Here is a 115,343-nt window from a genome sequence, read left to right on the forward strand (position 1 = left end):
ATGCCCGAGCCCTGCGCCAATGGTGCGGGCAAAGTCCCGAACACGCTCGGGCGTTCGAGCAGGCCAAGGCGTTGTGGCACGGGCTGCAACCGGCCGCCGAGGCGTTGCAGGCGCCACGACATTTCGGACGACGGGCATTGCTCGGCGGCGCGATCGCGGCGTCGGCAGGTTTTCTGTTGATCCGGGCCACGGTGCCCGGTGGGGTTTCCGGGCTCGGTGCCGACTACGTCACTGAGGTTGGCGAACAGCGCCGGGTGGAACTGGCCAAGGGTGTCAGTCTTGAGCTGAATACCCAAACCCGCCTCAGCCGCCGTCAGTTGGCCGATGGCGGGCAGGGGTTGGTGTTGCTCGGTGGCGAAGTTGAAGTGCTGGGAAGCAGTGCTTCGACGGTCAGTGTCCAGGCCGGTGCTGGCTGGATCAGCGCCGCTCGGGCTCGGTTCAATATCCGCTACATCGACCAGAGCGTCTGCGCGACCTGCCTGGAAGGTGTGGTGCAGGTCCAGGTGCGCGGCCAGAGCTTTCACCTGGAGTCGGGCATGCAACTGACCTACGACAGCGGACGGATGGGCACTCCAAAGAAAGCAGATGTGTCGGCGGCCACTGCCTGGCGCGAGCAGGTGCTGGTGTTCAACGACGCGACCCTGGCCAGCGTCATCGACGAAATCAACCGCTATCGTCCTGGCATGTTGCTGTTACTCAATCGCGAATTGGGCCAGCGCAAGGTCCAGGCGCGGTTCCGGCTTGATCAACTGGCTGGCGTGGCGCTGTTGATCCGCGATGCCTATGGCGCCAAATGCACCGAGTTGCCGGGCGGGGTGGTGGTGCTGAGCTGAGTTCAGCGCTATCCGGATGAGCCTCATTGCGAGCAGGCTCGCCCCGCACTGGATTTACCCTCACTCCAACGGCCCCAACACCTGCCGATACTTTTCCACCCCTTGTGGCGTCTGCCGTGTCAGGCTGATTTCGATGCCCAGCGGGTTTTCCTGGCGATTGCCGCTGAGCTTGCGCCAGCCTTTTTCCCTGTCCCAGTAACGCAGTCCTGCATCGCTGACTTCGCTGAGCACCGCTACGCCCGCGCCGGGTGCCGGCAATGGGTAGCGGCTGCGGGCCTGGCCTTGGGCTCGGTAAAGCGTGTCTCCCTCGAGCCACCAGCGCACCCTTTGCAGCGTGCCTTCTTGAGCGGCGGCCACCCGGATCACATCCAGGCGAAAACCCCGACCTTCGGTGCTGCGCACGGTGAGCGCGGGTGGCGCGGTTGAGGGCTGGTCATCGACTCCGGGTTTTAACGGTTCGCTCAACTCAATGCTGGCGCGTAATGCCACGTCGCGCTCCAATTGGTTCAACACTCGCAGCAAGGCTTCGGTCTGCTCGGTGCTGGCCTGTAAATGACTGTCGGCCCGGGTGACGCTGTCCAGTCCGCGCCAGGCAATCAGGCTGACCACCGCCATCAGCAGAATCGCCACCATGACTTCAAGCAGGGTGAAGCCCGTCTCTCGGCCGTTCATTGAATCTGCACCCGGCCAGCGGCGCTGCGTTGGACGTTTATGTTGTTCTGGCCGTCCGACAAACGAATGTTCAGCGGGGCGCCGATCCACTCGGCGCTCAACACCACTCGCTGCCTGGGTTCCACACGAACGTCCATGGACGGGCTCTGCCACCGCCGCGGGTGCAGTTGCGGATCATCCTTGAAGCGATCCAGCCCTGGCCCTTGATCCTGCCGACGACTGAAACCGAACCCCTTGGCATCCCAGCGCCAGCTAATCGGCCGGCCATCGACGCGGGCTTCGGTTTGGGCGAGCTGTAGCAGTTGCGCCAGCCGCTCGGCGTCCTGGCGCAACAACTTCAGCGGATCGGGTTTGATGCTCAGGCCCACTGCGGCACTGGCGATGCCGATGATCACCAGTACCACCATCAATTCGATCAGGGTGAAACCGCGTTGCTTGCCAAGGTTCATGCGCGCTCCTTTGCGTCGGTATTCATCCTGCACGGTGAAGATGATAAGGATGTGAAATAAAACGGAGAGAATCGAGGCGTACGCTGGAGGCTGGATAAAAAAGGAGAACCGGACCATGGCGTTCATCGAGCGTGTTTCCCCAGCGCAACTCCTCCAGGCACTCGGCCTGTTGGCGGCATTGGCCGGGGTGGCGACCTGGTCTTCGCTGCTGCTGACATCGGCCGAATCCCGCACGCCGGATGTTGCCCCGCAACGGCTGGCCGAGCGTTCCGATAATCCTGCACTGCAATGGTTCTCCAGCCAGCCGGCGCCGGTGGATATCAAGGTCAGCGGTGTGCTGGCCGGTGCTCGCGGGGCTGTGGCGATCCTCAGTCTCAACGACGGCCCACCCCGCAGTTTCCTGGCTGGGGAGCGGGTGGCTCATGGGGTGCGGCTGGTATCGATCGAGGCGCAAGCGGTGGTGATCGAGCGGGGCAATCAGCAAACCCGGCTGGCCTTGGCCCGATTGCCGGATTCGGTGGCTTTACCCTCACTCACCCGTCCTTGAGATCACGACGAGCCCTCGCCACAATGGACCGTGTCTAGCGACTATTTTCCCCGACTGACCAGCGTCTCCAGCCGTGCCAGCGGCGGTGCCTCTCGGCTGCGATCCGACACGGTCAGTTCGACCCACAACATCCTGCCGCTCTCCGCCGGGCGCAGGCTCTGTTCGCAACGCAGCAGCAACCGTCCCTGATCGCATTCGATGACTTTTGAACCCTGCACAAAACGCCCCTCCAAGCGCAGTTGCGCCAGTTGGCTGCGGGCCGCCAGCAGTGCGATGGATTTGTCTCGCAACAGCCCATTGCTTTGAGTCATCACCGCCGCCACGCGCACCGCCGCCGACATGGCCACGGCGATGATCGCCAGGGCGACCAGTACTTCGATCAGGGTGAAGCCGGCTTGTGGGGCGGGACGTGGCATCGCGCGAGCTCTATGGGCAGAGGCAGTCCCCGAGCTTAACCACCATTGTTGACCGATTGACGACGTAAGCTCCTGAGCATTTTCAATATCACTGACATGTTTTCTTGCAACACTGCGCCACGAATTGAATCCAGCGAAGGACCGTCGAGATGCAGATCGCCCGTTACAACGCCCGTCTCCAAGGCCCTCGTGGGCAGCAGGGTTTCACCCTGATCGAAATCATGGTTGTGGTGGTCATTCTCGGCATTCTGGCGGCGATGGTGGTGCCCAAGGTACTCGACCGGCCGGACCAGGCTCGGGCGACGGCGGCGAAACAGGACATTGGCGGTTTGATGCAGGCGTTGAAACTCTATCGCCTGGACCACGGCAGTTACCCGAGCATGAACCAGGGGCTCAAGGTGCTGGTGGAACGGCCCGCTGACGCAAAAAACAGCACATGGCGTTCCTACCTGGAACGCCTGCCCAACGATCCATGGGGGCGTCCCTACAACTACCTCAACCCCGGCGCCAATGGTGAAGTCGATATCTTTTCCCTGGGGGCCGACGGCCAGCCTGACGGCGAGGGTGTAAATGCCGACATCGGCTCCTGGCAGTTATAAGGGCCGTGATGCGAACGGATTCGCCCTTCGCGGCGAAGCAGCGGGGTATGGCGGTCATCAGTGCCTTGCTGATCGCCGCCGTGGTGGCGGTCATCGCCGGGGGCATGCTCACCCGCCAAACCCTGTTTACCCGCAGCCTGGAAGCCGAGCAGTTGCGTATCCAGGGTACGGCGCAGTTGCAGGGCGGCCTGCAATTGAGTCGCCAGTTGTTGTGGGATGCGCGTCAGCGCGATCCGCTCACACGCTTCGGTCAGGCTTGGGCCAATCCCTTCGTGATGGCCGGTTCCAGCCGAGTTGACATCCCCTTCGAAGGGCGCCTGGAAGATGAGCAAGGCAAATTCAACCTGCGCAATCTGGTCGCCAATGAACGCGTAGACCAGGAACAGGTGCGCGCTTTCGAACGGCTGTGCGAGCAACTTGGCATCGCCGCGACGGTACGTGCGCGCATCGTCGCGCGGGTGATTGCCGCGTACCCACGTCTGTGGAACCCCGCGTCGGCGGACAAGGCTGCGGTGAGCACTACCTTCGACAGCGGCCGCAGCACCTCGCCGGATGCTTCCGGCACGCCGTTGGCGCCGACACGCCCCATGCTGCGCACGTTGCAGGATTTGCGCAGTATCAAGGGTGTCACCCCGCAGCTGCTGGATACACTGGCGCCTTATGTGACGATTCTGCCGGCCAATACCTGGCTCAACGGCAACACCGCCAGCGCCCCGGTGCTGGCTGCTTACGTGCCGGGGTTGTCGTTGCAACGGGCCCAGGCACTGATCGCTGAGCGAGACGGCGGCCACTGGTTTATCAACCGTGGCGATTTCGTCAATCGCCTGCGCATGCCTGAGCTGGAAATGACCTCCGTCAAGGTCGGCATCACCAGCGACTGGTTCCGTCTGCGGGGTCAGGCGCGCAGTGGGCAGCGGCGGGTCGTGCTGGATGCTTTGCTGCAACGCAGCCAGGACCGGATGCCTCAGGTGATCTGGTCACGGGTGGGCGTATGACTCGTTTGCGCATAGCGTTGACACCACTGGGCAGCTTGAGCCTCGACAGTCCGGTGGCGTTCGCCTGGCTCGATCGCCAGGGCCAGGTCCGCGACCAGGGGCACAGCAACCTCCGGGCCCTCGGCCAGGGTGCGAAGAAGCAACGGGTTGAATGTTTCCTCCATCCGCGCGACAGCGTGCTCACCAGTCTGGAATTGCCGCAGTTGCCGGCAGCGAAAATTACCGCCGCGGTGAACTGCGCCGCCCAAGCGCTGATGCTCGGTGCCAGCGAGCGCATGCAGGTGGCTCACAGCGCGCGCGGTGCTGACGGGCAGGTGCACATTGCCTGGCTCGACCGAGAGTCACTCGATGCCCTGGGCCGGGTGCTGCGCCAGGCCGGCCTGCACCTGCACGGGCTGTACCCGGCGGCCTACGCCTTGCCGGCGTTGTCCGGGCCGGTGGCCTGCGTTGACGACGGCCACCTGCTGGTGCGTTACAGCGTGCAACACGCGGTGGTGCAGCCGTTGCTGGACGATGCGTTGGATGAATGGTTATTGGAGGCAGGGCCCGGGCTGCAGTGGGTGGGCGAATCGCCGCCGCAGGTCTCGATCAACACCTTGCCCGCCCCCCAGCGCTGGACCGGTGCCGCGCCGGGCTGGGGCTTGCATGCCGGCCTGACGCATGGCACGGCCGAGCGTGGCGGTTGGGGTAGGGCGGCGACGCTTTGCGCGGTAGCGCTGGCGGTGTGGGTGGTCGGCCTGAATCTCTACGCCACCCGTGAGGCCACCCAGGGCCAGCGACTCAAGGCGCACATGAGCCAGCGGGTAAAGCAGGCGTTTCCCGAACTGCCGGTGATTCTCAACCCCTTGCAACAGGCGCGACAGCAAATCGCTGCACGCCAAAGCGGCACTGCGGCTGATCCGACGCAACGCTTCGCCAGCCTGGTGCAACAGGCGGGCAGCGCCATGCCGTTCATGAGCGGCAACGTGCAGGAATTGGTGTTTGAAAACGGTGAGTTACGCCTGACGCTCGTGGCCGAGACACAAAAAGCATCCGCCGCAGACGACTGGAAAATCCCCCTGACCCAGGCCGGCATCGACGTTGCGGCCAATGACCAGGGCTGGACCTTGCGTGCTGCTTTGCCCGGACAGGGCGCGCAGGACACCCCCGAACACCCCCCGGAAGCCGACGATGAATAAGCCATTCCCGGCACGGCTATGGGCGCAGTGGCAAACCCTGCGCGCGCGTGGCCGGACGTCCTGGCAGGGCCTGGCGGTGCGCGAGCAGCGCGCCGTGTCCCTGGCGGCGCTGGCACTCGGCGGGCTGCTGGTCTGGTTGTTGTTGATCCAGCCACCGCTCCAAACCCTGGCGTATTGGCAGGTCGAAACGCCGAAGTTGCGCGCGCAGACCCAGGCCCTCGAAGTGTTGTTGCGGGACGTCGGCGGCCCTGCGCCAGGCCAGCCTCTGGAAGTGGCCCTGCGCCAGGCCCTGGATGCCGGCGGCTTGAGCGAGCACTACCAGTTGCAGGCCGTGGACGCGGCCTGGCAACTCACCTTCAACGACGCGCCGGCCGATGAGGTGATGGGCTGGCTGTTGAGCAGTCCCCGGCAATTTTCCCTGCACGTGCTTGAGGCCCGTTTGCGGCGCACGGCCCCGGCCAACGCCGACAACATCGAAAACACCGAAGACACCGCCGGCACCCTGTCCGGAACCGTTCGCATGGATCAGGCGCAAAGCGCTAAGGAAGCTTCATGAAGGGGTCCCGATACCCGCGTCATTGGCGCAAGAGCGTGCCGTTCCTGTTGCTGGCATTGAGCGCCTGCAACAGCACACCGCCGGCGTCGCAGCCACCGTTGCTGGTAGACAGTGAACTGGGCATTCCGCTGGGCAGTACTCAGCGCAGCGGTGATGCGCTGCTGGACCGTCAGCAGGCTCAGACCTTGCGTGAACAGAAACCGCCGGTGCGGCACCCGGTCGATCTCACCGCCCGTGCCCGCGAGCCCCGCAGCAGTACGCCGGCACGCAGCCCACTGGGTGACCAAGCGGTGACCCTGAACTTCGTCGAGGCCGACATTCAGGCGGTGGTGCGGGCCTTGTCCCGTTCCACCGGCCAACAGTTTCTGGTGGACCCTCGGGTCAAGGGCAACCTGACGCTGGTGTCCGAAGGTCAGGTGCCGGCGCACCAGGCCTATGACATGCTGCTGGCCGCGCTGCGCATGCAAGGCTTTAGCGTGGTGGACGTCGGCGGCGTGGCCCAGGTGGTGCCCGAGGCCGACGCCAAGCTGTTGGGTGGGCCGATCTACAGCGCCGACAGGCCGGCCGGCAACGGCATGTTGACCCGCACCTTTCGCCTGCAATACGAAAACGCGGTGAACCTGATCCCGGTGTTGCGCCCGATCGTGTCGCCCAACAACCCGATCAATGCCTACCCCGGCAACAACACCATCGTCATCACCGATTACGCCGAGAACCTGTCGCGGGTGGCGCAGCTCATCGAAGGCATCGATACCCCCAGCGCCATCGACACCGACGTGGTGCCGATACACAACGGCATCGCCGTGGACATCGCGCAGATGGTTTCCGAGTTGCTGGAAACCCAGGGCGGCGACCAGACCCAGAAGATCAACGTGATCGGCGACCCGCGCTCCAACGCTATCATCATTCGGGCCGGCAGCCCCGAGCGCACGGAGCTGGCGCGTAACCTGATCTACAAGCTCGACAACGCCCAGAACAACCCGAGCAACCTGCACGTGGTGTACCTGCGCAATGCCCAGGCCGGCAAACTGGCCCAATCCCTGCGCGGCTTGCTCACTGGGGAAAGCGAAGGCGAGGGCAGTGATAACTCGCGCTCGGTACTCAGCAGCATGGGCGCCAGCACCAACGGCCAGAGTGGGCAGGGCAGCAGCGACGCCACCACCAGCGCCAGTGCGTCGACCACCAGCAACGGTTACGCCCAGGGCAGTGGCGGACAAAGCTCGGCTTCGCCGCAGGACGATCAGAGCACCGCCTTCAGTGCCGGCGGTGTGACCATCCAGGCTGACGCCACCACCAATACCCTGCTGATTTCCGCGCCGGACCCGCTGTACCGCAACCTGCGGGAAGTCATCGACCTGCTCGACCAGCGTCGCGCCCAGGTGGTGATCGAGAGCCTGATCGTTGAAGTCGGCGAGGACGACGCCAGCGAGTTCGGCGTGCAATGGCAGACCGGCAACCTGGGCGGCAGCGGCGTGATCGGCGGGGTCAACCTCGGTGGCACCGGGCTCAACCTCAACGGCAAGACCAGCATCGACGTGTTGCCCCAGGGCTTGAACCTGGGGCTGGTCAACGGCACCGTGGACATCCCCGGCATCGGCAAGATCCTCGACCTGAAAGTCCTGGCCCGGGCGTTGAAGAGCAAGGGTGGCACCAACGTGTTGTCGACCCCGAACCTGCTGACCCTGGACAACGAAGCGGCGAGCATTTTTGTCGGCCAGACCATTCCCTTCGTCAGCGGCAGTTACGTCACCGGTGGGGGCGGCACCAGCAACAACCCGTTCCAGACCGTGACCCGCGAGGAGGTGGGCCTGAAGCTCAACGTCCGGCCGCAGATTTCCGAAGGCGGGACGGTCAAGCTCGATATCTATCAAGAGGTCAGCAGCGTCGACAACCGCGCTTCGAGCGCCACCGGGATCGTCACCAACAAGCGCGCGATCGACACCAGCATTCTGCTGGACGACGGGCAGATCATGGTCCTTGGCGGGTTGTTGCAGGACGGCTACAGCCAGAGCAACGACGCGGTGCCGTGGCTGTCGACCATTCCCGGCATCGGCGCGCTGTTTCGCAACGAGCGGCGGCAGATCACCAAGACCAATCTGATGGTGTTCCTGCGCCCCTACATCATCCGCGACACGGCGGCGGGGCGCGGCATCACCCTCAACCGCTACGACTTCATGCGCCGCGCCCAGGGCCTGTTGCAACCGGAACGCAGCTGGGCGCTGCCGGACATGCAAGCCCCGCAACTGCCGGCCTCGGCCAAGGCCATTCCGCAGGCCACGCCCGCCGGGCTGCAGACGCCCAGGGCGGTGATCAAGGCGGTGCCGGCAACGGAGCCGGTTGGACAATGAGTACCGTGGCGAGGGAGCTTGCTCCCGCTGGGTTATGTAGGAGCTGGCGAAGCCTGCGATCTTTTGATCTTGATCTTTCGCTTTTGACTCAATTGTCTGGGACAAGATCGCAGCCTCGTTGCACTCGACAGCTCCTACACAGTGTCGACGCTCCAGCCACGGTGTGTCCGTCAGTCGAGGAGGAGTTGTGCCTATGAACACCCTCCCATACGCCTGGGCCAAGGCCCAACGCCTGGTGCTGCGCGAGTCTGACGAAGGTGCGGTGTTGATGGTCTGTCCCTCCACCCCAGGCTGGTCCATCAGTGAAGTGCGCCGCCAATTCGGCGAGGTACGGCTGGAGCGGGTGCGTGACGAGGAACTCGACGGTTTGCTCAACAGTGCCTACGCCGACACCGGCAGCGCCGCCGCCGTGGTGGGCGCGGCAGAAAACGAGGTGGACCTCGACCGCCTGATGCAGGACATCCCCGAGATCACCGACCTGCTGGACACCCAGGACGGCGCGCCGGTGATCCGCATGATCAACGCCTTGCTGACCCAGGCGGCACGGGACGAGGCCAGCGACATCCACATCGAGCCCTACGAAAGCCATTCGGTGGTGCGCTACCGGGTCGACGGCACCCTGCGCGACGTGGTTTCGCCACGCAAGGCGTTGCATGGCGCGCTGGTGTCGCGGATCAAGATCATGGCCCAGCTCGACATCGCCGAAAAACGCTTGCCCCAAGATGGCCGTATTGCCTTGCGGGTAGCCGGACGGCCCATCGACATCCGGGTCTCCACCGTACCTACCGGCCACGGCGAGCGGGTGGTAATGCGCCTCCTGGACAAACAGGCCGGGCGCCTGCAACTGGAAACCCTGGGCATGGACCCTGGCGTGCTGGGCAAACTCGATCGCCTGATCCGCCAGCCTCACGGTATCGTGCTGGTCACCGGCCCCACCGGCAGCGGCAAGACCACCAGTCTGTATGCCGCCCTGGCCCGGCTGGACGCCAGCGTCCACAACATCCTCACGGTGGAGGACCCGGTGGAATACGACCTGCCGGGCATCAGCCAGATTCAGGTCAACGCCAAGATCGACATGACCTTCGCCCTGGCCCTGCGGGCGATTCTGCGCCAGGACCCGGACATCATCATGATCGGCGAAATCCGCGATCTGGAAACCGCACAAATCGCCGTGCAGGCGTCCCTCACCGGTCACCTGGTGCTGGCGACCCTGCACACCAACGACGCTGTGTCGGCCATCAACCGCCTGATCGACATGGGCGTCGAGCCGTTCCTGCTGGCCTCGTCGATGCTCGGCGTACTCGCTCAGCGACTGGTACGCAGGCTCTGCCCGCAATGCAAACAAGCTGATCCGGCAACCCCCGGCACCTGGCGCCCGGTGGGCTGCCCGAGCTGTAACCAGACCGGTTACAGCGGTCGCACCGGCATCCATGAATTGTTCTGCATCGACGATGACATCCGCACCCTCATTCACCAAGGGGCAGGGGAGCAGGCGCTGCGTGCCGCCGCCCGCCAGGCCGGGATGTTCAGCATGCGCGAGGACGGTGAGCGCTGGGTGCGCAGTGGCGCCACCGCCCCTGAAGAAATCCTGCGCGTGACACGGGACGCCTGATGAATCGCTACCGTTTTGAAGCCGCCGACGCCACCGGCAAGATCGAGGTCGGGCACCTGGAAGCCGACAGCCAGAGTGGCGCCTTCAACCTGCTGCGCAGCCGCGGGCTGACGGCGTTGCAGGTGCAGCTCGAGCGCAACACCGCGCAAGCCCATGGCGGCGGCCTGTTCAGCGCCAAACTCTCGGACAACGACCTGGCCTGGGCCACCCGGCAACTGGCGAGCCTGCTGGGGGCGAGCCTGCCATTGGAGGCCGCGTTGAGCGCCACGGTGGAACAGGCGGAAAAAAAACACATCGCCCAGACCCTCAGCGCAGTGCGCGCCGATGTGCGTAGCGGCATGCGCCTGGCCGAAGCCCTGGCGGCGCGGCCACGGGACTTTCCGGACATCTACCGGGCACTGATCGCTGCCGGTGAAGAGTCCGGCGACCTGGCCCAGGTGATGGAGCGGCTGGCGGACTACATCGAGGAGCGCAACAACCTGCGGGGCAAGATCCTCACGGCGTTCATCTATCCGGGTGTAGTGGGGCTGGTGTCGATTGCCATCGTGATTTTCCTGCTCAGCTACGTGGTGCCGCAGGTGGTCAGCGCGTTCTCCCAGGCCCGTCAGGACCTGCCAGGATTGACCTTGGCGATGCTGACCGCCAGCGACTTCATCCGCGCCTGGGGTTGGTTGTGTTTCGGCATGCTGGCGGGTGGGTTCTGGGGCTGGCGGCTGTATTTGCGCAACCCGCAAGCGCGGTTGAACTGGCACAGTCGCATCTTGCGCCTGCCGCTGATCGGGCGTTTCGTGCTGGGCCTCAACACCGCGCGTTTTGCCTCGACCCTGGCGATTCTCGGCGGCGCCGGGGTGCCTTTGCTGCGAGCGCTCGAAGCCGCACGCCAGACACTGTCCAATGACCGCCTGAGCCTGAGCGTCAGCGATGCCACGGCCAAGGTCCGCGAAGGGGTCAACCTGGCGGCGGCGTTGCGGGTGGAAAAAGTCTTCCCGCCGGTGCTGATCCACCTGATCGCCAGCGGCGAAAAAACCGGCTGCCTGCCGCCAATGCTCGAACGCGCCGCACAAACCCTGTCCCGCGACATCGAACGCCGGGCCATGGGCATGACTGCGCTGCTGGAACCGCTGATGATCGTGGTCATGGGCGGCGTGGTGCTGGTGATCGTCATGGCGGTGCTGCTGCCGATTATCGAGATCAATCAGTTGGTTCAATAAGCGCACGCAATCCGTGGTGGACATTGATTTTGTGGCGAGGGGATTTATCCCCGTTGGGCTGCGCAGCAGTCCCAATCAGATTGAATGCAACCAGCCTGACACACGGGGGCGTCTGGTTTGGGGCTGCTTCGCAGCCCAGCGGGGATAAATCCCCTCGCCACAACAGCAGAGACCCGCCAGTTATTTTTGCAGTGCCGCAACACCTCCCGAGCCTCGCCAACACCAAACTCGGGTTCCTCGTTCTGTCATCTTCTATCGTCAGACAACCACCCGCCGCCATCTCCACGCCCACCCTGCGCAGCACCGTCACAAAACCCGTCTGAAACCCCAACCCAGAGCCCTCGAACACCCGAGGAAAAAACCCAAAAAACGGCCTCCAGCTCCCGAGGTTTTTTCCTTTATCTGTCACCGGAAACTGCGAGTTTCTAACCCATGGCCTCACCCCATCGCCATCGGCACAGGACCGAGCGCCATGACGGCAAGCACGCGTCACCCAACCTACGTACGAACACGATGAAAGGAGATTCTTCATGTTTAAGCGCAACGTTCTCGCGGTATCCCTGACCCTCGCCGGCCTCTGCGCCGCTCAGGCCGCTATGGCTGATGTCAACGGCGGTGGTGCTACCTTGCCTCTGCCTCTGTACCAGACTTCCGGCGTCCTGACTGCCGGTTTCGCCCCTTACATTGGCGTGGGCAGCGGTGCCGGCAAGGCCGCTTTCCTGAACAACGATTACACCCGTTTCGTGCCTGGTGACACCAGCAAGAACGTGCACTGGGCGGGCAGCGATTCGAAGCTCACCCAGGCTGAGTTGAACGCCTACGTCACCAACCACGGCACCGCCTGGGGCCCATTGATCCAGGTGCCTTCGGTCGCCACTTCGGTTGCCATTCCTTTCAACAAGACCGGCACCGCCAACGTTGACCTCAGCGTCGCTCAGCTGTGCGGCGTATTCGCCGGCACGCTGACTGACTGGAACCAAATCACCGGTTCCGGCCGTTCCGGCCCGATCACTGTGACTTATCGTGCTGAGAGCAGCGGTACTACCGAACTGTTCACCCGCTTTCTGAACGCCAAGTGCCCTACAGCTGTACCCGCTGTGCCCGGCACTTTCGCCATCACCACCAACTTCGCCTCCAGCTACAGCGGTGGCCTGCCGGCCGGTGCGGTTTCCGCCACTGGCAGCGAGGCTGTGATGACTGCTGTGAACGCTGCCCAGGGCCGCATCACCTACATGAGCCCGGACTACGCTGCTACTACCCTGGCCGGTCTGGACGACGCTACCAAGGTTGCCCGCGTCGCCGGTGTTTCCCCAGCCCCAGCCAACGTGTCGGCCGCAATTGCAGCTGTTACCGTGCCTGCTGCCGCCAACCGCGCTAACCCGAACGCCTGGGTACCGGTATTCGCTGCAACCACCAACCCTAGCGATCCAAGCGTCGTGGCTTACCCAGACACCGGCTATCCGATCCTGGGTTTCACCAACCTGATCTTCAGTCAGTGCTACGCCGATGCCGGTCAAACCACTCAGGTGCGTGATTTCTTCACCCGTCACTACGGCGCAGTTGCTGCCAACAACAACGACGCTGCTATCACCGCTAACCGCTTCGTGCCCCTGCCAGGCGCCTGGAAATCCGCCATCCGCGGCAGCTTCCTGACCGCCTCTAACGCTCTGAGCATCGGCAACACCAACGTCTGCAATAGCGTCGGTCGTCCGTTGTAAGCCCACGCTTGAGCGACCTGCAACACCCGATCAGCAACGGTGCAAGCCGTTGCTGATTTTTGCGTAATACCGGCGCCAACACAGCCATATGAAATTTTCATGACAACCGTTCGGTCCCGAGCGGTTGTAACCGCCTATCCCCTATAACCAACGCTGGCAGCTTGACAGCACGGCGTTGTGACCCCTTAGAGCGAACCCGAAAGGATGAGTAGGATGCTGCGCTGCAAACCCCAGACGAACCTGAATGCCCCCCGTCGCGATGGCGAGTTGTCGATGTTGCGGCTCAAGCCGCTGGCCCAGGCCATTGCGCTGCTGATGGTGGCCGGCAATGCCCACGCGGCGACGGCGTTCAGTTCGGCCTGGTTTGCCGCCAAGGGCGCGTCTCAGGCCGGTGGCGCGGGGCGGCCCGTGACGGCGCAGCCAGGCATGCCGCCACCCCTGGCGCAACAGCAACGGGCCAATGCGCAGTTGCAGCGCTCGTTGACCAACCTCAACAATACCGTGGCCGCCATCGCGGCCCAGCAGGCGGCCCAGGCTGCGGGGCGGCAAGCCGCGTTAGGGCAGGTGCAGACCGTGCCCGACGGTTTGGGCGAGGGCGGGCTCAAGGTCGATAACAGCCTGACCCAGGGCTGGCTCAACGCCAAGGGACCGCAGCAGACCCAGGCCGGCGGCAAGACCACGGTGAAGATCGAACAGACCGCCGACAAGGCGATTCTCAACTGGGAAACCTTCAACGTCGGGCGCAACACCACGGTGGATTTCCAGCAGCAGTCGGACTGGGCCGTGCTCAACCGCGTCAACGACCCTCAAGCGCGACCAAGCCAGATCCAGGGCCAGATCAAGGGCAACGGCACGGTGATGCTGGTCAACCGCAACGGCATCATTTTCAGCGGCAGCAGTCAGGTCAACGTGCGCAACCTGGCGGCGGTGGCGGCCAACGTCAGCGACGAGCAATTCAGCCAGCGCGGCTTGTACGTCGATGCCACCGGCACCCAGCCGACCTTCACTGACGCCGCCGGCAAGATCGAAGTGCAGCGCGGTGCGCGGATCGAAACCCATCGCGCCGCCACCTCCACCGCTGGGGGCGGCTATGCCTTGCTGCTGGGCTCGGAAGTGGAGAACGCCGGTTCCATCATCACCGCCAAGGGCCAGACCACCCTGGCAGCGGGCGACAGTTTTTATATTCGCCGGGGTCAGGGCACCAGCGGCAACCCGCGTTCCACCACCCGTGGCAACGAGGTCGCGACCTCGCTCAAACCGGGCAGCAGCGCCGGCACGGTGATCAACAGCGGCCTGATCCAGGCCAGCACCGGCGACATCACCCTTACCGGGCACAATGTGCAGCAGAACGGCGTGGCCGTGGCCAGCAGTTCGGTGGACACCCGCGGCACCGTGCACCTGCTCAACGCTTTCAGCGACAGCACCGGCAGCGTCACCCTGGGGCAGGGCAGTGCCACGGCGGTGCTGCTTGACGCCGCGGGCGGCAGCGCCCTGGACAGCCAGCGCGATGCCGGACCCGCCGGCCTGGACGGTACGCCGAACAACCTGATCACCGGTCGGTTCAACAACCTCAGCAGCGTGGTCGACCGCACCGACCAGTCGCGGGTCGAGATCGTCAGTGGCGGCAGCGTCGACTTCCAGAACGGCTCCATCACCCTGGCCACCGGCGGTCAGGTCGCGGTCAGCGCCGCCGGTCGCAGTCTGGTGCGCGATGGTGCGGTGATCGACGTGTCCGGTGCCATCGGCGTCAAGGTGGCGATGGAGTCCAACTCCATCAAGGTCAACGTGCAGGGCAACGAACAGCGTGACGCACCGGTCAACCGCGAGGGCGGCAAGTTGACCAACAACGATGTCTGGGTGGACGTGCGTGATTTGATCTACGTGCCGGCGGGCACCAACGGTTATGCCACCGACCGTTGGTACACGGCGGGTGGGTTGCTGGAAGTCGGCGGCTACCTGGGCACACGGGGCCACAGCATGGGTGAATGGGCCGCCCAGGGCGGCACGCTGACGTTCACCGGCAACGACGTGGTGACCCAGCAGGCGGCGCAGCTGAATCTGTCCGGTGGCACCCTGGATGTGCAGAGCGGCTACCTGCGCCAGTCCTGGCTCAGGGGCCCCAATGGGCGCTTGTATGAATTGTCCAGGGCGCCGGGGGACATCCTCTACAGCGGCATCTATAAGGGTTACGAAGACCACAGCCAGCGCTGGGGCCAGACCGATTACTACTACAACCCGCTGATCGCCCCCCGCGAGCGTTTTGAGGCCGGCTACACCGTCGGCCGTGATGCCGGCAAACTAGTGGTGTCGACCCGCAACGCGGTGCTGGAAGGCCAGATTGTCGGTGAGGTCTACCAGGGCGAACGCCAGACCCAGGCACCGAACCTCAACCTCGACGGTTACCAGCAATCGCAAAATGCCATGGCCCGGCGGGCTCAGTTGCTGGTGGGCAGTTACACGCCGATCTACGACAAGGCCAGCGGCGTGATCAACAGCGGCCTGAACCCTGTCTTCGATCAGGTCACCGTCGGCGAGGTCAACGACAAGATTGCTGCGGGCCTTGACCTGACCTCGGTGGTCGGCACTGATCGGCAAGGCAAGTTGGTGCTGGACAATGAGCTGCTCAATGGCTTCCAGCTCGGCGCGGTCAAGGTGGCAGCGGCGCAAGGCATCAAAGTCGATGGCGCGCTCAAAGTGGCCGATGGCGGTGATATCACGCTTTACGCGCCGCAGGTCGAGGTGAATGCCGACCTGACGGCGCGCAGCGGTCGCATTGCGCTGGGTAATGTCCTCAGGCAGGTCGATACCCTCAGGAATTATGCAGTAGGTGACGTCACGCTTGTGCCTGCAACAGGTACTCGAGCGGCGGTCACGTTGGGCGAAGGTGTTGCGCTGAACACCGCTGGCCTGTGGAGCAACCTGCTGCTTGACGGCGGCGACCGTCAGGGCTTGCCATTCATCAATGGCGGCACCGTATCTGTGCGCAGCGGCGGTGATATCGATGTGGGCCAGGGCAGCCTGATCGACGTCAGCTCCGGCGCGGCCGTCATGGTCGATGGCAAGACCCGCGGTGGCAAGGGCGGTGACTTGACCCTGACCGCCGGTCTAAGCGCGTCGTCCGGTAACGGTGCCTTGAACCTGGACGGTGAACTGCGCGGCACCGGGGTGAGCGGCGGCGGGACCTTGAAGCTGGCGGCCAATAAAGTGCTGATCGGCAACAGCAGCGCGCCCCTCGAGCCCGGCACCCTGCAACTGGGCGGCGATTTCTTCGACAAGGGCTTCTCGGCCTATGACATCACTGGCAACGAAGGCCTGACGGTGGCCGACGGGACCCGGGTCGATGTGACGATGCCGGTGTACCGTTTCGGCGAGCAGGCTTTGACTACCGGCAGCAACGCAGAGCCGGCTGATGCCTTGCAGCGCTGGACGCTGGAGCTGTATCAGGAAGATGCGATCAAAGGTGTTCTCACCCAGCGCCACGGCGCGAGCCTGAGCCTCACTGCTGGTACCGCGAACTCCAGCGCGGCAGACATGGCCAGCACGGTATTGAACATCGGGCGTGGAAGCGTGATCAGCGTCGATCCGGGACAAGGCATCGACTTGCGCAGCATCGGTCAACTGACCGTCAACGGCACCCTCAACGCCTGGGGCGGACGAGTCAGTCTCACCGAACTGAGCGTCAGCAACCCAGTTCGCAACCCGGTCAATGCCCAAGGCCATGGACGCTCCATCTGGTTAGGCGAGCAAGCATTGATCGATGTCTCCAGTCGGGCCGTGACTGCCCAGGACATGCGCGGCCAGACCTATGGCCTGGTGCGTGACGGTGGCGAGATTGTCATTGGTGGTCAGATTGATGTCGCGAAAGGATCGGCTTCGGCGCCGGAATTGTTCGTGGTGATGCGCGAGGGGGCACGCCTGCAAGCGGATGGCAGCCAGGCAATGCTGGATGTTCCTGGCCAGGGACGCACATCGGTGACGAGCAACGGTGGCAGTATTTCCCTGGCGTCGGCCAATGGTCTGTACCTGGACGGCGAATTCAGCGCCCGTTCCGGTGGCACGGGGGCCGCAGGGGGCAGTTTGTCGGTGGCGCTGGAGACACCGTATTACCTGAAAAGCGCGGTCAATGACCGGGTCTTGCAGGTGCGTGAACTGGTGCTGGGACAAACCGCCCAGGCGAGCCCGCTAAGCGACACCGCCAAGGCCTCGGCGGATTCGTTGATCTATGGTCATGGGCGTTTGGGTGTGGACCAGGTCCAGGCGGGCGGCTTCGACAGCCTGTCTCTGCTGAGTAACGGCATTATTAGTATCGGTGGCGACGTGTCGTTGTCCCTCGGCCAAAGCCTGAGCCTATATGCGCGTAGCTTCGGGTTGAGCACAGCCGCGCCAGCCGACACCCGTGTTCAACTTAATGCAGCTCATTTGCTGCTGGCGGGGCCGGCGGCCAGTCTACCGAATATGGATTCCTATACCCGACCGCTGATCGAAGGCGACGTATCGCCACTTGCGAACAAGGCGGTGCTTTCCGTCAACGCCGACTTGTTGGATGTACAGGGCAATGTGAGATTCAGCAGCAAAGGCACGCTGAGACAGGCCAATGGCACCACGGTCGAGTTGGAGCGCGCCGGGTTCGACCTGGTCCAGTTAAGCAGCCGTGGTGATTTGCGCTTCCTGGCGGGATTCTCCAGCGAAGGGTTGCCTACGGGCTTTAGCACGCAATTAATGACTCCTTCGGACATGATCCTGCAAGCGGCGCAACTGTATCCGGCGACCGGGGTCGGGGCTCGGGTATTGGCGGGGTATAGCTTGAGTGGCACCTCTGCCTACGACCCGGCGCGCAGCTTGGTCATCGGGCGGACTACCCAGGTGACGCCTCAGGTACCTTATTCGGCATTCGGTCACTTACAACTGGGCAGTGCGAATATCGAGCAGGGCGGGGTGGTTCGGGCCCCGCTGGGGTTGATTGAGGTCGGCACCAACGACGGCACTAGCATCACTAGCCAAGTGGACTTGCTGCCGAACAGCCTCACTTCAGTCAGTGGCCTCGGTCTGGTTCTGCCTTACGGCGGTACCGTCGATGGTCAGAGTTATGAGTACGCGGGCAAGAAGGTGGTGCTTCTGGGGCAAGGGGCCATCTCCTATGGCAACGGGGATCTGAATATTGGTGTGATTCTGGGCGGAAAGTCTGTTGCGGCCCAGGAAGGCTCGGTACTCGATCTTTCGGGTGGCGGTGATCTGCTGGGTGCCGGTTTCATTTCCGGCCGTGGCGGCTCCACCGACGCGCGCTTCAACCCGCTGGTGCAAATCGGTGCCAACGGCGGCTTTACTTTACCGGGCCTGTCCAGCAACCCGGTCTACGCCATTGTGCCGGGCAACCAGAGTGCATACGCGCCAGTGGCGCCCGAGGGCGGCGCAGTGGACCCCAGGATCGGACAACAAATCACCATTGGCGCCGGTGTACCGGGGCTGGCCGCCGGTACCTATACGCTGATGCCGTCCACCTATGCCTTGCTGCCGGGGGCGTTCCGGGTCGAGGTCAACGGTCTGGCGGGTCAGGGTTCCACGGCGGGTGCGTTGCAGATGCGCAACGGCTCCTGGACCACCGCCGGGGTGCTGTCGGTGGTCAATACCGGGCAGCGCAACAGTCTGTCCAGCCAGGTCATCCTGACTTCGGGCGATGTGCTGCGTCGCTATTCGCAGTACAACGAAACCAGCTACGCCCAGTTCGCTGTAGCCGATGCCGCACGCCTGGGCGTGCCACGAGCCCTGTTGCCGGTGGACGCCAAGACTTTGAAGTTGAAGCTCGCGCCAGGAGCGGGAGATCAGGCGTTCTCCTTTAAAGGCATCGGCAAGTTCGCGCCTCAGAAAGGTGGCTACGGCGGTACCGTCGCGGTGGTTGGAGGTAATGGGGCGTTGGAGGTCGTTGCCGATGGGCGCGGGGCCACGGCCGGCTTCGAGGGCGTGACCCTCAATGCCGAAAGCCTGAATGCCTTGAATGCATCGCGTCAGGTTATTGGCGGCCAGTTCTTGACGCTCTATGGTCAGAGCGGAAACTACATCACGCCCTCGAGCAGTGGAGGTAGAACCTCGTCCAGAGTGATCTTGCGTGAAGGCGCTACGTTGGCGGCACCGGAGGTTTTCCTGCTGGCCAGCGGCGAGGTGTCGATGGAACAAGGCGCCGCCATCAATACCATTGGTCGTGGCGCGGCTGCCTACGATGCCCATGACGGTTTTATCTATGACCTCAATGTGAGTGGTCAGAACTTGCTGGCCGCCTCCAACGGCTTGCTCAACGTGTTGGCACCCTCATCGGGCAGCAGCGGCACCATCAACATCGGCGGCTGCAGCCTGACGCCATGCAGCGGCGTCACCCGAATTCATTCCGAGGGCAGCATCGTCGCCGCCACCGGAGGGAGCCTGGAATTGGACGACAAGGTGCGCTACGGCACCCGTCACCTGACCCTGGCCCTGAGCAATATCAACGTCGGCACCGCCCCGGCATTGAGCGACGCAGCGGCGCGTCAGGTCTTGCCGGCCGGTCTGACCCTGAGCCAGACGGTACTCGATCGCCTGTTGCGCGGGGATACCGAATACGGCGCCCCGGCCCTGGAAACCCTGGAACTGTCGGCGCGTGAGGCGTTGAATTTCTACGGCACTGTCAGTCTCGACACCTATGACCCGGCGACGGGCAAGTCGCGGTTGGCCAACCTGATGCTCAGCACGCCGGCCATTTATGGCGCAGGCAGCGTCAACGACGTGGCGACCATTCGCACCGCCAACCTGATCTGGAACGGCGCCGTTGGCGCGCCGGGTTCGGTGATTGCCGGCGGGGCCGGCACCGGCGCCGGTCGCCTGGACATCCAGGCCCAGCGTATCGAATTCGGCTATGGCGATTTCGCCCAACCGAGCTCGATCACTACCCTGGACCGTCTGGTGCTGGGCTTCGCCAACGTCAATCTCAGTGCCAGCGAACGCCTGACCGCCAACCACAAAGGCAGCCTGGCGGTGTATCAACGCCAGGGCGCCTATGACGCGAAAACGGGCTACGCCTACAGCGGCGGCAACCTGAATATCCTCACCCCGTTGCTGACCGGTGAAGCCGGCTCGGTCAACCGCATCACCGCAGGCGGCGCGGTCAACGTAGCGGGCACAAGCGCCAAACCGGGCAATGTCTCCGGGCTTGGGGGCGAGTTGTCCATCAAAGGCGCGAGCCTGAACCTGGCCAGTGCGGTGATGCTGCCCAGCGGCAAGCTGACCCTGAGCGCGACGGATGACCTGACCCTGGCCGATGGGGCACTGATCGACGTGGCGGGCCGCACCGTCACCTTCAACGATGTGACACGCTACAGCGCCGGTGGCGAGGTGATCCTGCAAAGCCAGAGCGGCAACATCCGCCAGGCTGCTGGTTCCAGCATCGACCTTTCGGCCCGCCACAACCAGGCCGGGCGGCTCAGCGCCGTGGCCTTGGGCAGTACGGCGGGTGTAGTCGATCTGCAAGGACGGATCCTCGGCAGCAGCACCGGCGAATATGACGCCGGCGGTACCGCCATGCCGTACCTGGCCGGCGGCGTGGAGATCCAGGCCCAGCGCCTGGGCGGCAACGGTAACCTCAGCGAGCAGTTCGCGGCCCTGAACCAACGGTTGAACGACGGGCAGGTGTTCGGTGCCCGTGGCTTCCAGCTCAAGCAGGGCGACCTGGTGATCGGCAACGAACTCAAGGCCTCGACCATCAGCGTGTCCCTGGACAATGGCAGCCTGTTGGTCAATGGCAAGGTCGACGCCAGCGGCGAGCGGGTCGGCAGCATCCGGCTCGCGGCCGGGCGCTCCCTGACCCTGGGCCGCAACGCGGTGCTTGACGCCCACGGTAATCGTCTGCGGGTGGACAGCTACGGCAAGATCATCGACTCACCGAACCGCGCCATTGTCGACCTGACCTCGCGAGGCGGCGTGCTGACCCTGGCCGACGGAGCTCGCATCGATTTGCGCCATGGCACTGCGGCGCCCGCCGGGCAGCACGACGGCCGTGCCCGTGGCACGCTGGAACTCAATGCACGCCGCGCCGGCTCGACCCCGACCCAGGGCGACATTGCCATCGATGCACGCGGTAGCCTGGATATCCAGGGCGCCCGGTCCATCGCGGTCAACGGTACGTGGCAGTACAACGACGCAGCCTACGGCAGCGATCCGGCGGCCAGTGGCCGTCCTTATCAGGTCATCGACCAGGCCTACCTGGATGGCAAGCACCAGGACAGTATTGCTTTCATCAACGCGGCGCTGGCCAACGGCGATTTGATGCAACGTAAACTCGCCGGTCTGAACAACGCTCGATATGCCGATGCGTTCCACCTGCGACCCGGTGTGGAGATCGTCAGCGCGACGGCCGACGGTGACCTGGTGGTACGGGGTGACCTGGACCTGTCCGGTTATCGCTACGCCAGTGTGAATCCGCATACTCGTAAAACCGCGGTGTACGGCTCCGGTGAGTCGGGTGCGCTGACGCTGCGCGCCGGGGGTGACCTGAACATCTATGGCAGCATCACCGACGGGTTTGTCCAGCCGCCCGCCAGTAACGATGACAAGGGCTGGGTGCTGTTGCCGGGCATTGATTTCGCGGCGGGCGATATTGTCGTGCCCGGTGCCGGTGTGACCCTGGCGGATGGCACGGCGTTTCCAGCGGGCTCGGTGCTCAACTTCGACGTACCCCTCAAGGGCGCGACCCTGGCGGCGGGAACACGCCTGCCGGTGGCTGCGACGCTTGATCAGCCACTGGTGCTGCCGGCGGGCACGGTGCTGGCTGCGGCGGTGCATGACGCCTCGGGTAATTTGTTGTTCGCCGCCGGCACTTTGTTGGCTTCGACCCAGACCCTGGAGGCGGGCACAGTGCTGGGGGCAGGCAGCCTGCTGGGCAGCGGCGCAACAATACGCAGCCTGATCTGGCCCAAAGGCGTTGCGTTGCCAGGCATTGCGGGCGCGAGCAACGGCTTGACCAATGTGCTGCGTCTCAGCGGGGCCCTGGCGCTGAGTGTGGGTTCGAAAATTCCTTCAGGTACCGACATCAAGTTGCCGGCCGGTGTCGAGTCGGTGCAGTTGCGTCCGGAAGTGGCGGGGAGCAACTGGGCCATTGCGCCGATGCTGGCCGAGGGGTCGCAGTCCTGGTCACTGCGCCTGGTGGCCGGCGCCGATACGCAGGCGGCGGACAGCCGGGTTGTGCAACCTGTGTTGGCGGGTGGAGATCTTCATTTGGCTGATAGTCACTACGGCATGTTTGGCAAGGCCGGGGCGGGGGGGCTGGTGTGGACCGAAGAGGGGGCGGAAAATTTCGGAGATCCGAGCCTGGCAGGTAAATTCATTGATTTTGAGAACGTTGCCTATCCAGGGATGTGTGAGGATACCCCGTCGTTTTGCAAGGCCAGTAGCGGCTTTGTCTGGACGGAGGAAGGGGCGGAAAACTTCGGGGTTCCAGACCTCGTAGGTCAACCGATTGATTTCGAAAACCTTGCCTATCCTGGAATGTGTGACGACACCCCGTCGTTTTGCACTGCTGTTGGGCAAACGGAATACAAGGCAGGCAGCCAACGTTGGAGTGTCATTCGCACCGGCGCAGCGGACCTGGAGCTATTGTCCGCAGGCGACTTGAAAATGGACTCGCTGTACGGTGTCTACACCGCTGGCAGTTCATCCAGCGAGACTTTTGCCAACGACCCGTATAATCAGCCCAAGGCGCTGGGGGCGGCGGGCAAGGTGCTCAATGATGCACTAGGTGAAAACGAGCAGTTCGTGGATGGCGGTAGCAACAGTCTTTACCGCGCCTGGTACCCGGACTTTGGCGGCAACCTGAGCTTGAAGGTTGGCGGCAATCTGACCGGTAATAGCCTGGACGTATCGAGTACGAATTCGGGGCGGCCCAATGGGGGAGACGTTGGTTACGATACGGTCAACGTCGGCAATTGGCTGTGGCGTCAGGGCAATGGCTCAGTCGCAACTGGCACGCAGGCACAACCCACCGCTTGGTGGATCAATTTTGGCAGTTACACCGCGGCGAAGGACGGCAAGGCTGATTTGATGGTCGGGTTTACGGGGTTCGGTACTCTGGGCGGCGGTAACCTGAATGTTCAGGTCGCCGGCGATGCGGGGGTGCTCGATCAAATGGCAGGGAGTCGTCTTGTGCCGAGCAGCAACAGCCGCAGCCAAGGGCTGGTACTTGCCGTGGGCAGCACCGGGCGTGTGGCCGCCGATGGCAGCCTGCAACTGACCGGCGGTGGTGACCTCAACCTGCGTGTAGGCGGCGCCTTGAATCCCGATAGCGCGTTCGTCAACGGGCATCTGAACGGTGCGGCCATCAACCTGCGGGGCCACGCGCAGATCGACAGCGGTGCCATCGGTCGAATTGACCTGCGCTATGGCAACGTTGCTTCGGCACAGTCTCCGGGGGAAACGCGTGCGTACGACTCCTTCAGAGCCACACGTAGCCTGCCAACAGGCGGGCTGACCCTGATGCCGGGTGATGCCACGTTCGATCTGACAACTTCGGGCGACCTGGTAGTGACGGACGTAGCGGACCCTGGCCGGGCGCCGATGATGAGCGTATCGCCCTTCAAAGATGGCGCCACTAACGGATCCGGCGTGAGCTGGTTTTCGTTATGGACGGCTAATACGGCGATTGATCTATGGTCCTCGGGAGGCAATCTGACGCCTGTGGTGTCAGGCGTCGAGACGGATCTGGCTTTGGTCTACCCATCGATCCTGAGGGCTGTGGCGGCCAACGGCAGTCTTTACTATGGCAAGTCCTCGATATGGGATGGAACCGGCTACAACGGCAACAATCGCCCAGCCCTGCTGCTTGCTCCCGGCATCAACAGTGAGCTGCAATTCATGGCCGGCGATTCCATCTACGGTGGCGATATGTCGGTCAGTCGTTCCGGTGCATCGTCTGCGGCCCTGGCGACACCGTTTCGGCCAGCCTTTGTCGGTATGGATGGTTTCGTCATAAAGACCAGCAACCTCTCAGCCGATGGCAACCCCGCTCGCCCTAGTATGAACATATTGCCGCTGTTTGCCTTTGACACCAGCAGCGCTTCCGGGGAGTGGGCCCTCAATGACGATCCTGCTCGCTTCTATGCGCTTGAAGGCGACTTGCTGGCAGTCACCACTGGACGGTCGATGGCATCAGTCTCCACCGGCAGATGGCCGGGGCGAATTGCCTACGAAGGCGCCGGAGCTGTACGGATGATGGCTGGGCGAGACATTGTCAGCAGCGGCATACCGCTGGGCGGATCTCTGAATGAGGACACCGGTGTGGGGGGCGCGGGAGCTTACACCAGCACCGGTAACCTCTTCATCCACAACAACCCCACCGACATTTCTATCGTCTCGGCCGGGCGCGACATCCTCTACAGCAACTTCAACGTCGCCGGCCCCGGCCTGCTGGAGATCACCGCCGGGCGTAATCTGCTGATGGACGACAAGGTCAGCATCAACAGTATCGGCGCCGTGGTGCCGGGGGATGCGCGCCCCGGCGCAAGCCTGGTGCTGCAAGCCGGTGCTGGCCTCAACGGCGCGGATTACCAGCGCTTCGTCAAGGCGTACCTGGACCCGGCCAACCAGGCTTTGGCCGGTGTGCCCCTGGCGAACCAGGACGGTAAAGTCGCCAAGACCTACGAGGCGGAACTGGTGGATTGGCTCAAGGAACGCTTCGGCTTCAGCGGCGACACCGAGCAGGCCCGCAACTACTTCGCGGCGCTGCCGGCGGAGCAGCAGCGGGTGTTTGCCCGCGACGTGTACTTCGCCGAGCTCAAGGCCGGTGGCCGTGAGTACAACGAAGCCGGTGGCGTTCGCCAGGGTAGTTACTTGCGGGGCCGGGAGGCGATTGCGCTGTTGTTCCCAGCCAAGGACGTAGCGGGCAATGCGATCACCTACAAGGGCGATATCACGATGTTCGGCGGGGCGGGGGTGCACACCGATTTCGGCGGCAGCATCCAGATGCTCACGCCGGGCGGCGGGCAGACCTTCGGCATCGAAGGCAACGCACCGCCGTCCACCGCCGGGGTCATTACCCAGGGCGAGGGCGATATCCAGTTGTATGCGCAGAACAGCATCCTGCTCGGGCAGAGCCGGATCATGACCACTTTCGGTGGCTCGATTCTCGGCTGGTCGGCCCAGGGCGATATCAACGCCGGTCGCGGTTCGAAGACCACCGTGGTCTACACGCCGCCCAAGCGCTTGTATGACACCTGGGGCAACGTGACCCTGTCGCCGTCGGTGCCGAGCACCGGCGCCGGTATCGCCACGCTCAACCCAATTGCCGAAGTGGCGCCCGGCGACATCGACCTGATCGCGCCATTGGGCACCATCGATGCGGGCGAGGCGGGGATCCGGGTGTCGGGCAACGTCAACATCGCGGCATTGACCGTGGTGAACGCGGCCAACATCCAGACCCAGGGCAAATCCTCCGGTGTGCCACTGGCGGCCACGGTGAACACCGGGGCCATCACCTCGGCCAGTTCGGCGGCGTCCTCGGCGACACAAGCGGCGGAAGACGTGGCGCGCCAGCAGCAGAACGCGGCGCGACAAAACCAGGCGTCGGTGTTCACCGTGCAGGTGGTGAGCTTCGGCTCCGAGCAACTGGCCCCGTCCCGCGACGGTGCCAGCCGCGAAGCGCCACGGGCCTACGACCCGGCCAGCCCGGTGCAAGTGCTGGGCGCCGGCCCCCTGGACGAACAGACCCGGCAGCGCTTGACCGAGGAAGAGCGGGGGCGGTTGAGCTTGTAGCGATCGGCTGGCACCGAGTCGCCGCCATCGCGAGCAGGCTCGCTCCCACCGGGTTGCTGGACACCCAGTACCCCGTGGCGAGGGAGCAAGCTCGCGCTGGGCTCTGTAGGAGCTGGCGAAGCCTGCGATCTTTTGATCTTTCACTTGGGACTCAAGTGGCTGGGGAAAGATCGCAGCCTCGTTGCACTCGACAGCTCCTACAGCCCCAGCGCGAGCAGGCTCCCTCGCCACGGGACCCGCGCTCAAGTTCCCATCGACGTCCATCCAAATGAAGCTTTCATGACAAAAGTTCGGTAGCACATCGCCATTCCCGTCAAGCCAGTGTGACGTGTTCGAGGGGACCTGCAAGGTCGTTTGGAGCCGGGGCAAGCAGCCGGGAGTGAGGCGATGGGAACTATGGAACGTTATTCGAAAGTGGGCATGCAGGAGCTTGACCAGCGGTTGTCGAAGATCGTCGAGGCGGCGCGCAAGCAGCCGGTCTCGGTGTATCGCTACGGCGCACCGTGGGTCTGGATCGTTTCCCAGGATGACTGGCAGGGCGCACTCAAGGAAGTGTCCAGCTACATCCCGCAGGGCCATTCACTGGTGTTGCTGCGTCCGCAAATCGATGACCTGCTGGACGACCATCGCGACGTGCTGCAAGGCCTCACCGCAAGCGCCGAGATGCTGATCGCACCGCAGACCGTCATGCACATCCTTTTACTGCAACTGCTCTATTCGGTGCCCAGCGAGCAGCAACTCTACGAACAACTCAATTACAACCTGCTGTTCCGTTGGTTCGTCGGCCTGGACCTGAACCAGAAGGTCTGGCGCTTCGACGTTTTGAGCAAAGACCTCGCCACGCTGCTGGGCGATGCGCGGGCCGTGAGGCTCATCCAGAAAATAATCGGTGAAGTGTTCTGCGGTGCCTTGCTGCAAATGCCGGAGTTCTCCTTGAATTTCGCGCTGCTGCACACCTGGCTGGCGCGGCACGCCACGACATCGACTGCAAGCAATTGAGCGGTACTTTGAATTCAGGGGGTGGTGTGGAGCATTTCTTCAAATCGCGGCCAGCGCTGTGGGGCTGGTTGTTGTTGACGGTCGGGGGGCCGTCGGCGTTCGCCGCGCAAGCGCAGCAGGAGGTCGAATCGGCCCCGGCCCGCCTGGTGGACGTGAACGAGTATTTCGTGCGTGGCAACACCGTGCTCGATGCCCGGGCCATCGAGGAGGCGGTGTACCCGTTTCTCGGCCCGCAAAAGGCCTTGAGCGATATCGAGGGGGCCCGGGAGGCGCTGCAGAAGGCCTATCAGGCGCGCGGTTATCAATCGGTGTTCGTCGAGTTGCCGGAGCAGAAGGTCGAAGACGGCATCGTTTACCTGCAGGTCAGCGAGACCAAGGTCGGCCGAGTTCGCGTGGTGGGTGCCAAGCATTATTCACCCGTGGAAATTCGCGAGGACGTGCCTGCGCTCAAGGAAGGCGAGGTGCCCGATTTCGCCCAGGTCCAGGCCGAGTTGGCGCAGTTGAACAAGACCCCGGGGCGCCAGGTAATGCCGCTGGTACGCGAGGGCCAGCGGCCCGGCACCATGGATGTGGACTTGCAGGTCGAGGATCAGAACCCGTGGCAAGCCAGCCTGGGGCTCAATAACGATTACAGCGCCGACACCGAGAAGCTGCGGAGCGTTGCCAGCCTGGGCTACAACAACCTTTGGCAATTGGGTCACAGCCTCTCGCTGACCTTCTTCACCGCGCCCCAGGACACCGAAAACGCCAAGGTCTGGTCGGGCTCCTATACCGCGCCGCTGGACGAGCACTGGAGTGTGCAGTTCTCCGGTTACCAGTCCGACAGCAACGTGGCGACCATCGGCGGCAGCAACGTCTTGGGCAGGGGCCATTCGTACGGTGTCTCGGCGATCTACACCTTGGCGTCCAGTGCCGCCTGGGCCAATACGTTTTCCATTGGCGTGGATTTCAAAGACTTTGAGGAAGAGCTGAATCTGGACGGCGCCAGCGACAAAGTGCCGCTCAAGTACGCGCCGTTCACTTTCGCCTACAACGGCTTTCGCTACAGCGAAAACAGCCAGTTGGGCCTTGGCCTGAGCCTGGTGGCGGGCACCCGCAGCCTGTTGGGCTATGGCAGTTCCGACGAAGACTTCGACTACAAGCGCTACCGCGCCAGCCCCAGTTTTGCTGTGCTCAAGGGGGACGGCAATTACACCTTCACCTTCGGCAACGACTGGCAGACCGCGTCCAAGGCTGCGTTCCAGCTGGCGTCCGGGCCGCTGGTTTCCAACGAACAATTCTCTGCCGGTGGCGCCACATCGATTCGCGGTTATCTGGCCGCCGAGCGTACCGGGGATGACGGCTACCTGCTGTCCCAGGAGTTGCGTACACCGTCCATTGCCAAGTTCCTCGGCAGCTATGTCCAGGAGTGGCGCTTCTACGCCTTCGCCGAAGGCGCGCAGTTGTACCTGCGCGACGAACTGCCCGATCAGGACGCGGATTACAGCCTGGCCAGTGTCGGCCTCGGCACGCGCGCGAGCCTGAGCAAATGGCTGTCCGGCAGCCTCGATTGGGGCTACCCGCTGCTCGATGGGCCGAACACCTCGAAACAGGAATCGCGCCTGCATTTCAACCTGCAAGCGACGTTTTGAACTTAGGAGTCATGTCCATGCAACGCTTATTGTTATCCCTGTTTATCTGCCTGGGGCTGGTGCTTCCAGCCACGGCCAACGCTTGGTGGCAGGACGACTGGCACTATCGCAAACAGATTTCCGTGGACACCACGCCCCAAGGCGCGGCGATCAGCCAGGCCCTGGGCCGCACCGCATTGCTGGTACGCCTGCACACCGGCAATTTCACCTTCGACGGGGTCAAGGAGGATGGCTCGGACCTGCGTTTTGTCAGTGCCGATGACAAGACCGTGCTCAATCACCAGATCGAAAGCTTCGACCCGTTGATGGGGATGGCCTTGATCTGGGTCGATGTACCGAGCGTGGAGGGTGGCCAGCGTCAGGATCTGTGGATGTATTACGGTAACCAGAAGGCACCGGCCACCGGCAGCGGCCAGTTGACTTTCGACCCGGATTACACCGCCCTTTACCACTTCGACGGCGCCGCCGGTGTACCGCCCCGGGACGCCACGGCGTATGGCAACAATGCCCAGGGTGCTGCCGGCACTCGCATCGATGGCGTGATCGGTCATGCCTTGCAATTCAACGGTCAGCCGCTGCTGTTGCCAGCCAGCCCCTCATTGCAGCACAGCGCCGGCGCGGCGTTCACCTTCAGCGCCTGGCTGCGCCAGGATCAGGCCAGCGGTGAACAGGTGATCCTGGCCCGCCGTGAGGCCGCCGCCAGCCTGCTGGTGGGGGTGAATCAGGGTGTGCCATTCCTGGACATTGACGGTCAGCGTGCCGTCTCGACTCAACCGTTGAACCCCGGCCAATGGCAACACCTGGCGTTGACCGCCTCGGGCGACCGGGTTGTGCTGTACGTCAACGGTCGTGAAACCGCGAGCCTGACGGTGGCGATGCCGGCGTTCAATTCGCCGATCGCCCTGGGGGCCGATCTTTCTACGGGGCTTGCCACCGACCCTTCAACTGATCTTTCCACCGGGACTTTCGTGCCGTTCAGCGGGGCCATGGACGAGGTGCGTCTGTCCAAGGTCGCCCGTCCGGCGCCGCTGCTGTTGGCGGATGCCAATGCCCAGGGCGCCGAATCAAAACTGGTGGCCTATGGTGTCGATGAAGAGCAGTCCGGCTTCGGTTTCGGCAGCCTGGGTTTCCTGCTCAACGCTGTGCCGCTGGACGCCTGGGTGATCATCGCGGTGCTGGTGCTGATGATGTTCCAGTCGTGGGTCATCATGATCCGCAAGAACCGTATGGTCAGCCGCCTCAGTGCCGCCAACGAAGCCTTCCGTGAGCAGTTCGCCGGGATCGGCACGCGCCTGGAAATGTTCGCCGACGACCAGGACCTCGCCCAGCGCCTGCAACATTCGTCCCTGTGGCGGTTGTACCTGGTGGCGGTCAAGGAGATCCGCACCCGTCGCGAGCAGGGCGCCGATACCTCGTCGGTGTCGGCCGCCACCATCGAAGCGATCCGCTGCTCCATGGACGGTGTGCGCACCCGGGAAAACCAGCAACTGAGCTCGAAACTCTCGACCCTCTCCAACGCCATCGCCGGCGGGCCGTACATCGGCCTGCTCGGCACGGTGCTGGGGATCATGGTGGTGTTCCTCGGCACGGCCATGGCCGGTGACGTGAACATCAACGCCATTGCCCCGGGCATGGCCGCGGCCTTGCTCGCCACCGCCATGGGCTTGTTCGTCGCGATCCCTGCGCTGTTTGGCTACAACCGGCTGATCACCCGCAACAAGGAAGTCAGCGCCGACATGCGGGTGTTCGTCGACGAGTTCATCACGCGCCTGGCGGAGATGCACGGCGAGGGTCAGTCCGGTGAAGCGGCGCATCGCCGTGACCATCACGTTCAATCGCCCGTACCGGCCTGAGGAGCGCAGTCATGGCTAGCGTAAACGCTTCACACGATGACGACGATGACGCCGCGGTGGACAGCATCAACGTCACGCCGTTGGTGGACGTGCTCATGGTGGTGTTGGTGATGTTCATCCTCACCGCTACGGCACAGGTGTCGGGTATCCAGATCAACCTGCCCAAGGCCAGCGCCTCGGTGTCGTTGTCCGAAGCCAAGACCAAGGCCATTTCGGTGAACGATGGCGGGCAGGTGTTCCTTGATGCCTATCCGGTGACCTTGGGCGAGCTGGAGGAGCGCCTGCGTATCGAAAAGGCCCAGAGCCCGGACTTTCCGGTGATCGTGCGCGGCGACGCCACGGTGCAGTACCAGAAAGTCATCGAAGTGCTGGATCTGTTGCGGCGCCTGGAATTGTCACAGGTCGGTCTTGTGACCGGCAAACCGAGCCAGGGCTGACCATGACCGCCAAACTTCCCATCAACCCGCCCCCGGTGAAGAACGCGCCGCTGCGCCTGCTCAAGTGGGCTGGCGCTCTGGTGCTGGGCGCTGTGGCGGCCTGGCTGCTCTGGCAATGGGCCAACGACATGAGTGGCGTGCGCCGTGAAGCGCCGAAGGTGCCAACCATTATTCCGCTGCCACCGCCGCCCCCGCCGCCGCCGGAAAAACCCAAGGAACCGGAGCCCCAGGTCGAGGAGAAAGTGCTCGAGCCAGAACCGACCCCGGAGCCCGAGGAGATCAAGCCCGAAGAAGAAGCGCCGCCGTCACCGGTGGATGACTTGGAAAACCCCATGCAAATGGACGGTGATGCCCAGGCCGGCAACGACGCGTTCAACATCGGTGCGGGCAAGGGCGGTGGCATGGCCGGGGCGGGAGGCGGACGCCTGGGTAACGGCACCTACAGCCAGTTCCTGGCGTTCACCTTCCAGCGGCTGCTTCGGGAAAACCCCGAGCTGCGCAGCCTGGCCTTCTCACTGCAGGCCGACGTCTGGCTGAGCGCCGTGGGCGAAATCACCCGGGTCGAGCTGGTCAAGTCCAGCGGCAACCGGCAGGTGGATGAACAGGTCATCACCGCCTTGCGCACCGCCCCCCCTCTGAGTGAGCGGCCACCGGCCTCCCTGACTTTGCCCGTGCGCCTGTCCTTGCAGGGACGGCGTCCGGGTTAACCGAATATTTGAAAGTTTGCCAACAGGAGTTGTGTGCAGATGATTTCCAATGTGAATCGATTGTCTTGGGCAATCGGCCTGGTTGTATTGAGCCTGGCCGGGCACGCGGCCGCCGCCCCGGCGCCGTCGGAAAACGCCACGATCAATCTGATCCGCCTGCTGGTACAGCAGGGCGTCTTGAAACAGGACCAGGCCGATGGCTTGATCGCCCAGGCCGAACGGGAAGCCGTGCAGGCCCGCCAGGCGGCCACGGCGGTCGTCGCAACACCGGCCGGCGCACCGGGGGATGTGCGGGTGCAATACGTGCCAAACATCGTGCGCGAGCAGATCCGCGATCAGGTCAAGGCTGAAGTCATGGCCACCGCCAAGCAGGAAAACTGGGCCCAGCCCAACACCTTTCCGGATTGGGTCTCGCGAATCAGTTTTGATGGCGACATTCGCCTGCGCGATGAGTCGCGCTACTACTCGGGCAACAACAGCAACGAAATCGTCGACTTCGCCCGGCTCAATGACCGAGGACCGTACGACGTCAACCCCAACAGCAGCTCCAGCCTGCCGCCGTTGCTCAATACTCGCGAAGATCGGGAAAACCTGTTCCGCCTGCGCGCTCGCCTGGGCATGAAGGCCGTGATCGCTCCGCAATGGACCGCCGGCATTCGCATCGGTACCGGCTCGGACAACAACCCGGTGTCCACCACCCAGACCCTGGGTGGTGGTTTCGGCAAGAAGGACATCTGGCTCGACCAGGGTTACTTGACCTGGAAACCCTCGGACGAATTGACCCTGACCGGCGGGCGAATTGCCAATCCGTTTTACTCCACCGACCTGTTGTATTCCGGTGACCTGAATTTTGATGGCGTGGCGGCGATTTTCAACCGCAAGCTCAATCAGGACTGGGGCCTGTTCGGCACCGTCGGTGCGTTCCCGGTGGAGTACACCAACGACACCAGCACCAGCAACGGTTCCGACAAAGAGGAGAGCGACAACAAGTGGTTGTACGGGGCGCAGTTGGGGGCCAATTGGGTGATCAACGACAGCAACCGCGTCAAGGGCGCGTTGGCCTATTACCGCTTCGACGACATTGAAGGCCAGCGCTCCTCGCCGTGCGAGCCGTGGGCCGGTGATCCGGGTTGCGACAGCGATGGTTCGCGCGTGGCGTTCATGCAGAAGGGCAACACGGTGTTCCTGCTGCGCGACATCACGCCCAATCCTCTCAACCCGTCCACCACGCCACAGCCGCAGTATGTCGGCCTGGCCTCGGAGTTCAACCTGCTGGATTTGAATCTGCAGTGGGACACCGATTTGCCGCAAGACCTGAAACTGCGCAGCCAGGCCAACTACGTGCATAACCTGGGCTACGACGAAGGCGAGATGCGCAAGCGCTCCGAAGGCCAGTTCGCCAACAACCTGGACGAAAACGGCGAGGTGGAAAGCGGCGCCAACGCCTGGATGCTCCAGTTCACCTTGGGTAACTCACTGGAACTCAAGCGCCAGGGCGATTGGAACCTGTTCGCCGGCTACAAGTACATCCAGCCGGATGCCTTGCCGGACGGTTTCAACGATTCGTCGTTTCACCTGGGTGGCACCAATGCCAAAGGTTACTTCCTGGGCGGCAACTATGGTCTGGCGAACAACGTCTTCGCCACCGGTCGCTGGCTGAGTTCCGAAGCGGTGTACGGCGCGCCGTATGACATCGATGTCTTGCAGCTTGAAATCAACACGCGCTTCTAAGCGCAGGGAGGCCTCATGAAAAGGCGAGCCATGAACCAGTGTCCGGTCGCGTTGCTGGTGCTGGGTCTGCTGTTAGGCAGCACGGCCCACGGCGAAGGAATGGAAGAACGCCTGCGGGCGCAATTGCGCAGCACCACCGCGCAGTTGCAAACCTTGCAGAGTGAACAGGCCCAGGCCAGCGCCGCCCGGCAGGCGGCGCAAGACCAGGCTCGGCAAGCCCAGGAGCAGATCAAGCAATTGACCGCCCAGTTGAGCAAGGCCCAGGCCCTGAACGAGCAACTGGCCGGGCACGAGCAGAACCTGCGAAGCCAGGCCCAGGCCCAGGTGGCGGCCAGCAACGAGCAGATCGGCAAGTTCAAGAAAGCCTATGACGAGTTGCTGGTTATGGCCCGTGGCAAGGAAGCCGAACGTGCTCGTCTGGAAGCTCAACTGAGTGAGCGTGACACACAAGTGCAGCAATGTTCGGTCAAGAATCAGCAAATGTACGAAGTCGCCAAGACGCTGCTCCACGCCTACGAAACCATTGACGTCACCGACGTCATGAAAATCCGCCAGCCCTTCGCCGCCAAGACCCGGGTGCGTTTCGAAGAGCTGGCCCAGGGCTTTGGCGATGACCTCTACAAGAACCGTTTCGATGCGCCCCAGGCCTCGATCACCCATTGATAGCGCAAGGAAGAGTCGACCATGACTTCATTGATTGAACACGTCAGCCCAACGTCCCTGACCGAGCTGTTGCAAGCCGCCGGCTACCGGGTCAACGAAACGGAACAGAACGGCATCGTGCAACTGCTGAGCGCCAGCCAGGGCATCGGTTATGCGGTGCGCTTTGGCAACCTGTCGGCCGCGCCTGATCAGTATCTGGACTTCACCTTCAGTTGCGCCTTGCGGGTACAGGGGGAGTTGCCGGCCGGTCTGGCCGAGCTATGGAACGCTTCGCGGCGTTTTGCAAGGTTGTCGGTGCAGGGTGAGTTCCTGGTGATGGAAATGGATGTCGTGGTTGCGGCGGGTGTCAGTGCAGATCACTTGCGCAGCAACCTGGAATTGTGGGATCGCCTGTTGCAGGAGTTCATTGTTTATCTGCGCGAGTACAGCCAGAACGCAGCCCGGATGCAGCCCCAGGTTGAACCCGCCGAGCCGCCGTTGGAGGAGGCCACCGCATCGTGAAAAAACCGTCCTTTGTTATCAGCGCCGCCGCGTTGGGCCTGGTCGCCGTGGCTGTTGTGCTCGGCCTGAGGCCGGGCAGCGATCCGGTCGCCGCCGTGCAGACCGTCAGCGTAACCTCGGCCGATTCGCCGAGTCTGGCCCGCTTGGGCAACCAGCAAGTCAGCCCGCAAGAGCTCAAAGTGTTGCTGTCTGCTCTGGCGCCGGAAGCTCGTCAGCAGATGCTCGGCAACCGGGCGGTCCTGGAGGGTTGGATCCGTACGCGGTTGGCGGAAAAAGCCGTGCTGGAACAGGCCGATGCCCAGGGTTGGCGTCAGCGCCCGGAGGTGGAACGCCAGACCCGGGCGGCGGCCGAGCAGATTGTGTTTCGTGATTACTTGCAGTCTGTCAGTCAGGTGCCGGCCGAGTATCCCAGTGAGGAGGAATTGCAGCAGGCTTACGAGGCCGGGAAAGCCAACTGGGCAGTGCCGGCGCTGTACCGGGTCAGCCAGATATTCCTGGCGGCAACCGAGCCGTCGACGGTGGAAACGGTGCGCCGGCAAGCGCTGGAGTTGAGCAAAAAGGCCCAGGCCTCGCCCGCCGAGTTCGGCGCCCTGGCCAGCCGTTTTTCCCAGGATCGCACCAGCGCCGAACGCGGCGGTGACAGCGGCTTCCAGCCGTTGCAGCAACTGGTTCCGCCCGTGCGTGAGGGGGTGGCACGCTTGAAGGTCGGCGCGGTGTCGGACCCGATACAGAGCCCGGCGGGGTTCCATGTGATCAAACTCACCGAGCAACAACCGGCCCGGGAAGCGACCTTGGACGAAGTCCGCGAGCGCCTGACCCAGGCCCTGCGCGCCCAGCGCCAGGAACAGATTGCCAAGGCCTATCTGGATGGCATGCTCGACACCGCGACCTTGAGCATTGATGGCGCGCAGTTGAGCAAGCTGTTGGAGGAGGCGCGTTAGCCAAGCCCGCACCAAGCTTTTGTGGCGAGGGAGCTTGCTCCCGTTGGGCTCTGTAGGCGCTGGCGAAGGCTCGGGCCGCGTTCGGACGATCTTTTGACTTTCGCATGAGATTCAAGTGTCTGGGGAAAGATCGCAGCCTCGTTGCACTCGACAGCTCCTACACAGCTCCTACACAGCTCCTACACAGCCACACGTATTCGTACAACCGACAGGGAGTCACCCATGACCTTCACCGAGCCCGCAGGACGCCAGGCTGTCACCGCATACCGCACACCGTTGCGTGCCCCCGACCCGTGGCTGGCCATGGCCGGCGATATCGAGCCTCAGGTGGCGCAGTGTTTTCTGGTCAGTGCCCGTTGCGGCTGTTTCATGCAAGCGGCTCGCAGCCTGAACGTCAAAGCGACCTGGCTGCGCAAGCAGTTGGCGCAGTTGGAGGCGACGCTGCAACGCTCGTTGTTCAGTTTCCAGGGCAGCGCCTTGACCCTCAGTCGCGAGGGTCGGCAGCTACAGGCGCGATTGATTGCACAGGTCCACGCAGGCGCAGTGCCGCGCAATGATCAACCACGGGTCCGCCTGGCCGTGGCCGAGTCGATTCTGCACGACATCCTGGGCCGTGATCTGATCTCTTTGCTGCGGCGCAACGCCAGTGTGCGGTTGCAGATTATCACCCTGGACAGTGAGCTGGCGCTGCAAGCCATCAGTGCCGACCTGGTGCTGTGGTTGAGTGACTCGCACACGTTGGGGCCGGGGCCGAATTTTCCCACGCAATCACCAGAACGACTGGCAAAGCTGGACTATCTGCCACACATCGCCAAACGCTACTCACGCCCGGCTACCCGCCCCGAGTGTCTGGACGACCTGAGTGACTACATGCTTGTGCAATGGCAGCCAGACTGTCAGGTGGACAGCTTTGCGCCGTGGAACACCCTGATGGAGCAACACCGCGTGGGCGTGGTGCAGGTGCAATCCTACGCATTGATGCTGGAAATGATTCGTTGCAGCGCCTGCATCGGTCTGTTGCCTCAGTACATGAGTTGCTTGGACCGTGGCCTCATCGCGTTGCCGAGGGTATTCGAGCACCCGATGCAGCGTCAGTTATGGATGGCCGTGGGCAGTCACGCCCTGGACATGCCGCAAGTGCAGATGCTTGTCGAATTGATTCGGCACACGCTGGATGAGCGCAAAGAGTGGTTTCACGTCATCCAGAACGATGCCCTATAACCACCGGGGTGTTGTAAAGAATGAGGCCATTTCCGAGCGGGCCAGGGCCGAGCCGAAGTAGGGGCCTTGTACGTGGTCGCAGGCCACGCTGCGCAATTGGCGGAATTGCCGGGCGTTTTCGATGCCTTCGGCGGTGACCATGAGCCCCACGCTGCGGCTGAGCCGGATCATCGCCAGGACGCCTTCCTGATCATGCTCCAGGCCCAACTGAGCGAGAATGTTGCGATCGAAGCGAATGCCATCGAACGGTTGGTTCAGTACCTCGCGAAGGGAGGCAATGCTGGTGCCGAACTTGTCGATGTTGATGCGCACGCCCAGGTCCTTGAGCGCATGAAGGGTGCTGGCGACCGCTTTGTGGTCGATCAAAAGAACCCCTTCGGCCACTTCCAGGGTCAGGCGATGGGGGGCCAGGCCGCTCGTTTCGAGGGCCATTCGTACTTGATTGAGTAAGAAACTGCTGCTGAACCATTTGGGCGAAACCGCCACGGAAACGCTGACAGCGGTCGGCCAGTTCACCGCTTCTTCACAAACGTTGATCAACATCCAGGTTCCCAGCTCTTCCAGTTGGCCAGACGCTTCGGCGATCGGGATGAAGTCCGCGCCACCCAGTTCACCTTTCTCGGGATGGTGCCAGAAAGTCTGGGCCTCGAAGCCGTGCAGTTGTTCGGCGCACACATCGAAGCGAGGCAAGTAGCGCAGCTCCAGTTGTTCGCCTTGCATGGCGTCGCGCAGTTGCTGCTCATAGCGCCGACGGTCGCGGGCCAGGTTGCCCATGGCTTCCTCATAGACCCGCCAGGTGTTGCGCCCCGCTGCCTTGGCCGCATACAACGCGATGTCCGCGTGGCGCAACAATTCGGTGGCGCGCTCGTCACCGGGTTGCGACCAGGCCACACCGATGCTCACGCCCAGGTACAAGGTATTGCCGTCCAGGTGCATGGGGCGCTGCATGCAATCGATCAGGCGTTCACAGAGTTGTTCAAGGTCTTGGGGACTGCCGGGATCGGGCATGACGATGACAAACTCATCACCACCCAGACGGGCCACCAGGTCGGAGCTGCGCACGTTCTGCTGAAGGATATGGGCCACTTCCCGCAGCACTTTGTCGCCTACGGCATGCCCCAGAGAATCGTTGACCGGCTTGAACCGGTCCATGTCCAGGTTCAGCACCGCCAGCGGTGCCCCATCGGCCGGGTCCAGGTGTTCGCTGAGGCAATCGAACAGCCGGTTTCGATTGGCCAGCCCGGTCAGCGGGTCGTGCAGCGAGAGGTGCTTGATCTGGGCCAGCGCCCGCAGCTCCTCGGTAATGTCGGTGGCGGTGCCCCGAAAGCCCAAGGTCCCGGCTTCGATGGCTCGGACCGAAAGTTTGCAAGTGCGGATACGCTGATTGCGCGCGGTGTACTCACATAACAACGGGGCCGACGAATCGCTGTTGGCCCCGCCGAGCAGCCATTGGGCTATCGAAATCGAGCCACCGTGGGGATGGAGCAGCCGGTGCAGGGGCTTGCCCAGCCATTGTGTGGGGTTGAAGCCGGTCACTTGTTCAAAACGTTCCGACAGGTAGGTCAGTGTCCCGATCGAATCCACTTCCCATAACCAGTCGGAGGACACTTCGGCAATGTCCCGAAAGCGTTCTTCGCTACGTTCCAGTGCCTTGCGGTGGGCCAGCAGGCTGGCGTACTGACCTTCCTGGGCGCGAAGCATGACCAGGGCATGGCGCAGCACCGCCAGCGCGAGGATGGCCAACACCAGCAGGGCCAGGACCAGCAAGGGCAGCAGTACCTTGCGCAGATCGTTGCCGGGAGTCTCCGGACGCCACGCCAAAGCCTCGTCGATCTGGCTGTCAAGGGATATCCGGGCCATGCCGATCTGCTCCGGCGCCTGGGTGATGTGGGCATCCGGCAGGGCAAAGTCCCGCGCCAGGTTTTGCAAAGCGGCAGCATCAAGAACTTTCACGAACAGCAGCAAACTGGGCGGGCCCGGGATTTCGGGCACGCTGTCGTCGGTGCCGACGGTGATGGCCGAGGCGGCGACAAACGCGGGCGCGCCGTCGTGATGCAGCAGCTCGACGATGACTTCATCGCGGTTCGGCGGGGCGCTGGCTTTCTTCGCCAGCCCTTGCAGATCACCGGCCAGCCACGTGCCGGCATCAACCTCACTCATCTCACCATTGATGACCGAATAGACGGTTTTGCCTGTCGGGGAAATGACAAACACCGCCTGGTAGCCGTAGAGCCCGAAAACGCTGCTGCCGACATTTTCCTGGGCATAGGCCCAGTCTTTGTCCATTTCGACATGCAGATGTCGGTAGGCGTCGCTCCACTTGGAGTAATCGCTCAGGTCCCGTTCGATGCCGCTGCTTATGGAATCAATGGCCCGTTGGGCAAAAAACAGGCTCTGTTCACGGGCGCGCTCATCCTGAGCCCTGGTAATGTTGAGCAGCACGGCGATCGCCAGTGCTGACATGACAAAAAGCAGAAACATGATGGCCGGGAAGGTGCGACGCGTGAAACTGCGGCTTGGCAGGCCTGGGAGAGAAACGGTTGTGTCGTTGCCAGCATCTTCAGTCATAAACAAGCCATCAGCTAAACGCGAAATATCCCGCACGTCTCTGTATCGGCTGTCGGCTCAATTAACTTAACCATTGCGACAGGTGACATGGCGCAGAGGCTCATGGCTCTTGGCCTTCAGGCAAACCGGCCGTCGTAGAGGCCTGCCTGAGTCCTTGTCCTGGCGGTGGGCTTGTATCGGAGTGTGTAGCTGGGCGGCCTGGATACATTCGCTTATGTTCACCTGGGCTTGCGACACAGCCCGGATACACATCGACGGTTAACTACGCCTGCCAGCCGACACCGGTTCCCGGTGTTGGTGACTGGCGTATTTGATCTTTCGAGGAACACCCCCATGCTCAACTTCTCCAGCCACTCCTCTCTTGCACTGGGTCTGGCCCTGGTCGGCGGCCTTGGCCTTTCCACTGCGGCTTCGGCGCTGACCATGAACGACCTGGCCCAGGGCTACACCCTGGCGGCAGCCGATACCGTGAAGAAACCCGCTGAGGGCAAGTGCGGCGAAGATAAATTTGCCAAGACCGATACCAACCACGACGGCAAGGTTTCACGCGAGGAGTTCATCGTAGCGGCGCCGGAGCGCGCGGCTGAGTACGACAAGATCGACGCCAACCATGACGGCGGCATCTCGCTGCCTGAGGCCGAGAAGTACCTGGCGGACCAAGCCAAGAGCGCCGAAGGCAAATGCGGCGAGGGCAAGTGCGGGGCGGCTATCGAGTCCTGATTCTTTACCGGTGGGGAGCCGGGTAGCGATGTGATCGGGTACGGCTGCGTCAAGGCTCCCCATCTCTTATTCCAAGGAGATGTGCCATGCCTCACCCTTCTGGCCGCAAAGGGCCCACCATCCAGGCTTCAGCCTCGCCCGCCAAACCATCAGTAGGCCTGGGCCTGCGCCGCGCGTTGCTCGATGAACTGCGCGCGGCGCCCGCCGGGGATTTCGACTTTCTCGAAGTGGCCCCGGAAAACTGGATCAATATAGGCGGCGCCCATGGCGCCGCTTTGCATTGGCTGGCTGAACGCTATCCGATGTCGTGCCATGGCCTGTCGTTGTCCCTGGGCGGGCCGGCGCCGCTGGACCTGGCGTTTCTGAGGCAGGTGCGCGATTTTCTGGATCGCTTCAACGTGCCGATGTACAGCGAACACCTGAGTTACTGCGGCGATGACGGGCATTTGTATGACTTGCTGCCGTTACCCTTTACCGAGGAAGCGGTGCATCACGTCGCGGCACGGATCCGGCAGGCTCAGGACGTATTGGGGCGGCGCCTGGCCGTGGAGAACGTCTCCTATTACGCCGCACCGCAACAAGACATGACGGAGCTGGAATTCACCCGCGCGGTATTGCACGAAGCCGATTGCGACCTGCTGCTGGACGTCAACAACGTCTACGTCAACTCGGTCAATCACGGCTTCGATCCCCAGGCATTCCTGGCCGGCCTTGAACCTGGGCGGGTGGTGGGCATGCACGTGGCCGGGCACTACGACGAGTCCGACACTTTGAAAATCGACAGTCATGGCGCGCCGGTCAAACCGCTGGTCTGGGCGTTGCTGGCCCAGGCCTACGCGCGTTTCGGTGTCCAGCCGACCTTGCTCGAACGGGACTTCAATTTCCCGCCTTACTCCATGCTGGTCGCGGAGCTGCAGATCATCCGCCAAATGCAGCATCAGGCCGAGCCAGGACGGGCGGTGGCCCATGGCTGAAATCGTGCAGACACTGCATCAACAGCAACAGGCGTTGACCCGCTACCTACGCGATCCTGATCACTGCCCGATTCCGCCGGGCATGGACGCGGCTCGGGCGCAGGTATATCGCGATCTGATTTTCGAGAACATGCGCGGGTTGCTCAGCGGCACATTCCCGGTACTGGTGAGCGTGCTGGGGCAGGAGGCGTGGCGGGCCTGCGTACGGCGTTTCTTGCGTGAGCATCGTTGCGTCAGCCCCCGGTTCGCGGACATTGCCGCAGAGTTCGTGGGGTATCTCGCGGCCCGGCAGGCGCCTGACGAACCAGCGTTCATGGCCGAGCTGGCTCACTACGAGTGGGTTGAAATGGCGCTGCTGCAAGCGCAAGCCGAGTCGCTGCCGGCCAGTGATGAGACGGCATTGCTCGATCAACCTTTGCGTCTCTCTCCGTTGGCCTGGCCGCTGGCGTACCTCTGGCCAGTACATCGCTTGGCGCCGGGCTACCAGCCCCCAACGCCACCGCCGCAACCGACGCTGCTGCTGGTGCGGCGAACGCCTGGGTTTGCGGTGCGCTTTTCCGAGCTCAGTCCGTTGGCCTGGCGGCTGTTGCAGCGTATCGAGCAGTTTCCCGGGTTGCCTGGGCGCGATCAGTTGTTGGCACTGGCGCGGGAGGCGGGGGTGGATTCAAACGAATTCATGGACAGCGCGGTGATGTTGTTGCGCCAGATGCACAGGGAAGGGGTGGTCGGGGCGCAAGCGCAATCCGGTGGTTAAACGCAGAGCTTCCCTGTGGGAGCGGGCTTGCTCGCGAAGGCGGTATATCAGTCAAAACTAAGTTGACTGACACAACGCCTTCGCGAGCAAGCCCGCTCCCACAGGGGGTTGTGTCAGGTCTTGCCAGGGCGGTGTAACCCGGTCTTGAGCAGCGCATCGACACTCAACTTCCCGGCTCCCTGCAACACCAACGGCAACAACGCCACCAGATAGATCAACGGCAGTTTGAAGTTGCCGTGGCCTTTATTGGTGATGGCGTACCCCTGGGTCAGTTCACTCAAGGTTGACCAATCCGCCGGCCAGTGCACGGCGGCGGTGGCGACGACCGTGACAACCATCAACACCAGGGCCGAGAAACGGGTGCCCAAGCCGATGAGCAGGGCGACGGCGCAGAGCAGTTCGGCCCACATCGACAGTTCCCAGTTCCAACTGGCCGGCAAGTGGTTGAAGGGAAAGGGGAACGCGGCCTGGATGTCGGCAAACCAGTTGTCGCCCTGCCATTTCTCCCAACCGGATTCGAAAAACTCCCAGGCCAGGAACAGGCGCAGGCCCAATGGCGCAAGCCATGCTGCGGCACGATCCAGGCTTATGTGCAGTCCTTTCAAAGCTTTTGAGTACATGATCGGCCTCCCGCAACTCAGGCAGCATGCTGCAGTGGCTGGCGTCGTTTGTTGGCTTGGGCGAGCTTGCCCACCAGACGGATCGCGATGGCGGCGCAGGTCAGGCCGAAGGGCAGCACGTACCAGGCACTCATGGGAATGCGCTTGAAGTTGGAGTAGGCAAAGATCGCCACCAGCACCCACATGCCGCTGACGTGCAGGCGTTTCCAGGCTTTGGCGCCTATCAGGCGCGTGGTGCTTTTGAAGGAGGTCAGGGCCAGCAGCAGGATGAACACGTAGCCGACGGAGCCGGGGATATTGCCAACGGTGGTACGACCCGGCCAGAACTCGGGGTTGAGTTGCCCATAGCTGTAGATCAGCACGGCGTGCACCAGATGGGAAAACGCGAAGGCCAATCCGATGAAACGTCGCTCGCGGACCAGGGACCGGCTCAGGGGCGACGGCACCAGCACGGCGAACGCCGAGGCGGTAAAGGCCAGCAGAAACAAGGCGAAGGATGAGCGGGCGGTGGCGCGGATGGCGCTGCGCACGCCCTCGGTCAGGTCCGGGTGGAGCACCAGGGTCAGTGCGGTCATCAACAGCACCAGGGCGGCGAGCAGGCTGAACAGTGACCAGCCCTGGAAACGAAACGTGGAAACAGGCATGAGAAGGCTCCTTGGGTGTGGGGCCCGGCCGCGGATAGCGACCGGGAACACGAGGGAGTTTTTCAAACGGGTGTAGGTGGGGTGTGTCGGGAATGCGGACGTTTGCAAGCTTGTGTAGCGCTGCTTGCGGCAGACACATTGGCATACAAAGCCCGCAAATTTCTAAGCCTGACGCGCAACCCCAGTGGGAGCGAGCCTGCTCGCGATAGCGGTGGTTCAGCTTGCAGAGAGGTTGGCTAAACCGACCCCATCGCGAGCAGGCTCGCTCCCACAGTTGGCTCAGGCTTAAGGTTCACGGCTGAGCCGCAACTCGGCACACAACCCGCCGCCGTCACGATTGCTCAAGGTCAGCGAGCCGCCCATGGCGATTGCCAGTTGTTGGGCGATGGCCAGCCCTAACCCAGTACCACCGGTTTCCCGGTTGCGCGAGCTTTCCACCCGGTAGAACGGTTTGAGCACCTCGGCCAGTTCCTGTTCATTGATGCCGGGGCCACGGTCCAGCACTTGAATCGCCAGTTGTCCGGTGGCCGTGAGCTGCACCTGGATCTGCGCCGCGCCGCCGAACTTCAAGGCGTTGTCCACCAGGTTCACCAGTACCCGGCGCAGGGCATGGGGCCGGGTGTCGAGGACCGCAGCGGTTTTCCCCGAAAGCTGCACGTCCTGGCCGATGTCCTGGTAGTCGAACGCCAGGCTGTCGAGAAACGCATCCAGGTTGATGCGACAGCTGGCTTCAGTGGCGCCATGGATGCTGCGGGCATAGGCCACGCCTTCGCGCACCAGGTGTTCCATTTCACTCAGGTCGCTCCACAGCTTGTCCTTTTCGATGCCGTCGTCCATGAACTCGGCGCGCAGCTTCATGCGCGTGATGGGGGTTTGCAAGTCATGGGAAATCGCCGCCAGCAACTGCATGCGCTCCTTGAGGTAGGCGGCGATACGGTCCTGCATGGCATTGAACGCCTTGGCGGCATGCACCACTTCGGTCGGGCCTTTTTCGTCCAGGCGCACGCTATGGGCATTCGGGTCCAGGGTTTCCACCGCCTGGGCCAGCCGGGTCAGAGGACTGACGGCGATGCGCACGGCCAGCCAGGTGCAACCGATCAACAGCGCCAGTTGCCCCAGCAACACCACCGGGAGCCAGGGGGAGAGGGGCATCATCGCCGGGCGCACGTCGATGGTCAGCGGGCTGCCGTCGGCCAGCCGCAGGTGCGCCTGGTAGTGCTGCTTCGGTCCGGGAATGTCGGTGAACGTCAGGGCATAGGTCTGGCCGAGGGCCTCCTGGATTGAGGTCACCGACACCGGGGCGTTGTCAGGAAGCATTCGCTGGCCTGGCTGACCTTCATCGAGCAGGTAGCCATAGTTGCGTCGGGCGAGTTTTGGCAGCCAGGCCTGGCGTTCGGCAGCCGGCAGGCGGTCGAGAATGGCGACCGAGGTCGAGACGTCGGTTTCCAGGTTGCCGAGCATGGTGGTCTTGGCACTCTGGTAGCGCTCGTAGTACTGGGCGCCGAACGACAGGCCCTGGGCCAGGATCAGGCCGATCAGGAAGATCAGCGACAGGCGCGAGGCGAGGGTGCGCGGCCAGCGTAGCGGCAGGGTCATACCGACGCCTCAAGGATCTCCACCGGCAACGAGAACACATAGCCTTCGCTGCGCACGGTCTTGATGTAGGCCGGCTCCCGGGCATCATCCAGCAGCCGTTGACGCAGACGGCTGACCAGCAAGTCGATGGAGCGGTCAAACAGATCGGCGTCCCGGCCCTGGGTCAGGTTCAGCAACTGATCGCGATTGAGCACCCGCTGCGGGTGGTCGAGAAAGACCCGCAACAGGCGGTATTCGGCGCCGCTCAAGGCGACCATGGTGCCGTCGGTGTCCAGCAGGTGCCGGGCAGTGGTGTCCAGGCGCCAGCGGCCGAACGCCAGCAGGCGACCGCTTTCGGTGACCACCAGGTTGGGCGGCAACATTCGGGTGCGCCGCAGCACGGCGTTGATCCGCGCCAGCAACTCCCGGGCGGCGAAGGGTTTGACCAGGTAATCGTCGGCGCCCATTTCCAGGCCGATGATGCGGTCGGTTTCATCGTTGCGGGCGGTGAGCATCAGCACCGGTGTGGCCTTGTGTTTGCCGGCGCGCAGTTCTCGGCACAGCACCAGGCCGTCATCGCCCGGCATCATGATGTCCAGCACGATCAGGTCCACCGGGGTGGTTTCCAGAAAGGCACGCATCTGCCGACCATCGGCAACCACGGTGGTACGCAGGCCGTTCTTTTTCAGGTAGTTGCCTACCAACTCTCTGATTTCGCGATCGTCATCCACGATCAACACATGATCGACATGATCCATGGTGTTCAGCCCCTTGGCGTTTCGTTGTGATCAGTCTACAGGCGCCGGCCGGCCCGGCTCGCGGCGGTTTGTATTGCAGTGTATCTGGCGCGCGGCGGATACACAGGGATTCAAAAAGCCTCGTTGCCCGATACAGACGCGATACCTCACGGGCATTCAATGGCATCCATCGAGGCGACAGAACACGCCCCGGCCGAAAAACACACCCATTGAATGCATTGAGGACACCGCCATGAACACCAAAGCCGTCTACGCCGCCTGCCTTTTCGCCGCGCTGAACATCTGCACCTTGTCGGCCCGGGCCGAGAGTCACGTCCAGGCTCAGACCTACGCCTATGGCACCCATCTGGATATCCAGAAGGTCCTGTCCTTCAGCGAAGACCCGAACCCGGCCTGCGGCGTGGTGAATGCCCGCATGACCTACCTGGACTCAGCGGGCCACAAGCAGGCGCTGGACTATCGCAAGCTGGCTGACAACTGCAGCAACCAGAACTGACTCGCCACATGGCTCTGCCTGCCTTCTATTGATACGCCCTGTTGAGGTGTTGCCATGCTTTTGATCGCTTTTCTGGGCGGGATCCTGACGATCCTCAGTCCCTGCATTCTTCCGGTGGTGCCGTTTCTGTTTGCCCGGGCCAATCGCTCGCGGGGCTCGGTACTGCTGACGCTGGCCGGCATGGTGCTGACGTTTGCCCTGGTTTCGAGCCTGGCTGTGGTCAGCAGCGAGTGGGTGGTGCGGGCCAGCAGCGTTGGCCGGCAAGTCGCTTTGTGGGGGATGGTGCTGTTCGCCTTGTCGCTGATGTTCAGTCGCGTCGGTATATGGCTGGCGCGGCCGCTGGTGAGCCTGGGCAACCGTATCGATGCCGGCGCCGGACGGATGGCCGGGCCTGTGGCCTCGGTGCTGATCGGGGTCGCCACCGGGCTGCTCTGGGCGCCCTGCGCCGGGCCGATACTCGGGGTGATTCTGACCGGGGCCATGTTGCAAGGCGCGAGCGCTGAAACCAGCCTGTTGTTGCTCGCTTACGGGCTGGGCAGTGCCTTGTCGCTGGGTGTGCTGATCCTGGCCGGGCGCGGATTGGCCGACCGCCTCAAGCTGTCATTGCCGATCACCACCCGGCTGCGTCGGGGCACCGGTGTCGTGGTATTGCTGGCGGCCGTGGCGATTGGCACGGGTGCCGATGACCGCCTGTTGGCCAGTACCTCCTCCCAAGGGGCGGCGACCCTGGAGCAGGGGATATTGAAGAATGTGCCCAAAGCCATCGATTACCTGGTCGACAAGGCGAGCGCGGGCCCCCTGGAATCGCTTCAGCCTCAGGGCAAGATGCCGTCCCTGGAGGGCGCCGTGCAATGGTTGAACTCGCCACCCTTGAGCAGCGAGTCGCTGCGGGGCAAGGTGGTGCTGGTGGATTTCTGGACCTATGACTGCATCAACTGCCAGCGCACACTGCCCTATGTGAATGATTGGGCGCGCAAGTATGAGAAGGATGGACTGGTGGTGATCGGCGTGCACACCCCTGAGTATGGCTACGAGAAAATCATCGACAACGTACGCAAGCAGGTTCGCCAGCTGGGGATCAACTACCCGGTGGCCATCGATAACCGATATGCAATCTGGCGCGCCTTCAACAACCAGTACTGGCCGGCCCACTACTTCATCGACGCCAAGGGGCAGGTGCGCTACAGCCACTTTGGCGAAGGGCGGTATGCCGAGCAGGAACGGGTGATTGAGCAGTTGTTGGAGGAGGCCAGAGCCAACTCCGGTGAGATGCACTGACCGAAGAGAACTCTCCAAGCACTTGGTCTTTGTGGCGAGGGGATTTATCCCCGCTGGCTGCGCAGCAGCCCCTCTGGCTCTATCTGACACATCGAGCTGTGAGGTTTTAGGGCCGCTTCGCGACCCAGCGGGGATAAATCCCCTCGCCACAAGGATGGCGTGGGCCGTGCTGGCCCCTTGCTCTTTATAAGGTTGTCAAACTTCTTTTATTTCAGAAAGTTGGGCGACAAACCTATGCGGATTTCTATGTGGGTCGTGGTGACGTTTCTTTTGGTCGCCGTTTCGCTTGAGGCTCAGGCAAAGGCGCTGACGAAAAACCAGCAGTCGGTATGCCGCTGGGGTTCGGACATTGCCGCCGGCGCCCAGGCGTCGAAGCTTTCCGGGATCACCTTGTATGGCGCGCGCAAAAGGTTGCAGGTGCGCAAGTTTCCCCGGCCATGGATGCGCATGACCGCCCTGGGCATCACCGAACAGACCTATAACAGCGCTTCACGGCTCAAGCCCGCGGCCATCAAGCAGACCTACTACGAACAGTGCGTGCGGCATGCGCTGGCGCGAAGATAAGCGTTGTTTCACGCCGGGCTTCTGCCGGGCATTTCGATGCCATGCAGGTGAACCCTTCGATACAGGGTCGCTCGGGAAATGCCCAGCGACCGTGCCGCCGCGGTGGGCTTCCAGCGATGACGCACCAGTGCATCGAGCAGTACCTGACGCTCCGGGCTGGCGCTGGGTTGCGGGGCTTGCGCAGGCGCGTCTGCGCTGTGCAATGACTCGGGCAGATGACTGAGCTGGATCACACTCGCTTCGCTCACCGCGCAGGCGTAGCGCAGCACATGGCGCAACTGGCGGATATTGCCTGGCCAGTGATAGCCGAGCAGGCATTCCAGGGCCGCGCTGCTCAGTTGCACCATCGCCCCGCACAGCGCCGATTCCTCCTCAAGGAGGCGGTTGATCAACGCTAGGCGATCACTGCGCTCACGCAGCGGCGGCAGTTGGAAGCGGGCGCCACCCAGACGAAAGTACAGATCCTCGCGAAACCCGCCGGCGGCGACCAATGCCTCCAGGTCGCGGTGGGTGGCGCAGATCACCTGAATGTCCACGGCCCTGCGCCGTGATGCACCCAGCGGCGCCACTTCACCTTCGGCCAATACCCGCAACAGGCGCGTTTGCAAAGCCAGGGGCATGTCCCCGATTTCATCCAGAAACAGCGTGCCGCCATCGGCCTGTTGCAGCAGGCCCTGCATACCTTTGGCCGAGGCCCCGGTGAAGGCCCCGGCCACGTAGCCGAACAACTCGCTTTCGATCAGGCTTTCGGGGATCGCCGCGCAGTTCAATGCCACGAACGGCCGGTCATGGCGCTGGCTGGCCTGATGCAGCTGGCGGGCAAATACCTCCTTGCCGGAGCCGGTTTCGCCCTGGATCAGTACCGGCAAGTTGCGATCCTTGACCCGCACCGCCAGGCGCAGGCTGTCGGCCAATCGAGGGTCCAGTTCCACCGGGGTCATTGCCACCCGCGGGCGCGGATTGGCCCGCTGTCGCGGCGCGCTCAAGCGACCATGCAAAAGCGCTTCGATGCCGGGGCTGGAAAAAGGATAAAGATGTTCGTCGCGGGCACGGTGCAGCTGTTGCTGGTCGAAAACCTGGCTGATGTGTCGCGGCAGTTGGCCGAAGTGTTGCAACAGGTGCTGGCGGGCGGCAGGGTTCAGGGCTTGCAGGCAACCGTCGTCGTCCCAGGCGAACAGCAAGTCCGGCTGGCTGTCGACGTAGCCGGCGTTGCGATGGGCCCGCAGCACCCAGTAGCCCTGGGCGCTGCTCATGAAAAAAGCCTGTTCGATTTCCCGAGCGCTCTGGACCACCATCTGCCGGATCAGATGTTGTGAGCGTCGATCATCCGGTGAACGCACCGCCGAGACGTCCAGAACTCCGAGCAACTGTCCTTGCGGGTCGAAAACCGGCGCGGCGGAGCAAGTCAGGCCGATGAACGCGGCCCGGAAATGATCGCGCTTGTGCACCGTCACCGGGGTTTTGGCCGTGAGTACCGCGGCCACGCCGCAGGTGCCTTCTTCCCCCTCCGACCAGCAGGTGCCCAGGTACAGCCCGGCCTTGCGGCAGTCATTGCGAAGGGTGTTTTCCACCCGGTAATCGATGGTCTGGCCCTGGGCATCGGTCAGCAGCACACAGTAGTCGGCGTCACGCACCCGACCATGCAGGCGTGCCACTTCTTCACTGGCGATATTGAGGAACAGCTCGGAGCGCTCGCGGCATTGCTTGAGCACGTCCTCGGAAAGGATGCGCGGGCCCTGCAGCGAGCCGGGGTCCAGGTGATGTTGCTCCATGGAGCGACGCCAGGAGTCGAGGATCAGGTCCGGGACCGGCAGTTGTGGCAATCGGTCCGCGTTTTTTACCACGCGGCTGACGCAATCCACATGCGCCCGGGAGTGTGCGGAAAGCATAGGGCCTCCGTTTCAGCTTCTTATCGTTGTGCGCTCATTAAGCGCCGATCGTCGATCGCAGACAAGCACGGTGAACCGCACCAGCCGGGGTGAGACGCCACGTCTCAGTGTCTCGACAGAACCTCGTGCAGGCTGACATGTCGCGTCTCACAGCGCCTGGGTGACTTCCATCCTGGCACGCGTCCGGAAGGCTCTGTTCCGGGCGTTTCGGCGCTTTTACAGGCAACTGGCACCGCCCTTGCTCTAGCGTCTGCAACCGGCCCGGTCGGCCTTCCAATAATAAAAACGAGGTGTTCTATGTCTTTGCACCGAGGGTGTTGTCGCCCAGGTCATTTATCTGAGCCACTGGCGGTGGCGCCATGAGCCGCCGTCCACTGACCGTGGGCATCATTGCCAACCCGGCGTCGGGGCGCGATGTGCGCCGCCTGACCGCCAACGCCGGGTTGTTTTCCAGCACCGACAAAGTCTCGGTGATCCAGCGGCTGCTGGCCGCCTTCGGTGCCACTGGTATCGAGCACGTCTTGATGCCGACCGACATGACCGGCATCGCCGCCGCCGTTCTGAAAAACAGCCACAGCCGCCAGGCGCGCAGCAGCCATTGGCCGGCCCTGGAGTTTCTTGACCTGACCTTGCGCCAGACCGTTGAAGACACGCGTTGCGCCGCGCGGCTGATGGCCGAACGCGAGGTGGCGCTGATTGCCGTGCTCGGCGGCGACGGTACCCACAAAGCTGTGGCGGCTGAGGTTGGCGACATCCCGCTGCTGACCCTGTCCACCGGCACCAACAACGCCTTCCCCGAACTGCGCGAAGCCACCAGCGCCGGGTTGGCCGGCGGGTTGTACGCCAGCGGCCGGATACCGGCGCAGATCGGCCTGCGCCGCAACAAACGCTTGTTGGTGTGCGATCCCGAACGCGGCTTGCGGGAAGTCGCCTTGGTGGATGTTGCTGTGTCGCCGCTGCGTTTTGTCGGCGCGCGGGCTATCAGCCGGGCGGCGGACCTGGCCGAGGTCTTTGTGACCTTTGCCGAACCGCAATCCATCGGCCTGTCAGCCCTGTGCGGCTTGTGGTTTCCGGTGTCCCGCCAGGCGCCGGGCGGTGCCTGGATGCGCCTCGACCCGCAATCGCCCGAGGCGTTGCTGGTGCCGCTGGCCCCCGGTTTGCTGCAAGGCTGTGGCGTGCTTGCCGCCGGCCCCTTGGCCCCTGGCGTCCCCCAGGGCTTGTCGCTGTCCTGCGGCACCCTGGCCCTGGACGGCGAACGGGAAATCGAATTCAACGCCCAGGACCGACCCACGGTCACCCTCGATGCCGCAGGCCCACTGAGCATCGATGTCAACGCGGTGCTGGCCTACGCCGCGCAACAGCGTCTCTTGGCCATTGGTCGCGAACACCCGCAACACCCCCTGAACCTTCAAGACACCCCTGGAGAATAAAAATGTCGACACCGCTCACCCCCGATCAACTGCTGCACGCCTACCAGGTGATGCGCACCATCCGCGCTTTCGAAGAGCGCCTGCACGTGGAATTCGCCACCGGCGAGATCCCCGGTTTCGTCCACCTGTATGCCGGCGAAGAGGCGTCGGCCGCCGGCGTCATGGCCCATTTGGGCGATGACGATTGCATCGCCTCCAACCACCGTGGCCACGGCCATTGCATCGCCAAGGGCGTGGACGTGTACGGAATGATGGCCGAGATCTACGGCAAGAAGACCGGCGTCTGCCAAGGCAAGGGCGGCTCCATGCACATCGCCGATTTCGAGAAAGGCATGCTCGGCGCCAATGGCATTGTCGGTGCCGGCGCGCCCCTGGTGGTGGGTGCCGCGCTGGCCGCTCGGCTCAAGGGCACCGACAGCGTCGCCGTGGTGTTCTTTGGTGACGGCGGTTCCAACGAAGGCGCGGTGTTCGAAGCCATGAACATGGCCTCGGTGTGGAACCTGCCGTGCCTGTTCATCGCTGAAAACAATGGCTACGCCGAAGCCACCGCGTCCAGTTGGTCGGTGGCCTGCGATCACATCGCTGACCGCGCCGCCGGCTTCGGCATGCCGGGAGTGACGGTGGATGGCTTTGACTTCTTCGCCGTCCATGAAGCGGCCGGGGCCGCCGTCGAGCGCGCCCGGGCCGGGGAAGGGCCGTCACTGATCGAGGTCAAGCTGACCCGCTATTACGGCCACTTCGAAGGTGACGCACAGACCTACCGGGCTCCCGATGAGGTCAAGCATTTCCGTGAAAATCAGGACTGCCTGATGCAGTTTCGCGAACGCACCACCCGGTCCGGGCTGCTGGCGGCCGAGCAGTTGGACCAGATCGACAAGGAAGTGGAACAGCTGATCGAAAACGCGGTGTACAAGGCCAAGTCCGATCCCAAGCCCACGGCGGCGGACCTGCTGACCGACGTCTACGTCTCCTATCCCTGAACGCTGCTTACTCGAACAAGAACCTAAAACAAAAACAGAGAATCCCATCATGGCGAGAAAAATCAGCTATCAGCAGGCAATCAACGAAGCCCTGGCCCAGGAAATGCGCCGCGACGCCAGCGTCTTCATCATGGGCGAGGACGTCGCCGGTGGCGCCGGTGCGCCCGGTGAAAACGACGCCTGGGGCGGTGTGCTCGGCGTCACCAAGGGGCTTTACGACCAGTTCCCCGGGCGTGTGCTGGATACGCCGTTGTCGGAAATCGGTTACGTCGGCGCGGCGGTCGGGGCGGCGACCTGCGGCGTGCGCCCGGTGTGCGAACTGATGTTCGTCGACTTTGCCGGGTGCTGCCTGGACCAGATCCTCAACCAGGCGGCGAAGTTTCGCTACATGTTCGGCGGCAAGGCCTCCACGCCGCTGGTGATCCGTACCATGGTCGGTGCCGGTCTGCGCGCCGCCGCCCAGCATTCGCAGATGCTCACCTCCCTGTGGACGCACATCCCGGGGCTGAAAGTGGTGTGCCCGTCGTCGCCCTACGACGCCAAGGGCCTGCTGATCCAGGCCATTCGCGACAACGACCCGGTGATCTTCTGCGAACACAAGTTGCTCTACAGCATGCAGGGCGAGGTGCCGGAAGAGCTCTATACCATTCCTTTCGGCGAGGCCAACTTCCTGCGCGACGGCAAGGACGTGACCCTGGTCTCGTACGGGCGCATGGTCAACACCGCGATGGACGCCGCGCGCAGCCTGGCCGGGCGTGGCATCGACTGCGAGGTCATCGACCTGCGCACCACCAGCCCGATGGACGAGGACAGCATCCTCGAAAGCGTGGAGAAGACCGGGCGCCTGGTGGTCATCGACGAGGCCAACCCGCGCTGCTCCATGGCCACGGACATCTCGGCGCTGGTCGCGCAAAAAGCCTTCGGCGCGCTCAAGGCACCGATCGAAATGGTCACCGCGCCCCATACCCCGGTGCCGTTCTCCGATGCCCTGGAAGACCTGTACATCCCTGACGCGGCGAAGATCGAACAAGCCGTGCTCAACGTGATCGAGTGGAGCAAGCGCTGATGAGCCAGATTCATACCCTGACCATGCCCAAGTGGGGCCTGTCGATGACCGAGGGCCGGGTCGATGCCTGGCTCAAGGAGCAGGGCCAGGCCATCACCAAGGGTGATGAAGTGCTGGACGTGGAAACCGACAAGATCTCCAGCAGTGTCGAAGCACCCTTTTCCGGGATATTGCGCCGACAGGTCGCCCGGCAGGATGAAACCCTGGCGGTCGGCGCCTTGCTCGGCATTGTCGTCGACGGCGAAGCCAGCGATGCCGAGATCGATGCGGTCATTGAGCAGTTCCAATCGACCTTTGTGCCCGGCGACGCTGCCGATGAAGACAGTGGCCCGAAACCTCAGAAAATCGAACTGGACGGCCGGGTGATCCGCTTTTTCGAGCGTGGCGAGGGCGGCACGCCGCTGCTGCTGGTGCATGGTTTTGGCGGCGACCTGAACAACTGGCTGTTCAACCACGAGGCGTTGGCGGCCGGGCGTCGGGTCATCGCGCTGGACCTGCCGGGCCACGGCGAATCCGCCAAGACACTGCAACGCGGAGACCTGGACGAACTGAGCGCGGTGGTGCTGGCCTTGCTCGATCACCTGGACATCAACGCTGTGCATCTGGTGGGGCATTCCATGGGTGGGGCGGTGTCGCTGAACGCCGCGCGCCTGATGCCCCAGCGAGTACGGTCGCTGACCTTGATCGGCAGTGCCGGGCTGGGCGCGCAGATCAATGGCAGCTACCTCAAAGGCTTTGTCGAAGCGGCCAACCGCAACGCCCTCAAGCCGCAACTGGTGCAACTGTTCTCCAATGCCGAGCTGGTCAACCGGCAGATGCTCGATGACATGCTCAAGTACAAGCGCCTGGAGGGCGTAGACGCAGCGCTGCTGCAACTGTCAGCGACGCTGTTCGCCGACGGTCGCCAGCAAACGGACTTGCGCGAAGTGGTGCAGGCCGGCGAGGTGCCGACCCTGGTGATCTGGGGCAGCGACGACGCAATCATCCCGGTGGCCCACAGCGACGGGCTGCATGCCCAGGTGGAGGTACTGCCCGGCCAGGGGCACATGGTGCAAATGGAAGCGGCCGAGCAGGTCAACCGGCTGATCCTCGGGTTCATTGAGCAGCATTGATCGGGCGGGCGGCGAGGTGATTCGTCGCCCCTACAAAATTCTGGAGGCAACCCTATGAACGTTTCAATCAAGCCTACCCGCAGCATGCGCGCCGCTGTCTGGCATGGCCGCAACGACATCCGCGTCGAAGACGTGCCGCTGCCCGTGTCGCCGCCGGCCGGTTGGGTGCAGATCCGCGTGCAATGGTGCGGCATCTGTGGCTCTGACCTGCATGAGTATGTGGCCGGGCCGGTGTTCATTCCGGTGGACGCACCGCACCCGCTGACCGGGATCAAGGGCCAGTGCATCCTCGGCCATGAATTCTGCGGTGAAATCGTCGAACTTGGGGCCGGTGTCGAGGGTTTCAGCGTCGGTGAGCCGGTGGCGGCCGATGCTTGCCAGCATTGCGGCACCTGCTATTACTGCACCCACGGGCTCTACAACATCTGCGAAAACCTGGCGTTCACCGGGCTGATGAACAACGGTGCGTTTGCCGAATTGGTCAACGTACCGGCCAACCTGCTTTACAAATTGCCAGCTGATTTTCCCGCCGAAGCCGGTGCGCTGATCGAGCCGTTGGCAGTGGGTATGCATGCGGTGAAAAAGGCCGGCAGCCTGTTGGGCCAGAACGTGGTGGTGGTCGGCGCCGGAACCATCGGCCTGTGCACCATCATGTGCGCCAAGGCCGCCGGCGCGGCGCAGGTGATTGCCCTGGAAATGTCCGGTGCGCGCAAGGCCAAGGCCCTGGAAGTGGGCGCCAGCCATGTCATCGATCCGAACGAGTGCGATGCCCTGGCCGAGGTGCGACGCCTGACCGCTGGCCTGGGCGCCGATGTCAGCTTCGAGTGCATCGGCAATAAACACACCGCCAAACTCGCCATCGACCTGATCCGCAAGGCCGGCAAATGTGTGCTGGTGGGGATTTTCGAGGAGCCCAGCCAATTCAACTTCTTCGAGCTGGTGTCCACCGAAAAGCAGGTGCTCGGTGCGCTGGCCTATAACGGTGAGTTCGCTGACGTGATCGCCTTCATCGCCGATGGGCGCCTGGACATCTCGCCGCTGGTGACCGGGCGAATCCAGCTGGAGCAGATCGTTGGCCAGGGGTTCGAGGAACTGGTCAACAACAAGGAGCACAACGTGAAGATTATCGTGTCACCTGCAAGGATCTGAGCGCGCCCGAGGTGGGCGATTGGCGATGGCCGGCAAGCGGCCATCGCATTTTTTATCTCAGGTGTAAGCCAGCAAGCGCCCACACAACACCACCGTGAACCATATCGCCACAGACAGCACCGCCTGCGCTTTTGCCAGTCCTGGTGCCGCGCTGGCGGTGTTCCATTGGCTGACCGTGCGATAAATACCGAGGTGAAACACCAAGGCGTTGAGGCCCGCTGCGGCAATCAGGCTCAGCTTGAGGATAAACACGCCGTTGCCGGCGAAGTCATGGGGATGGGCGCTGAACATCAGCAAGCCGGCGGGCACGATCAACAGCAGGGCCGCAAGGGCCCAGGGCAGTAGGTGGCGGGCCAGCGCCGTCACGGCAATGCCCTTGGATACCCCCAGCACCCGCAAATCGAACATCACCACCGCGCCCACCAACAGCGAAAACCCGATGATGTGTACCACCTCAACCGACGGGTAGAGCCACAGGTCGCCGCGCATGGCCTGCGCCAGGGCTGAACCCTCCAGCCGGTCCAACCAGCCTTGCGGGTCGTTGCCTGCCTCGAGGGCCTGCATCAGCGCAACTCGACGGTCTTGTTGTCGACGGTGATGCGTTCTGCGCGCAACTCATCGGGTTTGTTGCGGTTGGGATAGCCGGCCACACCCACCTGGTTGCCAGGCTTGAGCATGTCCTTGCTCAGGCCTCGGTTCTCCATGCGTGATGGCGGGGCAAGGACCACGGTCCAGGTTTTGTCCGGCGTTTTCAGGCGCACGAAGCCATGGGGGTGCGAATAGCCGGACTCTTCTATCGTTCCGTTGAGTTGCAGGGGATTGTCAGTGTTGTACTCGCTCCAGCCGTGGTGGGCCAGGACGGTCGTTGCCATCAGCATCAACGAAAAGCCGATGCAACCGAGTATGTGTTTCATGGCAGGTCTCCTGTTGGATCATCGGTTCAGCCCGGCCGGTAGTTGCGCCAGACGCGGTCTTCGCCGAGCTGCAGTGCCTGCTCCTCTGCTGCGCGAAACCTGCGGTCGCAGTCGAGGAAGAATTCATCGAGTTGCGGCGGTTTGACGTGGGTGGCACTGAGCATGGTGTGGACCTGTCCGCGATGATGGATCTGATGTTCGAACAGGTGCAACAGCAGCCGGTCGATTCGTTCGCGCACCACACCGTCGACACGCACCAGATCGACGAAGCGGGCGAGGTCGTTTTCCCGCAGGGCTTCGCAAAATGCCACCAGCCGCTGGTCGGTTTGAGTTTGGTTGTGCCTCAGTGCCGCAAAGGCCAGCGTCTGGGAGAAGTCCTTTATCTGGCCGTCACGGTCGCCTTCCAGAGCAGTGAGATAATAGCGGTCCACCTCCAGGATGTGGCAAAGCGTAGCCTGGATGGACGGGAAGAACCCCGTGCGCGGCGCCTCGTATTCGGCCTCGCTCAACTGCGCGCAGGCGCCGAGCAGCCTGTGGTTGGCCCATTGGTTGTTCAGGGCCTGGGCCAGGAAATAGTTCATGGGAAGCCTCCCTGTCATGGCCGCCACAAATCCTGTGGGAGCGGGCTTGCTCGCGAAGACGGCGGCACATACAGCATAGTCCTACCAGACAGACCGCTTTCGCGAGCAAGCCCGCTCCCACATGGATTTCTTTATCTACCTGGAGTGCCAGGTCGGTTCTTAAAGCCCCACATCCGGCAACACCGGCCGATTGGCCAGGGCCTTGGCCATGATTTGCTCGACATACGCCCGATCCTCCTCCGGCAGCGCCAGGCGCGGTGGGCGGGTGAGGGCGCTGCCGCGACCGGCGATGGCTTCGCACAGTTTGATGCACTGCACCAGGTCGGCGCGGGCGTCCAGGTGCAGGATCGGCATCAGCCATTCGTAGATCGGCATCGCTTCGGCATAACGTCCGGCGCGAGCCAGGCGGAAAATGGTTTCGCCTTCTTGGGGGAACACGTTGGACATCCCCGAGACCCAACCTTCGGCACCCACCGCCAGGCTTTCCAGCACCACGTCGTCCAGGCCGGCAAACAACACAAAGCGGTCGCCGACCTCATTGCGCACGTCGATGAAACGCCGAGTGTCGCCGGACGAATCCTTGAAGCACACCACGTTGTCGCAATCGGCCAGGGAAATCAGGATGTCCGGGGTCACGTCATTCTTGTAGATCGGCGGGTTGTTGTAGACCATCAACGGCACGTCGGCATGCCGGGCCACGTAGCGGAAATGCTCGGCGGTCTCGAACGGCTTGGAGCCATAGACCAGCGCCGGCATCAGCATCACCCCGTCGACACCGACTTTACGCACGGCGTTGGCGACCTTGGCCGCCTGCACGCTGGTGAACTCGGCCACGCCGCAGATCACCGGCACCCGACCCCGGGAAGCGTCCACCGCCACTTCGGTCACGGCGATTTTTTCCTCGGCACTCAGGGAGGTGTTTTCCCCCACCGAACCGCAGACCACCAGGCCTGACACTCCGTCGCGAATGACGTTGGAAATCACTTGATGGGTTTTTTCCAGGTTGATGGAAAAGTCATCGTTGAACTGCGTGGTGACGGCGGGGAATACGCCGCTCCAGTTGATGCGTTTGCTCATGGTTGTCTCCGGTGGTTAAGGGTATTTCTCATATACGTAGGTAAAGTTGAGTCGAATACAGAGCTTTTGTGGCGAGGGAGCTTGCTCCCGCTGGGCTGCGAAGCGGCCCCAATAACTACCTGGCAACTCGGGGTGTCAGGCAAATCCAGAGGGCCGCTTCGCGACCCAGCGGGAGCAAGCTCCCTCGCCACAGGGATGTGCAAAGTTCGAAAGTCATGCGCCAGGCCAGGTGTCTGAAAGCCGATACCCTTGCGGCCACGGGTCTTCTGGATCCAGCAACAGTTGATGCGTGCCGGTGATCCACGCGCGCCCGGCGATACACGGATAAATCGCCGGGCGCCCGGCCACTTCGGTCAGTGAATCGATACGGCAGTGGAACTCGGAGCCGATGATCGAGCGGCCGATGAAGCGCTCTCCCACTTGCATCAACCCCTTGGCATGCAACACCGCCATGCGCGCCGAGCAACCGGTGCCGGTGGGGGAGCGATCGATCTTGCCGGGCTGGATCACCACGGCGTTGGCACCGCTGGCAATGCCGTTCTCCAGGACGATGGGCGCGGCGATCTGACAAAACGAGATATGCGACCAGTCAGGGTTCAACGGATGGACAAAGCCCAGTTGTTCGTTGGCGGCCCGGGTGATTTTCAGCCCCACGGCCACCAACTCGGCCGCTTCATCGGGGCGGATGGCAAAACCCAGGCGCTGGGCGTCGACGATGACGAAACTGTCGCCGCCGTAGGCGGTGTCCACCTGCAGCGACCCCAGTCCCTCGACTTCGATCCAGGCATCAAGGCGGTCGGCGAAGGAGGGCACGTTCCTGATTTCCACCCGCTGGACTTTGCCGTCACGACAGTCGGCCACCGCTTCGATCAGCCCGCCGGGAGCTTCGAGGACCAAGCGCGTCTGGGGTTCGGTCATGGGCAGGATGCCGCTGTCCAGCAATACGGTGGCGACGCACAACGAGTTGGAACCGGACATCGGCGGGGTGTCGGCCGGTTCCATGATGATCCAGGCCATCTGCGCCCGTGGGTCTTTGGCGGGCACCAGCAGGTTGACGTGACGGAACACGCCACCACGGGGCTCGTTAAGCACGAAGTTACGCAGGGTCTGGTCCTGGGCGATCCAGCGTGACTGCTCCCATACGGTGGCGCCGGGCGGTGGTGCGACGCCGCCGACGATCACATCGCCGACTTCGCCTTCGGCGTGGCAGCTGACGATATGGATGATTTTTGATGAGCGCATGAGTCAAATCCTTGTGTTGTCCTGTAGGGCCCCATCGCGGGCAAGCCTTGCTCCCACAGCGTTCTGTGGCGTCCACAAAGCAATGTGGGGGAAAGCCTTGCTCCCACAGAGTTCTGTAGCGTTCACAGAACAATGTGGGAGCGAGCCTGCTCGCGATGGGGCCATTGGCTATTTCACCGACTTGAGAAACGCCGCCGTCTCCGGCTGCACAGGGTTGCCAATCACCTGATCCGGCGGCCCGATCTCATGGACCCGCCCGTCGCAGAAAAACGCCACGCGGTCGGACACGTCCCGGGCGAAGCGGATCTCGTGGGTCACCAGCACCATGGTCATGCCGTCTTCGGCGAGCATGCGCATGGTGTCCAGCACTTCGCCCACCAATTGCGGGTCCAGGGCCGAGGTGGCTTCGTCGAAGAGCATGTAGTCCGGCGACATCGCCAGGGCTCGGGCGATCGCCATGCGCTGTTGTTGACCACCGGAAAGCTTGCCGGGGAAGGCCTTGAGCTTGTCTCCCAGGCCCACATGCTCCAGCTGTTGCAGCGCCAGCGCTTCGGCCTCCTGCTTGCTTTTGCCCAGCACTTTGCGAGGCGCCAGCATCACGTTTTCCAGCACCGTCAGATGGGGAAAAGCGTTCCATTGCTGGAACACGATGCCGATCTTCTGCCGCAAGCGGTTCAGGTCGGTGGCGCGGTCGTGGACCTCGATGCCGTCTACGCGGATGCTGCCTTTGTGGATCGGTTCCAGGCCGTTGATGCACATCAGCAGGGTCGATTTGCCGGAGCCAGAGCCGCCGATGATCGACACCACTTCCCCTTTGTCCACCGTCAGGCTCACGCCCTTGACCACTTCCAGCTCGCCGAAGGATTTGTGTACGTTTTCGATCTCAATCATTTTCCTGCCACCTTCTTTCCAGACGTGCGCCAAGGCGGGCGACCACCAGGCTCATGACGTAGTAAATGAGGCCCGCGATGCACAGCACCAGCAGCGGTTCCTGGATGCGGGTGACGATGGTTTGCGAGGCGCGCAGCAGTTCGACAATGCCGATCCACATCACCAGCGCGGTGTCTTTCATCACGCCCAAGACCAGGTTCAGCCAGCCAGGGAACGCGACCCGCGTGGCAATCGGCAGGACGATGTAGCGCAGATCCTGCAGGTAACTCAGGCCCAGGGAGCGACTGGCCCGCCGGGTACTCAACGGCACCGCCAGCACGCCACCGCGCACGATCTCGGTGAAGTAGGCGGCAGCGTAGACGCCGAGCACGATGCAACCGACCGCGAAGGCGCTCAGGTTCAGGCCGACGATGCTCTTGAGGGCGTTGAACAGTACAAACTGGATCAGCAGCGGCACGCTGCGAAACACGTCCAGTACCCAGGCCAATGGCAGGCTGGCCCGAGGCAACAATGCCCGTAGCAGGCCGAACAGCAAGCCGGCCAGGGTGCCCAGCAGGATCGACCACGCGGTCAGTTGCAGCGTGACCCAGGCCCCGTCGAGCAAGAACAGCAGGTCGTTAAGGGTGAGGCTGGTTTCAAACATGACGAGACCTCAATAACGAAACAGGCGCCAGGACAACAGCCGGGCCAGCCCGACGATCAGCTTGGCGATCAGGTAGTACAGCAGCGCCGCGAGGGCGAAGTATTCGAAGGTGCGGAAGGTTTTGACGTTGTATTCCTGAGTGACGCCGGTGAGGTCGTTGTTCAGGCCCACGACCACACCCAGGGAGGTCATCAGCACCGCCCAGACCATTTGGTTGGTCAGCGGGTAGAACACGATGCGCAACAGTTGCGGGACGATGATCATTCGGTAGGCCTGCCAGGCGCTCATGCCCAGGGAGCGGGCGGCGCGCATCTGCGTACTCGGCACAGCCTTGAGGCCGCCGCGAAAGTTTTCCGCCAGGTAACCGGCGTTGTTGAAGGTGATCCCGGCCAGCAACGCCAGCCAGGAACTGACGTGCAGCCCGAGAGAGCCGAGGCCGAAGTAGAGGATGTAGATCTGGAACAGCGAGGGCGTGTTGCGGGCGATCGACACCCAGCCGTTGCCCACGCCGCGCAGCAGCGGATGGCGGGCCTGGCGCATCACCGTCAGCACCAGGGCGATCAGCACGCCGAAGATCATCGACAGCGCCGCGGTCTCGAAAGTGACCCAGGCCCCGGCGAGCATGTCGGGCAGGGCACGCAAGGCCGGGCGCCACTGGAAACTGTAGTCAAACATCGGTCAGCCCCCCCGTATGGACAGTCGGTTGCAGCCACGTCGGCGGTTGACCGTTGGCCGTTGCGCTGCACGCGGCTTCAACGCATTGCGCGAGGCAGGCAAAGTGCACGCCGCGACCGACCAGACCCGGCGCGTAATGGGCATATTTACCGGAGTTGGTCATCAGGGTGGTGGCGTGGGGCGGGATGACCGGCTCGCCCAACATGCACCAGCAGGTGTCGGTGACCAGGAGCGCGCCGAAGGCTTCGATGGCCTGCAGGTGGCCCGCCTCGCGAGCCTGTTCCAGTACCGCTCGGCCACAGGTGATCGCCAGCACCACATCCGGATGTTTGTGGCGGCCTGCGCACAGGGCCGACAGGGCGGCAAATTCGCTGAGGGAAAAATGCGGGTTGCCCAGGGAGACCACGTCCACATGGCGGTGCCGGGCGCTGTTGAGTTCGCGCCAACTGGCGAGCAGGCCGGCAGCGCTGACAGTGTCCTGCGCCAAGCTGATACCTGGCGCCAGGACGTCGGCAGGGTCGAGGGCCTCGGGCGTCACCCCGGCGATGTGGAACAGCGGCGCGGCGCTGGTGGTGGCGAACGCGGCGCCGAAGGCTTTCAAGTCATCCCGCGTGGGGGCGGCTTGCTCCAGGCCGCGGATCAGTGGAATGCGACGGCCCGTCAGGCTGCCGATGTGATAACCCAGCAGCGGATAGAAGCTGTCGTCCACGGACCCCAACGGCGGCACATCGATAATCAGCGCGGCTTTGCGCTGCGCGTCAAGATGGCAGCCGGTCAACGGCGCACGGCCGCAGAGGGCGATGCAGATGTCCAGGAAGTCCGGGTACTTCTGCGTGCGGGCGCCGAGCACGCTGTTGGCGTAGACCACGGCGTTGGATTCGGCCCAGACGATTTGTTCGCCAGCCTTGGGCGCACTGTCGAGCAGGTAGGGGGCACAGGTGAAACTCAACTGCGCACCCATTGCCATGTAGGCATCACCCAAAGCACTGGCCGGCTCACCCAGGGCCGGGTCGACGCCCAGCTCCCGCCAGCGCCGCTGGTCCACGGAAATCGAATTGAGCGTGGTGGGAACGCGCACCTTCGCCCCCCACTGCACCAGTTGTTCGGCAAAACGCAGGCTGGCCGGGCCGGTATAGATGCAGCCATCGATGTGGGCCTGGGTCACATCCAACAGTTGTGTGGCGCCCTGGATCTCGGCCATGCGCAATACAATGTGCATCGCGACCTGGGCCGCCTTGCCGTGGCTGCCATCGAGCAGCGCCTGGTCCTCTTCGCTGAGGCTGATGGTTGAACAGTTGAGCGCGGGGGTTGGAAAGTCCAGCCCATGCCAGCCATCGTTGGGGCGCTGACCCGACAAGGTCAGGCCAGCGCCTTCAATGCGCACAAAACCCTGACCGCGCAACCGGTTGAAGGCCTCGCGCCCGACACACACCACCGGCAGGGAACGCTGGAAAATCACCTGCGCCACCAACACGCCCAGGGTCAGGATTTCATCTGCCTCGGCCAGCACCAGGGCCGCAGGGGCGTGACCGTTGCTGATCAGCTCCATCAGCACGCTGCTGCCGGTGCAGGAGCCACGCCCGCTGGGAATCGCCAGCACGCGCCCGGCCAGGCGTTCGCCGCTCAACGGATGATGGCGGTCAATGACCTCGCCGCTGGCCGGATCGACCCCGCCCCAGAAACTCAGGCCCACATCGGCGTACAGCAGGGCGCCCTGGGCGGCACCCTCCACCAGACTTCGGCCCGTCATACGGGTAGGCGTGCTTGGCATGTTCCAATCCTCAGTAGTAAACCTGCGGCACCACCAGGTCGGCCGGCGGGATGTCGGTGCCCACCCATTTGACGAACAGCTCCTTGTAACGGCCAGTGCGCACCTGCTGATTGACGAAGAGGTTGAGGTAGTTGATCAGGCCGTACTCGTTGCGCTTGGCGCCCAGGGACACGTAGTCGATGACATAGGGCGCGTTGCCGGCGATTTTCAGGTTCTTGTACTTGCCCGACTTGAGGGTCGCGGCCGCCACGGTGTTGGTCACCACGGTCGCATCGATGTGTCCTTGGGCGACGGCCAGCAGCGTGTCGTTCTGCGACTGGTAGGCGCGGAAACTGCCGCTGCCCCAACTCTTCTGGTCTTTTTCCAGGGCGATGGCTTCGTAGGTGCCGCTGGTGTTACCCAGAGGTTTGCCTTTGAGGTCGTCGTAGCTGTTGATGCCGGTATCGTCGCGGGTCAGCACCACCATCTGAAACGCGAAGTAGGGCACGGTCAGGCCCACGGTCTTGGCCCGCTCCAGAGTGTCGGAGGTTGAGGCGACGATCACGTCCGCACGGCCGGAAACAAGCGCCGGGATCCGGTCCGGGAACGGTGTTTCCACCACTTCGGGTTCCACGCCGAGGACTTTCGCCAGGTCGTGGCAATAGTCCACGTCAAAACCAGCAGGTTTATTGCCAGCGTCACGAAAACCCATGGGCGGGAAGTCCAGGGTCACGGCGCAGCGCAGTGTGCCGGAGCCGATGATGTCGTCGAGTTTGTCGGCGTGAGCGGGGGCGATGAAAAGGGGCGTGAGGGCAACGCTCAGGGCTACAGCCAATGCAGGGTTTTTCATAAATGCCTCGCTGTCGAATAAATGCGGGTGAAATATCGTATTGAGGATTTCGTATACGATATTAAATAAAGCAAACAACGTGCCGATTTGAGGTCGAGACAGCAGGTCTCGGTAAGGTGTTGATGTGCATGCGTTAAAAGATTTGCGGCTGCAACAGGGCCGTGCATCGCTTCAACGCGATGTTACAGATGGGAGCAAATCGGACAGCTCCATGCCCCGCCAGGGAACACCGGTCAGCGCTGATTTTCGCGATACTGGCTGGGCGAAAGGCTGGTCAAGGCACGGAACTGCCGGCTGAACGCGCTGTGATCGGTGTACCCGCAGCGCAAGGCGATTTCGGTGATGGGCAGGTCGTGGTCCAGTAACAACCGCGAGGCTTCTTCCAACCGTGCCTTGTGAATCATCTGCCGGGGCGTGAGCTGGAAGATGCGTTTGCAGTGGCGCTCCAACTGCGCCACCGACAACCCGGCGATGGCGGTCAGGTCGGCAAGGCTGATGGGGTGGGCGAAGTGCTGCTTGATATGAGCATCCACCGCCGCCAGTTTGTGGAACGCGGGGTGACTCGACTGGGGCAGTTGCAGGTCCCGGGAAATCCCGGCCAGGCCGACGATCTGGCCGTTGGGCTGGTGCAGGGCGAGTTTATGAGTCAGGCACCACACCGGCTGGTTGCCGTAGTACAGGTGCAGTTCGAGCTGGTCGGCCAGTTCCCGGCCGCTGGCCAGCACCCGTCGGTCCTGCTCGGTGTACAACGGGCCGAAACGCTCGGGGAAAACCTGTTCGGCGGTGAGGCCCAGCAGGTCGCTGCTTTGTTTGAAGCCGCAACGCCGGGCCAGGGTCTGGTTGACGAAGGCGTAGCGGGCTTGGCTGTCCTTGATGAAAAACACCACGTCCGACAGGGTGTCGAGCAACGGCGCGATGGGTTGCAGGCTGTTGAGCAGGGTAGGCAAATCGCAGGGGGCGAAGGACGTGAGCGTGGGGTACATGGTCCAGCATCGCCTCCTGGTGGAACGAGTTTGCTTGCGGTAGCGCAGTGTCGATCGAAAATAATGGGCTTGTCACCTTGGAATCGCACGGTGGTTCGCCCAGTTGTTTATGAACGACCCGAAGCAACTGTGGGAGCGAGCCTGCTCGCGATAGCGGAGTGTCAGTCAACATCAATGCTGCTGAGCCGGCGCTATCGCGAGCAGGCTCGCTCCCACAGGGGGATCTTATGCCGGGCTCAAGCGGGCGGGGTTTGTTCCAGGTGCAACAAAGTCTCGATCCGCGCCGGGCTGAAGGGCGGGCGCGGCGTGGGTGAGGGCCAGCCGAACAGATGTTCCAGCGCAGCACCGCAAACCCGCCCCTGACAGGCGCCCATGCCGCACCGGCTCGCCAGTTTCGCTGCGCGCCAGTCTTGGTGGCCGACCAGCTCGCCATACGGCACGTCTTCGCAGCGGCACACCAGCGTGTCGTCCCGAGCGAGGGTCTTGAGTCGCTGGTCCAAGGCGAAGGCCTTGTTCAAAGCCCGGGCGAAACCTTGCCAGCGTGCCCGGCGAGGCCACAAGCGTTGGGCGGCGACGCTATTGCCGACGGCGCTGTGGCCGGCGATGGCGCCTTCCACCAGCGCCAGTTCGCTGCCACCGAACCCGGTGCATTCGCCGGCGGCGTAATGATCGCGGCGGGTGGTCGCTTGCCAGGCGTCAACAGCCAGCGCCTGGCCTTCAAGGCCGCAGCCCAGGGCCTGGCCGAGCTGGGTATTGGGAATGAGCCCGAAACCACAGGCAAGACGGTCACAGGCCAGTTCAAGTGTCTCGCCCCGGTGTAGCAAGCGCACGCCCTCAAGCCGCTCGCGACCCAGGGCCTCCAGCACATGAGTGCCGGTGCAGTAGTTCGGATCGAAAAGGCTCAATGACTGCAAAAATTTGCCCGGCCAGCGTGGCAGTTGCGCGGCGAAACCAGCGACGGCGCCGCGACTGGCCTGCTCGGCGATCCGCAGTACCTGCGCCCCTTGATGTTTGGCGGTGGCGGCGCTGGCCAGCAGCAACGGGCCGCTGCCGGCGATCACCAGCCGTTCGCCGCGCACTGGCAGACCACTCTTGATCAATGCTTGTAAACCACCGACAGCGGTCACCCCCGGCAACGTCCAGCCGGGGAAGGGCAGCAGCAGTTCGCGCGCGCCGGTGCACAGGATCAAGCGCTGGTAGGTGATCTGCCAGCCGCGTTCGGCATCTTCCACCAGCAGGGTTTTATCGGCGGCACAGGCTATGACCCGGGTGCCGGCGTGGCAGCGCACATTGGCGCAGGCCTGTAATGAGTTGCGCAGACGTCGGGCCTCGGCAGGGAGGTGAGCCTGGGGGCCGTCGCGCCAGATCTGCCCGCCCGGCCATGGATTATCGTCCAGCAGCACAATGCGCGTGCCGCTGCTTGCCGCAGCCAGGGCGGCGGCCATGCCGGCGGGGCCGGCGCCAATGATCAACAGGTCGGTGGTTTCGTTCATGGTTGTGTTTGCACCCGCATGCCATCGCGGCACAGCGTCTGGCAGGCCAGGCGTCGATGGCCATCGATTATCACCCGGCATTCCTGGCAGATGCCCATGCCGCACAGAGGCGCGCGGCGCTGGCCGCTGACCGAAGTGCGGCTGCAACCGTCCGCGCCCAAGGCCAACGCCGCCGCAACGCTGGTGCCGTTGGCGACCGACAAGGGGCGGCCGTCGATGACTAATTCAGGCATGGGCCGGTTCTCCGAGGAAACGCTGTGGCAGGTAAGCTTGAGGGGCTAGCGGCGAGGTTTCATTGAACAGTTGCGCGACCAGCAAGTCAGCCGTTGCGGGTGCCGTTGTGGCACCGAGGCCTTCGTGACCCACCGCCAGCCACAGGCCAGGGCGCTGCGGATGTTGCCCCACCAGCGGCAGGCCGTCGGGGCTGGCGGCGCGAAAACCGGTCCAGGCGCGGATGCCGTTGAGGTGTGCCAGGCCTGGCATGTAGTCGACAGCACGCTTGAGCATCTTTGCCAGCATCCAGCCCTCCACCTGCGGGTCGACGGTGCCGAACTGTCGCGAGGCACCGATGAACAGCTGCCCGGTCGGACGCGGTTGGATATTGCATGCCACCGATGGACCGCTGGCGTTGTGAGCACTGGTGACATACCCCAGCTCCACCAGGGTGTGGGAGACGGTGGCGGGGTAACGATCGGTGATCAACAAATGGCCCTTCTTGGCTTCGATCGGCAACTCCGGGCACAGCTCGGTGGCCTGGATGCCATTGGCGAGAATCACCGCTTCGGCGTTCAGCCAGCGACCATCCTCAAGACGCACCCGATGGCCGTCCACTTCAACGACCTGGGCGCGTTGCTGATCAATATTGACCTCGTCCAGCATCCAGCGCGCGGCGGCCGGCGCATACAGGATCCCGTCGCCCTTGATCAGCAGGCCGCCCTCCAGACCTTCGCGCAGTTGCGGCTCACGCTGCTGCAGGGCAGTACGACCGATCAGCTCGCAGTCTTCGTCATGGGCCAGCAAATTCAGGTACTTGCTATGGGCAACAGCCATTTCCTCGGCATTGGCCGCCAGCCACAGGGTGCCGTTGTTGCGCCACGCGCAGGCGTCGGGCAGGGCCGGTGCCAACTGGCGCCAGCGCTGCAGGGAATATTGACTGAGGGCCAGTTCCGCCGGGTTGTCGTCCAGCACTAGCAAGTGGCCCATGCCGGCGGCCGTGGCGCCGTGCCAACCGGCATCGAGTACCAGGACCTTCAAGCCTCGCCGGGCCAACATTCGGGCGCAGGCGGCGCCGATGATGCCGGCACCGATGATGATCACATCGGCGACGTGGCCGGGGTTCACGGGACGATGCCCCAGGCGAAAGGATCATCCGGCTCAATGACCAGCGTGGTTTCGGCGCTGATATAGGCGCGGCCGCGAATGGTCGGCACGATGCGCTCGCCGCTGAACTCATAGGAGCCTTCGAATTCGCTGCCAATGACACTGGCCTGGCGCCAGATCTGCCCGGGTTGCAGTTTGCCGTCCGCAGCCAGGCACGCCAGTTTGGCGCTGGTGCCGGTGCCGCATGGGGAGCGGTCATACGCCTTGCCAGGGCAGAGCACGAAGTTGCGGCTGTCGGCTTGCGGGTCATCGGCAAACAGTTCGATGTGATCGATCAGGCCACCGTCCTCACCCCGCAGACCTTGCTGTTCCAAGGCCTGCTGCACGGCGTAGGTGTAGGCGGTCAACGCGTCGAGGTTGTCGCCCGCCACGCGCTGGCCATGGTCAGCGATCAGGAAAAACCAGTTGCCGCCCCAGGCCACATCGCCCACCACCGGGCCGATACCGGGCACCTCCAGGCTCAGCGCCTTGCGGTAACGGTAGGCCGGTACATTGCGTACGCTGACCGAACGGTCCTCATGCAAGGTCGCTTGCACCGTGCCCACCGGGGTTTCAACGGTGTGCACGCCAGGGCCGATCTTGCCCAGGTGTGCCAGCGACGTCACCAGGCCGATGGTGCCGTGGCCACACATGCCCAGGTAGCCGCTGTTGTTGAAGAAGATCACCCCGGCACAGGCGCTCGGATCCTGCGGCTCACAGAGCAGCGCCCCCACCAGCACATCGCTGCCGCGCGGTTCCAGCACGCAGGCGGTGCGCCAGGCGTCGTGTTGTGTCGCCAGACGCTGGCGGCGCTCGGCCATACTGCCTTGGCCCAGATCCGGAAAACCGTCGGTGACCAGACGGGTCGGTTCGCCGCCGGTATGGGAGTCGATCACGGTGATGCGTTTCATGGGAGGCCACATCCGTTCAGGTGAGTGAACGCAAGCGTGGCCCGTGCAGGCGGCTGGCGGCTTGATGGATTTAGCCTGTGCTCATGACGAAATCGGCACAGTCCGGATCCATCAGTGACTGGCAGGCAAAAACTCGAACAGCGTCCGGCACACGCCGGCGATATGTTCATCGAGTAACTTCACTGCCCGCTCAACATCACCCGCGCGGCAGGCTTTGATGATTTCCCGGTGCTCGTGATCGGCGCGGTCCTTGCCGGCGGACAGGCTCATTTGCATGCGCAAATAGCGTTCCAGCTTGTCGTGGACCGAACGAATCAAACCCACCAGAAAGGGCCGTTGCGCCGGCTCGTAGAGGCAGGCATGTAACTGCCAGTTGAGCTCGGCCCAACGGCCCACGTCGTCCTCACCAATGAACTCCTGGCAGATGCCTTCGGCGCGAGCAAACGTTTCTTCGGTCATGTGGGGAATTGCCAGGCGCAGCACTTTGTCTTCCAGCAGCATCCGCACCTCGAACATCTGCGCCAGCTCCGCCTCGGAAATGCGTGTGACCATCGCCCCGCGATTGCGCTGGAACATCACCAGCCCCTCGGCTTCCAGGCGCTTGAGGGCTTCGCGCACGGGAATCTTGCTGACGTTGAACTGCCGCGCGATGTCGTCCTGGCGAATCGGCTCGTCCTCGGCAAAATGCCCGGCCACGATGGCTTCGCGCAGATGACGGGTGATGATTTCCGAGGTGGAAGGGGTGTTGCCCAGGTCAGGCAGATTGAACTTGGATAAGGTCACGGCGGCGATCGTTTGGCTTGGTTGGGGATATGGTATACGACTTTGCCCGCTGCCGTGTCGAGCTGTCCCCGGCATGACCTGCGGTGCCGTTGGCACGTTGTTCTGCAAGGGTATTTTATAGAGGGCATGAATAGGAATTTATATCAAACAAGAATGAGTTGCTGTATCTTTCACGACACATTTTGGTCGGCCTCAGGGGGGCTGACGTACTTTCATTAGGATTGTGCATCGATGCGTCGGATTCTCGTTTCACTGTGTGTGCTCCAGGCTTATTCCGTATCCACGTGGGCAGACGAGCCCATGGCCGCAACCTCCGCGCCATTGGAACTGCAAGCCACGGACATCGTGGGTCTTTCGGATATCGAGTCCGCGCAGGGGCCCGTCAAGGGATATCACGCGACCCGTTCGGCCAGCGCGACACGTACCGACACCGCGATCCATGAAACCCCACAGTCCATTTCCGTGGTTTCGCGCGACGTGGTGGAAGACCTCAGCGCCACCCGGCTGCAAGACGCACTCGATTACGCCGGCGGGGTTGGCAGGGCGAACAACTTCGGCGGCCAGGGCCTGACCACGTTCACGGTCCGTGGCTTTACCACGGGCGAGTTCTACCGCAACGGTTTCCCGATCAACCGCGGTTACCCGAACATGCCTGATGCCAACACTATCGAGCGCCTGGAAGTGCTGCGCGGCCCGGCGACGATGCTGTACGGTCGCGGCGATCCAGGCGGCACCTTCAACGTGGTGTCCAAACAACCATTGGCCGAACGCACCGTAACCCTGGGCAGCCAGGTCAGCGACCAGGGCATGCGGCGCGGCACCCTGGATGCCTCAGGCCCGCTGGACGAAGAAGGGCGCCTGGCTTATCGTCTGAACGTGATCGGCGAGGGCGGCGATACGTTCCGCGACCACGTCGAGACCGAACGCTACGGCATTGCGCCGGTGGTGACCTGGCAGGTCAACGACACCACGCGCCTGACCTTCGAAGGCGACTTCATGCGCAACAATGCGCCGCTGGACCGTGGCCTGACCCACTACGCCGGCCAGCGCGGCACCGCCTCGCGCGATACGTTCTTCGGCGAAAAAGACGCCGGCAAGTTGCACAACGACAACAACATGCTCCAGGTGCGCTTCGAGCACATGCTCAACGACGACTGGACCCTGGCCGGTGGGACCCAGTGGCTGGACGGCACGTTGCAGGGCAACGCGGTGGAAGGTAACGGTATCGCTGCCGATGGGCGCACTCTGGGGCGCAACTTCAACTATCGCAAACTGGAGTGGACTGACCGGGACACCCAACTCAACCTCACCGGGCATTTTTCCACGGGCGGGTTCGAGCACACGCTGTTGACCGGCATCGAGTACGAAGACTACGACTACCAGTCGATCATCAAGCGATCCTCCGGCGCCGTCGGTGCCTACCCGATCGATATCTTCGATCCGGTGTATGGCCAGCCACGCCCGGCGTTGACGCGCACCCCCACCGATGATCAGGAAAACCTCAAAACTTTCGGCGTGTTCATTCAGGACCAAGTGGCGCTTACCGAACGTTTGAAGGTGCTGGCGGGGGCGCGTTTCGAGCGCTTTGAGCATGAATACGAGACCTTCGTCCCTGTACCCCCACCCCAGCAGCCGGGCAGCAGAAACTGGGACATCAGCCACAACGCCGTCACCCCACGCCTGGGAGTGATCTACGACCTGACCGACACGGTGGCTGTCTACGCCAACACCGCCCGCTCGTTCAAACCCAACAACGGTGCCAGTCGCGGAGGCGGCGGGTTCAAGCCGGAAGAGGGCAAGTCTTATGAGATGGGGGTCAAGTGGGAAGCCTTGGACCGTCAGTTGAGTGTCGATGCGGCGGTGTACCAGATCGAAAAGCGTAATGTGCTCACCACTGATCCAGTGGATTCCGCCTTCAGCGTGGCCGCTGGCGAAGTGCGCAGCCGTGGTTTTGACCTGAATGTGGCAGGCAATTTGACGCCGGAGTGGCGCGTGATTGGTGGTTACGCGTATGTGGATGCCGAAGTGACCAAGGACATTAATATCCCGTCCGGCACCCGCTTGCTCAACGTGCCCAAAAACACCTTCAGCCTGTTGAACGTCTATGAGTTCCAGGATGGCGGCCTCAAAGGGCTGGGCCTGGGACTCGGCGCCAAGTATGTGGATGAACGGGCCGGCCAGACGGCGGCCAATGCATTCTCCATGGACAGCTACACCGTGGTGGACTTGCTCGGTTACTACAAGGTCAACGAGCGGATCCGCCTCAACCTGGACCTGAAGAACCTGTTCGACGCCGACTACGAAGAAGGCGCTTTCGGCAACGTCTATGCCTACCCAGGCGCACCGCGAACCGTGCAGGCCGGCATCTCCTACACGCTCTAAGTTCTGTGCTTCATGAAAACCCCGCAGGTCCTGCCTGCGGGGTTTTTCTTTTTCACCATTTGCCGGTGCTCATCCCACCGTCCACCGGCAAAATCGCGCCGGTCGTGAAATCAGCGCCTGCCAGGTACAGCACCGCTTCGGCGATTTCCTTGATGGTGCCCACACGACCAGCCGGAGCCAGGTGGTTGAGAAACTCGCGGTGCGCCGGGTCATGCATGGGCGTGTCAATGATGCCCGGTGCAACCGCGTTGACCTTGATGTTGTGAGGCGATAGTTCCAGCGCCAGGGCGCGGGTCATCTGGTTGACCCCGCCCTTGATCAATACCGGCAGCGCCGCTGGCACCTGGATGTTCGGTTGCAGGGCCACGGCGGCCGAAATGTTGATGATGAAGCCTTGCTGGCGCCCGATCATGTGCGCGGCAGCCGCCTGGCTGGCGTAGACCAGCCCCTTGAGGTTGGTGTCCAGCAGCGCTTCCAGGTCCTGGGGGCTGTATTCGATGAAGGGTTTTGGCAGGAAGAAACCTGCGTTGTTTACCAGTCCGTCGACGGCGCCGAAGACCTCGATGGCCTTGGCTATAAGTGTGGTTGAAGTGGCCGGGTCAGCAATGTCACCGGCCACGCCAAGGAAATTCGCCGGATGGCCGAGCTGTTGCGCGGCGCTGTCCAGGCCGGACTGGGAGCGGGCATTGCCCACCACGTTATAGCCCCGATCCAGGAACGCCTGGACCAGACCCAGGCCGATGCCGCTGGAAGCGCCGGTGATGATGACGGTTTTGTTGAGGTTCATGATGGGACTCCTGATCAATTGAATTGAAACCGTTGCGCCGATGTTGGCGGTGGTTGGGATCAGGGTATTGATGCGCTTGAGATTGATAAATATGGGGGCTGGTACTTGAGTTGATACGTCATGTAATCAATACAATGTGGGAGCGAGCCTGCTCGCGATGACGGTATCCCAGCCAACATCAATGTGACCGGTCCATCGCCATCGCGAGCAGGCTCGCTCCCACAGGGATATTCCTTGGCAGGCACAAAAAAGCCCGGTCAATCAGACCGGGCTTGGAAGGGCAGAACGTCACTCTTTGGGAAGGCTTCGGTATTGCGTTGTCGTCATCCCCGCGTATCCCCAGTTATCGGTATCGACCTCCTCTATCACGATGTGGGTCAAGTGCGGGTCCTTGCCCAACACCCGCTGAAGGGTTTCGGTGATCTCGGAAATGACCTGGGCTTTCTGCTCGCGAGTGACGCCGTCGCGGGTAATACGCACATTGACGAAAGGCATGAGGCACTCCTGCTGATGAGAAATAAGCGCAGGAGGGTTCCCGCGCCACGAGGGCCACTATATTTATACGCCGGCGGCTGATAAACAGGTGTCTGGAATCTTCAGTTGATACGCGGTGTAACGAATCATGAAGCGGCATTTCGAAGACCTGCAGCTGGGCAGCATAGAACTGTTTTGCCTGGCGGCAGAGGCGGGCAGTTTCACCGCCGCGGCGCAGTTGGCGGGTGTTACTCCGGCGGCAGTGAGCCGCTCGATCTTTCGCCTGGAAGAGCGCCTGGGTTCACGACTTTTCGTGCGTACCACCCGCAGCATCCGCCTGACCGAAGCCGGCAGGACCTACTTCGAGCAATGCCGCCAGGCGCTGACGCAACTGGTGGAGGCGCAACAGCAGATGATGGGCGCGCAAGCGGTGCCGTCCGGGCAACTGCGCATCAGCCTTCCCACCACTTACGCTCATCACCGGATCCTGCCGCTGCTGCCGGCATTTCGGGCGTTGTACCCACAAGTGACCGTGGACCTCCACCTGAGCAACCGCAACATTGACTTTGTGGCCGAGGGTTATGACCTGGCGATTCGGGTGCGGGCCCAACCGGATTCCTCCCTGATCGCCCGGCTGCTGGAAGACGCGAAACTGGTGGTGGTCGCGTCCCCAGATTACTTGCGCAAGGCCGGCACGCCGCAGGTCCTTGAAGACCTGGACGATCACGAGTGCATCCAGTTCGAATTGCCCAGCAGCGGGCGGCGGATTTCCTGGTTGTTCAATGTCGAAGGCAAGGAGAAGGAGGTGTTCGGCGAAGGGGGTTATTGCTGTTCGGACGATGTGCTCGGCGGCGTGACGCTGGCCAAGCATGGCGCCGGCTTGTTCCAGACCTACAAATTCATCGTGGAGCAGGAGCTGGCCAATGGGCAATTGGTGGAGGTACTTGCGCCTTTCGCGGGGCGCTCACGTCCGTTCACCTTGCTGTATCCCCACGGTCGGTACGTGCCGCAGCGGGTGCGCGCCTTTGTCGATTTCCTGCTGCAGTACCGCCAGCAATGGGCCGGAGTCTGAAGCAAGGCGTCAGGGCAGAGCAGACATCCTTGTGGCGATGGAGCTTGCTCCCGCTGGGCTGCGTAGCGGCCCCTTTTTTGCAGTCGCTTCACAACCGAGCGGGAGCAAGCTCCCTCGCCACAATGGATCACCTGAGGCTCAAATAACGCGCTTGCCGCAGAGGTGCCCGGCCTAGCCCGGTATCAGAACCGAAACGCCTGCCGCCCAATCAGCAACCACTTGCCATTCTTCTGCTTCTGCCAGATCTGAAAGTTCTCGATTTCCGTCGGAACCACTTCAGTACCTTTGAGCGCCTGGGCGGAAAAGTGGTGGCGCACCAGGGCCACATCGCCTGACAGGGTGATTTGCTGATCCTTCATTTCCAAGGTCTTGAACGCGCTCTTGCCGGTTTCGATGTCGGCAATGAAGGCTTTCTTGTCCTGAATCTTCCCGCTGGAGTGCCCGTAGGTCAGGTTTTCGGCGGCCAGTGCCTGGAGTTGTGGGATGTCTTTGTGCAGCATGGCTTGGGTCAGATGGTCGACGGCCTGGGCCACTTCCTGCTCGGCCGGTGAAGAGGCAGCCGCGACGTAGCCGCTGAACAGGCACAGAAAGCTGATGACCAATGTGGCTTTTTTCATGGGTATTTCCTTATTTTTGTAGGTATCGGAGCGGATGAGCATTTTAGGCTGATCTCGTCTGTCATCGTACAACTTGTTTGAGTGGGCGGGAATAGGCCGTCAAGTTTGGTTAGTGTGGCGAGGGGCGACATCGGTAGGCTTCAGATTCAGAGACCCTCCCGAACCGCGCCGCGAATGCCCTCCAGCAACATGGCAAACGCCGGGTTGTCATTGTCCTGGCGCCATACCAGGTGCAACTCGCTCTGTACCCCTTCGCCCAGATCGATCTCACGAAACACCACCTGCCTGAACACCACGCTGGTGGCACAGCGGGGCACGAGCGCCAGACCCATGCCAGCGTTGACCAGCGCCAGGATCGTCAGCGAGGACCCCAGCCATTGCACGAACTGCGGCGCGACGCGGGCCGAGCGCAGCATGCCGGTGAGCAGTTCGTTGAAGGGTGGGTAGGCGGAGTGGGAGTACATCAGGAAGGGTTCACCGTCGAGGTCCTCGACGCCCACCGAATCGGCACTGGCCAGCGGATGACCCGCCGGCACGGCCAGGACGAAGGGTTCGCGCACCAGGCACTCGGTGGCGTAGCCGGTTTCCAGCAGGGGTGAGCGGACGATCCCCAAGTCGATGCGGCGGGCACGCAGGGCCTCGTGCTGCTGGTAGGTGTTCATCTCCGACAGGACGATTTTTACCTGGGGTTGTTTCAAGCGGGCTTCGGCGATGACCTTGGGCAGAAACTCATACACCGCACTGCCGACGAAGCTGATGGTGACCGAGCCGATGTCACCCTGGGCAAACCGCTTGGCGGCCACGGCGGCTTGTTGCGCCTGCTCCAGAAGGTTCTGTGCTTCGATGAAAAACGCCCGCCCGGCGGCCGTCAGCGCCACGCTGCGAGTGCTGCGGGTGAACAGTTCGACACCCAGGTTATGTTCCAGCAACTGGATCTGCCGGCTCAGCGGAGGCTGGGTCATGTTCAGACGTTCGGCGGCGCGACGGAAGTTGAGTTCGGTCGCCACCGTGGTGAAGCAGCGTAGCTGGGCCAGTTCAAACATTGATTCAATCCAGGTATCAATCAAGTGCCAAGTTAGATTAGACGGGAACAATACCCTCCGTCCATCATCGTCCCGTCCTCTACAAAAACAATGATCGGAGCCGCTGCATGAAGATCACCCGCGTCACCGTCACACCCATCGCCTTTCGCGATCCGCCGTTGCTCAACGCCAGCGGTATTCATGAGCCCTACGCGCTGCGTTCGATCATCGAGATCGAGAGCGACAACGGTTACATCGGCCTGGGAGAGAGCTACGGCGATGCGCCGGCCCTGGCGATCCAGCAGCAATTGCAAAGCCAGTTGATCGGGCTGGACCCGTTCAACCTCAACCAGTTGCGGGCCATCGTCCAGGCCACCGTCGCCGCTCACCGGCCCGCCAGTGTTGCCGGTGCGGAGCTGGCACCGGGTTCCCATGCGAGCAAGGCGGTGAGTAATGCTTTCTCGGCGTTTGAGGTGGCCTGCCTGGACCTGCAAGCCCATTACCTGAACGTTCCGCTGGTGGATTTGCTGGGCGGGGCGATTCGGGATGAGATCCCGTTCAGCGCCTATCTGTTCTTCAAATATGCCGAACACGTCGATTCGCCCTATCCGCCGGACAGTTGGGGCGAGGCGCTCAACGAACAGCAGATCGTCGCCCAGGCCCGGCGCATGATTCAGGACTACGGCTTCAAGAGCATCAAGCTCAAAGCCGGCACCCTGGAGCCGGAACACGAAGTGGCCTGCATCAAGGCGTTGAAACAGGCCTTTCCCGGTTACCCGTTGCGCATTGACCCCAATGGCAACTGGTCGCTGGAAACCTCCATTCGCATGGCCGAGCTGCTGGGTGACGACCTGCAATATTACGAAGACCCGACGCCGGGGCTTGAGGGAATGGCCGAACTGCACAAACGCACGGGCCTGCCGCTGGCGACCAATATGGTGGTCACCGATTTTGACGAATTCCGTCGTAGCGTGGCGCTGAACAGCGTGCAGATCGTCTTGGCCGACCACCATTACTGGGGTGGGCTGCGAGACACCCAGGCGCTGGCGAAAATGTGCGACACCTTTGGCCTGGGGGTGTCGATGCATTCGAACTCCCACCTGGGCATCAGCCTGATGGCCATGGCCCACGTGGCGGCTGCGGTGCCGAACCTGGACTATGCCTGTGATACCCACTACCCATGGCAGGAGCCGGATGAAGAAGTGATCAAGGGCGGCAAGCTGCCGATTGTCGATGGCTGCGTGAAAATCACCCGCGCACCGGGGCTTGGGCTGGAGCTGGACCGCGATCAACTGGGCAAGCTGCATGAGCAGTTCCTCAGTTGCGGCATCCGCCAGCGCGACGATGTGCGGCAGATGCAGCGCTACAAGCCGGACTGGAAAACCGTCAAGCCGAGGTTCTGAGCCAAGGATCCTGTGGGAGCGAGCCTGCTCGCGATGGCGTTGGGTCAGCAGCGTCTATGGTGGCTGACACACCGCCATCGCGAGCAGGCTCGCTCCCACCTTAGTTTCAGGGTTAGGCCCTAAGTATTGCCCCTCCGTCACATCGTAGTCTTACACCCAAACTGCCGCGCCGGGCCGGCGCTGCCAAAGCATCCGCCAATTGCCTCCAAGGCAGCGTATGACCGGGCCTGTCACCTTTCGATAATCGCCTCCGACATCCCGTCTCATGTTGCGGAGCGCGCCATGCACAACAATAAAAACACCCGCCAACGTTTTTTGCCTGCGGTCATCGCCGGTCTTTCGACCCTGGGCCTGACGCCCTGGGCCCAGGCCGAAATCATGCTGTATGACAAGGACCAGACCACCTTTTCCACTGATGGTTACATCAACGCCTTTTACGTCAACAGCGATGTTGACCGGGCAGGGGAGCAGTTCGATCGCCGGCAGGCGCGGGTCAAGATGGGCTTCTTGCCCAACTACCTGGGCTTCAACATGGGCAAGCAGGTCGATGACCTCAAGCTCGGCGCCCGCGCCTCGTTCTGGGTGACCATCAACGACAGCGAAACCAACGGCACCGACACCGCCATTGACGTGCGACAGTTCTACGGCACCGTGGCCAACCCAGAATGGGGCGAAGTGTTGATCGGCAAGGACTTCGGTCTGTTTGCCCGCTCCAACATTCTGCTGGACGAGTTGCTGGCCGGGTACGGGCAGGTCAGCGACACCCTCGGGCTGGTGGACGGCGGCGGCGTGTCGTTCGGCAACATCGGCAGCGGCTATCCGTATCCGTTCCCGACTTCGCAGATCACCTACCGCACGCCGCTGATAGATGGGCTGCGGGTGGCGGTGGGCATCATGGACCCGGTGGACACCAACGACAGCAGCGCCATCGGCAAGGCCTACCAGGAAAACCCGCGTACTGAGAGCGAGGTGACCTACCAGTTCGACCTGGGAGGGGCGAAGATCTATAGCTGGCTCAACGGCAGCTACCAGACCTCGGACAACACCGACACCACGGTCGACTCAGTGACCTCCAAAGGCCTGGGCTATGGCGTACAGGCGAAGATGGGCGGGCTGTCGCTCACCGGTTCCGGGTTCCAGGCCAAGGGCATCAACCCGTTCTTCACCAACAACGCCGGCGAAGCGACGTTGCGCAATGTTGACAGCACCGGCTACCTGTTGCAGGGCTCTTACAAACTGGGCAAGAACCGCCTGGCGCTGTCCTACGGCAAGACCGAGGACGACGGCAATGGCGTGGTGGGCAGCGGTGCCGACTATGAAACCCGCGGCATCGCGCTGTTCCATGACGTCAACGACAACCTCAAGCTTGTGGCCGAATACAACCAGTTCGAAATCGACGGCCACGACACCCGCGCCCAGAACGAAGACACCGACACCTTTGCGGTGGGGGCGGTGTTGACCTGGTAATCCCGGTCAGCCCTATCCCGTGGAGAGCAAGCTTGCTCCCGCTGGGCGGTAGGAGCTGACGAGTGCAACGAGGCTGCGATCTTTGCTCTGTCCATTGAGTCCAAAGCGAAGATCAAAAGATCGCAGCCTTCGGCAGCTCCTACCGTTGTCCAGCGGGAGCAAGCGCCCTCGCCACAAAAAGCAATCTCGAGTAAGCCCTAGGGTTTTGTGGTGGCCCCTGCCGTGCGCATCGCGGCAGGGGCCGCCACTGTTCTCCTCCCATGGAAGCGTCTACCCGCTACCCAAGTAGCATTCGTGGGTCGGGCGCGACTTCGTACACTCAAGGCTCCTGTCACGCACCCGTCGGAGGCGAAGATGCTAAAGGCCCAGAGCGAAGGTGTGATAAGCGCCATGTCCCAGGCAACGGACGTCCAGCAGGTTGCCCAGGAATTGGCGCGGCAGTTGCTGCACCCGCATTTGGGTTTCGTGCTGTTTTTCTGCTCCGCTGAATACGACTTACCGGCGCTTGGCCAGGCGCTCTCACAGAGTTTCGGTGGGATTCGCTTGGTGGGCTGCACCAGCGCTGGAGAAATCACCAGCCAAGGCTATGGCCGCAACTGCGTCACAGCGGTGGGTTTCGATCATCGGCATTTTTCCATTGCCGCCGAGCTGATCGGTGAAATGGAGCACTTCAGCCTGATCGACGCCCAGCAAATGGTCGAACGCCTGGCCGGCGGTTGCCGCAGCAATGCGCTGGCACCGATCAAGGGCCACAGCTTTGCCCTGACCTTGCTCGATGGTCTGTCCAGTCGTGAGGAGATGGTGCTGGCGGCGCTGAGCGCGGCACTGGGGGACATTCCGCATTTCGGTGGTTCGGCCGGCGACGACAACTACCTGACTCACACCCACGTGTACTACGAAGGTCAGTTTCACAGCGGCGCGGCCGTGGTGGTGCTGGTCAACACCTGGCTGGATTTCGAGGTGTTCACCACCCATCACATCCTGCCCCGGGAGGAGAAATTGGTGGTGACCGGGGCCGACAGCACCTCTCGGCGGGTTTACGAGCTCAACGCCGAGCCCGCCGCCGAGGAATATGCCCGGCACATCGGCGTGCCGGTAAACGCCCTGGACTATCGGGTGTTTGCCGCCCATCCGCTGGCGGTGCGCATCAACGACCAGTATTACGTGCGGGCCATCCAGCAGGTACACCCGGACCTGAGCCTGAGTTTTTACTGCGCGGTGGAGAACGGCATCGTGCTCACGGCCATGACCCCGGGTCCTTTGCTGCACAACCTGCAAGAACTGTTCAGTGGCTTGCAGGCGCGTCTGGGTGACTTGTTGCTGACCATCGGCTGTGACTGCTTCCTCAGGCGCCTGGAGCTGGAAGATCGCGGCGGCCTGGAGCAGATCGGCCAGTTCCTGCGCGACCATCGCGTGATGGGCTTCAACACCTACGGAGAACAGTTCAATGGCATGCATATCAACCAGACCTTCACCGGAGTTGCCATTGCCCGCCATCGCGTCCCCGGCCATCGCTGAGCTGCAAGCGCAGATCGAGAGCCTGCAGCACGAAAACCGCAAACTGCGGCGGATCAACGACGCTTTGATCGAACGGGTGGAGTCCGGCGTGACCCGGGGCAACGACCCGTATGCGGCGTTCCAGCATTCAGTGGTGCTGGCCGAGCAGGTTCGCGAGCGCACCGACGCCCTGAACCAGGCCATGGCCGAACTCAAGGCCGGCAATCACCTGCTGGGCGAAGCGCGGCTGCGCGCCGAAACCGCCCATCGGCACCTGATCGATGCCATTGAGAGCATTTCCGACGCGTTTGTGCTGTTCGACGAACAACAACGCATCGTCCTGTTCAACAGCCGCTTCAAGGCGTTTTGGGCCCACAGTCGCGTGCGCATTATCGCCGGGATGCGCATTTCCGAGGTCAAGCGACTGATGACCGCCAATGGGTTGTTCAGCGAAGAACCTCGGGGCCAGGCCGATGAGCATGTGCTGTACCGCTTGCAGAACGGGCGCTGGCTGCAGGTCAGCGAGCGGCCCACCCAGGAAGGTGGACGGGTGATCCTGTTCACCGACATCACCGACGTCAAACTTAGCGAAACCGTGCGTCGCGAACAGGCTATCGCGCAGAAATCCCACCTGTTGCAGCGGGCGGTGGACAACCTGTCCCAGGGCGTGGCCATGGTCAATGCCCAGGGGGTGCTGGAGCTATGGAACCGGCGCTTCCTGGAGCTCAGCGGCTTGGCGCCAGTGGCGGCCCATCGGCCGTTTTGCGAGGTGATCGCCGACAGCGAACTGCAATTGTTGACCCCGGCCAGTCGCGACAGCAACGGCCGGCTCATTCATGAAAGCGAGCAGCGTCTGTCGGATGGCCGGGTCCTGGAGATTCGCACTCATCCGCTACCCACCGGCGGCTACGTCAACACCTTCACTGACATCACCGAACGCTATCAGCACGCCGAGGCCCTGAGCGAAAGCGAGCGCTGGATCCGCCTGATCACCGACCACGTGCCGGCGCTGATTGCCTACCTCAATGCCGACCTGGTCTACGAATTTACCAACAAGGTCTACGAGCAATGGTATTGCTGGCCCCGGGGCGTGATGCTCGGTCAGAGCCTGCGCGAGGCTCACAGCGAACAGCATTACCAGCGCCTGGAGGCCTACGTGGCGCGCGCCCTGGCCGGGGAAAGTGTGACGTTCGAGTTTGCCGAAACCAATATCAACAACCAGGAGCGCTATATGCTGCGCTCCTACGTGCCCAACCGGCTGGCCAACGGTGAAGTGGTGGGGATCTTCGTACTGATCCGCGACATCACCGAACGGCGTCGCACCGCCGAGGCGCTGCACCAGGCCTACCAGAACCTGGAACAGCGCGTTCAGGAGCGCACCGCCGAACTGACCACTCTCAATGATCAGCTATTGCGCGAAATTGACGAGCGCAGCCGGGTGGAGTTGCGCTTGCGCGAGGCCAAGCGCGAGGCCGAGCAGGCCAACCTGTCGAAAACCAAATTCCTCGCGGCGGTCAGTCATGACCTGCTGCAACCGCTCAACGCCGCGCGGCTGTTCACCAGCGCCTTGCTCGAGCGCCGAGAGCCGGTGGCGAACGCACAACTGGTGCGCAACGTCAGCCACTCGTTGCAGGACGTGGAAAACCTCTTGGGCACGCTGGTGGACATTTCCAAGCTCGATGCCGGGGTGATCAAGGCCGATATCGCGCCGTTCGCCCTCAGCGAGTTGCTCGACAACCTGGCCGCCGAATACGTCCAGGTGGCGCGCAGTGAGGGGCTGGAACTGCACTTTGTGCCGTGTTCGGCCCTGGTGCGCAGCGACATGCAATTGCTGGCGCGGATCCTGCGCAATCTGCTGAGCAATGCCATTCGCTATACCCCCAGCGGGCGGGTGGTGTTGGGCTGTCGCCGGCACCGTCAGCGCTTGTCCATCCAGGTCTGGGACAGCGGCATCGGCATTGCCGAAAACCGTCTGGAGGAGATCTTCCAGGAGTTCAAGCGCGGCGATGTGCAGCGCCCGGATCAGGATCGCGGGTTGGGTCTGGGGCTGGCGATCGTCGAGAAAATCGCTGGGATCCTTGGGCACCGGATCCAGGTGCGTTCATGGCCAGGCAAGGGCTCGGTGTTCTCCATCGACGTGCCCCTGAGCGCCACCGCGCCCAAGCCGTTACCGATCCTTACGATGAGTGAGCCGATGCTCGAGCGCTTGCGCGGGGCCCGGATCTGGGTGCTGGATAACGACGCGGCCATCTGCGCCGGCATGCGTACGCTGCTGGAAGGATGGGGGTGTAGTGTGGTGACTGCACTGTCGGAGCAGGATCTGGCGCGCCAGGTGGACAACTACCATGCCGAGGCCGACCTGCTGATTGCCGACTATCACCTGGACAACGAGCAGAACGGTGTCGACGCGGTGGCCCGGATCAACGCCCGTCGCGCCTCGGCGATCCCGGCCATGATGATCACCGCCAACTACAGCAACGAACTCAAGCAGCAGATTCGCGAACGCGGCCACACCCTGATGCACAAGCCGGTGCGGCCGATGAAGCTGAAGATTGCGATGAGTCATTTGTTGGGCCAGCCCCGCAATCCTTAAGCCGGCCCCCCATTGTGGCGAGGGAGCTTGCTCCCGCTGGGCTCTGTAGGAGCTGGCGAAGCCTGCGATCTTTTGATCTTTCACTTGGGACTCAAGTGTCTGGGGAAAGATCGCAGCCTCGTTGCACTCGACAGCTCCTACAGCCCCAGCGGGAGCAAGCTCCCTCGCCACAGGGATGTGTGTCAGCGGTTCAACGCCGCAGATAAGCCCCGAAATCAATGTCCCCGGCACTGAGAATCGCCTGCACCCGATTGTGCACATTGAGCTTGCGCAGGATGGCCGAGACGTGAGCCTTGACCGTGGTTTCGGCGATCTCCAGCGTGTAGGCGATCTGTTTGTTCGACTCACCCTTGGTCATGCGTTCCAGCACCAGCAGTTGCTTGCGGGTCAGGGCCTGGAGCAGCTCGGGCGCAAAGGCCGGGGTTTCGTTCAGGCGCCGGCCCATCGGGCTTTTTTGCGTGCGGATGATGTCCGGTGGCAGGTACACGTTACCGTTGAGGATCTGCTCGATGGCGTCGGTCATTTGCGAGCGCGGCGAGGACTTGGTGATGAACCCCACCGCGCCATAGGTGATGGCTTGCAGCACCACCTGCTTGTCCTGCTCGGCGGAGACGATCACCACCGGGATGGTCGGCGCCTCGTTACGCAGGTTGATCAGGCCATTGAGGCCGTGCATGCCGGGCATGTTCAGGTCCAGCAGGATCAGGTCGAGGTCGTCGTGCTCGCGGGTCAGCACCAGGGCGCTGTCCAGGTCGGCGGTTTCCATCACCTCGCTGCCAGGAAAACCGTCGCTGATGACGTTGTGGATGGCTTCGCGAAACAGTGGGTGATCGTCGGCTATCAGGATTTTATACATGGCCATTCACCTCGTTATTGTCGTATGGGTGGGGCAGTCGCACGCACTCGTCTGGATCAGGGAAAGGGTTCGGGCCGGGCCGCTTGCACAGGCAGGTTGGCCGCTTCCCAGGCATCGAGGCCGTCGCGGTACCAATACAAGTGTTTATAGCCGATCGCGGCGGCGCGTTTTACCGCGTTCCAGCTCAACCAGCAATCAGAGCGGCAATAAAAGACCAGCGGTCGATCCGCGCGCCCGGCGGTGGCGTTGCGCAGGCTGCGGGTGAAGTAATCCTGCCAGATTGGGTCAAGGTCACCGTCGCCGGTATTGGCCAGCCAGAGGCTGCCGGGAAGATTGGCGTGGGGCTCATTGTCGATGAAACGTCCCTGGAGCCAGGGGCGGCGGTAGACGTCGATCAGAATCGGGGCCGGTGTTTGCGTCATCAGTTGTTGCAAGGCCGGGGTATCGAGAATCTTTGCGCCGTCCACGGCGGTGGGCGTCGGGCTGCGGTACTGGGCAATGCGATAGCCCTGCGCGGAGAACAGCGCAGTATCCGCCTGGGCGATATTCAGCGACAGGCCCAGCAAGACGATCACCAGCAAACGGGGCATAGGCATTTATCCTTTTTGTTATGCGCCCATTACATGCCAGGGTCGAGGTCTTGTGAATGCGACCATAGACAGGAAAACCGGTACTAAAGTAGTAATTTTGGCCATGGGTTCTGCGCATAACCCTTGTGGGAGCGGGCTTGCTCGCGAAAGCGGTGGTTCAGCTTGCATCTATGTTGAATGTGCCGCCGTCTTCGCGAGCAAGCCCGCTCCCACCGGAGATTTGGCATTGGCTAGGTCAACCCGCTTTGCGCAAGGCCGCATGCTGCGGATTGAACGTCCACACCGCCAGCAGGGCGAAGAGCAGGGTCAAACCCAGGCACACCACCATCGCCAACAGGTTGAATTGCTCGTACAGCGCAAAACGCACCAGTTCCACTCCATGGGTGAACGGACTGAGCGCGCAGAGCCAGTACAGCCAGACGCTGGCCTCCTGCATTTTCCACAGCGGATATAGCGCCGAGGACAGGAAGAACATTGGGAAGATCACGAAATTCATCACCCCGGCAAAGTTCTCCAGTTGCCGGATGGCATTGGACAGCAGCAAGCCCAGGGCGCTGAGCATCAGGGCCACCAGCAGCAGCGCCGGAAACGCCAGCAGCAAACCCATGGCCGGCGGCTGGATGCCGTACAGCCAGGCAATGGCGAGAAAGGCGTAGACCTGCAACAACGAGATCAGCGAGGTTGCCAGCAACTTGCTCGCCAGCAGGAAGGCCCGCGGCAGGGGGCTGGTGAGCAGCACGCGCATGCTGCCCATTTCCCGGTCATAGACCATCGACAGCGAACCCTGCATGCCATTGAACAACAGGATCATGCAGGCAAGGCCAGGCACGATGTACACCTCATAGGGGATGTAGGTGTCATAGGGGGCAATGATGGCAATGCCCAGTGCTGCACGAAAGCCGGCGGCGAACACCAGCAGCCACAGCAGCGGCCGCACCAGGGCGCTGAGAAAACGCGTGCGTTGCAACACGAAACGCAGCCATTCACGCACCACGATGCCGCTGAAACATTGCCAATACGCGTTCATGGGTGAACTCCCGCTGCGGTCAGGTGGGTGAAGGCCGAACCGAGGGTGCCGCCGTGTGCCTGGCTCACGGCGTCGGCGCGTGCGCTGGCGACGAGGCGGCCTTGATGCAGGATCAGCAGATCGTCGCTGGGTTGTACTTCGTCCAACAGGTGCGTGGTCCACAGCACGCTGATGCCCTCGCGGCACAACTGGCGCACGTGTTGATTCAGCGCCAGCCGGCTGGCCGGGTCCAGGCCGACGCTGGGTTCATCGAGCAGTAACAGACGCGGTTCATGCAGCAGCGCCCGGGCGATCTCCACCCGGCGACGATGGCCGCCATTGAGGGCACGCACGCGTTCGTGGCGCCGCTCGGTCAACGCCTGGCGGGCCAGTTCGGCGTCGATACGCACACGGCCCTGGCGCCGCGACAGGCCATGTAGCGCGACGTGGTAACGCAAGTTCTGCTCGACACTCAGATCCAGATCCAGGGTGCTCTGTTGGAACACCACGCCTAACTGGCGCAGGGCCGGCCGCGGCGAAGCCTGCAACGAATGACCACCGACGCGCACTTCACCGCGCTGCACGTCGTACAGGCGCGTGAGCAAGGCAATCAGTGTCGATTTACCAGCACCGTTGGGGCCCAGCAACGCGGCGAAGCGCCCCGCTGCGAGGCTGAAACTCACCTGCCTGAGGGCTTCGCGCGCGCCATAGGCGAAGCTCAGGTCGCTGACCTCCAGGGCGTTCATGGTGTCACCACTACGCCCCAGGGATAACGCCCGACCTTCACCGACTTGAGCACTTTGCGGCTCTGCACGTCGATCACCGAAACATCGCCGCTGACGCCATTGGTGGCCAGCAGTTGGCGTTGATCGGGAGTGAATGCCAGTTGCCAGACACGCCGCCCCACCAGCAGGTAATCCAGCACTTCGAAGGTCTTGGCATCGATCACTGCCACGTGATTGGCCGGGCCCAGGGCGACGAAGGCGAATTTGCCATCGGCGCTGAGCTTGATGCCCACCGGCTGCACCTTGTCGGGGTGAACGCCCTTGATCTGGAACGTCAGCGTCTTGAGCACCTGGCGACTGGCGACATCGAGAATTGTCAGCGTGCCGCCGATTTCCGCCGAGGCCCAGAGCTGCGAACCGTCGCGACTGAATTCGACGAAACGCGGCCGCTGGTCCACCAGCGTGTTGTCGGCCAAGGTCTGGGTGCTGGTGTCGATCCAGTGCAGCATGTTGGTGGTTTCACTGGTGTTGACCGCCCATTTGCCATCGGGGCTGACGGCCATGCCTTCGGGCTCGACGCCGACGCCGATCTGGGCCAGCACTTCGGAGGTCTGGGTGTCGATCACCGTCACCAGGGCATCGTCCTCGTTGGAGACATAGAGCCAACGGTCATTGGGGTGCAAGGCGAACTGCTCCGGGTCCTTGCCGGAGGGCAATTCCTTGATGATCTTGCGGGTGGCGACGTCCATCACCTGGACCCGGTCCGAATCGCTGGCGCAGATGTACAGCAAGCGGTTGTCGTGGGACAGCAACAGGCCTCGGGGGCGTTGGCCCACCGCCAGGGTCTCGATGACCTCCAGGCTCTGCATGTCGATCAGGCTCAGGCTGTTGTCTTTTTCATTGGAGACCCAGGCGATGCTGGCGGCGGCGGGGCCGGCGACGAGCAATGTCGCCGCCAGGGTGAGGGCCTGGCAAAGCAGGGCAGGTTGCAACAGCGAGCGGCACATGGCGGTTTCCTTATTGTTGTTCTGAAAGGGATCAGGGGTAGCGACAGCTCACTTCAGGCCGGTCATAGCCCAGGCTGTCCATTTCGTTGGAAGGGTGCAGAAATCCGTCCTGGGGCGAGGTACTTACCAGCGCTCGCGGCTGAACCAGAGGGATCGGCTGGCGCAGTTGCCCGTTCCACGGCCGGTAGCTGAGCTTGCGGCCCTTGAAACCGTCCAGCGGCAATTGCTCGCTCAGCGCCAGTTGGCGGATCGCAAATGGATCGTTCTGGCGCAGTTTGCTCACGGCGCTGGCGATGCTGCGAACGGCGATCCAGGCGGCGAAATCGCGATCATTCATCCAGCGCCCGGCCAGGGCTTCGAAGCGTTTTTGCAGTTGTGCCGCGCCGTAGGTTTCCACGGTCTTGTGCCAGGCGGTGGGGGTCAGGCCTTGGGTGCCGGCCACCGGGCGCGGGTACCAGGTCTGGTAAGGCACGTATTCGCCGAAGTCGCCGCGCTCGTCGGCCACCAGCACCACGTCGTATTCGGCGGTTTGGGTGAACACAGGCATCTCGGCTTGGGCGCTGCGGCGTTGGTCGTTATCGAACTGCCAGGCCTTTTCGGCGACGAGCTTCATGCCGAAGCGCTTCATGGCCCGGCGCAATGCCGCGGCGTACGCCTGGTCTTGGGTGGTCTGGCCGACAATCAGCAAGGCTCGTTGCCATTTGCGCACGACGCTGAATTGCACCAGAGCATCGGCGAGCATCGCCCGGTCGGGCAGGCTATGCAGCACGTTGCCCAGGCAATCGGTGCTGCGCAGGCTGTCGTCGGCGCTGCCGGCGTTGAACAGCAGGCTGTCGGGCAGGGCGGCACTGAGCTGGCGCAGGCTGGCGGACGGCGCGTTGACCACAAACAGCCGCAGGCCCTGCTCATGCTGCGCTCGGGCGGCCTGGAGCAAGGCTTCGGGGTTGTCGACGCTGGCGCTTTGCAGTTGGTAATCGTGCTTGAGAAAACGCCCGGTGCTGTTGCTGTCGATAATCGCCAGTTCAGCCCCGCGCAGCCCGGCATCGGCAGGTTCTTCAATCACGTTGGACAGCAGCGGCCCCGGGTCGGGGCGATACCCCAGATAGCCGATGCGCACCTGCAGCGGCGCGGCGTCGCCAGCCTGGACGACGACCGGCAACCCGGCGCCGACTGCTGCGAGCAAAGGGATCAAGGCGTAACTGACGAGCCGGCGCATAACACCTCCATTTGCGGGTAGCGCCAGCATAGGAAGCCTGCGCCCTGGGGGAAATATGCAGAAAGTACCGCCGGGCCAGTACCAAGGTAGTAACCCGTTGTCGACGCCGGGGTTTTAGGATGCCATTCATCGTCATTCATCAGGAGCGGACAGACCGTGCGGATTCTCAAAGCCCTGCTGCTGCCGTTGTTGCTGATCTTGAGTCTGATTGGCGTGGATCGGTTGTCTGGCAAACCAAAGAGCTGCCGCGAACACAAAACCTGCGAGCACACAGGTCCCCCTGTGGGAGCGAGCCTGCTCGCGATAGCGGTGGTTCAGTCGACAGCGCTGTTGAATGTGCCGATCTCATCGCGAGCAGGCTCGCTCCCAAAGGGGTTATGTGCCGGCCAGGGAGCGGGGCACTAACCATGTCAGCGCTCTGGCGAATCAACCTCGGGGTAACGGCGTTTTTCGCCTTGGTCACCCTGGCTTGTGCGGTCCTGTTGCTGCATCAAGCCACGGCCGATGTGAAACGCGAGCTGCAATCGGCCGAGTCCGTGGTGCATTACCTGAGTGAAACCGCCGAACGTAACCCGGCCAGTCTCCAGTCGCGGCTGACCGGCAGTCTGCGTCATGTGCGGGTTCACTGGCTGGCGGCGGGGCAGATGCGCCCAGTGAATATCGAGGGCGGGGTGACCGCCTGGTTTGGCCGCTGGTTACTGGCCGACGATCCCGCTGCCGAGGTGGTGGATTTGCCCGACGGTCGTCGGGCCTGGATCGCGGTCGATCCTCGGGACGAAATCGAAGAAATCCTCGATTCCCTGGTGCAACTGCTGGGTGTCTGTGCGCTGGCGCTGTTGGTCAGCCTGCTGGTGATCCGTTGGGCGGTGCGCCGGGGCATGGGATTGCTTGATGAATTGCTGCAGGCCCTGCGTCAGGTCTCTGCCGGCGATCTGCAGGTGCGGCTGGCCGCTGACGCTATCCCGGAGGCCCGGCAACTGGCGGGGCATTTCAATCGCATGACCGCTGCCCTGGCCCAGGCACAGGCCGATAACACCCGGCTCACCCAAGCGCTGCTGGCCGTGCAGGAGCAGGAGCGCTCGCAGCTGGCCCGGACCCTGCACGACGACCTGGGCCAATACGTGGCGGGGATCCGCGCCCGGGCGTGCTTGCTGCGGCTGGTGATCGATCAGCCGCCGAAGCTGGAGCAGACCGTCAGCCAGCTCGAGGATCATTGCGAGCACCTGCAACGGGGATTCCGTGCACTGGTGCAAGACCTTTATCCGGTGGTGCTGCAGCATCTGCCGCTGTCCGAGGCCATCGAACTGCTGGTGGCTCAGTGGCAACAAAGCCAGGGCATCGCCTGTCAGCTGCGGATCAACACGTCGTTGCCGCCGTTGTCCGGCTCGAACAAGACCCATCTGTACCGCCTGTTGCAGGAAGCGCTGACCAATGTCGTTCGGCATGCCGGTGCCACGCAGGTGCGGATTCGCCTGCAACATCGGGCCGGGCGCTTGCGGTTGCTGGTGCGTGACAACGGCCGGGGAGCGACCGGGCCCCATCGAGCGGGCGTTGGCCTGCACTCGATGGCCGAGCGTGCCCGCAGCCTGGGTGGCGAACTACGGATCATCAGCCAGCCCGGTGCCGGGTGGGCGCTGGCCTTGAATATTCCCCTGGAGGCGTGATGAACATCTTGTTGGTCGACGATCATGCGGTGGTTCGGCAGGGTTATGCCAGCCTTTTACGGGCGCTGATGCCGGACCTGCAAGTGCGGGAAGCCGCCACCGGTGAGGAGGCGTTGAGTCAGGTGCTGGAGCAGGTGCCTCACTTGGTGATCATGGACTTCGGCCTGCCCGGCATCAGTGGGTTGGAAACCACCCGCCGCCTGCGCCAGCGCCTGCCGCAACTGCGGGTGTTGTTCTTCAGCATGCACGATGAACTGCCGTTGGTCCGCCAGGCGTTGGACGCCGGTGCTGCGGGCTACCTGACCAAGAACTCGGCACCCCAGGTGCTGGTGGAGGCGGTGCGGCGGGTGCTGGCCGGCCATGCCTATATCGAGCAATCCCTGGCCACCCAGTTGGCCTGTGCCAGCACCCGGCACAACACCGACCCGCGCTTGCAATGCATGACCCAGCGCGAGCTGGAGATCTTCGTCATGCTCGCCAGGGGCACCCCGGCGCGCACCATTGCCGAACAGCTGTGCATCAGCGCCAAGACCGTGTCCAATCACTTGACGCTGCTCAAGAGCAAGCTGCAGGTCAGCTCCCATGCCGAACTGGTGCATTTGGGGATCGACATGGGCGTGGTGCGGGTGGCGGGGTGAATCCCATCCTTGAAAGCAATACACAACTGTGGCGAGGGAGCTTGCTCCCGCTGGGCTGCGAAGCAGCCCCAATACCCATCGCTTCGGTGCATCAGGAAGATTGAGTTGTCTGGATGGGGGCTGCTGCGCAGCCCAGCGGGAGCAAGCTCCCTCGCCACGGGATCTGTGTCGGTCCTTGAATGGGTACTAATCCCAAGTCGTCGGGCAGCCCGTACAGCCTTGCATATTCGCATCCTGAAAATTCCCATAATGCTGGCGTGAACCGCTCAGGTTGGCGTCTTCCAAGTTGCTTTCGCCAAGCTTGGCTTCCTGCAGGTTGGCGTCGCGCAGGTCGGCGCCCTTGAGGTCTGCCTTGCTCAGCCAGGCCATTTCCAGGTCGGCGGCTTGCAGGTTGGTTTCGTGCATTCGGGCTCCGGACAGCCGGGCGAATTGAAGATACGCGGCGCTCAGGTCGGCTTTCTGGAACTGCGCGCCTTGGGCGAACAGGCCCCAACCCTGGATTGCCTTGAGGGTGGCACCCCTGAAGTCCGCCAGGCGCAGGTTGCTTTGCTGCAGGCTGGCGCGGGTCAGGTTGGCGCCTTGCAGACGGGCCTTCTCCAGATTGGCCAGGTCCAGCCGGGCATGGCGCAGATCGGCGCCGCGCAGGTCGGCACCGCTGAGGTTCATTTTGCGCAGGTCCTGGTTGGCCAGCCGGGCGCCACGAAGATCGGCCCCGGGGCATTGGCTGGATTCGGCGATGATGCAGCCGTTGACGGTCAGGGGCGTGTCGGGGTCGTCGGCGCTGGCATGGGCGCCGATGAGCAGAAGCAGCAGAGGGAGAAATCTCATGACAGTGAACTCGGTTGGCTGCGGGAGCGAACCTGCTCGCGATAGCAGCGGGACATTCAACATCACCGCTGACTGAACCATCGCTTTCGCGAGCAAGCCCGCTCCCACAGTTGATGGTTGTCGGACACAAAATCTGTGTCCGCCGCAGATCCCTTGTGGGAGCGGGCTTGCTCGCGAAGCCGTCGGCACATTCAACATCACTGCCAACTGAACCACCGACATCGCGAGCAGGCTCGCTCCCACAAGGGTTATTGGCGGGCCACCTTGTTATCCCAACTTGGAATCTTGAACACCCAGAACGACCCGCCCTGGGCCACGGGTTTGGTCAGCTCGGCCATGTCGCCACCCCACAACGGCACGGCGCCGCCATAACCGACCGTCACGCCGATGTATTGCTCGCCGTCCTGCTCCCAGGTGATGGGCGGGGAGACGATGCCGCTGCCGGTCTGGAATTTCCACAGCTCCTTGCCGGTCTTGGCGTCGAAGGCCTTGAAGAAGCCGTCGCCGGTGCCGCTGAACACCAGATTGCCCTGGGTGGCGAGCACCCCGGCCCACAGCGGCAAGGCTTCCTTGTGCTCCCAGACCACCTTGCCGGTGGTGGGGTTCATCGCCCGCAAGCTGCCGACGTGATCGTCATACATGCGCTTGATGCGAAAGCCCATGCCCAGGTAGGCCGAGCCTTTCTTGTAGTTCACTTCTTCGGTCCAGTATTCCTCTTTCCAGTGGTTGCCAGGGACATAGAACAACCCGGTGTCCTGGCTGTAGGCCATGGGGTTCCAGTTCTTGCCACCCAGGAACGGTGGTGAAACCTCCACCGGCTTGCCCTTGGTTTCACCCGGCAGTGGCTTGGCCGGCCGCTGGCCGGGATTTTCCACCGGACGGCCGGTCTTCAGGTCGATGTGGCTGGCCCAGGTGATGTTGTCGACGAAAGGGAAGGCGTTCTGCAGCTTGCCGTTGTTGCGATCCACCACGTAGAAAAAACCGTTGCGGTCGGCGTGGGCGGTGGCCTTGACCAGCTTGCCGTCCTTGTCCTTGTAGTCGAACAGCACCAGCTCGTTGTTCCCGGAGAAATCCCAGGCATCGTTGGGCGTGTGTTGATAGAACCACTTCACCTCGCCAGTGCTTGGGTCGACGCCCACCTGGCCGGAGGTGTAGAGGCTGTCGTAATCCTGCGGGTTGCCATTCTTGGCGGTGCGCGCCCAGGTGTTCCATGGCCCCGGGTTGCCGGCGCCGACGATGATGGTGTTGGTTTCGGGGTCGAAACTGGCGCTCTGCCAAGGCGCGCCGCCGCCGTGGCTCCAGGCCTCGACCTTGCCGGTCTCGGTGGTTTTGTCGTCGGGCCAGGACGGTGCTTTCACATCGCCGGTCGGCGTGCTGTCCTTGCCATTGAGACGGCCCATGTGGCCTTCGACGAAAGGCCGCATCCAGACCTCTTCACCGGTGTCCGGGTCCCGGGCGAACAACTGGCCGACCACGCCGAACTCATCCCCGGAACTGCCATGGATCAACAGCACCTTGCCGCTGGTTTTGTCCTTGATCAGCACTGGGGCGCCGGTCATGGTGTAGCCGGCCGCGTGATCGCCGAACTTCTTGTTCCACACCACTTTGCCGGTGTTTTTATTCAGCGCGACCACCCGCGCATCCAGCGTGCCGAAATAGATCTTGTCGCCGTAGATGGCCGCGCCGCGATTGACTACATCGCAGCACGGACGAATGTTGTCCGGCAGCCGATGGCTGTAGGTCCACAGCCGTTTGCCGGTCTTGGCGTCGAGGGCGAACACTCGCGAATATGAGCCGGTGACGTAGACCACGCCGTCGCTGACGATGGCCTGGGACTCCTGACCGCGCTGCTTTTCGTCGCCGAATGAATAAGACCAGGCCGGCGTGAGCTTGAACACGTTCTTGTCATTGACCTGGGCCAGCGGACTCCAGCGCTGGGCGTTGGTGCCCATGCCGTATTGCAGCACATCCTGGGTGGTGAGGTGATCGTTGGCGATGTCTTCCCAGGTGACGGCGGCGTTCGTCTGCGGACTCAGGGACAGGCTGCCGGCCAGCAGCAAGGCAACGGTCAGGGAAGAGAGGGCAGGTAGCGTTTTTATTGTCATGGTGGGATTTCCCAGTGAGGTTTTGGCCTGACTAGGTTGGGTCGCGCCAGGGCTGTACCGATACGGAAAAAGTCCCGCCCTTGCCGGGAAGACTTCCCGAACCGGTTGTCTTTGCGAACCGCACCGGATGACCCGCTACCAAGGAACTAGATCGCGGCCACCAAAGCAGCATTCGGCTGGGGCGAGGTGCTTCCTAAGATGACGGCACGGCTTCTGTAAGGAGGTCTTGCGTGCAATCCAGAGGGCATAACAATGACAACAAAACGCAACGCCATCATCGCTACCGCATTGCTGATAGGGCTGACCGGCGCAGGCTCCGTATGGGCCCATGGCGACGTGGTGCCCCAGGCGGTGGAAACCAAGGGTCTGACCCCGGTCAAGGACACCGGCTTGCCGCTGGATGCGGACGGTTGGGCAGCGCAAAACCCGTACCGTGGTTCGCCCGAGCGTGACAGGGCCGTGGAAATCGGCGCTTCGGCCTACAACCAGAACTGTGCGGCCTGCCATGGCCTGGAAGCCAAGTCTGGCGGGATCGCCCCAGACCTGCGCATGCTCGACGCCGCCGAAGTCGGCGACGAGTGGTTCGTCGAGCGCGTGCGCCATGGTGCGGTGCGTGATGGCCGGGTCTACATGCCGAAAATGGCCGACTACCTGAGCCAGGAAGCCTTGTGGGCGGTGCGCACGTATCTTGACAGCGTGCACGTCGAGGAGTGATCGCCATGCGCCTGCTCGCGTGGATATTTTGCAGCCTGTTGCTGTGGGGTCAGACGGTACAGGCGCAGGTGCGCAACTACGACGAAATGATCGCCGCCGGCGAACTGAAAGTGGCGGTGTACAAGGATTTCGCCCCCTACAGCTTCGAAGACCATGGCCAGCCCCGGGGCGTGGACGTGGAGCTGGCCCAGGCCCTGGCCAAAGCCCTTGGTGTGCGTCTGCGATTGATCTGGGCACCGCCCGGCGAAAAGCTCGATGACGACCTGCGTGATTACATCTGGCGCAGCAGCGCGCTGCATGGTCGGCAGTTGGCCGACCTGATGATGCGCGTGCCCTACGACCGCGACTACGTGCAAAAGCGCAACGACATCGGTGAACTGGAAAATGCTCAGGTCGCCATGTTCGGACCTTATCAGCAAGAGTGCTGGCAAGTGGCGTACGACCAACGACGACTGGAAAGCGTCGGCAGTGTCGCGGTGTTCCAGCGGCACCCCATTGGCGTCGAGGTCGACAGCGTGCCGTCGTTCTACCTGACCTCGGTGTTCAACGGCATGCTCAGCGCCAAGACCCATCACTTCCCCGGCGTAGGCCAGGCGTTCAAGGCCATGCGGGCCGGGCAGGTCGACGCGGTCATGGCCATGCGCGGGGAGATCGACTGGCAACTGCATGAGGCGGCCGATCCGCAACTGGCATTGGCCGAAAATGCTTACCCGAACATGGGCAAGCAACGCTGGGAAATCGGCATGGCGGTGCATGAGAGCAACCGCCAGTTGGCTTATGCGGTGGAAGAAGCGCTGGAAGGGTTGATTCGCGACGGCAGTGTCAAAACCATCTACGTCCATTACGGCCTGCGTTACGAAGTGCCCGACATGTATCAATAGGAGCGCAGGGATGAACTGGCGAGCGTTGGGTCTGCTGCTGTGCTGCCTGCCGTTGACGGCGACAGCGCTCGAGACCGGGAAGGACCCGGTGCCCTCGGTGATGTGGGCCTTCTATCACAAACAACTGCTGAATGAGGCGCCCTTCGTCTTCGACGAGCGGGTCCGCTTGCTGGCGCCACCTTTTGCCGAAGATGCGCGCCAGGTGCCGCTGCAAATCGATGCCCGCGCGTTCACCGGCGACGTGGTGCGCATGCTGGTTTGGGCCGAACTGAACCCGCTGCCCAAAATTGTCGACTTCCAGCCGGGGGATCGGGTGCTGCCCTGGCTGGCGATCCGCATTCGTATCGAACAGGCCACGCCGTTGCGCGCCGCCGTGCAGACCCGTGACGGCTTGTGGCACGTCGGCTCGACGTTGATCGACGCAGCCGGTGGCGGCTGCACCGCGCCAAGCGTGGTGCGCACCCAGCCGGGCTGGGAAGAACACCTGGGCCAAGTGCTGGGAGCCCGCTACCCCAGAGGTGAAGACAGTCGCCTGCGCCTGCAAGTGGCCCACCCGATGGACAATGGGCTGGTGAGCGGCATCCCGGAGTTTTACCTCAATCAGGCGCAGTTGCTGGACGCCGACGGCCAGGTACTGGCGCGCCTGGAGCTCTTTGCGGCCGTCAGTGAAAACCCCAACCTGAGCTTCGATATTCAAGGGCCCGGACAGGTCCGCCTGTTGTTGCGTGACAACAGCGGCAATGAATTCGAGGCAACGGTCCCCTGACCACAAGGAGCGCGCCATGCGTTGGTTGTTGTTGATCTGGCTCGGCCTGTGCCTGCCGACATGGGCCGCAGCGGACTATTCACTCAAGCCCCGACAGATCGCCGAAGGCACCTGGCTGCTGGAAGGCAGCACGGACAATTTTGCCAAGGCCAACGGTGGCAACATCGTCAACACTGCTTTCATTGTCACCAACGCCGGCGTGGTGGTCATCGACACCGGCCCGTCCCGGCGCTACGGGCAGGCCTTGCGCCAGGCGATTGCCGCGACCACCGATAAGCCGGTGGTCCAAGTGTTGCTGACCCATCATCACCCCGACCATGTCTTGGGCAACCAGGCGTTTAGCGACGTGCCCCTCGGCGCGTTGGCGGGCACCACCGACCTGTTGCGCCAGCAGGGCGATGCCATAGCGGAGAACATGTACCGGCTGGTCGGTGACTGGATGCGTGGCACCGAAGTGGTGTTACCAAACCAAGTGCTGGTTCCCGGGCCGCTGAAGGTCGGCAACCATTCGTTGCGTCTGCTGGCATTGGCCGGGCACACCGGGGCGGACCTGGCGATCCTCGATGAAACCACCGGCGTGTTGTTTGCCGGTGATCTGGTGTTCTACGAACGGGCCCTGACCACCCCGAACAGCCCAGGGCTTGAGGTCTGGCTCGAGGACCTGGACACCCTGCAAAGCCTGCAGTGGAAGCAGATCGTACCCGGCCATGGTCCAGTGGCGAGCGATGCCCGGCCTTTCTTGCAAATGCGCGACTACCTCGGCTGGCTCGACCAACTGATGCGCGACGGCGCGGCCCGTGGCGACGACATGGCCGAGATGATCCGCAGCCCCATTCCCCAGCGTTTTGCCGGGATCAGCCTGAGTCGGTACGAGCTGATTCGCAGTGTCAGCCATCTGTATCCGCGGTATGAGCGAGGTCAGATGAAGCGGATCGACAATCACTGACTCGTAGGAGCTGCCGAGTGCAACGAGGCTGCGATCTTTCCACTCACACTTGAGTCCCAAGTGAAAGATCAAAAGATCGCAGCCTCGTTGCACTCGGCAGCTCCTACAGCAATCCATCGGGATAACTTTCCTCGTCACAAATTGCTCACCTGTACCAAGGAACTAGAAAACTCAGCACAGCGGGCAATTGTTGTCAGGGGCTGCGGGGCCAAGAATCTGCGACAGACCGGGAAAATTTCCCGGGTATAACAATAACCGCAGAGGTAGCCGTCATGAGTCATCCCGCACGTCGCCAACCCTTCGCCGTGAGCCTGCTGCTCAGTGCCATGCTGCTGTCCGGTTCGGCCTCGGCCGCCGTGACCGATCAGGAAATTCTCCAGGACCCGAAAAACCCGCAGCAGATCGTGACCAACGGTCTGGGCGTCCAAGGCCAGCGCTACAGTCCACTGGCGACCCTCAACATCGACAACGTCAAGGATCTGCGGCCGGTCTGGGCGTTCTCCTTCGGCGGCGAAAAGCAGCGCGGCCAGCAGGCCCAGCCGATGATCAAGGATGGGGTGATGTACCTCACCGGTTCCTACTCGCGGGTGTTCGCGGTGGATGCACGCACCGGCAAGAAACTCTGGCAGTACGACGCGCGCCTGCCCGATGACATCCGCCCTTGCTGCGACGTGATCAACCGTGGCGTGGCGCTGTATGGCGATCTGGTGTATTTCGGCACCCTGGACGCCAAGCTGGTGGCCCTGAACAAGGACACCGGCAAGGTGGTGTGGAGCAAGAAGGTCGCTGACCACAAGGAAGGTTATTCCATCAGCGCCGCGCCCATGATCGTCAATGGCAAGCTGATTACCGGCGTGGCGGGCGGTGAGTTTGGCGTGGTGGGCAAGATCAGCGCCTACGACCCGAAAAACGGCGAGCTGCTGTGGACCCGCCCGACCGTGGAAGGGCACATGGGCTACGTCTACAAGGACGGCAAGGCTATCGAGAACGGCATTTCCGGCGGTGAAGCCGGCAAGACCTGGCCGGGGGATCTCTGGAAAACCGGTGGTGCCGCGCCCTGGTTGGGCGGCTACTACGACCCGGAAACCAATCTGCTGCTGTTCGGCACCGGCAACCCGGCACCGTGGAACTCCCACTTGCGCCCTGGCGATAACCTCTATTCCTCATCGCGTCTGGCCCTGAACCCGGACGATGGCACCATCAAATGGCACTTCCAGAGCACGCCACACGATGGTTGGGACTATGACGGCGTCAACGAGCTGATCTCCTTCAATTACAAGGAAGGCGGCAAGGACATCAAAGCTGCGGCCACTGCCGACCGAAACGGCTTTTTCTATGTGCTCGATCGCACCAATGGCAAGTTCATCCGTGGCTTCCCGTTTGTCGACAAGATCACTTGGGCCAGTGGCCTGGACAAGGACGGGCGGCCGATCTACAACGAGGCCGGTCGTCCGGGCGCGCCGGGCAGCGAAGCCAAGGGCGGCTCGGTGTTTGTCGCACCGGCCTTCCTCGGGGCGAAGAACTGGATGCCCATGGCCTACAACCAGGACACCGGGTTGTTCTACGTGCCGTCCAACGAGTGGGGCATGGACATCTGGAACGAAGGCATCGCCTATAAGAAGGGCGCGGCGTTCTTGGGGGCCGGTTTCACCATCAAGCCGCTGAACGAGGACTACATCGGGGTGCTGCGGGCCATCGACCCCAAGACCGGCAAGGAAGTCTGGCGCCACAAAAATTACGCGCCGCTGTGGGGCGGGGTGCTGACCACCAAGGGCAACCTGGTGTTTACCGGCACGCCTGAAGGTTTCCTGCAGGCCTTCAACGCCAAGACCGGGGAAAAGGTCTGGGAATTCCAGACCGGCTCCGGCGTGCTCGGTTCGCCCATCACCTGGGAGATGGACGGCGAGCAATACGTCTCCGTGCTCTCGGGCTGGGGCGGCGCGGTGCCGTTGTGGGGCGGCGAAGTGGCCAAGCGCGTGAAGGACTTCAACCAGGGCGGGATGCTCTGGACCTTCAAGTTGCCGAAGGATCTGGTGGCCAAGCGCTGAAGCGTGCCGAAAGCTTGATCCCGCTCGGCTCTGTAGGAGCTGGCGAAGGCTCGGGCCGCGTTCGGACGATCTTTTGATCTTTCGCTTGAGATTCAAGTGTCTGTGGAAAGATCGCAGCCTCGTTGCACTCGACAGCTCCTACGGGGGCTGTCGAATGCAGAACCCTGAAAATCTACGACCAAATAACGAGAGCCCCCCTGCCAACGACGCATTCGTCCGGCAGGCGGGGCTGTCTACCATCGGTCTATCGCCTGTCCCGTGACAGGCATCGACCAGGCAGAGGCCCATCATGATCTATGCACAACCCGGAACCCCAGGCGCCGTCGTTACCTTCAAACCGCGTTATGGCAATTTCATCGGCGGTGAATTTGTCGCGCCGGTCAATGGCGAGTACTTCACCAATACGTCCCCGGTCAACGGCGAAGTCATTGCACAGTTTCCGCGCTCCAGCGCCGCCGACATTGACAAGGCCCTGGACGCGGCCCATGCCGCAGCCGATGCTTGGGGCAAGACCTCGGCCCAGGACCGCTCCCTGGTGCTGCTGAAGATCGCTGATCGTATCGAACAGAACCTGGAAATCCTTGCCGTCAGCGAGACCTGGGACAACGGCAAGGCCGTGCGCGAAACCCTCAACGCCGACGTGCCGCTGTCGGCCGACCACTTCCGTTATTTCGCCGGCTGCATCCGCGCCCAGGAGGGTGGGGCAGCCGAGATCAATGAGCTGACCACCGCCTATCATTTCCACGAGCCGCTGGGTGTGGTCGGGCAGATCATTCCATGGAATTTCCCGCTGCTGATGGCTGCCTGGAAACTTGCCCCGGCCCTGGCCGCTGGCAACTGCATCGTGCTCAAGCCGGCGGAGCAGACGCCGCTGTCGATCATGATTTTCGTCGAATTGATTGCCGACCTGCTGCCGGCCGGTGTGTTGAACATCGTCCATGGTTTCGGGCGCGAAGCCGGTGAGGCCCTGGCCACCAGCAAGCGCATCGCCAAGATCGCCTTCACCGGTTCTACCCCGATCGGCTCGCACATCATGAAATGCGCCGCCGAGAACATCATCCCGTCTACCGTGGAACTGGGCGGCAAGTCGCCAAACATCTTCTTCGAAGACATCATGCAGGCCGAGCCGGCTTTCATTGAGAAGGCTGCCGAAGGCCTGGTGCTGGCGTTCTTCAACCAGGGTGAAGTTTGCACTTGCCCATCGCGGGCTCTGGTGCAGGAGTCGATCTATGAACCGTTCATGGTCGAAGTCATGAAGAAGATCGCCAAAATCAAGCGCGGCGACCCGCTGGACACCGACACGATGGTGGGCGCCCAGGCCTCCGAGCAGCAATACGACAAGATCCTTTCGTACCTGGAGATTGCCCGGCAAGAAGGGGCAGAGCTGCTCACCGGCGGTGCGGCAGAGCGCCTTGAGGGCGACTTGGCGAGTGGTTATTACATCCAGCCGACCCTGCTCAAGGGCCACAACAAGATGCGCGTGTTCCAGGAGGAGATTTTCGGCCCGGTAGTCGGCATCACCACCTTCAAGGACGAAGCTGAAGCCCTGGCGATTGCCAATGACAGCGAGTTCGGCCTCGGTGCCGGCCTGTGGACCCGCGACATCAACCGCGCCTACCGCATGGGCCGGGCGATCAAGGCCGGGCGTGTGTGGACCAACTGCTACCACCTGTACCCGGCCCACGCCGCGTTCGGTGGCTACAAGAAGTCCGGCGTCGGCCGGGAGAACCACAAGATGATGCTCGACCACTACCAACAGACCAAGAACCTGCTGGTGAGCTACGACATCAATCCGTTGGGGTTCTTCTGATTTAGCAACACTGCAGAACCTGTGGGAGCGGGCTTGCTCGCGAAAGCGGCGGCACAGGCCCTGTAGGAGCTGGCGAAGCCTGCGATCTTTTGATTTTCCGCTTAAGACTCAAGTGTCTGGGGAAAGATCGCAGCCTCGCTCCGCTCGACAGCTCCTACCGCGCACCCCAGCGGGAGCTGCTCCCTCGCCACAAGTGCTCGCTTCTCCAGTAGTACCAACGCACCCCGCCCACCGCTTCGAAAGTAGCATTCGAGCCTCGGGCGTCCTGTGCATTAATGACTTTGCCGGAATGGCCCGGTACAAGAAGAGGAAAGACCCATGTGGACTAAACCCGCGTACACCGACCTGCGTATAGGCTTTGAAGTGACGATGTACTTCGCCAACCGATGAGCGCTGGCCCGGTCTGAGAGGTTCAGGCCGGGCTACCCATTTGGTCTGATTGCAATCACGGTGGGATGCTTTAGGCTCAGGGTATTCCCGAAACAATAAGAACAGGCTTACCGATGAGCCAGAGTCTCAGTCCGCTGCGCAAGTTCGTTTCACCTGAAATCATGTTTGGCGCCGGCTGCCGGCACAATGTCGGCAATTACGCCAAGACGTTCGGCGCACGCAAGGTGCTGATCGTCACCGATCCCGGCGTGATCGCTGCAGGATGGGTAGCCGACGTCGAGGCCAGCCTCCAGGCCCAGGCCATCGATTACTGCATCTACAGTGCCGTTTCACCCAATCCTCGTGTCGAAGAAGTCATGCTCGGAGCCGAGCTGTACCGGGAAAACCACTGCGATGTGATCGTCGCGGTCGGTGGCGGCAGCCCAATGGATTGCGGTAAAGGCATCGGCATCGTCGTGGCCCATGGTCGCAATATCCTGGAATTCGAAGGCGTGGACACCTTGCAGGTGCCCAGTCCACCGCTGATCCTGATTCCCACCACCGCGGGCACCTCGGCGGACGTGTCGCAGTTCGTGATCATTTCCAACCAGCAAGAGCGCATGAAGTTTTCCATCGTCAGCAAGGCCGCGGTGCCGGACGTGTCGCTGATCGACCCGGAAACGACCCTGAGCATGGACCCGTTCCTGTCAGCCTGCACCGGCATCGATGCGCTGGTGCATGCCATCGAGGCGTTTGTTTCCACTGGCCACGGCCCACTCACCGACCCCCATGCGCTGGAGGCGATGCGCCTGATCAACGGCAACTTGGTGCAGATGATCGCCAACCCGGCGGATGTCGCCCTGCGGGAAAAGATCATGTTGGGCAGCATGCAGGCCGGCCTGGCGTTCTCCAATGCGATTCTCGGCGCGGTGCACGCGATGTCCCACAGCCTGGGCGGTTTCCTGGATTTGCCCCATGGCTTGTGCAACGCGGTGCTGGTGGAGCATGTGGTGGCGTTCAACTACAACTCGGCGCCCGACCGTTTCAAGGTGATTGCCCAGACGCTGGGCATTGATTGCCGTGGCCTCAATCACCGGCAGATCCGTACCCGGCTGGTGGAACACCTGATTGCCCTCAAACGCACCATCGGCTTTCACGAAACCCTGGGGCTGCACGGGGTGAGTACCTCGGATATTCCGTTCCTGTCGCAACATGCGATGCATGACCCGTGCATTCTCACCAACCCTCGGGAGTCGAGCCAGCGGGATGTCGAGGTCGTCTATGGCGAAGCCCTCTGACGAACAGCAAAAAGCCCTGGCCGGGCTGCTGGGACTGGGCAATCACTCTACGCGCAAGAGCCACTACCCGGAACTGGCCGCGCGCCTCGATGAGCTGGAACAGGCCCGGCAACACTTGCAACAGCTCAATGACCAGTTGGAGCAGCGGGTAGCCGAACGCACCGACGCGCTGCTGGAGGCCAACCATAACCTGCAGCAACAGATCGCCCAACGTGAGCTGATCGAGCAACAACTGCGCGACGCCCGGGACGCTGCGCAGGCGGCCAACCGCAGCAAGGACAAATACCTGGCTGCCGCCAGCCATGACCTGCTGCAACCGCTCAATGCCGCACGCCTGTTGATCGCCACATTACGCGAGCGCACGCTGCCCACCTCCGAGCAGGTGCTGGTGGAGCGCACCCATCAGGCGCTCGAAGGTGCGGAGGACTTGCTCACCGACCTGCTGGACATTTCCCGGCTGGACCAGGCTGCGGTCAAGCCGGACCTGGCGCCGTATCGGCTGGATGAGCTGCTGGCGCCGCTGGTTTCGGAATTCCAATCGGTGGCTGGCGCTGCCGGGTTGGAGCTACGGGTACGTTTCGGCGACGAAGCGGTGATGACCGACCTGCGGCTGATGACCCGGATCCTGCGCAACCTGCTCAGCAATGCCTGTCGTTACACCGCCGAGGGCGGCATCCTGTTGGCCGCGCGGCGTCGGGGCGAGCGCTTGAGCCTGGAGGTCTGGGACACCGGGCGCGGCATTGCCGCCGACTGCCTGGAGTCGATTTTCCTGGAGTTCAACCAGTTGGACGTGGGCCGCGCGGCGGACCGCAAGGGCGTCGGCCTGGGGCTGGCGATTGTCGAGCGTATCGCCCATATCCTCGGTTATCGGGTCCAGGTGCGTTCCCGACCGGGGCGCGGATCGGTATTCAGCATTGAGGTGCCATTGTCGATTGAAAGACCGCCTCCCATGCCCCGGATACCCGTACAGGCGGTCGCCGGAAATCCGTTGCCTGGGCGCCGGCTTTTGGTGATCGACAATGAGCTGAGCATTTTGCAAAGCATGGCCGCGCTACTGGGCCAGTGGGGGTGCGAGGTGCTGGTCGCCACGGACGAGGCGGGTGCCTTTGACGTGCTGCAAGGCCGCGCGCCGGAGCTGATCCTGGCGGATTTCCACCTGGATCATGGCGTGGTCGGGTGCGAAGTGGTCAAACACCTGCGCGAACATTTCCAGCAAACGATACCGGCGGTGATCATCACCGCCGATCGCAGCGACCAGTGCCGCCGCGCCTTGCGCAAACTCAATGCGCCACTGCTCAACAAACCGGTCAAGCCCGGCAAGTTGCGGGCGGTGTTGAGTCAGTTGCTCGGGTAGCGAGTGGGGAGATGGCGTCAGACTTCACCGACGATCCTCTGTGGGAGCGAGCCTGCTCGCGATAGCGCTGGGTCAGCTTACATCACTGTCTAATGCGCCACCGCCATCGCGAGCAGGCTCGCTCCCACATTTTTCAGTCAGTGCGCTATCAAAACGCCTTCATTTGGTCGGTGTTTATGCCTTGAGTGAAAAAAGGGGCTTCGGTCTGTTTAGTTCATTCTGTAAACTCCCCCCGCTGCGACAATCGGGCACGGCCACGTCAGGTCCGATTACAAGCGTTTTGCAGTGTCCCTCACCCAGCTGAAGCCAAGACCTACAAGAAGTCAGCGCCGGAGAGACATAAACAAGAGGCCGATGTTTCTCGGCCCCTGTAGGTCCTTCCTCCAGTCCCGTCTCGACCCCCTTGATGCCGTTTGCAGGCCATGGTGTGGTCTATCATTGCAGGGCTGGTGGGCGGAATGGCGTTCTACCCTAGGGATACACACATGTTGAAGAAAACACACACGGCGCTGCTGGGCCTGGCGATGGCGATGGGTCTTGCGACCACGCACGCCGCCGAGGCAAAAAAAGTGGATGTCTTGCTCATTGGCGGCGGCATCATGAGCTCGACACTCGGCATCTGGCTTAATGAGCTGGAACCGGACTGGACCATGGAAATGGTCGAGCGCCTGGACGGTGTTGCTCAAGAGAGCTCCAACGGCTGGAACAATGCCGGTACCGGCCACTCCGCGCTGGCCGAACTGAACTACACGCCCGAAGACAAGAATGGCAAGGTCGAAATCGTCAAGGCCATCGAAATCAACGAGGCGTTCCAGGTGTCCCGTCAGTTCTGGGCCTGGCAGGTCAAGAACGGTGTGCTGAAAGATCCGCGCTCGTTCATCAACTCCACGCCGCACATGAGCTTTGTCTGGGGTGAGGACAACATCGCGTTCTTGAAGAAGCGCTACGAAGCCCTTCAGGCCAGCCCGTTGTTCGCCGGCATGCAGTACTCCGAAGATCGCGAGCAGATCAGCAAGTGGGTACCGCTGATGATGCAAGGGCGTGACCCAGCCCAGAAAGTTGCGGCCACCTGGAGTCCCTTGGGCACCGACGTGAATTTCGGCGAAATCACCCGTCAGTTCGCAGCTCACCTGCAAACCAAGCCGAACTTCTCCCTCAAGCTGTCCAGCGAAGTGCAGGACATTACCCGCAACGAAGACGGCAGCTGGCGCGTGTCGTACAAGAACCTGAAGGACGGTAGCGAAACCGAGACCGACGCCAAGTTCGTCTTCATCGGCGCTGGCGGCGGTGCCTTGCACCTGCTGCAGGAAGCCGACATCCCGGAAGCCCGTGAATACGCCGGCTTCCCGGTAGGCGGCTCGTTCCTGGTGACCGAGAACCCGACCATCGCCCAAATGCACCTGGCCAAGGCCTACGGCAAGGCTTCGGTTGGCGCACCGCCGATGTCGGTTCCGCACCTGGACACCCGCGTGCTCGACGGCAAGCGCGTCATTCTGTTTGGCCCATTCGCCACCTTCTCCACCAAGTTCCTGAAGAACGGTTCGTACTTTGACCTGCTGACCAGCACCACGACCCACAACGTGTGGCCGATGACCAAGGTCGGTATTGAACAGTACCCGCTGGTTGAATACCTGGCTGGCCAGTTGATGCAGTCGGACGAAGATCGCTTCAACGCCCTGAAGGAGTACTTCCCGGACGCCAAACAGCAAGACTGGCGTCTGTGGCAGGCCGGCCAGCGCGTGCAGATCATCAAGCGTGACGAAGAGAAGGGCGGCGTCCTGAAACTGGGCACCGAAGTGGTCGCCTCCCAGGACGGCAGCATCGCCGCTCTGCTGGGTGCTTCGCCAGGTGCCTCAACCGCTGCGCCGATCATGCTGACCGTGCTTGAGAAGGTCTTCAAGGACAAGGTCGCCAGCCCGGCCTGGCAGGAAAAGCTGCATCAGATCGTGCCTAGCTACGGCACCAAACTCAACGAAAGCCCTGAGCGTGTGGCTCAGGAGTGGGCTTACACCAGCAAAGTCCTGCAGTTGGACACGCCGCCGACGATCGGCCAGCAGGGCACCGCTCCTGCACCGACCGAGCCGGCCGCTGCCCCGCAAAGCAACCCGGCGGCCGACATGGCGCTGTAAACCGGACGCTGTCTGGTGAAGTAAAAAACGCTGCTCATCGAGCGTAATGCTGTTCACTAAAAAAACGGGCTTCCTCTGAAGGGGAAGCCCGTTTTTTTGAGTTTTATTTTGCCTCGCCTAGGCTCGGCATGCCTGAACGCAGGCAGTGTGGTTAACGGGGGCGTCCAGATCAAGATCCAAAGCAAAGCAAGAGCGTGACACGTCCAACATCTATGCAGCTGAACCACCGCGATCGCGAGCAGGCTCGCTCCCACATGGATGTGTGAGTGTTCACAGTATCTGCAAGCGACACAAAAACCTGTGGGAGCGAGCCTGCTCGCGATGACGCCGGTACATCCAACATCACTGCAAACTGACCCTCCGCTTTCGCGAGCAAGCCCGCTCCCACAGGAGGAACGCGTCCACTCCAAACTAGGCCGGCTGTCAGGCCGCCTCGCTTTGGCTTTTGATCTTAGGCGCCCCGTTAAACCGCGCTGGCCGAACGCAGGCATCACGCAGTGGTGGGGCAAGAGCGTTTTGGTTACTTTTCGCCGGGCCGCGCAAGCTGTTCAACAGTGACACGCCGTAAGGGCGTAACCCTAAGTAGCCGTTACCGCAGAAACGGATATACACACCAACCAAAATCCAAGAAAAACCCCAAAAAACGGCGCCTTCCCATCTCGGAAGAAGCGCCGTTTTTTAAGTGAACAGTACGACGCTCACCGAGCGGCGTTTTTTCTCGTCTATGATTTTTCGATCCCCGAAGAGGATCGAACCATGACTCGCCTGACCGCCAAGGACTTTCCCGCCGAACTGCTCGAACTCTATGACTTTTATGCCCACGGCCAGATATCCCGACGGATCTTCCTGGAGCGGGCCAGTCAGTTTGCGGTGGGCGGGCTGACAGCCGGCGCACTGCTGGCCTCGTTGAGCCCCAACTATGCCCAGGCCATGCAGGTGAACTTCACCGACCCGGACATCGTGGCGCAGTACATCACTTATCCCTCACCCAACGGTCACGGTCAGGTGCGCGGCTATCTGGTTCGACCAGCCAAGACCAGCGGCCCGCTGCCCGGTGTGGTGGTCGCCCATGAGAACCGTGGCTTGAACCCCTACATCGAAGACGTCGCCCGGCGCGTGGCCAAGGCCGGTTTCGTGGCGCTGGCGCCGGATGGCCTGACCTCGATGGGCGGGTATCCGGGTAACGATGACAAGGGGCGCGAGCTGCAGGCGCAGGTTGATCCCGAGAAGCTGATGAACGATTTTTTCGCGGCCGTTGAGTTTCTGATGAAACATGAGGCCATCGGCGGCAAGAAAGTCGGCATCACCGGTTTCTGCTATGGCGGCGGGGTGGCCAATGCCGCTGCCGTGGCCTATCCCGAGCTCGGCGCGGCGGTGCCATTTTATGGGCGTGGACCCAAGCCTGAGGACGTGCCGCGAATCAAGGCACCGCTGCTGATCCACTACGCCGAACTCGATACCCGCATCAACGAAGGCTGGCCGGCCTATGAGGCAGCACTCAAGGCCGGGAAGAAGACCTATCAGGCCTATATCTATCCGGGCGTCAACCATGGCTTCCACAACGACTCGACCCCGCGCTATGACGAAGCGGCTGCCGAGCTGGCGTGGGGGCGCACCCTTGAGTGGTTCAAACAGTACCTGGTGTGAGCACCACGTCGCGCTCGGCATGACTATCAACCCTTAAGCGTTGCGTTCGCGCAGCTCCTGAAGACGATCAGCGCCTCCTTCAGCCACGCGGTTCTGAAGCAGACGATCGGAGCCACCTTCGGCCACGCGGTTCTGGCTCAGGCGATCGGAGCCACCTTCAACCAGCAGTTGTGCAGCCTGACCATGCGTCGCTGCACTCATGGCCGTGGCCGAAGCGACGTTCGACAGGCCGAGCCCGCCCACCAGTGCCAGGGCGATTGCCAGAGACGAAACTTTCGAGAAATTGAACATGGTGATTCTCCTTGCGCTTGATTGAGTGAGCCAGTGGCAGCGGGTGTGCTGCTGTCTGGTGATCACAGTTAAACGCGCAGGTGTATCGACGTTGTGTGTCGGCAAGGCTCGAAGTCAGCGGTTTCGTATCCATGCGCAGTTCATATACACAGCGATACAAATCTCTGAGGCCGGGCCTGGGGCGAAGGCCGAGAAGCATGATCATGGCTTGGCCAAGGATTGCTCCAACTGCTCCACCAACTCAGGCGTCAGGTAATGTGGGCCGTCGAACAGGTACAGCGGATAGCCGGCATAGGCAGCCAGTTGTGGTGTGAGTTCGGCAACCGTGGCTGAGCGAAAGCCGCCGCCGAACTTGGGGCGGAAGGCTTCGACGATGATCCGCACGCGGTCCTTTCCGAGCCGGTCACGCAGGGCGTCGGCGTAGTCGCGGGCCACCGGGGCGGTGCGGGCGTAGACGCCGACGCCGTCCTGGAAGAACACGCCAATGTCGTCCGGCAACCATTGCTTGAGCCAATCGGCAGTGGCGGCGGGGCCGATGTTGGCGCCGTCGTAGACACTGATCCACAACGGGCGCGGCAGCTTGGCCAGCAGGGCGGGCAGTTCCTTGGCGCGAGACCAACTGGGATCGACCTCGGCCGGAAAATACCACCCGGTCACGTGCAGCGGAGTCGGCAACCGGGCAATGCGCGCCGACACCGCGGCCAGTTGCTCAATATTGTCCCTGGAGCGGTTTTCACTGAAATGACCGGCCAGCCCGAGGATGACATCCTGAGCCCAGGGCGCCTTGGCGATGCGCGCCCAGTCAGGCAGCAGCGGCACGCTGGGCAGGCCGGTGCCGGGCACGAAGGCCTGATCGTCCACCACCGTCCATTGCACCAGCAGCTCGCGCACCCCCAGCTTTTCCCAGTTGCCTTTGATTCCCACGGTCTGGTTGTCTGGCTGCCAGACGATGCCAACGATGTCCGGTGCAACCTCTGGGTTCATCATGTAATACGTCCCTGTGCCTGCGCCGAGGGCCGTGGCCAGCGAGAGCGCCGCCACAGCCGTGCGACTGATAAAATGGCCGAAGATTTTCAAACGAGCGTCTTCCTGCAATTGCACATCACATCAACGGCCTCAATAGGAGTAGGTCAAGCGAGCGAACACGCCTTTGGCGCGTTCCTCGCCAAACACCCTGGCCCTGTACTGCAGGGAAAAATCCACATAGGAGCGCGGGGCGTTGTAGCCGTCTTCGCGGAACCAATAACGCACGTTGTTTCCCAGCCCGATTCCTCCTGCGTCTCCAGACGAAAAGCCACCGTTGGATTCGCTCTTCATCTTCGAATCGTAGTCGATCGCCGCCACGACATGGGGGAAGGTCACCCAGCGCGAGCCGGTGCCGCCGATGGCATAGCTGCGTCCCACTTGCCATTCGCTGTTGAAGTAATTGCGCGAGTCGTTGATGTATCGACCGACTTCGGCATACAGCTGCGAAGTCCACCAACTGGGCGCATCGACCCGCAGGTCGGTGCCGATGCTCGAGCCGTAGCCCAGGCGCGCCAGCCAGTCGCCCTCGACATTGGAAGACCCGAGAGGGAAGGTGCGTTCAAAGGCGGCCATGATGTTCACGGAGCTGAAGGGTTTGATCCGGACACCGAGTGCGCCTTGCAGGGCGTCTGCACCAGTGTCCGAGTCGCTGTTCTTGCTCCACAGGGTGTCGGTGACGCGCCCGTAGAGCTCGACAAACCGCGCGTTGCGATAGCCCAATGGGCGCCAGGACAGCTCAGTGCTGTTTTGCAGCAAATCATTGCTTTGGCTGCCGCTGCTCCCAGGGCTCGGCGCGGCGCTCAGGCCACTGGAACTGTTGCCGCGATAGCTGGTGGTGCTGGTCAGGCCCATCCTGCGCGAAACGTCACCCACGGTGCGACGGGTATCGAACAGTTGTTGTGCGGACATAGGCGTTTCTGCCGTTTTTTGCCCATCAATCACGCGCTTGAAATACGCCACGGCTTCGTCGTCTTCATGGACACGCATGGCGTTGTAGGCGGCGTCCTGGGCTGCCGTCGGCTTAAGGGGGTCAGCGGCGTCAGCCTTGCGGAACGCGGCGTGGGCCGTCTCGTCATCGCCGCTGCGGACCGAATCATAAGCAAGCTGCAAGTCGCTGATCGGTGCCTGCTTACCGGTGTTGACCGGCCGGGTGGCGCACGTCAGGCCGAAGGCGCTTTCCTGGCACTCCAGGATCGGTGCCTCGGAATCATTGGCATCAAGCAACGCACTGTCGAGCAGTTGCTGGTTGGCGGCGATTTCCGGCGCCCAGGCCACGGCTTTGCGGGCCTTTTCCAGCGCCAGGGTTCGGTTGCCCTGCTGCAGGGCGCGGTAGCCCTGGACCGCCAGCGGTGCCGCCAATTGGTGGCGAATGTCTTTGCGCCGCATCAGGAGCGCGTCATCGTGGGCGAAGACCCCGAGCGCATCGCCCACAGCCTGGTCGGCTTCGACCAGAAGATGCTGGCGCTGCAGGGCATCGATCAGCAACAACCGATACTCCCGGCGCCGGGGTGCCTGGGCGATGGCCTTACGAGCCGCTTGCGCGGCCAAAACGAACTGTTCTTGATCGTAAGCCTTGTAGGCCTGGGAGGCGGCCACGAAACCCGGTGCCGCAGGAGCGGCGCGCGATGACCTAGCGACGCGGGGCTGGTCGCGCAGTTTCTTGTCTCGTTCGGCCATGGCGATCAGGGTGTGCAGACGCGTCACGTCGGCACGCAGGCGCAGGGCCTCGCGCGCTTTGGCGATGGCCAGGTCGTAGTCCTTGCGCTCGTAGGCGCTGTAGGCTTGGTTGGCGGCGGTGTAGGCCGGGCCGGACAACGGCAGCGGCAAGGTTTCGGCAGCCGCCAGGGCCGGTATCAGGCCCAGTCCCGTGGCCAATAGGGTCAAAAGGGCGCGGTTCATGCCGGAAGCTCCATGGGGTAGACGCTGTGCTGACGCGCCGCCACCTGTTCGATAGTGGCCCGGGGCAGCACGCCGCTGTCGACCAGGTAATCGCCGATCCGACCGTGGTGCTGCGGTTGATACTGCAACATGGCGCGGCTGAACTGATCGCGATCAAGCAGGCCCATTTCGATCAGCAAGTCACCCAGCAGCGGTGCACTGGCATTGGGTACGGCGTGGCCGTTGCGTTCCGGCAACTGGCGCAACAGCGCGAGAATTTCACTTTCCCGGGCGATCAACTGCACCGGCTCGCTGCCCAGCTCAATGCTGATCTGTTGCAGGCCTTCGTCGGACAGGGGGTTGGCAACGGCGATCTGTTCGCAGCCGTCAGCGTTGCGGCCCAGAGGTATTACCCGCCAGCGCAGAGCAAATTCACCAGTCAGTGACGACGTTGAAGCGGCGGCTTTTTGCGCCACGTCGAAGACCCTGGGCAAGTCATTCTGGAAGGCGATGGCTTCGGCCAGGGTTTCGTCGTCCAGCCAGCCGTTATTGAGCAAAATGCGCCCCAGCGGCATGTTGCGCGATTGTTGTTGGTCCAGGGCGCTTTGCAGGTGGGTATCGGTAATGGCCTGCCAGGACAGCAACACACTGCCCAGACGGCGTGGTGCGATGGCCACCAGATCGGTGGAAGGGAAGTCGTGCATGGTCTTGTCCCAGACCAGTTTGCGATTCATCACCTTGCCCACCAGGAACATCCGCCAGGCCCTGGACGCGGCCATGAAGTTGACGAAGTTGCCCACCAGCATGCGCGGGATCGACAGCAAGCCATGCTGCCAGCCGTACAGCACAGTGGTGAAGTAACACCGGTGCAGGATCCGCCAGAGCAGGGCAATGCCGTTGGCCACCAGCAGGTATTTGATCAGGTCGTTGCTTTCAAAGGGCGTCGGGAAGGTGATGTCCCACCAGCCGCTGTTGCGCAGAATGATCAAGCCCAGCAGTTGCACCAGAATCACGTAGGCGATGATGCTGACGAACGCCGTCACCACGCCTTTGCGGTCGCGAAACAGCAGGTAGCGGTTGGCCAACGAGCCATTCCAGCCCATCTGTTCCCAACCTTGCAGGCCGATGCCCAGGGTCCAGCGGGCTTTTTGCCGGAACGCCGTGCGAAAGGTATCCGGGAAGAACTCGCGCACGCACAGTGGCATCGTCAGAGTCGATTCATAGGGCTTGCGGAACCAGGATTTGCGCAGCACCCGAAACTGCACCGGGAAACGCACGAAGATCGCATTCATGCCGACCTTGGCCAGCCGCGCGCCGACGTCGTAGTCCTCGGTGAGGCTGTCGGTGTTGAATGGCTGGTTTTCGGTGGTGCCGGCCAGCACCCGCAGCGCGCGATGGGAGAAACAGGTGCCGACGCCAGCCGAGGGCACGGTGTCGGTCATGCTTTCACGCACCACCAGGTCCTTGCCGTGCCATTCGGCGAATTCGTCCATGTAGACGCCCGCCACCCATTCGTACCAGTTGCGCTCCAGCGACACCACCGGCAACTGGATCATGTCCTTGCGCGGGAGCAGGTAGTTGAACAAACGTAGTTCCAGCGGGTGCAGCACGTCTTCGCTGTCGTGCAACACCACCCCGGCGAAGGTCATGCCATGGGTTTTCTCGTGCAGGAAAATCGCCTGGATCACCCAGTTCAGGCAGTCGGCCTTGCAGGTCGGTCCGGCATGGGGCACTTCCACGCGGTGCAGTTGTTTGTAGCGCCGGCGCATCCGCTCGACTTCGTCGATGGTGCGCTGGTCGTTGACATAGGTGCCGACGAAGACCACGTAGTTCTGGTAATCGAGCGTCGAGACCATGTTCTCGATCATCGGTGCGATGACGTCGTATTCCAGCCAGGCTGGCACCATGATCGCCAGGGGCTGTTCGTCCCGGGCCAGCAGTTGGTCGACGGTGAGCGACCGGTATTTGCGGTCCGCGGTGAGCTTGCGGTACAGGCGGCGAGACCAGTACCACAGGTCAATGATCAGGTCGTCCAGGCTGGAGATCAGGATCACCACCGCGACGACGATGGTCGCGGTTTCCAGATAGTTGTAGTAGTGGGCCAGCCAATAGGGCCAATAAAGCGAGGTCATCGAAGGTTACCGTTACTGGCGATTGCGACGGGCGCTACGGCCAGCCAGCAACAGGAGGAGGAACAATACGAGGGCGCCAGGGATCAGCCAGAGCAGCGAAGGTTTACGCCAGGCATCCAGCCCTTTGGGTTCTTCACGGCCGATCAACCGACTGCCACTGGGGTCTTTGCTGTCGATGATCGTCACCGCGCCGCTCTCGCCGAGAATCGCCACATCGCCACGGGTCAGCACAATCGGCTGGGCGAAGTCGGGCGCTTGACTGCCCAGGGTCCGATACACCAGGCCATGCTGTCCCGAGGCTTGCACCACTTGTAGCGAAGCCAGTTGGTTGAGGGGCTGCACATCCAGCAGTAACTGATCTGCATGGTTGATGCGCAGGCGCCCCTGTTCATCGACCAGGACCGATTCCTTGCTGTCCTCAAGCGGCAATTCGAAGGCCAGGAAGGCTTTGTCCGGGCTGACCACGGCTTTGGGATCGGCGCTGACGTTCAACTGCGCGCGCAACGGTGAAACACCGGCGGCATCGGCCACCGAGATCACCCGGGCCAGACTGGCGGTCGGTTGGTCGAGGTAGGCCTGGGGAACGAGGATCTGGGTAGCCACGGCGAAGCGCGCGGCCATGCCGGAGAAACCGTCGTCCAGGGCAATTTTTTCCAGCACGATATGGCTGCTCGGCAGCACCGCTACCGGGAAGGCCTGGGGTGTTTCCAGACAGCGATCGCTGACAGGCTGGCGCTGGAACGAGACGCGCAATACGTTTTTTGAACCCAGGGCATAGCTGGGGATATGGGCCTGGATACGTTGTGATTGACCATCGGTGGTCAACTGCTGGGCACCGATCAGGAAATCGTTGAAAAACAGCGAGGCCACGGGCGGGGTGTGTGAAGCTCCCGGTGCCGCGGATAGATCCACCACGGCTGTCACCGGCAAGCGACCGTCATACGCCACGCTGCCCAAGGGGAACGAAGTGCTCCAGTCGAATCGGGAGGCCACGTCATAGGTGCCGGGTGCGCCGCCCAGTCGCGACAGGGCCACGCGGCCATCGTTGCTCAAAGGTGTTTGCGCTTCGCTGACGGTCAACTGCCGGCTGCGCGCCAGTTTGTTCCACGCTGAACCGAGCAACGACAGGGCTTTGCCGGTGGCGTGCGGGGCGATCATCAGGACCGGGCGCGTGCCCAGCAGCGCCAGGCGCACATCGTCAGGACCGGCGCCGGCCGTGGCTGCGTTGACGTGTTGTTCGCGCCATTGGGTCAAGGCACTGGCCGCGGTTGGGTCGACGCTCTGGATCTGACCCTGCAGAGCATCCAGGGACTGATTGATGGCCTGGAGCAGTTGCGGGTCGTTGATGGCCAGGTCGGCCTGTACGTTCGGGGTTTGCCCCAGCATCAGCAGTGCGCCGATCTCAGCCGGGTTGGCCAGGCGATGCTGGCCCTTCGCGTTGAGGCTGGCGAAGGCGGGGAGGCTCAACAGTTCGGCCGGGATGTGCAGAGCGCTCAGATCCACACTGTCTTGTACGGCAGGGAACGGCACGATGCGGCTGTGCTTGCCCATTCGCTTCAGAGCCACGCCCAATCGCCAAGCCGCGTCGTAGCTGTCGGCGGACAACGAACCGGGTGCGACCAGGATCCCGGGTTGCGCAGGCAATGCCGTCCAGGCGGCGCCGACATCCTGCAGTTGGCGGGCGTCGAAGCTGTAGTTCAAGCGTGTGTCGGGCTGGATCCGCAGCACGTTGCCGATGACCCGGTCGTCCTCGCACAACGGCCGGGAGACCACTGAAGACCAGGCAATGCCCAGCCGCACCAGTCCGTTGTCGCGCGGGCCCTTGTCAACGCCCAGCGTGGCGCTGGCACTGCCCTGAGGCTCGCTGAGTCCTTCGGCGCGCACAGGATAGCCATCGAGCGACAGCAGCAGGGTGTTGCGGCCTCCTTCGCCATTGAGATAACTGGCGTCCAGTTGCAGGGTCGCGTCATTGAGGGCAACCCCGGCCGGCACCGGTAGATACAGTTCCCGTCGAGAATCGCTGGCGCCCAGCAGGATCGGCGCACTGATGCCCAGGTCGCTTAAGCGGATTTCGCGCTCCTGGCGAGTATCGGCGTTGAGCCGATGGATTGCCTGGGTGAGCGGGCTATCCGCAGCCAAGGCAAAGGTTGGCATGAGCGCGAGCAGGCTCAGGCCACAGGCAAGGGCGCTGAGCGCACCCGTAGAAAGGGCAACGGTAGGCTTCATTCAGGTAAATCTCGATCTGATAAGGGGGGAGCAGCGATTAGGAGGCGAGCAACTGGCGTGGCGCGGACAGCGTTGGGTGAGCCCAGCCTTGGAGGAATTGCGACTGGCCCACGAGAAATTCGTCCACCGGGCGCCCCATCAAGGTATCGACGATGCGCTGGCTGGCCTTGCCATCACCATAGGGGTTGGCTGCCTGTGACGCGCGGCGCCACAAGGCCTTGTCGTCGAACAGTGCGTCCACGCCGGCAATGATCGAGGCCGGGGAGGTGCCGACCAGGCGCACCGTGCCCGCAGCTACGGCTTCGGGGCGTTCGGTGACGTCGCGCATCACCAGCACCGGTTTGCCCAGGGACGGCGCTTCTTCCTGTACACCACCGGAGTCGGTGAGGATGACATGGGCGTGTTGCATCAGGCGCACGAACGCCAGGTAATCCAGGGGCTTGATCAGGTGCACGTTGAGCAGGTCACCCAGTTGTTCAGTCACCGGGCCCAGTACGCTGGGATTGAGGTGCACCGGGTAGACGATCTGGATGTCGGGGCGCTGAGCCAGGTGACGCAGGGCCTTGC

General features: G+C 62.7%; 94 protein-coding genes (2 of these 94 running past the window's edge). 51 read left to right on the top strand and 43 right to left on the bottom strand.

The features are described 5' to 3' along the window. A protein-coding gene (locus tag BM132_RS11720; protein WP_092455609.1) for a FecR family protein crosses the window boundary here: on the top strand, positions 1–833 show its 3' portion. It extends 109 nt beyond the left edge of the window; the window shows 833 of its 942 coding nt (coding positions 110–942); its start codon lies beyond the left edge, outside the window; its stop codon occupies positions 831–833. 60 nt (positions 834–893) lie between these two features. On the opposite strand, the gene BM132_RS11725 is transcribed toward BM132_RS11720, so the two are convergent. Then, positions 894–1,505 (bottom strand): type II secretion system protein GspJ, encoded by a 612-nt coding sequence (locus tag BM132_RS11725; protein WP_092455410.1) that lies wholly within the window; start codon positions 1,503–1,505, stop codon positions 894–896. Further along, positions 1,502–1,954 carry a type II secretion system minor pseudopilin GspH gene (gene gspH / locus BM132_RS11730; protein ID WP_092455412.1) on the bottom strand — a complete coding sequence of 151 codons (453 nt, stop codon included), beginning with the start codon at positions 1,952–1,954 and terminating at the stop codon, positions 1,502–1,504. The genes BM132_RS11725 and gspH overlap by 4 nt, the downstream gene beginning before the upstream one ends. Positions 1,955–2,069: 115 nt before the next feature. Between gspH and BM132_RS11735 the strand changes: the two genes are divergently transcribed. Further along, positions 2,070–2,501, top strand: a complete 432-nt coding sequence (locus BM132_RS11735; protein ID WP_092455414.1) for a general secretion pathway protein GspC — start codon at positions 2,070–2,072, stop codon at positions 2,499–2,501. A 41-nt stretch (positions 2,502–2,542) separates the two neighbouring features. On the opposite strand, the gene gspI is transcribed toward BM132_RS11735, so the two are convergent. Then, a complete protein-coding gene (gene gspI, locus BM132_RS11740; protein ID WP_092455416.1) occupies positions 2,543–2,917 on the bottom strand; it encodes a type II secretion system minor pseudopilin GspI in 375 nt (124 codons plus the stop codon). 149 nt (positions 2,918–3,066) lie between these two features. On the opposite strand from gspI, the gene gspG reads away from it, so the two are divergent. The 19 genes from gspG (at position 3,067) to BM132_RS11835 (ending at position 36,583) form a co-directional block, all read left to right on the top strand. Beyond that, on the top strand, positions 3,067–3,516 hold the full coding sequence (gene gspG / locus BM132_RS11745) for a type II secretion system major pseudopilin GspG (RefSeq protein ID WP_092398789.1): 450 nt from the start codon (positions 3,067–3,069) through the stop codon (positions 3,514–3,516). Between the two features lie 8 nt (positions 3,517–3,524). Beyond that, complete coding sequence (gspK, locus tag BM132_RS11750; RefSeq protein WP_092455418.1) at positions 3,525–4,511, top strand: type II secretion system minor pseudopilin GspK; 987 nt, start codon at positions 3,525–3,527, stop codon at positions 4,509–4,511. Next, positions 4,508–5,689: a type II secretion system protein GspL gene (gene gspL / locus BM132_RS11755; protein WP_092455420.1), complete on the top strand. Its 1,182-nt coding sequence runs from the start codon at positions 4,508–4,510 to the stop codon at positions 5,687–5,689. The genes gspK and gspL overlap by 4 nt, the downstream gene beginning before the upstream one ends. Then, positions 5,682–6,245 carry a type II secretion system protein GspM gene (gene gspM, locus BM132_RS11760; RefSeq protein ID WP_092455438.1) on the top strand — a complete coding sequence of 188 codons (564 nt, stop codon included), beginning with the start codon at positions 5,682–5,684 and terminating at the stop codon, positions 6,243–6,245. The genes gspL and gspM overlap by 8 nt, the downstream gene beginning before the upstream one ends. Beyond that, a complete protein-coding gene (gene gspD / locus BM132_RS11765; protein ID WP_092455442.1) occupies positions 6,242–8,593 on the top strand; it encodes a type II secretion system secretin GspD in 2,352 nt (783 codons plus the stop codon). Before gspM ends, gspD begins: the two co-directional genes overlap by 4 nt. Positions 8,594–8,786: 193 nt before the next feature. Beyond that, positions 8,787–10,205: a type II secretion system ATPase GspE gene (gspE, locus tag BM132_RS11770; RefSeq protein ID WP_092455445.1), complete on the top strand. Its 1,419-nt coding sequence runs from the start codon at positions 8,787–8,789 to the stop codon at positions 10,203–10,205. Continuing rightward, a complete protein-coding gene (gene gspF, locus BM132_RS11775; protein WP_092455447.1) occupies positions 10,205–11,416 on the top strand; it encodes a type II secretion system inner membrane protein GspF in 1,212 nt (403 codons plus the stop codon). The genes gspE and gspF overlap by 1 nt, the downstream gene beginning before the upstream one ends. A 530-nt stretch (positions 11,417–11,946) precedes the next feature. Continuing rightward, a complete protein-coding gene (locus tag BM132_RS11780; RefSeq protein ID WP_092455449.1) occupies positions 11,947–13,134 on the top strand; it encodes a substrate-binding domain-containing protein in 1,188 nt (395 codons plus the stop codon). Between the two features lie 213 nt (positions 13,135–13,347). After that, positions 13,348–25,899, top strand: a complete 12,552-nt coding sequence (locus BM132_RS11785; protein WP_092455451.1) for a filamentous hemagglutinin family protein — start codon at positions 13,348–13,350, stop codon at positions 25,897–25,899. Between the two features lie 396 nt (positions 25,900–26,295). Beyond that, positions 26,296–26,898: a transposase gene (locus BM132_RS11790; protein WP_047228943.1), complete on the top strand. Its 603-nt coding sequence runs from the start codon at positions 26,296–26,298 to the stop codon at positions 26,896–26,898. 26 nt (positions 26,899–26,924) lie between these two features. Beyond that, complete coding sequence (locus BM132_RS11795) at positions 26,925–28,529, top strand: ShlB/FhaC/HecB family hemolysin secretion/activation protein (protein ID WP_092455453.1); 1,605 nt, start codon at positions 26,925–26,927, stop codon at positions 28,527–28,529. 17 nt (positions 28,530–28,546) lie between these two features. After that, positions 28,547–30,382, top strand: a complete 1,836-nt coding sequence (locus tag BM132_RS11800; protein WP_092455454.1) for a DUF2341 domain-containing protein — start codon at positions 28,547–28,549, stop codon at positions 30,380–30,382. 11 nt (positions 30,383–30,393) lie between these two features. Further along, entirely contained in the window at positions 30,394–30,819 is a 426-nt protein-coding gene (locus tag BM132_RS11805) for an ExbD/TolR family protein (protein ID WP_092455456.1), read from the top strand. Between the two features lie 2 nt (positions 30,820–30,821). Continuing rightward, the gene (locus BM132_RS11810; RefSeq protein WP_092398765.1) at positions 30,822–31,526 is read left to right on the top strand and encodes an energy transducer TonB family protein; all 705 of its coding nucleotides are present in this window, start codon (positions 30,822–30,824) and stop codon (positions 31,524–31,526) included. A gap of 39 nt (positions 31,527–31,565) precedes the next feature. Next, positions 31,566–33,257: a putative porin gene (locus tag BM132_RS11815; protein ID WP_092455458.1), complete on the top strand. Its 1,692-nt coding sequence runs from the start codon at positions 31,566–31,568 to the stop codon at positions 33,255–33,257. Between the two features lie 15 nt (positions 33,258–33,272). Further along, the gene (locus tag BM132_RS11820) at positions 33,273–33,920 is read left to right on the top strand and encodes a DNA repair protein (RefSeq protein ID WP_092455460.1); all 648 of its coding nucleotides are present in this window, start codon (positions 33,273–33,275) and stop codon (positions 33,918–33,920) included. A gap of 21 nt (positions 33,921–33,941) precedes the next feature. Continuing rightward, positions 33,942–34,421: a YbjN domain-containing protein gene (locus BM132_RS11825; RefSeq protein WP_076385216.1), complete on the top strand. Its 480-nt coding sequence runs from the start codon at positions 33,942–33,944 to the stop codon at positions 34,419–34,421. Then, positions 34,418–35,362, top strand: a complete 945-nt coding sequence (locus BM132_RS11830; protein WP_092455462.1) for a peptidylprolyl isomerase — start codon at positions 34,418–34,420, stop codon at positions 35,360–35,362. The genes BM132_RS11825 and BM132_RS11830 overlap by 4 nt, the downstream gene beginning before the upstream one ends. 222 nt (positions 35,363–35,584) lie before the next feature. Continuing rightward, positions 35,585–36,583, top strand: a complete 999-nt coding sequence (locus BM132_RS11835) for a LysR family transcriptional regulator (RefSeq protein WP_092455464.1) — start codon at positions 35,585–35,587, stop codon at positions 36,581–36,583. Here the strand turns inward: BM132_RS11835 and BM132_RS11840 are convergent. Beyond that, positions 36,578–39,151, bottom strand: a complete 2,574-nt coding sequence (locus tag BM132_RS11840) for a bifunctional diguanylate cyclase/phosphodiesterase (RefSeq protein ID WP_092455466.1) — start codon at positions 39,149–39,151, stop codon at positions 36,578–36,580. The genes BM132_RS11835 and BM132_RS11840 overlap by 6 nt on opposite strands. A 333-nt stretch (positions 39,152–39,484) precedes the next feature. Here BM132_RS11840 and BM132_RS11845 point away from each other — a divergent pair, with 333 nt between their 5' ends. The 3 genes from BM132_RS11845 to BM132_RS11855 all read left to right on the top strand — a co-directional run bounded on the left by BM132_RS11845 (position 39,485) and on the right by BM132_RS11855 (position 41,599). Beyond that, the gene (locus BM132_RS11845) at positions 39,485–39,871 is read left to right on the top strand and encodes an EF-hand domain-containing protein (RefSeq protein ID WP_092455468.1); all 387 of its coding nucleotides are present in this window, start codon (positions 39,485–39,487) and stop codon (positions 39,869–39,871) included. A gap of 86 nt (positions 39,872–39,957) precedes the next feature. Then, the gene (locus tag BM132_RS11850; RefSeq protein WP_371264119.1) at positions 39,958–40,845 is read left to right on the top strand and encodes an HvfB family MNIO-type RiPP peptide maturase; all 888 of its coding nucleotides are present in this window, start codon (positions 39,958–39,960) and stop codon (positions 40,843–40,845) included. After that, complete coding sequence (locus BM132_RS11855; RefSeq protein ID WP_092455470.1) at positions 40,838–41,599, top strand: HvfC family RiPP maturation protein; 762 nt, start codon at positions 40,838–40,840, stop codon at positions 41,597–41,599. Before BM132_RS11850 ends, BM132_RS11855 begins: the two co-directional genes overlap by 8 nt. A gap of 113 nt (positions 41,600–41,712) precedes the next feature. Here the strand turns inward: BM132_RS11855 and BM132_RS11860 are convergent, their stop codons facing one another. The 4 genes from BM132_RS11860 to BM132_RS11875 form a co-directional block, all read right to left on the bottom strand. After that, positions 41,713–42,219, bottom strand: a complete 507-nt coding sequence (locus tag BM132_RS11860; protein WP_092455472.1) for an HvfX family Cu-binding RiPP maturation protein — start codon at positions 42,217–42,219, stop codon at positions 41,713–41,715. Positions 42,220–42,236: 17 nt separating this feature from the next. Continuing rightward, the gene (locus BM132_RS11865) at positions 42,237–42,863 is read right to left on the bottom strand and encodes a ferric reductase-like transmembrane domain-containing protein (protein ID WP_092398747.1); all 627 of its coding nucleotides are present in this window, start codon (positions 42,861–42,863) and stop codon (positions 42,237–42,239) included. A 285-nt stretch (positions 42,864–43,148) separates the two neighbouring features. Beyond that, entirely contained in the window at positions 43,149–44,459 is a 1,311-nt protein-coding gene (locus BM132_RS11870) for an ATP-binding protein (protein WP_092455474.1), read from the bottom strand. Next, complete coding sequence (locus BM132_RS11875) at positions 44,456–45,196, bottom strand: response regulator (RefSeq protein ID WP_003202589.1); 741 nt, start codon at positions 45,194–45,196, stop codon at positions 44,456–44,458. Before BM132_RS11875 ends, BM132_RS11870 begins: the two co-directional genes overlap by 4 nt. Positions 45,197–45,428: 232 nt before the next feature. Between BM132_RS11875 and BM132_RS11880 the strand changes: the two genes are divergently transcribed. From BM132_RS11880 to BM132_RS11890, 3 genes are all read left to right on the top strand, one after another. Next, on the top strand, positions 45,429–45,692 hold the full coding sequence (locus BM132_RS11880; protein WP_092399334.1) for a DUF2790 domain-containing protein: 264 nt from the start codon (positions 45,429–45,431) through the stop codon (positions 45,690–45,692). Positions 45,693–45,746: 54 nt separating this feature from the next. Then, entirely contained in the window at positions 45,747–46,970 is a 1,224-nt protein-coding gene (locus BM132_RS11885; protein ID WP_092455476.1) for a cytochrome c biogenesis protein DipZ, read from the top strand. Positions 46,971–47,204: 234 nt separating this feature from the next. Then, complete coding sequence (locus BM132_RS11890) at positions 47,205–47,534, top strand: hypothetical protein (RefSeq protein WP_092399332.1); 330 nt, start codon at positions 47,205–47,207, stop codon at positions 47,532–47,534. Between the two features lie 8 nt (positions 47,535–47,542). On the opposite strand, the gene BM132_RS11895 is transcribed toward BM132_RS11890, so the two are convergent. Further along, positions 47,543–49,423, bottom strand: a complete 1,881-nt coding sequence (locus BM132_RS11895; RefSeq protein ID WP_092455478.1) for a sigma-54-dependent Fis family transcriptional regulator — start codon at positions 49,421–49,423, stop codon at positions 47,543–47,545. A gap of 359 nt (positions 49,424–49,782) precedes the next feature. On the opposite strand from BM132_RS11895, the gene BM132_RS11900 reads away from it, so the two are divergent. From BM132_RS11900 to BM132_RS11920, 5 genes are all read left to right on the top strand, one after another. Continuing rightward, positions 49,783–50,853 carry an ATP-NAD kinase family protein gene (locus BM132_RS11900; RefSeq protein ID WP_092455480.1) on the top strand — a complete coding sequence of 357 codons (1,071 nt, stop codon included), beginning with the start codon at positions 49,783–49,785 and terminating at the stop codon, positions 50,851–50,853. A 2-nt stretch (positions 50,854–50,855) separates the two neighbouring features. Beyond that, on the top strand, positions 50,856–51,833 hold the full coding sequence (locus BM132_RS11905; protein WP_092398737.1) for a thiamine pyrophosphate-dependent dehydrogenase E1 component subunit alpha: 978 nt from the start codon (positions 50,856–50,858) through the stop codon (positions 51,831–51,833). A 49-nt stretch (positions 51,834–51,882) separates the two neighbouring features. Further along, positions 51,883–52,899: an alpha-ketoacid dehydrogenase subunit beta gene (locus BM132_RS11910; RefSeq protein ID WP_092455482.1), complete on the top strand. Its 1,017-nt coding sequence runs from the start codon at positions 51,883–51,885 to the stop codon at positions 52,897–52,899. Then, positions 52,899–54,011: an acetoin dehydrogenase dihydrolipoyllysine-residue acetyltransferase subunit gene (locus BM132_RS11915; RefSeq protein ID WP_092455484.1), complete on the top strand. Its 1,113-nt coding sequence runs from the start codon at positions 52,899–52,901 to the stop codon at positions 54,009–54,011. The genes BM132_RS11910 and BM132_RS11915 overlap by 1 nt, the downstream gene beginning before the upstream one ends. Before the next feature lie 84 nt (positions 54,012–54,095). Further along, positions 54,096–55,160, top strand: coding sequence for a 2,3-butanediol dehydrogenase (locus BM132_RS11920; RefSeq protein ID WP_250886118.1), 1,065 nt, complete (start codon positions 54,096–54,098; stop codon positions 55,158–55,160). A gap of 57 nt (positions 55,161–55,217) precedes the next feature. On the opposite strand, the gene BM132_RS11925 is transcribed toward BM132_RS11920, so the two are convergent. The 16 genes from BM132_RS11925 to BM132_RS12000 form a co-directional block, all read right to left on the bottom strand. After that, positions 55,218–55,724, bottom strand: coding sequence for a DUF6644 family protein (locus BM132_RS11925; protein ID WP_092455488.1), 507 nt, complete (start codon positions 55,722–55,724; stop codon positions 55,218–55,220). Next, entirely contained in the window at positions 55,724–56,074 is a 351-nt protein-coding gene (locus BM132_RS11930) for a DUF6152 family protein (RefSeq protein ID WP_092455490.1), read from the bottom strand. The genes BM132_RS11925 and BM132_RS11930 overlap by 1 nt, the downstream gene beginning before the upstream one ends. A 26-nt stretch (positions 56,075–56,100) precedes the next feature. Next, positions 56,101–56,655 carry a DinB family protein gene (locus BM132_RS11935; RefSeq protein WP_092455493.1) on the bottom strand — a complete coding sequence of 185 codons (555 nt, stop codon included), beginning with the start codon at positions 56,653–56,655 and terminating at the stop codon, positions 56,101–56,103. A gap of 159 nt (positions 56,656–56,814) precedes the next feature. Continuing rightward, complete coding sequence (locus BM132_RS11940) at positions 56,815–57,732, bottom strand: dihydrodipicolinate synthase family protein (RefSeq protein ID WP_092455495.1); 918 nt, start codon at positions 57,730–57,732, stop codon at positions 56,815–56,817. Positions 57,733–57,945: 213 nt separating this feature from the next. Continuing rightward, positions 57,946–58,974 (bottom strand): trans-3-hydroxy-L-proline dehydratase, encoded by a 1,029-nt coding sequence (locus BM132_RS11945; RefSeq protein ID WP_092455497.1) that lies wholly within the window; start codon positions 58,972–58,974, stop codon positions 57,946–57,948. Between the two features lie 168 nt (positions 58,975–59,142). Next, positions 59,143–59,865: an amino acid ABC transporter ATP-binding protein gene (locus tag BM132_RS11950; protein WP_047228972.1), complete on the bottom strand. Its 723-nt coding sequence runs from the start codon at positions 59,863–59,865 to the stop codon at positions 59,143–59,145. After that, the gene (locus tag BM132_RS11955; protein WP_092455499.1) at positions 59,858–60,508 is read right to left on the bottom strand and encodes an amino acid ABC transporter permease; all 651 of its coding nucleotides are present in this window, start codon (positions 60,506–60,508) and stop codon (positions 59,858–59,860) included. Before BM132_RS11955 ends, BM132_RS11950 begins: the two co-directional genes overlap by 8 nt. 9 nt (positions 60,509–60,517) lie before the next feature. Further along, the gene (locus BM132_RS11960; protein WP_092455502.1) at positions 60,518–61,183 is read right to left on the bottom strand and encodes an amino acid ABC transporter permease; all 666 of its coding nucleotides are present in this window, start codon (positions 61,181–61,183) and stop codon (positions 60,518–60,520) included. Further along, positions 61,176–62,954 carry a cis-3-hydroxy-L-proline dehydratase gene (locus BM132_RS11965; RefSeq protein WP_092455504.1) on the bottom strand — a complete coding sequence of 593 codons (1,779 nt, stop codon included), beginning with the start codon at positions 62,952–62,954 and terminating at the stop codon, positions 61,176–61,178. Before BM132_RS11965 ends, BM132_RS11960 begins: the two co-directional genes overlap by 8 nt. Positions 62,955–62,964: 10 nt before the next feature. Beyond that, complete coding sequence (locus BM132_RS11970) at positions 62,965–63,783, bottom strand: ABC transporter substrate-binding protein (RefSeq protein ID WP_092455506.1); 819 nt, start codon at positions 63,781–63,783, stop codon at positions 62,965–62,967. A 233-nt stretch (positions 63,784–64,016) separates the two neighbouring features. After that, a complete protein-coding gene (locus BM132_RS11975) occupies positions 64,017–64,766 on the bottom strand; it encodes an AraC family transcriptional regulator (protein WP_092398711.1) in 750 nt (249 codons plus the stop codon). 236 nt (positions 64,767–65,002) lie between these two features. Continuing rightward, a complete protein-coding gene (locus BM132_RS11980; RefSeq protein WP_092455508.1) occupies positions 65,003–66,259 on the bottom strand; it encodes an NAD(P)/FAD-dependent oxidoreductase in 1,257 nt (418 codons plus the stop codon). Next, positions 66,256–66,492 carry a 2Fe-2S iron-sulfur cluster-binding protein gene (locus BM132_RS11985; RefSeq protein ID WP_092455510.1) on the bottom strand — a complete coding sequence of 79 codons (237 nt, stop codon included), beginning with the start codon at positions 66,490–66,492 and terminating at the stop codon, positions 66,256–66,258. Before BM132_RS11985 ends, BM132_RS11980 begins: the two co-directional genes overlap by 4 nt. Beyond that, positions 66,485–67,600 carry an NAD(P)/FAD-dependent oxidoreductase gene (locus BM132_RS11990; RefSeq protein ID WP_092455513.1) on the bottom strand — a complete coding sequence of 372 codons (1,116 nt, stop codon included), beginning with the start codon at positions 67,598–67,600 and terminating at the stop codon, positions 66,485–66,487. The genes BM132_RS11985 and BM132_RS11990 overlap by 8 nt, the downstream gene beginning before the upstream one ends. Further along, a complete protein-coding gene (locus BM132_RS11995) occupies positions 67,597–68,529 on the bottom strand; it encodes a 4-hydroxyproline epimerase (RefSeq protein ID WP_092455515.1) in 933 nt (310 codons plus the stop codon). Before BM132_RS11995 ends, BM132_RS11990 begins: the two co-directional genes overlap by 4 nt. Before the next feature lie 111 nt (positions 68,530–68,640). Beyond that, positions 68,641–69,312, bottom strand: a complete 672-nt coding sequence (locus BM132_RS12000; protein ID WP_092398701.1) for a GntR family transcriptional regulator — start codon at positions 69,310–69,312, stop codon at positions 68,641–68,643. Between the two features lie 231 nt (positions 69,313–69,543). On the opposite strand from BM132_RS12000, the gene BM132_RS12005 reads away from it, so the two are divergent. Continuing rightward, positions 69,544–71,694 (top strand): TonB-dependent siderophore receptor, encoded by a 2,151-nt coding sequence (locus BM132_RS12005; RefSeq protein ID WP_092455517.1) that lies wholly within the window; start codon positions 69,544–69,546, stop codon positions 71,692–71,694. 52 nt (positions 71,695–71,746) lie between these two features. On the opposite strand, the gene BM132_RS12010 is transcribed toward BM132_RS12005, so the two are convergent. Both BM132_RS12010 and BM132_RS12015 read right to left on the bottom strand, forming a co-directional pair. Beyond that, a complete protein-coding gene (locus BM132_RS12010) occupies positions 71,747–72,481 on the bottom strand; it encodes an SDR family NAD(P)-dependent oxidoreductase (protein WP_092455519.1) in 735 nt (244 codons plus the stop codon). 288 nt (positions 72,482–72,769) lie between these two features. Further along, the gene (locus BM132_RS12015) at positions 72,770–72,976 is read right to left on the bottom strand and encodes a tautomerase family protein (RefSeq protein ID WP_003202537.1); all 207 of its coding nucleotides are present in this window, start codon (positions 72,974–72,976) and stop codon (positions 72,770–72,772) included. Between the two features lie 127 nt (positions 72,977–73,103). On the opposite strand from BM132_RS12015, the gene BM132_RS12020 reads away from it, so the two are divergent. Further along, complete coding sequence (locus tag BM132_RS12020; protein ID WP_092455521.1) at positions 73,104–74,027, top strand: LysR family transcriptional regulator; 924 nt, start codon at positions 73,104–73,106, stop codon at positions 74,025–74,027. Positions 74,028–74,209: 182 nt separating this feature from the next. On the opposite strand, the gene BM132_RS12025 is transcribed toward BM132_RS12020, so the two are convergent. Beyond that, complete coding sequence (locus tag BM132_RS12025; RefSeq protein ID WP_092455523.1) at positions 74,210–74,644, bottom strand: nuclear transport factor 2 family protein; 435 nt, start codon at positions 74,642–74,644, stop codon at positions 74,210–74,212. Positions 74,645–74,790: 146 nt separating this feature from the next. Next, entirely contained in the window at positions 74,791–75,687 is an 897-nt protein-coding gene (locus tag BM132_RS12030; RefSeq protein ID WP_092455525.1) for a LysR family transcriptional regulator, read from the bottom strand. A 107-nt stretch (positions 75,688–75,794) separates the two neighbouring features. On the opposite strand from BM132_RS12030, the gene BM132_RS12035 reads away from it, so the two are divergent. From BM132_RS12035 to nahK, 4 genes are all read left to right on the top strand, one after another. Next, complete coding sequence (locus BM132_RS12035) at positions 75,795–77,069, top strand: glucarate dehydratase family protein (protein ID WP_092455527.1); 1,275 nt, start codon at positions 75,795–75,797, stop codon at positions 77,067–77,069. A 282-nt stretch (positions 77,070–77,351) separates the two neighbouring features. After that, on the top strand, positions 77,352–78,536 hold the full coding sequence (locus BM132_RS12040; RefSeq protein ID WP_092455529.1) for a porin: 1,185 nt from the start codon (positions 77,352–77,354) through the stop codon (positions 78,534–78,536). A 354-nt stretch (positions 78,537–78,890) separates the two neighbouring features. Then, positions 78,891–80,054, top strand: a complete 1,164-nt coding sequence (nosP, locus tag BM132_RS12045) for a nitric oxide-sensing protein NosP (protein ID WP_092398683.1) — start codon at positions 78,891–78,893, stop codon at positions 80,052–80,054. Continuing rightward, positions 79,984–82,626 (top strand): hybrid sensor histidine kinase/response regulator NahK/ErcS', encoded by a 2,643-nt coding sequence (nahK, locus tag BM132_RS12050; protein ID WP_092455531.1) that lies wholly within the window; start codon positions 79,984–79,986, stop codon positions 82,624–82,626. Before nosP ends, nahK begins: the two co-directional genes overlap by 71 nt. Positions 82,627–82,816: 190 nt before the next feature. On the opposite strand, the gene BM132_RS12055 is transcribed toward nahK, so the two are convergent. The 6 genes from BM132_RS12055 to BM132_RS12080 form a co-directional block, all read right to left on the bottom strand. After that, complete coding sequence (locus tag BM132_RS12055) at positions 82,817–83,482, bottom strand: response regulator transcription factor (protein ID WP_092399330.1); 666 nt, start codon at positions 83,480–83,482, stop codon at positions 82,817–82,819. A 56-nt stretch (positions 83,483–83,538) separates the two neighbouring features. Continuing rightward, the gene (locus tag BM132_RS12060; RefSeq protein ID WP_092455533.1) at positions 83,539–84,072 is read right to left on the bottom strand and encodes a PQQ-dependent catabolism-associated CXXCW motif protein; all 534 of its coding nucleotides are present in this window, start codon (positions 84,070–84,072) and stop codon (positions 83,539–83,541) included. A 235-nt stretch (positions 84,073–84,307) separates the two neighbouring features. After that, a complete protein-coding gene (locus BM132_RS12065) occupies positions 84,308–85,099 on the bottom strand; it encodes an ABC transporter permease (RefSeq protein ID WP_092455535.1) in 792 nt (263 codons plus the stop codon). Beyond that, positions 85,096–85,824 carry an ABC transporter ATP-binding protein gene (locus BM132_RS12070; RefSeq protein ID WP_092455537.1) on the bottom strand — a complete coding sequence of 243 codons (729 nt, stop codon included), beginning with the start codon at positions 85,822–85,824 and terminating at the stop codon, positions 85,096–85,098. The genes BM132_RS12065 and BM132_RS12070 overlap by 4 nt, the downstream gene beginning before the upstream one ends. Beyond that, positions 85,821–86,810, bottom strand: a complete 990-nt coding sequence (locus BM132_RS12075) for a YVTN family beta-propeller repeat protein (protein WP_092398673.1) — start codon at positions 86,808–86,810, stop codon at positions 85,821–85,823. The genes BM132_RS12070 and BM132_RS12075 overlap by 4 nt, the downstream gene beginning before the upstream one ends. Before the next feature lie 31 nt (positions 86,811–86,841). Beyond that, positions 86,842–88,026, bottom strand: a complete 1,185-nt coding sequence (locus tag BM132_RS12080) for an ABC transporter substrate-binding protein (protein WP_092455539.1) — start codon at positions 88,024–88,026, stop codon at positions 86,842–86,844. A 407-nt stretch (positions 88,027–88,433) separates the two neighbouring features. Between BM132_RS12080 and BM132_RS12090 the strand changes: the two genes are divergently transcribed. After that, positions 88,434–89,690, top strand: a complete 1,257-nt coding sequence (locus tag BM132_RS12090) for a HAMP domain-containing sensor histidine kinase (RefSeq protein WP_092455543.1) — start codon at positions 88,434–88,436, stop codon at positions 89,688–89,690. Next, on the top strand, positions 89,690–90,328 hold the full coding sequence (locus BM132_RS12095) for a response regulator (RefSeq protein ID WP_092398665.1): 639 nt from the start codon (positions 89,690–89,692) through the stop codon (positions 90,326–90,328). Before BM132_RS12090 ends, BM132_RS12095 begins: the two co-directional genes overlap by 1 nt. A 186-nt stretch (positions 90,329–90,514) precedes the next feature. On the opposite strand, the gene BM132_RS12100 is transcribed toward BM132_RS12095, so the two are convergent. Beyond that, complete coding sequence (locus tag BM132_RS12100; protein WP_092455545.1) at positions 90,515–91,156, bottom strand: pentapeptide repeat-containing protein; 642 nt, start codon at positions 91,154–91,156, stop codon at positions 90,515–90,517. Positions 91,157–91,404: 248 nt separating this feature from the next. Then, positions 91,405–93,261 carry a quinoprotein ethanol dehydrogenase gene (gene exaA / locus BM132_RS12105; RefSeq protein ID WP_092455547.1) on the bottom strand — a complete coding sequence of 619 codons (1,857 nt, stop codon included), beginning with the start codon at positions 93,259–93,261 and terminating at the stop codon, positions 91,405–91,407. A 252-nt stretch (positions 93,262–93,513) separates the two neighbouring features. Between exaA and pedF the strand changes: the two genes are divergently transcribed. The 11 genes from pedF to yghX all read left to right on the top strand — a co-directional run bounded on the left by pedF (position 93,514) and on the right by yghX (position 107,223). Beyond that, entirely contained in the window at positions 93,514–93,975 is a 462-nt protein-coding gene (gene pedF / locus BM132_RS12110) for a cytochrome c-550 PedF (RefSeq protein WP_092398659.1), read from the top strand. 5 nt (positions 93,976–93,980) lie between these two features. After that, positions 93,981–94,856: a substrate-binding periplasmic protein gene (locus BM132_RS12115; protein WP_092455549.1), complete on the top strand. Its 876-nt coding sequence runs from the start codon at positions 93,981–93,983 to the stop codon at positions 94,854–94,856. Between the two features lie 10 nt (positions 94,857–94,866). Further along, positions 94,867–95,622: a quinoprotein dehydrogenase-associated SoxYZ-like carrier gene (locus BM132_RS12120; RefSeq protein WP_092398655.1), complete on the top strand. Its 756-nt coding sequence runs from the start codon at positions 94,867–94,869 to the stop codon at positions 95,620–95,622. Between the two features lie 16 nt (positions 95,623–95,638). After that, entirely contained in the window at positions 95,639–96,568 is a 930-nt protein-coding gene (locus BM132_RS12125; RefSeq protein ID WP_092455551.1) for a quinoprotein relay system zinc metallohydrolase 1, read from the top strand. Positions 96,569–96,840: 272 nt separating this feature from the next. Further along, entirely contained in the window at positions 96,841–98,616 is a 1,776-nt protein-coding gene (locus tag BM132_RS12130; RefSeq protein WP_092455553.1) for a PQQ-dependent methanol/ethanol family dehydrogenase, read from the top strand. Positions 98,617–98,905: 289 nt separating this feature from the next. After that, the gene (locus BM132_RS12135; protein WP_092455555.1) at positions 98,906–100,426 is read left to right on the top strand and encodes an acetaldehyde dehydrogenase ExaC; all 1,521 of its coding nucleotides are present in this window, start codon (positions 98,906–98,908) and stop codon (positions 100,424–100,426) included. Between the two features lie 318 nt (positions 100,427–100,744). Then, positions 100,745–100,816: a pyrroloquinoline quinone precursor peptide PqqA gene (gene pqqA / locus BM132_RS12140; protein WP_003243383.1), complete on the top strand. Its 72-nt coding sequence runs from the start codon at positions 100,745–100,747 to the stop codon at positions 100,814–100,816. Positions 100,817–100,929: 113 nt separating this feature from the next. After that, on the top strand, positions 100,930–102,093 hold the full coding sequence (gene ercA / locus BM132_RS12145; protein ID WP_092398647.1) for an alcohol dehydrogenase-like regulatory protein ErcA: 1,164 nt from the start codon (positions 100,930–100,932) through the stop codon (positions 102,091–102,093). Beyond that, positions 102,077–103,447, top strand: a complete 1,371-nt coding sequence (locus BM132_RS12150; RefSeq protein ID WP_092455557.1) for a hybrid sensor histidine kinase/response regulator — start codon at positions 102,077–102,079, stop codon at positions 103,445–103,447. The genes ercA and BM132_RS12150 overlap by 17 nt, the downstream gene beginning before the upstream one ends. A 485-nt stretch (positions 103,448–103,932) precedes the next feature. Next, complete coding sequence (mqo, locus tag BM132_RS12155) at positions 103,933–105,576, top strand: malate dehydrogenase (quinone) (RefSeq protein ID WP_092455559.1); 1,644 nt, start codon at positions 103,933–103,935, stop codon at positions 105,574–105,576. A gap of 756 nt (positions 105,577–106,332) precedes the next feature. Further along, positions 106,333–107,223, top strand: coding sequence for a YghX family hydrolase (yghX, locus tag BM132_RS12165; RefSeq protein WP_092455563.1), 891 nt, complete (start codon positions 106,333–106,335; stop codon positions 107,221–107,223). A 33-nt stretch (positions 107,224–107,256) separates the two neighbouring features. Here yghX and BM132_RS12170 read toward each other — a convergent pair whose 3' ends face one another. From BM132_RS12170 to wecB, 6 genes are all read right to left on the bottom strand, one after another. Beyond that, positions 107,257–107,514: a phage infection protein gene (locus BM132_RS12170; protein WP_092455565.1), complete on the bottom strand. Its 258-nt coding sequence runs from the start codon at positions 107,512–107,514 to the stop codon at positions 107,257–107,259. Positions 107,515–107,715: 201 nt separating this feature from the next. Next, positions 107,716–108,591: an alpha-amylase family protein gene (locus BM132_RS12175; protein ID WP_092455567.1), complete on the bottom strand. Its 876-nt coding sequence runs from the start codon at positions 108,589–108,591 to the stop codon at positions 107,716–107,718. Positions 108,592–108,630: 39 nt separating this feature from the next. Then, positions 108,631–110,439 (bottom strand): NfrA family protein, encoded by a 1,809-nt coding sequence (locus tag BM132_RS12180; RefSeq protein WP_092455569.1) that lies wholly within the window; start codon positions 110,437–110,439, stop codon positions 108,631–108,633. Next, positions 110,436–112,550 (bottom strand): glycosyl transferase family protein, encoded by a 2,115-nt coding sequence (locus tag BM132_RS12185; RefSeq protein ID WP_092455571.1) that lies wholly within the window; start codon positions 112,548–112,550, stop codon positions 110,436–110,438. The genes BM132_RS12180 and BM132_RS12185 overlap by 4 nt, the downstream gene beginning before the upstream one ends. 12 nt (positions 112,551–112,562) lie before the next feature. Then, positions 112,563–114,776 carry a hypothetical protein gene (locus tag BM132_RS12190; protein WP_092455573.1) on the bottom strand — a complete coding sequence of 738 codons (2,214 nt, stop codon included), beginning with the start codon at positions 114,774–114,776 and terminating at the stop codon, positions 112,563–112,565. A gap of 37 nt (positions 114,777–114,813) precedes the next feature. Beyond that, on the bottom strand, positions 114,814–115,343 hold the final stretch of the coding sequence (gene wecB / locus BM132_RS12195; RefSeq protein ID WP_371264123.1) for a non-hydrolyzing UDP-N-acetylglucosamine 2-epimerase. The gene runs 673 nt beyond the window's last position; the window shows 530 of its 1,203 coding nt (coding positions 674–1,203); its start codon lies beyond the right edge, outside the window; its stop codon occupies positions 114,814–114,816.

The sequence above is a fragment of the Pseudomonas sp. NFACC45 genome (assembly GCF_900113505.1).
In the GTDB taxonomy this organism is placed as follows: domain Bacteria; phylum Pseudomonadota; class Gammaproteobacteria; order Pseudomonadales; family Pseudomonadaceae; genus Aquipseudomonas; species Aquipseudomonas tehranensis.

Excerpts from the sequence above, each read along its gene's own strand:
- BM132_RS11960 (WP_092455502.1), bottom strand. The coding sequence starts at position 61,183 with ATGTTTGACTACAGTTTCCAGTGGCGCCCGGCCTTGCGTGCCCTGCCC.
- BM132_RS12010 (WP_092455519.1), bottom strand. The coding sequence starts at position 72,481 with ATGAACCTCAACAAAACCGTCATCATCACCGGCGCTTCCAGCGGCATC.
- BM132_RS11905 (WP_092398737.1), top strand. The coding sequence starts at position 50,856 with ATGTCGACACCGCTCACCCCCGATCAACTGCTGCACGCCTACCAGGTG.
- BM132_RS12180 (WP_092455569.1), bottom strand. The coding sequence starts at position 110,439 with ATGAACCGCGCCCTTTTGACCCTATTGGCCACGGGACTGGGCCTGATA.
- BM132_RS11790 (WP_047228943.1), top strand. The coding sequence starts at position 26,296 with ATGGAACGTTATTCGAAAGTGGGCATGCAGGAGCTTGACCAGCGGTTG.
- ercA (WP_092398647.1), top strand. The coding sequence starts at position 100,930 with ATGAGCCAGAGTCTCAGTCCGCTGCGCAAGTTCGTTTCACCTGAAATC.
- BM132_RS12060 (WP_092455533.1), bottom strand. The coding sequence starts at position 84,072 with ATGCCCCGTTTGCTGGTGATCGTCTTGCTGGGCCTGTCGCTGAATATC.
- nahK (WP_092455531.1), top strand. The coding sequence starts at position 79,984 with ATGGCATGCATATCAACCAGACCTTCACCGGAGTTGCCATTGCCCGCC.
- exaA (WP_092455547.1), bottom strand. The coding sequence starts at position 93,261 with ATGACAATAAAAACGCTACCTGCCCTCTCTTCCCTGACCGTTGCCTTG.
- BM132_RS11935 (WP_092455493.1), bottom strand. The coding sequence starts at position 56,655 with ATGAACTATTTCCTGGCCCAGGCCCTGAACAACCAATGGGCCAACCAC.
- BM132_RS12135 (WP_092455555.1), top strand. The coding sequence starts at position 98,906 with ATGATCTATGCACAACCCGGAACCCCAGGCGCCGTCGTTACCTTCAAA.
- nosP (WP_092398683.1), top strand. The coding sequence starts at position 78,891 with ATGCTAAAGGCCCAGAGCGAAGGTGTGATAAGCGCCATGTCCCAGGCA.
- BM132_RS11915 (WP_092455484.1), top strand. The coding sequence starts at position 52,899 with ATGAGCCAGATTCATACCCTGACCATGCCCAAGTGGGGCCTGTCGATG.
- BM132_RS11860 (WP_092455472.1), bottom strand. The coding sequence starts at position 42,219 with ATGTACTCAAAAGCTTTGAAAGGACTGCACATAAGCCTGGATCGTGCC.
- BM132_RS12015 (WP_003202537.1), bottom strand. The coding sequence starts at position 72,976 with ATGCCTTTCGTCAATGTGCGTATTACCCGCGACGGCGTCACTCGCGAG.
- BM132_RS11925 (WP_092455488.1), bottom strand. The coding sequence starts at position 55,724 with ATGCAGGCCCTCGAGGCAGGCAACGACCCGCAAGGCTGGTTGGACCGG.
- BM132_RS11800 (WP_092455454.1), top strand. The coding sequence starts at position 28,547 with ATGCAACGCTTATTGTTATCCCTGTTTATCTGCCTGGGGCTGGTGCTT.
- BM132_RS12120 (WP_092398655.1), top strand. The coding sequence starts at position 94,867 with ATGAACTGGCGAGCGTTGGGTCTGCTGCTGTGCTGCCTGCCGTTGACG.
- gspE (WP_092455445.1), top strand. The coding sequence starts at position 8,787 with ATGAACACCCTCCCATACGCCTGGGCCAAGGCCCAACGCCTGGTGCTG.
- BM132_RS12055 (WP_092399330.1), bottom strand. The coding sequence starts at position 83,482 with ATGTATAAAATCCTGATAGCCGACGATCACCCACTGTTTCGCGAAGCC.
- BM132_RS12090 (WP_092455543.1), top strand. The coding sequence starts at position 88,434 with ATGTCAGCGCTCTGGCGAATCAACCTCGGGGTAACGGCGTTTTTCGCC.
- BM132_RS11815 (WP_092455458.1), top strand. The coding sequence starts at position 31,566 with ATGATTTCCAATGTGAATCGATTGTCTTGGGCAATCGGCCTGGTTGTA.
- BM132_RS12005 (WP_092455517.1), top strand. The coding sequence starts at position 69,544 with ATGCGTCGGATTCTCGTTTCACTGTGTGTGCTCCAGGCTTATTCCGTA.
- BM132_RS11970 (WP_092455506.1), bottom strand. The coding sequence starts at position 63,783 with ATGAAAAACCCTGCATTGGCTGTAGCCCTGAGCGTTGCCCTCACGCCC.
- gspF (WP_092455447.1), top strand. The coding sequence starts at position 10,205 with ATGAATCGCTACCGTTTTGAAGCCGCCGACGCCACCGGCAAGATCGAG.
- BM132_RS11920 (WP_250886118.1), top strand. The coding sequence starts at position 54,096 with ATGCGCGCCGCTGTCTGGCATGGCCGCAACGACATCCGCGTCGAAGAC.
- gspM (WP_092455438.1), top strand. The coding sequence starts at position 5,682 with ATGAATAAGCCATTCCCGGCACGGCTATGGGCGCAGTGGCAAACCCTG.
- BM132_RS12040 (WP_092455529.1), top strand. The coding sequence starts at position 77,352 with ATGCACAACAATAAAAACACCCGCCAACGTTTTTTGCCTGCGGTCATC.
- BM132_RS12150 (WP_092455557.1), top strand. The coding sequence starts at position 102,077 with ATGGCGAAGCCCTCTGACGAACAGCAAAAAGCCCTGGCCGGGCTGCTG.
- gspI (WP_092455416.1), bottom strand. The coding sequence starts at position 2,917 with ATGCCACGTCCCGCCCCACAAGCCGGCTTCACCCTGATCGAAGTACTG.
- BM132_RS11965 (WP_092455504.1), bottom strand. The coding sequence starts at position 62,954 with ATGCCAAGCACGCCTACCCGTATGACGGGCCGAAGTCTGGTGGAGGGT.
- BM132_RS11865 (WP_092398747.1), bottom strand. The coding sequence starts at position 42,863 with ATGCCTGTTTCCACGTTTCGTTTCCAGGGCTGGTCACTGTTCAGCCTG.
- BM132_RS11890 (WP_092399332.1), top strand. The coding sequence starts at position 47,205 with ATGCGGATTTCTATGTGGGTCGTGGTGACGTTTCTTTTGGTCGCCGTT.
- BM132_RS11910 (WP_092455482.1), top strand. The coding sequence starts at position 51,883 with ATGGCGAGAAAAATCAGCTATCAGCAGGCAATCAACGAAGCCCTGGCC.
- mqo (WP_092455559.1), top strand. The coding sequence starts at position 103,933 with ATGTTGAAGAAAACACACACGGCGCTGCTGGGCCTGGCGATGGCGATG.
- BM132_RS11875 (WP_003202589.1), bottom strand. The coding sequence starts at position 45,196 with ATGGATCATGTCGATCATGTGTTGATCGTGGATGACGATCGCGAAATC.
- BM132_RS11835 (WP_092455464.1), top strand. The coding sequence starts at position 35,585 with ATGACCTTCACCGAGCCCGCAGGACGCCAGGCTGTCACCGCATACCGC.
- BM132_RS11940 (WP_092455495.1), bottom strand. The coding sequence starts at position 57,732 with ATGAGCAAACGCATCAACTGGAGCGGCGTATTCCCCGCCGTCACCACG.
- BM132_RS11880 (WP_092399334.1), top strand. The coding sequence starts at position 45,429 with ATGAACACCAAAGCCGTCTACGCCGCCTGCCTTTTCGCCGCGCTGAAC.
- BM132_RS11870 (WP_092455474.1), bottom strand. The coding sequence starts at position 44,459 with ATGACCCTGCCGCTACGCTGGCCGCGCACCCTCGCCTCGCGCCTGTCG.
- yghX (WP_092455563.1), top strand. The coding sequence starts at position 106,333 with ATGACTCGCCTGACCGCCAAGGACTTTCCCGCCGAACTGCTCGAACTC.
- BM132_RS12125 (WP_092455551.1), top strand. The coding sequence starts at position 95,639 with ATGCGTTGGTTGTTGTTGATCTGGCTCGGCCTGTGCCTGCCGACATGG.
- BM132_RS11945 (WP_092455497.1), bottom strand. The coding sequence starts at position 58,974 with ATGCGCTCATCAAAAATCATCCATATCGTCAGCTGCCACGCCGAAGGC.
- pedF (WP_092398659.1), top strand. The coding sequence starts at position 93,514 with ATGACAACAAAACGCAACGCCATCATCGCTACCGCATTGCTGATAGGG.
- BM132_RS11885 (WP_092455476.1), top strand. The coding sequence starts at position 45,747 with ATGCTTTTGATCGCTTTTCTGGGCGGGATCCTGACGATCCTCAGTCCC.
- BM132_RS11895 (WP_092455478.1), bottom strand. The coding sequence starts at position 49,423 with ATGCTTTCCGCACACTCCCGGGCGCATGTGGATTGCGTCAGCCGCGTG.
- BM132_RS11785 (WP_092455451.1), top strand. The coding sequence starts at position 13,348 with ATGCTGCGCTGCAAACCCCAGACGAACCTGAATGCCCCCCGTCGCGAT.
- BM132_RS11975 (WP_092398711.1), bottom strand. The coding sequence starts at position 64,766 with ATGTACCCCACGCTCACGTCCTTCGCCCCCTGCGATTTGCCTACCCTG.
- BM132_RS11810 (WP_092398765.1), top strand. The coding sequence starts at position 30,822 with ATGACCGCCAAACTTCCCATCAACCCGCCCCCGGTGAAGAACGCGCCG.
- BM132_RS12070 (WP_092455537.1), bottom strand. The coding sequence starts at position 85,824 with ATGAACGCCCTGGAGGTCAGCGACCTGAGCTTCGCCTATGGCGCGCGC.
- BM132_RS12190 (WP_092455573.1), bottom strand. The coding sequence starts at position 114,776 with ATGAAGCCTACCGTTGCCCTTTCTACGGGTGCGCTCAGCGCCCTTGCC.
- BM132_RS12020 (WP_092455521.1), top strand. The coding sequence starts at position 73,104 with ATGAAGCGGCATTTCGAAGACCTGCAGCTGGGCAGCATAGAACTGTTT.
- BM132_RS12075 (WP_092398673.1), bottom strand. The coding sequence starts at position 86,810 with ATGTGCCGCTCGCTGTTGCAACCTGCCCTGCTTTGCCAGGCCCTCACC.
- gspD (WP_092455442.1), top strand. The coding sequence starts at position 6,242 with ATGAAGGGGTCCCGATACCCGCGTCATTGGCGCAAGAGCGTGCCGTTC.
- BM132_RS12095 (WP_092398665.1), top strand. The coding sequence starts at position 89,690 with ATGAACATCTTGTTGGTCGACGATCATGCGGTGGTTCGGCAGGGTTAT.
- BM132_RS11855 (WP_092455470.1), top strand. The coding sequence starts at position 40,838 with ATGGCTGAAATCGTGCAGACACTGCATCAACAGCAACAGGCGTTGACC.
- gspH (WP_092455412.1), bottom strand. The coding sequence starts at position 1,954 with ATGAACCTTGGCAAGCAACGCGGTTTCACCCTGATCGAATTGATGGTG.
- BM132_RS12080 (WP_092455539.1), bottom strand. The coding sequence starts at position 88,026 with ATGCGCCGGCTCGTCAGTTACGCCTTGATCCCTTTGCTCGCAGCAGTC.
- BM132_RS11845 (WP_092455468.1), top strand. The coding sequence starts at position 39,485 with ATGCTCAACTTCTCCAGCCACTCCTCTCTTGCACTGGGTCTGGCCCTG.
- BM132_RS12065 (WP_092455535.1), bottom strand. The coding sequence starts at position 85,099 with ATGAACGCGTATTGGCAATGTTTCAGCGGCATCGTGGTGCGTGAATGG.
- BM132_RS11930 (WP_092455490.1), bottom strand. The coding sequence starts at position 56,074 with ATGAAACACATACTCGGTTGCATCGGCTTTTCGTTGATGCTGATGGCA.
- BM132_RS11985 (WP_092455510.1), bottom strand. The coding sequence starts at position 66,492 with ATGCCTGAATTAGTCATCGACGGCCGCCCCTTGTCGGTCGCCAACGGC.
- BM132_RS11900 (WP_092455480.1), top strand. The coding sequence starts at position 49,783 with ATGAGCCGCCGTCCACTGACCGTGGGCATCATTGCCAACCCGGCGTCG.
- BM132_RS11995 (WP_092455515.1), bottom strand. The coding sequence starts at position 68,529 with ATGAAACGCATCACCGTGATCGACTCCCATACCGGCGGCGAACCGACC.
- BM132_RS12035 (WP_092455527.1), top strand. The coding sequence starts at position 75,795 with ATGAAGATCACCCGCGTCACCGTCACACCCATCGCCTTTCGCGATCCG.
- gspG (WP_092398789.1), top strand. The coding sequence starts at position 3,067 with ATGCAGATCGCCCGTTACAACGCCCGTCTCCAAGGCCCTCGTGGGCAG.
- BM132_RS11780 (WP_092455449.1), top strand. The coding sequence starts at position 11,947 with ATGTTTAAGCGCAACGTTCTCGCGGTATCCCTGACCCTCGCCGGCCTC.
- gspK (WP_092455418.1), top strand. The coding sequence starts at position 3,525 with ATGCGAACGGATTCGCCCTTCGCGGCGAAGCAGCGGGGTATGGCGGTC.
- BM132_RS11950 (WP_047228972.1), bottom strand. The coding sequence starts at position 59,865 with ATGATTGAGATCGAAAACGTACACAAATCCTTCGGCGAGCTGGAAGTG.
- BM132_RS11735 (WP_092455414.1), top strand. The coding sequence starts at position 2,070 with ATGGCGTTCATCGAGCGTGTTTCCCCAGCGCAACTCCTCCAGGCACTC.
- BM132_RS11820 (WP_092455460.1), top strand. The coding sequence starts at position 33,273 with ATGAAAAGGCGAGCCATGAACCAGTGTCCGGTCGCGTTGCTGGTGCTG.
- BM132_RS12170 (WP_092455565.1), bottom strand. The coding sequence starts at position 107,514 with ATGTTCAATTTCTCGAAAGTTTCGTCTCTGGCAATCGCCCTGGCACTG.
- BM132_RS12100 (WP_092455545.1), bottom strand. The coding sequence starts at position 91,156 with ATGAGATTTCTCCCTCTGCTGCTTCTGCTCATCGGCGCCCATGCCAGC.
- BM132_RS12115 (WP_092455549.1), top strand. The coding sequence starts at position 93,981 with ATGCGCCTGCTCGCGTGGATATTTTGCAGCCTGTTGCTGTGGGGTCAG.
- BM132_RS12030 (WP_092455525.1), bottom strand. The coding sequence starts at position 75,687 with ATGTTTGAACTGGCCCAGCTACGCTGCTTCACCACGGTGGCGACCGAA.
- BM132_RS11840 (WP_092455466.1), bottom strand. The coding sequence starts at position 39,151 with ATGACTGAAGATGCTGGCAACGACACAACCGTTTCTCTCCCAGGCCTG.
- BM132_RS11955 (WP_092455499.1), bottom strand. The coding sequence starts at position 60,508 with ATGTTTGAAACCAGCCTCACCCTTAACGACCTGCTGTTCTTGCTCGAC.
- BM132_RS12025 (WP_092455523.1), bottom strand. The coding sequence starts at position 74,644 with ATGAAAAAAGCCACATTGGTCATCAGCTTTCTGTGCCTGTTCAGCGGC.
- BM132_RS11980 (WP_092455508.1), bottom strand. The coding sequence starts at position 66,259 with ATGAACGAAACCACCGACCTGTTGATCATTGGCGCCGGCCCCGCCGGC.
- BM132_RS11805 (WP_092455456.1), top strand. The coding sequence starts at position 30,394 with ATGGCTAGCGTAAACGCTTCACACGATGACGACGATGACGCCGCGGTG.
- gspL (WP_092455420.1), top strand. The coding sequence starts at position 4,508 with ATGACTCGTTTGCGCATAGCGTTGACACCACTGGGCAGCTTGAGCCTC.
- BM132_RS11725 (WP_092455410.1), bottom strand. The coding sequence starts at position 1,505 with ATGAACGGCCGAGAGACGGGCTTCACCCTGCTTGAAGTCATGGTGGCG.
- BM132_RS11850 (WP_371264119.1), top strand. The coding sequence starts at position 39,958 with ATGCCTCACCCTTCTGGCCGCAAAGGGCCCACCATCCAGGCTTCAGCC.
- BM132_RS12130 (WP_092455553.1), top strand. The coding sequence starts at position 96,841 with ATGAGTCATCCCGCACGTCGCCAACCCTTCGCCGTGAGCCTGCTGCTC.
- BM132_RS12185 (WP_092455571.1), bottom strand. The coding sequence starts at position 112,550 with ATGACCTCGCTTTATTGGCCCTATTGGCTGGCCCACTACTACAACTAT.
- BM132_RS11825 (WP_076385216.1), top strand. The coding sequence starts at position 33,942 with ATGACTTCATTGATTGAACACGTCAGCCCAACGTCCCTGACCGAGCTG.